Origin of the sequence: Actinosynnema sp. NPDC053489, from assembly GCF_044544865.1 — a bacterium.
Classification (GTDB): Bacteria; Actinomycetota; Actinomycetes; order Mycobacteriales; family Pseudonocardiaceae; genus Actinosynnema.
Map to the genome: position 1 here is coordinate 169824 of NZ_JBITXT010000008.1, position 112627 is coordinate 282450.

Genomic DNA, 112627 nt, shown 5'->3' on the forward strand with positions numbered 1-112627 from the left:
CCGTCGCGCCGGCCCGTGCCGCGACCTGCACGAGCAGGCTGCCCACCCCGCCGCCCGCCGCCTCGACCAGCGCCCGCTCGCCCGCCCGCAGCCGGACCGCGTCCGCGGCGGCCACCGCCGTCGCGCCCTGGAGGTACAGCGCCAGCGCCTCGTGGTCGGACACGCTGTCGGGCACCTCCATCGCGTCCTCCGGCAGCACGGCCAGCTCGGCGTAGCCCTCGCCCAGGGCGAACCCGATCAACCGGCGGCCGTCCGGCGCCACCCCGACCACCTCGCCGCCCAGCGCGCCGGGCGCGAGGTCGTACCAGGGCACCACGCGCCCGGCCGCGCCCGACCGGATCAGCGTCTCGCCGTAGTTCACCCCGATCGCCGTGACGCGGACCAGCACCTCCCCCGGCCCGGCGACCGGGTCGGGCACCTCCCGCACCCCCAGCACGTCCGCCGGACCGAACTCCTCGAACCGCACCGCGCGCACAACGCCTCCCCGCGTCAGAAGCGGACCGACGGTCCGCTTGGTTCCGGCTACGATACGGACTCTCGGTCCGCTTCTGTCAAGGCCAGGTCGGGGAGGTCCACGATGCGGAAGGACGCCGCGCGCAACCACGCCGCGGTCCTCACGGCCGCCGCCCGCCTGATCGCCGAACGCGGCCCGGACGGGTTCTCGATGGAGGACGTCGCCACCGCCGCGGGCGTCGGCAAGGGCACGGTGTTCCGCCGGTTCGGCGACCGGGACGGGCTGGTGCGGGCCGTCGTGGACGAGACCTCGCGGGGCTGGCGGGCCGAGTCGCAGGCCCTGCTGGAGGCCGACGACGTCCCGGCGGAGGAGCGGGTGGTCACCTTCGTCGCGACGCTGTTCGACCACGTGGTCGCCGCCCTGCCGCTGGTGGCGGCGCTGGAGCGGGTGACCTCGCGCGGCATCGCCTGCGACGAGAACTCGGTCCTGACGCAGGAGCGCCTGGCGAGCCTGATCGCGCGGGTGCGGCCCGGTTCGGACGCCGACTACCTGGCGCACGCCCTGCTGGCGCAACTGCGCGCCGACGTGCTGCACCACCTGGTCCACCGGTGCGGCCTGGGCGTGCCGCGCGTGCGCGCCGGTGTGATCTCGCTCGCCCGGGGCGTGCTGACCGCCGGGGCGGTGTGATCGTCCTCGCCCGCCGGGGGCTTGGAGCACGACGGGGGAAGTGCGACGATGCCCAGGCTGTAGAGGGGGTGCGCGAGGAAGCCGGTGCGAATCCGGCACGGTCCCGCCACTGTGACCGGACCGAGGAGCCGGGAGTCAGGAACTCGACCCCCGACTCGTCGACCGGACACGGGCGTGGACACCCGAGGAAGGACACCGCCGCATGGGCGCGCGTTTCCCCTTTTCCGCCGTCGTGGGACACGACGACCTCCGCACGGCGCTGCTGCTCAACGCCGTGCACCCCGGTATCGGCGGGGTGCTCGTCCGAGGCGAGAAGGGGACCGCGAAGTCGACCGTGGTCCGCGCGCTCGCCGCGCTGCTGCCCGAGCTGGACGTGGTGCCGGGCTGCCGGTTCGGCTGCGACCCGGCGGCGCCCGCCGACTGCCCCGACGGGCCGCACGGCCCCGGCGTCGAACGGCGGCCCGCGCGCCTGGTCGAGCTGCCGGTCGGCGCGACCGAGGACCGGTTGATCGGCTCGCTCGACTTGGAGCGCGCGTTGACCGAGGGCGTCCGCGCCTACCAGCCGGGCCTGCTGGCCGCCGCCCACCGGGGCGTGCTGTACGTGGACGAGGTCAACCTGCTGCACGACCACCTCGTGGACCTGCTGCTCGACGCCGCCGCCATGGGCCGCGCGCACGTCGAGCGCGAGGGCGTGTCCGTCTCGCACGCCGCGTCGTTCCTCCTGGTGGGCACCATGAACCCGGAGGAGGGCGAGCTGCGCCCGCAGCTGCTGGACCGCTTCGGCCTGACCGTGTCGGTGCGCGCCTCGCGGGACGTGCCGACGCGGACGGAGGTCGTGCGGCGGCGGTTGGCCTACGAGGCGGACCCGGAGGGCTTCGCCGCCCGCTGGGCCGCCGCGGACGAGGAGCTGGCGCGGCGGATCGTGGCCGCGCGCGACCGGCTCGGTGACGTCGTGCTGCCGGACGCCGAGCTGCGCCGCATCGCCGCGATCTGCGCCGCCTTCGAGGTGGACGGCATGCGCGCGGACCTGGTGGTCGCCCGCGCGGCGACCGCGCACGCCGCCTGGCGCGGCGCGACCGAGGTGGCCGAGGAGGACGTGGAGGCGGCCGTGCGGCTGGCGCTGCCGCACCGCAAGCGCCGCGACCCGTTCGACGAGCCGGGTCTGGAGCAGGAGCAGCTGGACGACGCCCTCCGGCAGGGCGCGGAGGCCGCGGCCGAGCCCGAGGACGGTCCCGAGGGCCCCGACGACGACGGTGGCGGCGGGCCGCCGCCCGACCAGCCCCTGCCGGACCCGCCGACGCCGGACCGGGCGTCGGCCGAGGAACCGCCGAAGTCCACTTCGGACGGTGACGGCCCGGCCGCCCGGCCGCACACGCCCGCGCCCGCGTTCCGCGCCCGGTTGTTGCAGGTGCCGGGGGTGGGCGAAGGCGCTCCGGGCAAGCGGTCCCGCGCCCGCGCCCGCACCGGTCGGGTCGTTCGCCCGTCCACTGTGGACGGTTCGGGGCTGCACCTCGTCGGCACGCTCGGCGCGGCCGCACCGCACCAGGCGGCCCGCGGCCGAAGCGGCCCCGGCCTGGAGCTGCGCGCCGGTGACCTGCGGCGGTCGGTGCGCGAGGGCACGGAGGGCAACCTCGTGCTGTTCGTGGTCGACGCCTCCGGTTCGATGGCGGCGCGCAAGCGCATGTCGGCGGTCAGCGGCGCGGTGGTCTCCCTGCTGCGCGACGCCTACCAGCGGCGCGACAAGGTCGGCGTGGTCACGTTCCGCGGCCGGGAGGCCCTGGTGGCGCTGCCGCCGACGCACTCGGTCGACGCGGCGGCGGCCCGGCTGCGCGCCCTGCGCACCGGTGGCCGCACGCCGCTGGCCGACGGCCTGCTGCGCGCCCGCCGCGTGCTGGAGGCCGAACGGGTCCGCGACCCGCGCCGCCGACCGCTGCTGGTGCTGCTCACCGACGGCCGCGCGACCGCGGCCGGCACGGGCGGTGACCCGATGCGCGACGCGTTGCGCGCGGCCGGCCTGCTCGCCGCCGACGGCGTCGCGTCGGTCGTGGTCGACTGCGAGCACGGCCCCGTGCGGCTCGGGTTGGCCGCACGGGTGGCGGGCGCGCTGGAAGGCGCGTGCGTGCGCCTGGAAGAGCTGTCCGCGGACCTCGTCGCCGGCGTCGTGCGCGCCGCACGGGCCGCGTAGCGCAGCGCGCTGCAGGGCAGCGTGCGTTCACCCCAGTCCGACCACAACACCGGCGTGCGCGCCGACCGAGCCGCGTAGGAGCCTCGAAGTGCCCCAAGGTCAACCGTCCGTCGTGCCCGCCGACGGGCTCACCACCCGCCAGCGCCGCAACCGCCCCCTGCTCGTCGTGCACACCGGCGAGATGAAGGGCAAGTCCACCGCCGCGTTCGGGCTCGCGCTGCGCGGCTGGAACCAGGGCTGGTCCATCGGTGTCTTCCAATTCGTGAAGTCGGCCAAGTGGAAGGTCGGCGAGGAGACCGCGTTCCGCGCCCTGGGCCGGCTGCACGAGCAGACCGGCGAGGGCGGGCCGGTCGAGTGGCACAAGATGGGCGAGGGCTGGTCCTGGACCCGCAAGCAGGGCACCGAGGACGACCACGCCGCCGCCGCGCGCGAGGGCTGGCGGGAGATCGCCCGCCGGCTCGCCGCCGAGCGGCACGGCCTCTACGTGCTCGACGAGTTCACCTACCCGCTGCACTGGGGTTGGCTCGACGTGGCCGAGGTGGTCGAGACCCTGGCCAACCGGCCCGGTCACCAGCACGTCGTCATCACCGGCCGCAACGCGCCGGACGAGCTCGTCGCGGCCGCCGACCTGGTGGTCGAGATGACCAAGGTCAAGCACCCGATGGACGCGGGCCAGAAGGGGCAGAAGGGGATCGAGTGGTGAACCGGCTGGTGGTCGCCGCGCCCGCGTCGGGCAGCGGCAAGACCACCGTGGCCACCGGCCTGATGGCGGCGCTGCGGCGCGCGGGGGACCGGGTCGCGCCGTTCAAGGTCGGCCCGGACTACATCGACCCCGGCTACCACGCGGTGGCCACCGGCAGGCCCGGCCGCAACCTCGACCCCGTCATGGTCGGCGAGCACCGGGTGGCGGCCCTGTTCGCGCACGGCGCCCGCGGCTGCGACCTGGCCGTGGTGGAAGGCGTGATGGGGCTGTTCGACGGGCGGGTGGACACCGAGGGCCTCGGTTCCACCGCGCACGTCGCCAAGCTGCTGTCCGCGCCGGTGCTGTTCGTGGTCGACGCGCGGGGGCAGAGCCGCAGCCTCGCCGCCCTGCTGCACGGCTTCCGCGGCTACGACCCGACGGTGCGGCTCGGTGGCGTGGTGCTCAACCAGGTCGGCTCCGCGCGGCACGAGCAGGTGCTGCGCGGCGCGTGCGCCGAGGTGGGGCTGGAGGTGCTGGGCGTGCTGCCGCGCGACGACAGGTTCGCGCTGCCCTCGCGGCACCTGGGGCTGGTCACCGCCGCCGAGCACGGGCCCGCCGCCACCGCCGCCGTGGACGCCGTCGCCGAGGCCGTCGCCCGGCACGTCGACCTCGACGCGGTGCGCCGGCTCGCCGCCGAGGTGCCCGCCCTGGCCGTGCCGACGTGGGACGCCTGCGAGGAGGTCGAGCCCGTCGCGGGCAGGCCGACCATCGCCGTCGCGGGCGGTGCGGCGTTCACGTTCGGCTACGCCGAGCACGTCGAGCTGCTCGCCGCGGCCGGCGCGGACGTCGTCGTGGTCGACCCGCTGCGCGACGAGGCGCTGCCCGAGCGCACGGCGGGCCTGGTGCTGCCCGGCGGGTTCCCCGAGCAGTACGCCGCCGAGCTGTCGGCCAACGCCGGGTTGCGCGCCGCCGTGGCGGCCCTGGCCCGCGCCGGCGCCCCGGTGCACGCCGAGTGCGGCGGCCTGCTGTACCTGGCCAACTCCCTCGACGGCGCGCCGATGTGCGGCGTGATCGACGCCGACGGCGCGATGACGCCCCGGCTCACGCTGGGCTACCGCGACGCCGTCGCGCCGCAGGACTCCGTGCTGGCCCGCGCGGGGTCCCGGGTCACCGGGCACGAGTTCCACCGCACCGCGCTGGACGTCCCGCACGGGGCGAAACCGGCCTGGCGCTGGCGCGGCCACGACCTGCGCCCGGTGGCCGAGGGCTTCGTCGTCGGCCGGGTGCACGCGTCGTACCTGCACACGCACCCGGCGTCCGCGCCGGAGGCCGTGACCCGTTTCGTGCGGGCCTGCGCGGGTGGGTCCGCGAGCCCCGAGGCCACTCGTTAGTGGATCGCGCTCGCGCGGTACGGTCCGTGCCCACCAAGCCGAACACGTCGTGGGGAGCAGTTGTGATGACTGGTCGGGTCTCCTTCGTGGGCGCCGGTCCCGGTGCCGCCGATCTCATCACCGTGCGCGGCGCGAAGCGCATGGCGGAGGCCGACGTCGTGCTGTGGGCCCCCAGCGTGGTCGAGGCGGAGTGCGTGCGCGAGCACGCCCGCCCCGACGCCGAGCTGGTCGACTTCTCCCGCGTGCCCGAGGCCGAGGTGGTCGAGGTGTACCGGCGGGCGTCGGTGGCCGGGCTGAGGGTCGTGCGGCTGCACGCGGGCGACCCGTCGCTGTGGGGCGGGCTGCGCGACCAGCAGGAGACGTGCCGTCGGCTCGGCCTGGAGACCGACGTCGTGCCCGGTGTGTCGCCGGTCTCGGCGGCGGCGGCGTCGGTGGGGCGCGAGCTGACCACTTCGGACCGCGCCCAGTCGTTGCTGCTGGTCGGGCCGGAGACCGCCGAGCACGTCGAGGAGTTCGCCGCGCACGGCACCACGATGGCGATCTCCGCGTCCGGCGCGCGGGCCGGCCTGCTGGTGGAGCGGCTGCGCGCGGGCGGGTACGCCGACGACACGCCGGTGGTGGTGGCCTACAAGGTCTCCCTGCCCGACGAGACGGTCGCGCAGACGACGCTGGGCGGGCTGGAGGCGTGCGTCAAGGAGCACAAGCTCTACCGCACCACGCTGTTCCTCGTCGGCGAGGTGCTGGCGCAGCCCGCGTCCCGCCGCCGCGTCGCGGTGGTCGAGGGCGACGAGCCGGTGCGCCGGGCGCGGCCCTCGAAGTGGGCCAAGCGGGCGAGCCGGCCGGTGGCCGAGTCGCCGTCGGCGGCGGCGTGGTCGGCGGTGCACGACTGGCAGGAGACCGCGCGCACCAAGCGCGCCACGGCCAAGCCGAAGCCGGAGCCGGTGGGGGAGCCGCTGCTGCAGCTCGTCGCCGACGCGGCCGAGGAGACCGCGCCGGACCGGGTCGGGGCGGTGGCGGAGGAGGGCCCGGGGCCCGAGGACCGGCCGCGGGGCAAGCCCGTGGTGGCCGCGGCGGCGAAGCGCAAGCCCGCCGCCGTGCAGGCCAGCACGACGCCGCGCAAGCCGACCGCGGCGCGGGCCAAGAAGAACAAGCGCGTGAACTGACGTGGACGTCGTCGCGCTGCACGGTTTCGTCACGCGAGCCGGTCGGTCCTGGGAGGACGTGACCGTCGTGGACGCGGGGGCGGTGGGCCTGCGGCACGCCGCCAACGTGTGCCGGGCCCGGCCCGCGGTCGTCGTCTCCGGCGCGGACCCGGCGGAACTGGCGAGCGAGCTGGCCGGGTGGCGGCGCTCGCTCGTCGTCGAGTCCGCCGACGGCCTGTCCACAGTGGACCCGGCGGACGCGGTGGCGCGCCGGTGGGTGGAACCGGGCGCGGTCCTGTGCCTGGCCGAGCAGTCCTTCGCGCCCGCCGGCGAGGGCTGGGCGCTGCCGGACGGCGACTTCGCGCACCGCGACGGCATGGTCGCCGTCGCCGAGGTGCGGGCGCTGGTGCTGGCCCGGCTCGCCCCGCGCCCCGGCGTGCTGGTGTGGGACGTGGGCGCGGGACCCGGCGCCATCGGCGTCGAGTGCGCCCGGCTCGGCGCGGCCGTCGTCGCGGTGGAGCGCGACCCGGTGCAGTGCGTGCGGATCATCGCCAACGCCTCCGCGCACGGTGTCGACGTGCGGGTGGTCGAGGTCGAGGTGGCCGGGGTCGAGGGTGCCGGGGCAGAGGGCACCGCGGCCGAGGTGGGCGGGGTCGAGGTGGCCGGGGTCGGCCGCCTGCCCCGGCCGGACGCGGTGTTCGTCGGCGGCGGTGGCGCGGACGTGGTGCGGCGGTGCGCGCGGTCCGGCGCCCGGCGGGTCGTGGTGGCGACCCCGGACCTGGACCGCGTGCTGCCCGCCCGGGACGCGCTGCTGGGCGCCGGGTACGAGGTCGAGGGCAGCCAGGTGACCGCCGCGCGGCTCACCGGCGGCACGTTGCTGGCCACCAACCCGGTGACCGTGCTGTGGGGGGTGAAGAAGGCGTGATCGGGGTGTTCGCCGCCGGGGAGCGCGGACGACGGGCCGCCGGCGAGCTGGCCGGGTTCCTCGGGCCGGACGCGGTGGTGCCGGACGGTCCGATCGGGCCCGCGCTGCGCTCGCTGTGGCCGCGGTTGGGGTCGGCGGTGTTCTTCCTCGGCACGGAGGCGACCGTGCGGCTGGTCGCGCCGCTGCTGCGCGACGAGCGGGCGGACCCGGGCGTGGTGTGCGTGGACGGCGGCTTCGCGGTGGCGCTGCTGGGCGGCGCGGACGCGTTGGCCGGCCGGGTCGCCGACGTGCTCGGCGCGCAGGCGGTGACCACGTCGACGTCGGCGGCCTCGCCGCTGGACGAGCTGGTCGAGCTGCTGGACGCCACCGTGGCGGGCGACCTGGCGGCGTGCGGCGAGGCGGTGCGGCTGGGCGAGCCCGTGCGGCTGGTCAACCCGCTCGGCTTCCCGCTGCCCGCGCTGCCGGAGAACGTCGTCGTGGACGGCGGGCACGAGGCGGCGTGGACGGTCTTGGTGGACGACCGCGTGCCCCGCGGGCCGGTGGACGAGCGCGTGGTGCGGGTCGTGCCGCGCACGCTCGTCGTCGGCGTCGGGTCGAGCACGGGCGTGGCCGCCTCGGCGGTGTCGGCGGCCCTGGCGCAGCTGGAGGAGAGGCGCGGGCTGGACCCGAGGGCCGTCCGGGCGTTCGCCACGCTGGACCGCAAGGTCGCCGAGCAGGGCATCGCCGACGCGCTGGAGGACTGGGGCTTCTGGCACGACTCGACCACCGCGCCGCTGCTGTCCTACCCGGGCGAGGAGCTGGCGGTGATCCCGGTGCCGAACCCGGCGGAGCTGGCGATCGGCATCCCGAGCGTGGCCGAGGCGGCGGCGTTGCGGGGCGCGGTGGAGCTGTCCGGCGGCGGCCGGGTGGAGATCGCGGCCGAGAAGGTGAAGGGCGAGGGCGTGACGGTGGCCGCCGCCCGGGTGCTGCCGCGCGGCCGGCTGGCGCTGGTGGGCCTGGGACCGGGTGGCGCGGACGAGCGCACGCCCCGCGCCGAGGCCGAGCTGCGACGCGCGGCGGTCGTGGTGGGCAGCGCCGAGTGCGTGGCCCAGGTGCGGCACCTGCTGCGGCCGGGCACCAGGGTGGCGGCGGACGGGGCGGTGCGGCTGGCCGAGGAGGGCGCCGCGGTGGCGTTCGTCGCGGCGGGCGCCGGACCGGTTGTTGCCGGGCCGGTACGGGCGGATGTCGTCCGCGTGACCGGGGTCGCTCGTCAACTGTGAAGCCGCCAGGCACCGTCGAAAGGCGGTTGTCGCTTTCGCCGTCCTGGTCCTAGCTGGGAGGTGCGCCCGTACCCGGGGCGTCCCTGCACCGGAAGGATCGACATGGCGAAAACCCTGCGTCGCCTGCTGACCGTCCTGGCCACGGCGGTGGCCGCGGTCGGCCTGCTGACCGTCGCGCCCGCGTCGGCCGGCACGTCCTCGGACACCGGCGTGTCGCCGTTCATCGTCGGCGGCTCGCGCGTGTCCACCAGCACCTACCCCTGGGTCGTGTACCTGACCACCAGCAGCGGCAGCCAGTTCTGCGGCGGCACGCTGGTCACGGCCAACAAGGTCGTCACGGCCGCGCACTGCGCCAGCGGCCGGACGCCGTCGAGCACCCGCGTGGTGCACGGCCGCGACGACAAGCAGAGCACCGCGGGCACCGTGGCCGCGGTGACCTCCATCTGGGTCCACCCGAGCTACCGGACCGCCAGCTCGGGCTACGACGTGGCGGTGCTGACGCTGGGCACCAGCATCAGCTCCACCTACCTGCCGCTGGCCACGCCGTCCGACACGGCGCTGTACGCGGAGGGCACCAGCGCCCGGATCTACGGCTGGGGCACCACGTCCTCCGGCGGCTCGGCCTCGCGGTACCTGCTCGGCGCGACCGTGCCGGTGACGTCGGACTCGACCTGCCGCACGGCGTACTCCAACTACAGCCCCACCTCGATGGTGTGCGCCGGCTACCCGCAGGGCGGCACCGACACCTGCCAGGGTGACTCGGGCGGCCCGCTGGTCGCGGGCGGCAAGCTGATCGGCGCCACCTCGTTCGGCCGCGGTTGCGCGCTCGCCGGCTACCCCGGCGTCTACGCGCGGATCGCCTCGTACTACTCGGCGATCACCGCCCAGCTGTAGCCCGGCGCGACGTGCCCACGACCGGGTGCTTTCCCGGTCGTGGGCACGTGCGGCGTGTTCGATCCGGTGGCATGCGCCAACTACTCGTGATGCTGCTCCTGCTGCTCGCCGCGCCGGGCGTGGCCACCGCGGCGGGGACCCTGCACTCGTGCGCCACGTCGGTCGACGGGAAGGTCGCCTCGGGGCGGTGCGAGGGCGGTGGTTCGTTCCGCCTGGTCGCCTCCTGCGACGACGGCACGACGGTCGACAGCTCGTGGTTGACGATCAGCCACGGCATGGGCCGCACCAAGGTCCGCTGCCGGTCGAACGCCGTGGACGCGTGGATCGAGCAGCGCTAGGGCCGCCCCCGCCGCGCGTCCCGTGATGTGGAGCACCCGGCTTGGACAGGACATGTCCGACGTGGATGCTTCTACCCATGCACGGTGAAGAGCACTACCTCGTGGGCCTGGACCTGACCGGTCGGAGGGTCGTCGTCGTGGGCGGCGGCACGGTCGCGCAGCGCAGGCTGCCCAGGCTCGTGGCGGCGGGCGCCCGGGTGGAGGTCATCTCGCCCGAGGTGACGCCGGCGGTCCAGGGCCTGGTCGACGGTGGCGAGGCCGCCTGGCACGCCCGCGAGTACGCCGACGGCGACCTCGACGGCGCCTGGTACGTGCTGGCGTGCACGTCCTCCGCCGAGGTCAACGCCCGGATCGCCGCGGACGCCGAGGAGCGCCGCGTGTTCTGCGTGCGCGCCGACGTCGCCGTGAAGGGCACCGCCGTGACCCCCGCGGTGGGCGAGCATGACGGCCTGCTGGTCGGCGTCCTCGCCGGTGGTCAGCACCGCCGGTCCGCCGGGGTGCGCGACGGGGTGCTGTCCGCGTTGCGCGACGGCTCGATCGCCGACCACCACGACCAGCCGGCGGGCGTGGCCCTCGTCGGCGGCGGCCCCGGCGACCCCGACCTGATCACCGTGCGCGGGCGCAGGCTGCTGGCCAGGGCCGACGTCGTGGTGGCCGACCGGCTCGCCCCGCGCGAGCTGCTGGACGAGCTGCCGCCGCACGTCGAGGTGGTGGACGCGGCCAAGATCCCCTACGGCCGGGCCGCGACGCAGGACTTCATCAACACCGCGCTGGTCGACCACGCCAAGGCGGGCCGGTTCGTGGTGCGCCTCAAGGGCGGTGACCCGTACGTGTTCGGCCGGGGCTTCGAGGAGCTGATCGCGTGCGCCGAGGCGGGCGTGCCGGTCACCGTGGTGCCCGGGGTGACCAGCGCGTTCGGCGTGCCGGCGCTCGCGGACGTGCCGGTGACGCACCGGGGCGTCGCGCACGAGGTGGTGGTCGTGTCCGGGCACGTCGCGCCGGACGACGAGCGGTCGCTGGTGGACTGGTCGGCGTTGGCGCGGCTGAAGGGCACGGTCGTGATCCTCATGGGGGTGGAGCGGGCGGCGGCGTTCGCGGACGCCCTGATGGCGGGCCGCCCGGGCGACACCCCGGTGTCGGTGATCCAGGAGGGCAGCACCCGCGCGCAGAAGGTCGTGCGGTCCGCGCTGGCCACCCTCGCCGCCGACATCGCCGAGCACGGCGTCCGCCCGCCGGCGATCATCGTTGTGGGACCGGTCGCCGCACTGGCGGGCGAACTGCCGTTCCGCTCCTGAGCGCCGGCGGCCCGCCGCGCACCGCCCGCCGCGCCGACCAGGCGAACGACAACGGCACCCCGCCCGCAGGACGAGGTGCCGTTGTCGGGTACTCGCTAGTGCTGCGCCACCCGGCGCGGCCGGCCGGAGCCGTTGCGGTCGCGGTCGGAACGGCCACCGCGGAAGCCGCCGAAGCCGCCGCCGTTGCCACCGCCGCCGGTGCGGCGCGGCGCACCGCCACCGCGACGGGCGCGGACCGGCACCTCCGGCTCGACGACCGGGATGCCGCTGGGCACCCGGGCGCCGGTGATGCGGACCAGCTCCTCGTCACCGGGGCGGACCTTGGTCGACGCCGGGCGGATGCCCGCGCGGGCGGTCAGGCCCTGCACGGCGCGCCGCTGGTCGTGCGTCACCAGGGTGACGACCGTGCCGGACTGGCCGGCGCGCGCGGTGCGGCCCGCGCGGTGCAGGTAGTCCTTCGGGTCGGCCGGCGGGTCGACGTGCACCACGAGGCTCACGTCGTCCACGTGGATGCCGCGGGCGGCCACGTCCGTGGCGATCAGCACCGGCGTGGTGCCCTCGCGGAACTGGCCGAGCACGCGGGTGCGCGCGCTCTGCGCCTTGCCGCCGTGCAGCGCGCCGGCGTGCACGCCCATGGACCGCAGCTTCTTGGCCAGCCGGTCGACGTGGTGCTTGGTGCGCACGAACATGATCGTGCGGCCCTCGCGCGCGGCGACCTCGGTGACCACGTTCTGCTTGTCCTCGGCGGAGACGAACAGCAGGTGGTGCTCCATCGTGGTGACGCTGCCCGTGGGCGGCGAGACCGAGTGGACCACCGGGTCGTGCAGGTACTGGCGGACCAGCTTGTCCACGTCGCCGTCCAGCGTCGCGGAGAACAGCAGCCGCTGCCCGTCCTGCGGGGTCAGGTCGAGGATCGCCCGAACCTGCGGCATGAAGCCCATGTCCGCCATCTGGTCGGCCTCGTCCAGCGCGGTGAACATGACCTCGGAGAGGTCCGCCGTGCCCTGCCGGACGTGGTCGGACAGCCGGCCGGGGGTGGCGATCAGCAGGTCGACGCCGCGGCGCAGCGCGTCCACCTGGCGGGGGAACGACGTGCCGCCGACGACCGTGCGGCACCACAGGCCCAGCGCCCGCGCGAACGGGCTGAGGGCCTCCTCGACCTGCATGGCCAGCTCGCGCGTCGGCACGAGCACCAGCGCGCGCGGCTTGAGCGGCTTGGCCCGGCCGCCGGTCAGGCGGGACAGCAGCGCCAGGCCGAACGCCAGCGTCTTGCCGGAGCCGGTCTGGCCGCGGCCGAGGAGGTCGCGGCCCGCCATGGCGTCGGGCAGCGTGGCGGCCTGGATGGGGAACGGTTCGGTGATGCCCGCCTGCTCCAGCGCGCGGAGCAGCTCGTCGGACAGCCCCAGCTCGGCGAACGAGGGCAGCGGGCCCTCGGGCACGGTGTTCTCGACGTGGTCGGGGATGGTGGTCGCCTGCTCCACGGCGGGAGCGGGACGACGGTTGCCCTGGCCTGGGCGCCTGTTGCTGCGTGGCTTGCGGATCTGGGGGCGCTCGGAACGGCCTTGGGACATTGTCGGCAAAACAAACCTCCGGGACACGGCACGTCTCGGAGATTGCTCTGCTGAGGCAGACGCGATCGCGGGGACGGGCCCGGCGCGCGGATCGCGCCGATAGTGGTTGGGAAGCACCACCGGCCACTCTGGCGGCCTGGGGCGCTCAGCGGCGCCACCGGGCGGTGCACCACTCAGTCTAGCCGATCACGGGCCGGAGTTCGTCATCCCGGCGGTGTTCTGGCGCACACGGGTCGTCGTCCGGGTGACGCCGGGCGTCGTGCCGCTGGGTGGTAACAGTGGCGAAAGCGCAGGTGGGAGGCGGTTTGGTGCCGGGCAGGCCGAGGTGCTCCGGCCGGCCCGGCACCAACTGAACGGAGCAACCGGGGCCGCCGCCGCGCCCCGCCCTCCGGCGGGGCACTTCGACGTCCCGCAGGCGCGGACCCCGGGCCGCTGCCGACCCGGGGTCCGCGCGGGCGGCCGTTCAGCCGAGCCCGGCCACGTCCAGCAGCATCGCGGTCACCTCGTGCGGCTCGGCCAGCTCCGGGGCGAGGCCGCGCGCGGTGAACCAGCCGGCCACGTTGCGCACGTCCCGCTCCAGGAACTCCGGGCCGCGCGGGTTCGCCGCCAGGTCCACCACCTGCGGCAGGTCGATCACGACCAGCCGCCCGTCGTGCACCATCAGGTTGAACGCCGACAGGTCGCCGTGCGCCAGGCCCGCCGAGGCCATCAGGCCCAGCGCGTCCAGCAGCTGCCGCCACAGGTCCAGCAGCTCCTCCGGGTCCGGCCGCAGCTGGGCCAGCCTCGGTGCCGCCGCGCCGTCCGCGCCGACGAACTCCAGCAGCAGTTCGGTGCCGTCGCGCTGCACCGGGTAGGGCACCGGGGCGCCCAGCCGCCACAGCGTCGTCAACGCGGCGAACTCGGCCACCGCCCACCGCTCGGCGATGAGGTTGCGGCCGAACGCGCTGCGGTTGGTCATCGCCCGCATCTCGCGCGAGCGCCTCATCCGCCGCCCTTCGAGGTAGCCGGCGTCCCGGTGGAACAGCCGGTGGTCGTTGCTGCGGTACCGCTTGGCGGCCAGCAGGCACGACCGGTCGGTGCCGGGCATCGCGCGTTCCAGCAGGAAGACGTCCGCCTCCTTGCCGGTCTTGACGATCCCCAGCTCGCGGTCGACGGCGGACAGGTCCGTCACCAACCACCCGGGGTGCGGTTTCGGGCCCTGGTCGGCCTCGCCCCAGGTGGACCAGCGGTCGCCGTCCTCCGGGACGTCCGCCGCGGCGGCGTCCTCCCGCATCTGGGTGAGCCGGTCCTTGGCCTCCTCGGTGAGGCGGCCGCGCCGGACCGGCGCCACGTCGTCGTCGCCCCGGGCCCGGGACTTCTTCGCCTTCTTGGCGTGCCAGCCGAGGTCGTCGGCGTGGTCGAACCCGGCTTCGTACTCGGTGTACTGATCGTGCTCGCGCACTGGAGGGTCTCCAGGTGAAGTGGGAGTGATCGCCCCCACCCGGCGCGGTGTGGTCCTTCGCGCGGGGTCGCGTCAGGCGAGCGGGGCGAGCGGACGGGTCGGCGCCACGTCCCGGACAGCTGTCGCCATCGGGCACCTCCTCGACTCCGCCGTGGTCTGCCACCACCGGCACTTCACGCGTACGGGCACAGGGTGCCCGTACGCCCCGCGCGGGCGCAACCGGTTTACCGGGGCTGCAACCGGTAGCTGCCGCGCTCGCCCAGCCACGCCGCCCCGAGCTGCCGGATCACCAGCGAGTCGTGCCGCAGCACGCGCTCGTCGTGCCACTGCGAGGCGCGCGGCGCGACGGCCAGCATCCGCTCCCGGGCCGTGCCGCTGAACTCGACCAGCGCGGCGACCGCGTCGTCCACCTCGTCCGCCGGGAGGGGGTGCGGCGCCGCGGTGCCGGGCAGGACCAGCGCGGTGTCGGCGAACGTGGCCGACGTGCCGAGGTCGTGCGCGAGCTGGTGCTCCACCGACTCCGCGTTGAGCTGACGCTGCCGCCACGTGCGGTCGGCCAGCGCCAGGCGCAGGCCGAGCAACCGGGCCAGGCACAGCCCCGACCACACCCGCTTGAGGGCCTCCGGCGCGTCCAGCGCGTCGGTGCGCAGGTCCTCGGTGATCCCCCGCAGTTGGCCGGGCGTGACCGGTTCCGGGGACGGGCTGTCGGGGGAATCGGCTGTGTCGGTGGTCACGCGGTCATTCTGGCATCACCCTTACGTGTTGTGACAAATTCCCGACTGTGAGTCACGCGAACGGCCGTCAGCGGTGTGCGAACGACCGTCGGTAGTCCTTGGGCGGCACGCCCACCACGGCGGTGAAGTGGTGGCGCAGCAGCGCGGCGGTGCCGAAGCCGGAGCGGTGGGCCACGTCCTCCACGGTCAGCCCGGTCTCCTCGAGCAGTTGGCGGGCGCGCAGCACCCGCTGGGTGGTGAGCCAGCGGTGCGGCGTCGTGCCGGTCTCGGCGGCGAAGCGGCGCGCGAACGTGCGCTCCGACATGTTCGCCCGCTCGGCGAGGCTCGTGACGGTGTGCTCGCGGTCGAGCCGGTCCTGCAGCCAGGCCAGCAGCGGCTGGAGGCTGTCGGCCTGGCGCGGCGGCGCGGGCAGCTCCACGAACTGCCGCTGACCGCCGTCCCGCTGCGGCGCGACGACCATGCGGCGGGCGATGGTGGCGGTGACGGCCGCGCCGAACTCCCGGCGGACCAGGTGCAGGCACGCGTCGATGCCCGCGGCCGTGCCGGCGCTCGTGATGATGTCGCCCTCGTCCACGAACAGCACGTCCGGGTCGAGCTTGACGTCGGGGAAGCGCTCGGCGAACTCGGCGGCGTGGTGCCAGTGGGTGGTGCAGCGGCGGTCGTCCAGCAGGCCGGCGGCGGCGAGCAGGAACGCGCCGCTGCACACCGACAGCAGCGTGCTGCCGCGCCGGTGGGCCGCCTTGACGGCCTCGACGACCCGCGGCGGGTACTCGTCGCGGATGTGGAGGGCGGGCACGGCGACCAGGTCGGCGTCGGCCAGCCCGTCGAGGCCGCGGTCGGGGGTCAGGGACGCGCCGACGCTCGTGCGGACCGGCCGGCCCGCCTCCTCTCCGCAGACGCGGAAGTCGATCGCCGGCACGCCGTCCCCGGTGCGGTCGATGCCGAAGACCTCGCAGATCACGCCGAACTCGAACGGGGCGACGCCGTCGATCACCACGGCGGCAACGGTGCGGAGCATGGCGGCACCCTACTTGGCAGAATTTTGATGCACAACGGCAAGTCTGCCAGTGGTGGCGGTTTCTTGCTTATCGCACAGTTAGTGCCATGGCAGCGATCATCACCGTCCTGACCGTCCTCGCCCTCACCGTCTACGGCCTGGAGCGCAACCACCACCGCCGGATCGCCCTGGGCTCCCGCCTGGCGGGCAGCGCGGACGCCGAAGACCGCGACGTGCCGCGCGTGGTGGCCGACCTGCGCGCCGCGGCGGCCCGCCCGGCCCGGGACCGCGCCGGGTCCCGCCACGCGGCCCCGTCCCTGCGCTCCACCCGCCCGATCCGCTCGGCCTGAGCCGCGAGCGGGCTACACGACCAGGTCGGCGGTCCGGGCGCCGGTCGGCTCCACCCGCAGCCCGGCCCGCACCGCGACCCTGATCAGGCCCCTGAGGTCGGCCGGCTCCGACCGCGACTTCACGATCGCCTGCGCGAGCCGGCCCTTGTGCGCCTTGTTGAAGTGGCTCACGGCGTTGCGCCGCCCCGAGCCGTCCTCGGTGACGACCCGGACCACGGCGGCACCCGGGATGCGCGCGAGCGAGGTGTACGGGCTGGACCGCAGGTCCACGACGAACTCGTCGGCGGCGGCCAGCACCGGCTCCAGCGCGGGCCGCCACAGCGTGCCCAGCGGGCCCACGGACGGCAGCGCGCTGCCTCCCGACAGCCGGTAGGCGGGGATGGGGTCACCACCGCCGACCACGCCGAACAGCGCCGACGCCACCGACAACCGCGCGTACGCGCGCGACTTCTCGGCCTTCGTCAGCGCGTCGAGCCCGAGCGCGTCGTACAGCACCCCGGTGTAGCGGGCCAGCGCCGGCAGCGTGGGGGAGCGGCGCAGCTCGGCGTTGCGCCCCACCTCGCCCGCCTGGCGCTCGGAGAGGCCCAGCGCGGCCAGGCTCGCCGGCACGTCGGCGGCCAGCTCGACCAGCGCGTCGACCAGCTTGCCGCGCACCGGGTTCAGCTCGGGGTGCGACAGCAGGTCGAGGTCGAGCGGCGCGCCGGACCCGCCGGGCGCCTTGGTCTCCGACGGTGGGAGCAGTACCAGCACGGCGGGCAAGCCTATGCGCCCGCGCACCGACCGCGCCCCGGCGGTCGCGCTCCCGGTCGTCCCCGGCTCACCACCCCCGGCTCACCGGGCGACCCGGGCGCGTGCCACCGGGCGTCCGGGTCGCGCGTCGCGCCACCGGCGGCGCCCGGGCGAGCGGAACCCGTTGGAACTGATCAGGGGCGGTTCACTACCCTTTCCCGGACAACCCGCCCCCGAGGAGCGCCCACCGTGATCACGAGGATGTCGTCGCTGTTCCTGCGCACCCTGCGCGAGGACCCGGCCGACGCCGAAGTACCCAGCCACAAGCTGCTGGTCCGCGCCGGCTACGTCCGCCGCGTCGCCCCGGGCGGGTACTCGTGGCTGCCGCTGGGCCTGCGGGTGCTGCGCAACGTCGAGCGGGTCGTCCGCGAGGAGATGGACGCGATCGGCGCGCAGGAGATCCAGTTCCCCGCGCTGCTGCCGAAGGAGCCCTACGAGGCGACGAACCGGTGGACCGAGTACGGCCCCAACCTGTTCCGCCTCAAGGACCGCAAGGGCGCGGACTACCTGCTCGGCCCCACCCACGAGGAGCTGTTCGCGCTCACCGTGAAGGGCGAGTACTCCTCCTACAAGGACTACCCCGTCACGCTGTACCAGATCCAGACCAAGTACCGGGACGAGGCGCGCCCCCGCGCGGGCATCCTGCGCGGCCGCGAGTTCCTGATGAAGGACTCCTACTCCTTCGACCTCGCCGACGAGGGCCTGGGCGAGTCCTACCTGCGGCACCGCGAGGCGTACATCCGCATCTTCGACCGCCTCGGCCTGGAGTACGTGATCGTCTCGGCCACGTCCGGCGCGATGGGCGGCTCGGCGTCGGAGGAGTTCCTGGCGGTGGCGCCGACCGGCGAGGACACGTTCGTCCGCAGCACGGAGTCCGACTACGCGGCCAACGTCGAGGCCGTCGTCACGCCCGCGCCGCCCGAGCAGGACCCCGCCGCGCACCCCGCCGCGCAGGTGCACCACACGCCCGGCACGCCGACCATCAAGACGATGGTCGACTTCCTCAACGCCAACACCGACCGCACCTTCACCGCCGCGGACACCCTGAAGAACGTCCTGGTGAAGACCCGACAGCCCGGCGCGCAGGAGTGGTCGCTGCTGGCCATCGGCGTGCCCGGCGACCGCGAGGTGGACCTCAAGCGCCTGGAGGCGGCGGTCGCGCCCGCCGAGGTGGCGATGCTGGACGACGCGGACTTCGCCCGCAACTCCTTCCTGGTCAAGGGCTACATCGGTCCGGGCGCGATCCAGGCCAACGGCGTCAGGTACCTGGTCGACCCGCGCGTGGTCCGCGGCACGGCGTGGGTGACCGGCGCGGACAAGGCCGACCACCACGTGGTGGACCTGGTCGTGGGCCGCGACTTCACCCCCGACGGCACGATCGACGTGGCCGAGGTCCGCGAGGGCGACGCGTCGCCCGACGGCAGGGGCGTGCTGGTCGCCGCGCGCGGCATCGAGATCGGGCACATCTTCCAGCTGGGCCGCAAGTACGCGGACGCGTTCTCGCTGGACGCCCTGGGCCCGGACGGCAAGCCCGTCCGGATCACCATGGGCTCCTACGGCATCGGCGTGTCCCGCCTGGTCGCCGTGATCGCCGAGCAGAGCCACGACGAGCGCGGCCTGATCTGGCCGCGCAACGTGGCGCCCGCCGACGTGCACGTGGTCGTGGCGGGCAAGGACGAGGCGCTGCTCGCCGGTGGCGAGAAGCTGGCCGGCGAGCTGTCCGAGGCGGGCCTGAAGGTGCTGCTGGACGACCGCAAGGCGAGCCCGGGCGTGAAGTTCGCCGACGCCGAGCTGGTCGGCGTGCCGACGATCGTGGTGGTGGGCCGCGGCCTGGCGAACGGCCTGGTCGAGGTCAAGGACCGCCGCACGGGGGAGCGCGAGGAGGTGCCGGTCGCCGACGCGGTCGGGCGCCTGCTCGCCGCCGTCCGGGGCTGACCCGCACCCGGACCGGGTGGCCGCGGCCCGCGGTATCGCGTACCGCCCGCGGCCGCCCGGTCGGGATCATCCGGGACCGGCGCGCCCTGCTCGTGGTCGTGGTGCTGCTGATCGGCGCGGGCCTGGTCGACCTGGGGCGGTTGCCGGCCGCCGGTGCGGGACAGCGGCTTCGACCGGCTCGCCGAGCTGACGGCCGTCGCGTCGACCCGGGACCGGGCCTTCCTGTTCGGCGCGGTGGGCTTCCCGCCCGCACAGCAGGTCCACGTGTGGAGCGCGCCGCTCAACGGCTGAGGACGGCCCTCACGACGGCCCCGGTGTCGGCCAGGTCGTCCAGCACGACGTGCGCGCCCGCCTCCCGCAGCTCCGCGGCGCTGCTGCGGCCCGTCGCCACGCCGATGGCGACGGCGCCGTGGTGCAGCGCGGCGTCCACGTCGTGGGGCGTGTCGCCGATGACGACCGCCCGGAACTCGCGGGCGTGCTTGGCGGTGGCCAGCCGGACCGCCTCCAGCACCAGCGCGGGCCGGTGCTCGGACACCGAGCCGTAGCCGCCGATCTCGAAGTCCAGGTGCTCGTCCAGCCCGAACGCGGCCAGCTTGTACCGGGCGATCTCCACGAGGTTGCCGGTGACCAGCGACTGCACCACGTCGTCCCGCCCGGCCAGCTCCCGCAGCGCCGCCGCCGCACCGGGCAGGGCGCGGCCCCGCGCCACCAGCAGGTCGCGTTCCCGCGTGGCCACGTCGACCAGCTCGGCGTGCAGCCGGGCCACCACCTCGTCGGTCGGCTCGATGGCGTGCGCGGTCAGCAGCTCCCGCGTGATGGCCTGCTCCGTGCGGCCGGGGAAGGACGGCACGTGCACCAGCTCCCGGCCCGCCGCGGCCAGGAACGCCGTGCGGTACCAGGCGTGGCCGACCCCGCGCGCGTCGATCAGCGTCAGGTCGATGTCCCACAGCACCAGGGTGTTCACGACAGCCGCACGCTCCTCAAGATGCGCTCCACGTCGTCCTCCGACGGCCCTTCGGCCACGTGCGGCCCTCCCCGGGCGACGTTGAGCACGAGCACCGCCACCTCGGCCCCGCGGCGCAGCGCCACCGCGCTGACCGCGGCCCTGGGTGCGAAGCACGCGTTGGCGGCCTGCGGCGTCACCTCGACGCTGAGCCGGACCGCCCCGTCGTCGGAGGGCTCGACCCGGGGCTCGTCGATGCGCGGCGGCGCGTCGTCGACGGTGTACCCGCCGGCGGCGATCCGGTTGACCAGCTCGGTGGCCACCTGCTCGGGGTCGTCGTCCACGACCGACCCGGCCATCGCCTGCGCCTGGACCATGCTGCGGCCCTGGCACTCGAACGGCCGGGACACGTACGACGTCGTCATCCTCACCCGCCCGGACGCGCCGCTGCCGCTGGACTCCCACGACGGCGGCAGCTCGTAGGCGAGGCCCGCCTGCGGGTCGTCCACCGGCTGCCAGTCCGGCTCGGGCGCGGAGGTCGGCGCCGGGGTCGCCCGCGGTGCGCCGGCGTCGCCGGACTTGGCCCGCACGAGGGCCGTCACGCCACCGCCGACGACCAGCACGGCCACCGCGGCCAGCGCGATCCACAGCGGCGCGCGGCCGGGCCGTTTCGGCGGCGGCTGCTGGTAGACGCCCAGCCCGGTGTAGTTCACCGGCTCAGCGGCTTCACGGAGTCCACCATGGCCTGGAGGTCGGCCTCGGTCTGCGGCCGGGGTTCGGCCGGGCCGCCTTCGAGGTCGCCGTTGGCCATGAACACGTGGTAGCCCTTGTCGCCCTTGAGGACCAGGACCTTCACCACGCCCTTGGTGGCCAGGCACTGGTCGCCGGACGTCGTGGCGACGGCGTCGACCTGCACGCCCTCGATGGTGCCCGCCACGGTGACGCGCTTGGGCTCGCCGAGCTTGACCTCGGACCTGGGCGCGGACTTGTAGTACTGGGTGGCGAGCTTCTGCGCGAAGTCCTTCGCCACCGCGGTCAGGTCCGTCTGCGGCACCACGACACCGCCCGCGCCGCCGCGGGTGAAGCCCTTGCCGCCGCAGTCGTACGCGCCGGTGACGGTGAGGCCGACCAGCTTCACGTCCGGCAGGCCCTCGACGGGCGCGGAGCCGGCCGCGGGCGACCAGCCCTTGGGCACGTCGTAGCTGTAGGACAGGGTCGGGACGGCGAGGCAGTTCCAGTCCTTCTTCGCGGCCTCGCAGGTGGGCGGGGCCGCGCTGGACGTCGTGGACTTCGCCGTGGTGGACGGCTTGGTGGTGGTGGTCGTCGTCGCGCTGCTCGTGGCGGAGTCCTGGGCGACCGGGGTGGAGCCGTCCGGCCGGGTCAGCACGAACGCCGTCACCCCACCGCCGACCAGCACCACGACGACCGCGGCGATCGCCAGCCACAGCCCCGTCCGGCTCTTCTTCGGGGGCGGTTCGTCGCCGCCGGAGAACACGCCGAGGCCGCCGTACGAGCCGCCGTAGTTCTGCGGGTACACCTGCTGCGGGTACCCCTGGTAGTCGCCCTGGTTGGGCGGCCCACCCCAACCGGACTGCCCGTCACCTGGGTAAGTCACGGCTGAACCGTACCCGCTGACCCCGACGACGAGGATCTCCTCGGCTAATTCAACGTGCGTTGACTTAATCGCCCGATCGGTCGTAGCCTCTAATTCAACACATGATGAACTACCGAGGAGGACACCATGGCCGCACTGCACGACCGGCCGCCGGCGGTCATCGCGGTGGCCGCCGCCGTCGTGGGCGCGCTGGTCGCCCTCGTGCTGGGCCTGCTGACGTTCGGCGTCCAGGCGACGGCGCACCCCGACGCGGTGCCGCTGGCGGTCGCCGTGGACGCCGGCGCGCCACCCCCGCTGCGCGCCGTCGCCGACGAGCTCGCGGGCGGCGACGCCCGGGAGGTCTCCTGGCGGGTCACCACCCCCGACCGGACCCGCGACCTACTGTCGCGCCAGGAGGTCTACGGGGTGCTCGAACTGGCGCCGGGCAAGGCGACGGTGGTGCTGTCCGGCGCGGTGAACCCGTCCGGGACCCAGGTGGCCCACCAGGTCCTCGCGGGCGTCGCCCAGGCCACCGGGGCGGTGCCGGAGGTGGTCACGCTCGACCCCGCCTCGGCCGCCGGGCGCACCGCGCCCCTCGCCGGCACCGCCCTGCTGTGGATCGCGGGCCTGGTGGCCGGCGCGGCGTTCACCGCCCTGGCACGCCGGCCCACCCGGTCGGCCCGGCTGGCGGGAGTCCTCGCCGCGACCGCGCTCGGCGTCGCCGTCGTCGCGGGCTTCTTCGCGCTGTGGGACCGGGCCCTGCCGCTCACCGCGCCCGTGCTCGGTTACCTCGCCCTGGTGGGCGTGGCGTTCGCCCTGGTCCAGGGCGCGCTGCTGCGGCTGCTCGGCCTGCGCGCGATGGCCGTGCTCGGGCCGCTCTACCTGGTGGCTCCCGCCGTCGCGGGCCAGGTGCCGGAGCTGATCGACCCGGTCTACCGGGCGCTGCTGTGGTCGTGGACGCCGTTCCGGTTCTCCACCGAGGGCCTGCGCGCGCTGCTGCACGGCGGGTCGCCGGACACCGCCCAGGTCCGGGTGTTCGCGGCGCTCGCCGCGGCGGGCCTGCTCGTGCTGCTGCTACCCCGCCAGGAAGGACAGCCGGACCTTGCGGACGGGGTTGTCGACGTTGGTGTCGACCAGGCAGACCGACTGCCAGGTGCCCAGCGCCAGCACACCGCCTAGCACCGGGATCGTCGCGTACGGCGGCACCAGCGCGGGGAGCACGTGGTCGCGGCCGTGGCCGGGCGTGCCGTGCCGGTGCCGCCACCGCCCGTCGGCGGGCAGCAGGTCGCGCAGCGCGGCCAGCAGGTCGTCGTCGCTGCCGGCGCCCGTCTCCAGCACCGCCAGGCCCGCCGTGGCGTGCGGCACCCAGACGTGCAGCAGCCCGTCGCCGTCCACGTCGGCCAGGAAGTCCTCGCAGGCGCGGGTGAGGTCGTGCACGACCTCGGTCGAGCCGGTGCGGATCTCGATCTCTTCGCTGCGCATCCTCCAGAGCTTAAAACGCGGTGCGCGACCCGCGCCGGATCGGCGACGATGCCCGTCGTGACCCACACCGCGATCGTCACCGGCGCCAACCAGGGCATCGGCGCCGCGACCGCCCGCGCTCTCGCGGCCCGGGGCGTCGACGTCCTCGTCACGTTCCTGCGCTTCGCGCCGGCGCCGGACCCGAGCGTGCCGCGCGACTACTTCACCGCCCGCGAGTCGGACGCCGGGGCCGTGGTCGCCGCCATCACCGGGGCGGGCGGCCGGGCGCACGCGCTGGAGGTCGACCTCGCCGACCCGCTCGCGCCCGCCGAGCTGTTCGACACCGCCGAACGGGTCTTCGGCCCGGTCGACGTCCTGGTCAACAACGCCTCCGGCTGGGTGCAGGACACGTTCCTGGCCGCGGCGACCGACCGGTTCGGCCGCGTGCTGCGGGCCGTCACCCCGCAGACGTTCGACGCGCAGTTCGCCGTGGACGCCCGCGCCGGCGCGCTGCTGATCGCCGAGTTCGCCCGCAGGCACGTCGCCCGCGGCGGCGACTGGGGCCGCATCGTCGGCCTGACCTCCGGCGGCCCGCACGGCTTCCCGAGCGAGGTGTCCTACGGCGCGGCGAAGGCGGCGCTGGAGAACTACGCCATGTCGGCCGCGGCGGAGCTGTGGCCGCACGGCATCACCTCGAACGTGGTCAAGCCGGGCGTCACGGACACCGGCTGGGTCAACGACGCGGTCCGCGCCCAGCACGACGTGTCGCAGCCCGAGGACGTGGCCGAGGTCGTGGCCTTCCTGTGCTCGGACGCGGCGGGCAAGGTGACCGGGAACGTCATCACCCTGCACTAACGCTCATTACCCGCTGGTAACATAGCCGTCGTGAAGGCATCCCGACTGCGCCGCGGCATGAACCTGTGGCCACCGTTCCTGTTCGCCGGCATCCGCGTGGTCGAGCTGTCCGACGACTACCGCCACGCCAGGGTGCGCATGCGGCTGCACTGGTGGAACCGCAACTACGTGGGCACCCACTTCGGCGGCTCGCTGTTCGCGATGACCGACCCGTTCTGGATGCTGCTCGTGCTCCACCACCTCGGCCGCGAGCACCTCGTCTGGGACCGCGCCGGCGAGATCGAGTTCGTCAAGCCCGGGCGCGGCACCGTGCACGCCGAGTTCCACCTGACCGACGAGCACCTGGACGACCTGCGCGCGCGGGCCGCCGACGGCAAGGCCCTGGTGTGGTTCGCCACCGACGTCACCGACGCCGACGGCGAGGTCGTCGCCCGCACCCGCAAGCAGGTCTACGCCCGCCGCAAGAACCGCAAACCGGTGGACGACCCGGTGGCCGGGGCCGTCTGATGACCCCATGCGCTCAGCCTTCGGCACGACCTTCGACGCCCCCCTCGGCTACCTGAACTCCGCGAGCGTCGGCATCCCCCCGACGCCGACCGCCACCGCCGTCGCCGACGCGGTGCGCCGGTGGTCGGCCGGCGCGGACGGCGCGGCGGCCGCGGACGGGCCCGCCGCCACCGCGCGCCGCGCGTTCGGCCGCCTGGTGGGCGTGCCCGCCGACCGGGTCGCCCTGGGCGCCTCGGGTTCCCAGCTGGTCTCGCTGGTCGCCGCGGGGCTGCCGGCCGACACCTCCGTCCTGGTCGCCCGCGGCGAGTTCACCAGCGTGACGTTCCCGTTCGCCGCCAGGGGCCTGCGGGTCACCGAAGTCGACCTCGACGACATCGTCGCCGAGGCGGGCCGGCACGACCTGGTCGCCGTGAGCGTCGTGCAGTCCGCCGACGGTCGCCTGGTCGACCTCGAAGGGCTGCGCGCCACCGGCGTCCCGGTGCTGCTGGACGCCTCGCAGGCCGTCGGCTGGCTGCCGCTCGACCTGCACTGGGCCGACTGGGTGGTGGCCGTCGGCTACAAGTTCCTCCTGTCGCCGCGCGGCTGCGCCTGGCTGGCCTGCTCGCCGGCGGCGCTGGAGCGCACGGTGCCCGTGGCCGCCAACTGGTTCGCCGGGGAAGACCCCTGGCAGACCGTCTACGGCCTGCCGCTGCGCCTCGCGCCGGACGCCCGCCGGCTCGACCTCTCCCCGGTCTGGCTCTCCCAGCACGGTGCCGCGGTGTCCCTGTCCTACCTCGCCGACCTGGACCTGGCCGCGGTCCGCGACCACAACGTGGGCCTCGCCGACCGGCTCCTGACCGGCCTGGGCCTGCCGCCGCGCGGCTCCGCCATCGTCTCGCTCGACCTGCCGGGCGCGGCGGATCGGCTCTCCGAAGCGGGCGTGCGGTCGAGCGTCCGCGCAGGTCGCGTGCGCCTGGCCTGCCACCTCTACAACACCGAGGCCGACGTCGACCGGGTGCTCAGGGCGCTCGAGTGACCCGCTTCCGTTACCGTGGGTCTTCGTGTCGGTTCCTCCCGAATCACCCGAAGAGGTGACGCAACGGATCCCGCCGCTCCGTCCGTCGGACACCGCGCCGCTGTGGCGGTCGGAGATCGGCAGGCTGGACCCGCTGCTCGCCCCAGCACCGCCCGAGCCGCCGCGCCCCTCGCGCCGCGGCTTGGCGCTCAAGGGCCTCGGTCTGCTCGGAGTGGCCGTGGTCTCGGGCCTGATCTGGCTGGTCGTGATGCCCAAGGACACCCCGACCGGCACGCCCGCGCCCACGTCGACGCCGTCCGGCGAGTTCCGGTTCACCGCCTCGCCGGACGTCCCCGAGCCGCTGAAGGACAGCGACTGCGCCTCCCACGCGTACGGCCACACCAAGACGTTCCTGACCAACACGCCGTGCCAGCAGCTCACCCGCGGCCTGTACACGACGACGACCCCCGACGGGGTGACCGTCTACACGTCCGTGTCCGTCGTGCGGATGAAGACCACCGAGGACGCCGCCAAGCTCAAGGAGCTGACCACCCGCGACGGCACCGGCAACGTCAACGACCTGGTCAAGGACGGCGCGGTCCGGGTGCCGAACCTGACCACGCTGGCCAACGGCGGGTTCGCCGCCCGCCAGCAGGACCACGACGTCGTCATCATCGAGTCGGACACGGTGAAACCGGGCCCGGACAAGGCGGCCCACGTCGACCTGATGAAGCGGATCAGCAACGACGCCTTCCGGCTGGCCGCCGACCTCACCGCCTGACCGCGGGCCCTACCCGACCCCGGCGCCGGGGAACGCGATCGACGTGGGCGTGATCCCCGCCGCCTTGCGCCACCGCGTCGCCCGGACCGCCGACAACGTCAGCGCGTCCAGCGCCGACGTGCGCAGCGCGCCGTCGTCGGTCCGCTCCAGCACACCGCGCCACGCCACGCAGGCATCGGTCTCGACCGCGATCAGCGCCGCGATGGCCGAGGCCGCGCTGTCCACCGGCTGGGGCGGCAGGTAGGCCGCCGCCGGGGGCCGGGGCGTCGCGCCCGCGTCGCGCAACCACCGCTCGGTCGCGTCGCGCCTGGCCCGGTGGGCCGTGGCGCCCTCCGTCACCGCCGCCGCCTGCGGCGGGGCCGAGATGAACGCGCTGACCAGCCCGTACGTCCACACCGCCGCGTGCTCGGCAGCCAGCGCGTCCTGCACCGCGTCGACACTCATGACAGCGCCTCCAGCAGGCTCGCGCACCCGGCCGCCACCGAGGCGACCAACCCCACCCGGTGCGCCTCCACCGAGGCCACCAGGTCCGCCGCCTGCTTCTGCGCCGCCTGCAGCGCCGGCACCAGCGACTCCCGCGACGCCCCGGCGGGCGGTGCGACCGGGGCCGACGTCGTGGGCGGCGCGGACGACCCGGGCACCCGCGGCGTGGCCCGGTCGACCTCCGCCTGCAACCGGGTGGCGTGCTCGGTCCGCGCGGCCGCCGTCTCCGGCGCGCCCGCGGCCGCGGCGAGCGCGGCGTCCGACAGCGCCGCCCGCACCAGCTCCGCGAGCGGGTCGGGCGGTGGCGCGGGGGGAGGGGTCGGGGTGCAGGCGACCGCCACGGGCGCGGCGGCCGCCGCCAGCAGGACCGCACGCCTGCTGAACGCCGTTCTTCCGATCACGCGTCCCGATCCTGCCAGGCAACGCGTCCGGGGGTGGCAGCGGAGGTGCGTGCGACCGGACGAGGCACGTCACCCGCCCACCCCACCCGCCGGCCGACCACCGGCCCACCCGCGCGCCCCGGCCCGACCCGCCCGTGGGACGTGACGGCCCGCCGAACCAGATAGTCTGGGCGACCACGGCCGGCGAAGTGCAGCGTCGGCCGGGGTTGCCGTGCCCTCTGCACCGAAGAGAACATGGAGTCACCACGTGTCCAGCCCGCCGCGCGGAGAACTCGCCGCGCAGCTAACACCCGTCGTGCGGGAGGCGGTCGAGGCGATCGGCTTCGACCTCGAGCTGCTCGACGTGAACCAGGCTGGGCGTCGCAGGCTGGTCAAGGTCGTCGTGGACGGCGACGAGGGGATCGGGCTGGACGAGGTCGCGCAGGCCAGTCGCGCGGTGTCCGCCGCCCTCGACGCGCACGAGCACCTGATCGCCGGGCCGTACACCCTCGAGGTGACCTCGCCCGGCGCGGACCGCCCGCTCACCAGGCCTCGCCACTGGAAGCGCAACCGGCTGCGCCTGGTGAAGGTCAAGCAGCCGGAGCAGGTCGAGTGGTTCGGCCGGGTCGGCGACGCCGACGACACCGGCGTCGTGCTGCTGGTCAAGGGCGAGCTGCGCCGCGTCGAGTACCGGGCGATCGAGCGCGCCGTCGTCGAAGTCGAGTTCAAGCAGCCGCCGGTCGAAGAGCTCGCGCTCCTCGAAGGCAAGCACCTGGAGGAGGAGTCGGAGTGAACGTCGACATCGCCGCTCTCAGGGCGATCGAGCGGGACAAGGACATCCCCTTCGACACCGTCCTCGAAGCCATCGAGACCGCCCTGCTGACGGCCTACAAGCACACCGACGGCCACCACCCCCACTCGCGCGTCGAGATCGACCGCAAGACCGGCGTGGTCCGCGTGCTCGCGCAGGAGCTGAACCCGGACGGCACCGTCGCCGAGGAGTGGGACGACACCCCCGAGGGGTTCGGCCGCATCGCCGCCACCACCGCCCGCCAGGTCATCCTCCAGCGCCTGCGCGACGCCGAGCACGAGCGCACCTTCGGCGAGTTCTCCGCCAAGGAGGGCGAGATCATCGCCGGCGTGGTGCAGCGCGACGCCCGCGCCAACGCCCGCGGCATGGTCGTGGTGCAGATCGGCGACACCGAGGGCGTGCTGCCGCCCGCCGAGCAGGTGCCCGGCGAGTCCTACGAGCACGGCTCCCGGCTCAAGTGCTACGTCGTGGGCGTGTCCCGGGGCGCGCGCGGCCCGCAGATCACCCTGTCGCGCACCCACCCGAACCTGGTCCGCAGGCTCTTCGCGCTCGAGGTGCCCGAGATCGCCGACGGCACCGTGGAGATCCCCGCGGTGGCACGTGAGGCAGGTCACCGCTCGAAGATCGCGGTCCGCACGACGGTGCCCGGCGTCAACGCCAAGGGCGCGTGCATCGGGCCGATGGGCGCCCGGGTGCGCAACGTGATGAGCGAGCTGGCGGGCGAGAAGATCGACATCATCGACCACTCCGACGACCCCGCCACGTTCGTCGGGAATGCCCTGTCACCGGCGAAGGTTGTCTCTGTGAGGGTGCTCGACGAGCGCGCCAAGACGGCCCGCGTCGTGGTCCCGGACTTCCAGCTCTCCCTCGCCATCGGCAAGGAGGGCCAGAACGCCCGGCTCGCCGCGCGGCTCACCGGGTGGCGCATCGACATCCGCAGTGACGCGGAGGCCGGCGGGTCCGCTCCGGCGGGTGCGGCGACATCCGGTTCGGCTGAATAGCGAACAGGGGATAGACTTCTCAGTGGTTCAACGTCGGGGATCGGATCTCACGCACATCGGCCCGGTTCGTACGTGCATCGGGTGCCGCGCTCGGACGTTGCCCTCCGAGCTGCTGCGCGTGGTGGTCGTGGACGGGACGGTGGTCCCGGACACACGCCGACGGTTGCCCGGTAGGGGGGCATGGCTGCACCCCGATCCGGACTGCCTCCGCAACGCCGAGAAGCGGCGGGCGTTCCCCAGGGCCTTCCGGCTCCACGGGCCGCTCGACGTGGACCGCGTGCGCGGGCACCTGGCGCAGCTGGGGAAGGAGGTCGCGGGATCGCCCCGCGACCAGCAGGAAGCAAGGAAGCAGGTCGACCCGTCATGAGTCAGCCGTGAAGCTGAAGACATGAACGCGCGACGTTAAGACGAGGTCGACGGGACTTGCCCGCCGGCCTCCCTCACAGAGGAGTGCAGTGGCAGGTAAGGCCCGCGTGCACGAGCTCGCCAAAGAGCTCGGTGTCACGAGTAAAGAACTGCTGACCAAGCTCGCCGACCAGGGCGAGTACGTGAAGTCCGCGTCCAGCACCGTCGAGGCCCCCGTGGCCCGACGGCTCCGCGACGCCTACGCCAAGGGCGAGTCCAAGCCCAAGCCGTCCGGCGCCCGCCCGGCGCCGCCCAAGCCCGCGCCGTCGAACGCGACGCCGGGCGAGTCCAGGGGCGAGGCGCCCCGCCCGCAGGTCCCGGCCGGCAAGCCCGGCCCGCGCCCCGTGCCCGGCCCGAAGCCGATGGCGCCCAAGCCGGTGGCCAGGCCCGCCGCGCCGGCACCCGCGGCCCCGGCCGCGCCCGCCGCGCAGCCCCAGGCACCCGCCGCGGCCGCGACCCCGACGCCCACCCCGGCGCCGAAGCCCGCTGCCGCGCCGCAGCCGCAGTCCCCGCCGCAGACGTCCCAGCCGAGGCCCGCGGGCCCCGGCCCCCGTCCCGGCCCGCGCCCGTCGCAGCAGCAGCCCGCGGCGGCGCAGAACAGCCCGTCCGTGGTCCCGCCGCGCCCGCAGGCACCCAAGCCCGCCGGTCCGCGGCCGCCGCGCCCGGGCAACAACCCGTTCGGCGTGGGCGGTGGCGCTCCGGCGCCGCGCCCGCAGGCGCCCCGTCCGGCCGCGCCTGGTGGCGGCGAGCGGCCGTCCGGCCCGAAGCCCGGTGACACGCGTCCGGCGGGCCCCCGTCCGGGTGGCTCCGGCGGCGCGCCCGGCGGTCCTCGGCCCAACCCCGGCAACATGCCGCCGCGGCCGAACCCGGGCATGATGCCCGGTCGTCCCGCGCCCCGCCCCGGTGGCGGTGGCGGCGGCCGACCCGGTGGTCCCGGTGGCGGCGGCGGTGGCCGCGGTCCCGGTGGCGGCGGTCGTCCCGGTGGTGGCGGCGGCGCCGGTGGCGGCTTCCGCCCCGGTGGCGGCGGTGGCGGCGGCGGTGGCTTCCGTCCCGGTGGCGGCGGTGGCGGCGGCGGTGGCTTCCGCCCCGGCGGCGGTGGCGGCGGTGGCGGTGGCGCGCCGGCCGGTGGTGGCGGCGGTTTCCGCGGTCGTCCCGGTGGTGGCGGTCCCGGTGGTCGCGGCGGTGCTGCGGGTGCCTTCGGCCGTCCCGGTGGTCCGGCGCGTCGCGGCCGCAAGTCGAAGCGGCAGAAGCGCCAGGAGTACATGGACAACATGCAGGCGCCTTCGGTCGGTGGCGTCCGCCTGCCCAAGGGCAACGGCGAGACGATCCGCCTGCCGCGCGGCGCCTCGCTGACCGACTTCGCCGACAAGATCAACGCCAACCCGGCCTCGCTGGTGCAGGTGTTGTTCCACCTCGGCGAGATGGTCACCGCGACGCAGTCGGTGTCCGACGAGATCCTGGAGCTGCTCGGCTCCGAGATGAACTACAACGTGCAGGTCGTGTCCCCCGAGGAGGAGGACCGCGAGCTGCTCGAGACGTTCGACATCACCTACGGCGACGACGCCGGTGGCGAGGAGGACCTCCAGATCCGCCCGCCGGTCGTCACCGTCATGGGTCACGTCGACCACGGCAAGACGCGCCTGTTGGACACCATCCGCAAGGCGAAGGTCGCCGAGGGCGAGGCCGGTGGCATCACCCAGCACATCGGCGCCTACCAGGTCCGCACGGAGCTGGAGGGCAACGAGCGCCTCATCACGTTCATCGACACCCCGGGTCACGAGGCGTTCACCGCCATGCGTGCCCGCGGCGCGAACTCGACCGACATCGCGGTCATCGTGGTGGCGGCCGACGACGGCGTGATGCCGCAGACGGTGGAGGCGATCAACCACGCCCAGGCGGCCGGCGCGCCGATCGTGGTCGCGGTCAACAAGATCGACAAGGAGGGGGCCAACCCCGCCAAGATCCGCCAGCAGCTCACCGAGTACGGGCTGGTCGCCGAGGAGTACGGCGGCGACACGATGTTCGTCGACATCTCGGCGAAGCAGGGCATCAACATCGACGGCCTGCTGGAGGCGATCCTGCTGACCGCCGACGCCTCGCTCGACCTCCGGGCCAACCCGGAGATGGAGGCGCAGGGCGTCGCGATCGAGGCGCACCTCGACCGCGGTCGCGGTCCGGTGGCCACGGTGCTGGTGCAGCGCGGCACGCTGCGGGTGGGCGACTCGATCGTCGCCGGCGCCGCCTACGGCCGCGTCCGCCGCATGGTGGACGAGCACGGCGTGGACGTCACCGAGGCGTACCCGTCCCGTCCGGTGCAGGTCATCGGCCTCACCTCGGTGCCGGGCGCGGGTGACACCTTCCTCGTGGTCGAGGAGGACCGGGTGGCCCGGCAGATCGCCGAGCGCCGCCAGGCGCGCAACCGCAACGCCATGAACGCGGCGAAGCGCAAGCGCGTGAGCCTGGAGGACCTGGACGCCGCGCTGAAGGAGACCAGCCAGCTCACCCTGATCATCAAGGGCGACAACTCCGGTACCGTCGAGGCACTGGAAGACGCGCTCATGAAGATCGAGGTCGGCGACGACGTCGAGCTGCGGGTCATCCACCGCGGTGTCGGTGGCATCACCGAAGGCGACATCAACCTCGCCGTCGCGGGTAGCGCCATCGTCCTGGGCTTCAACGTCCGGGCCGAGGGCAAGGCCACCGAGCTGGCCAACCGCGAGGGCGTGGACGTCCGCTACTACACGGTGATCTACCAGGCGATCGACGAGATCGAGCAGGCCCTGAAGGGCATGCTCAAGCCGGAGTACGAAGAGGTCCAGCTGGGCCGCGCGGAGGTCCGCGAGGTCTTCAAGTCCTCCAAGGTCGGCACGATCGCCGGTTGCCTCGTGATGTCGGGAGAGATCCGGCGCAACGCCCGGGCCCGCCTGCTGCGCGACAACAACGTCGTGCAGGAGAACCTGCCCATCAGCTCGCTGCGCCGGTTCAAGGACGACGCGACCGAGGTCCGCGAGGGCTTCGAGTGCGGTCTGACCCTCGGCAACTACAGCGACCTGAAGGTCGGCGACATCATCGAGACGTTCGAGATGCGCGAGAAGCCGCGCGCCTGATCGTTCTCCAGTGAGGTGCGGGGCCGTCGTGACCGGCGGCCCCGCACCCCCGACCCACCGTGGTGGTCATCTGTGTTCGTCGGTGCCCTTGAGCTGGACGTGCTGCTCGGCGACGTCCACTCGTTGAAGCAGAAGCGGTCCGTGGTCAAGCCGGTCGTGGCCGAGCTGCGCCGCAGGTTCGAGGTGTCGGTCGCCGAGGCGGGCCACCTGGACCTGCACCGCCGGGCCCTGATCGGAGTGGCGGCCGTCGCCGCCGACGCCGAGCATGTGAGGGACGTGCTGACCGCCTGCGAGCGGCTGGTGGCCGGACGGCCCGAGTTGGAACTTCTCTCCGCCCGCCACAGGCTGGTCGGGCCGGAGGACGACTGAGCAGGGCCGCCCGTCGGCGGCACATCGCAACGACAGGAGGGGAGCGCCGTGGCCGACCAGGCACGGGCTCGCAAGCTCGCCAAGCGGATCTCGCAGATCGTGGCCTCCGCGCTGGAGCACGAGGTCAAGGACCCGCGGTTGGCCCGCGTCACCATCACCGACACGAGGGTGACCGGCGACCTGCACGACGCGACGGTCTACTACACCGTGCTCGGCGAGAAGCTGGACGCCGAGCCGGACTTCGCGGGTGCCGCGGCGGCGCTGGAGAAGGCCAAGGGCGTGCTGCGGACCATGGTCGGGCAGCAGACCGGCGTCCGGTTCACGCCGACCCTGTCGTTCGTCACCGACACCGTGCCCGACGAGGCCCGCCGGATGGACGAGCTGCTGGCCCGGGCGCGGGAGCTGGACGCCGAGGTGGCGCGCATCGCGTCCGGCGCGGAGCCCGCGGGCGAGCCGGACCCGTACAAGCCGCCGCGCGACGCCGAGGACGCCAAGGACGCCGACTAGCGTTCTGCCCGTGCACACCGACCCGAGCTTGAACGACCCCGGCGCGCCCGAGGGCCGCCCTTCCCCCGACGACCTGCGCGCGGACCTCGCCGAGGCCGCCCGCGTCCTGTCCGCCGCCACAGACGTGACGCTGCTCGCGCACGTCAACCCCGACGCGGACGCGTTGGGCAGCGCGTTGGCGCTGGGGCTGGTCCTGCACCGCCGGGGCGTGGCCGTGCGGGTGTCGTTCGGCGCGCCGGACGAGGTGCCGGAGACCCTGCGGGGCCTGGACGTGGCGGGGCTGCTGGTGCCCGCGTCGGAGGTGCCCGCCGCGCCGCCCGTGCTGGTCGCGCTGGACGCCGGCAGCGTCGGGCGGCTCGGTCCGCTGGCCGACCGGGTCTCCACCGCCGGTGTGGTCGTGGTGCTGGACCACCACGTGTCCAACCCGCGGTTCGGGCACGTGAACGTGGTGGACGACCGCGCCGAGGCGACCGCGGTCGTGGTGCTGCGGCTGCTGGACGAGCTGGGCGTGGAGCTGGACGAGCCGGTGGCCCGCTGCGTGTACGCGGGGCTGGTGACGGACACGCGGTCGTTCCGGCACGCGTCGGTGTCCACGCACGAGGTGGCCGCGCGGCTGCTGGCGGCCGGGGTGGACGCCGAGGCGGTGGCGCGGCCGTTGATGGACTCGCACCCGTTCGGCTACCTGGGGATGCTGGCGAAGGTGCTGGGCCGGGCGGCCCTGGAGCGCGACGCGGCGGGCGGCCTCGGGTTCGTGCACGCGGTGGTGACCTTGCAGGACGCCTCCGGGCTGCGGCCCGAGGAGGTGGAGAGCGTGGTCGACCTGGTGCGGACCACGGCCGAGGCCGAGGTGGCGGCGGTGCTGAAGGAGCTGCGGCCGTCGTCGTGGTCGGTGTCGTTGCGGGCGGTGAGCCGGGTGGACGTGCGCGAGGTGGCGCAGCTGCTCGGCGGCGGCGGGCACCGGCTGGCCGCGGGCTTCACCGCCACCGGTTCGGCCGACGAGGTGCTGGCGAACCTGCGCGCGGCCCTGGAGACCGTGGCCGCGTCGTCCTGAGCGTTGAATTCACGGGTCCTGGACGTAGGACTCTCGCGGCCTGGACGTAGGACTCTCGCGGGGGTCCCGCGTCCGGTGAGGGGTGTCGGTGGAGGAGCGGGTTCCCGCGCGGCGGGTGGTCGGGTTGGCCGCGCCCGCGCTGGTGGTGCTGGCGGCCGAGCCGCTGTACGTGCTGGTGGACACGGCGGTCGTCGGGCACCTGGGCGCGCTGCCGCTGGCCGGGCTCGCGCTGGGCGGTGTGCTGTTCACCCAGGTCGCCACCCAGCTCACGTTCCTCTCCTACGGCACGACGGCGCGCACGGCGCGGCTGTTCGGCGCGGGCAGGCGGGCCGAGGCGGTCGAGGAGGGCGTGCAGGCCACGTGGCTCGCGCTGGCCGTCGGCGCGCTGGTGATCGTGCTGGGGCAGCTGCTCGCCGCCCCCGCCGCGCGGCTGCTGGCCGGTGAGGGGGCCGTCGCGGACAACGCGGTCGCGTGGCTGCGGATCGCGTTGTTCGGCGCGCCGTTCGTGCTGGTCACGATGGCGGGCAACGGCTGGATGCGCGGTGTGCAGGACACGCGCCGCCCGCTGCGGTACGTGCTGGTCGGCAACGGCATCTCGGCCGTGCTGTGCCCGCTCCTGGTGCACGGCGCGCACTGGGGGCTGGTCGGCTCGGCGGTGGCGAACGTGGTGGCGCAGGTGCTGTCGGCCGGGCTGTTCGGCCGGGCGCTGCGCGCGGAGCGGGTGGGACTGCGGCCCGACCCGCGCCGGATGAGGGCCCAGCTCGGCCTCGGCCGGGACCTGGTGCTGCGCAGCCTCGCGTTCCAGGCGTGCTTCCTGTCGGCCGCCTCGGTGGCCGCGCGGACGTCGGTCGGCGCGGTCGGCGCGCACCAGGTCGTGCTGCAGCTGTGGACTTTCCTCGCGCTGGTGCTCGACTCGCTGGCGATCGCGGCGCAGTCGATCGTCGGCGCGGCGCTGGGCGCGGAGCGGCAGGAGCAGGCACGGCGGTTCGCCTGGCAGGTCACCCGGTACGGGCTGTGGTTCGGCGTGCTGCTCGGGGTGGTGTTCGCGGCGCTGTCCGGTGCGCTGCCGGAGGTCTTCACGAGCGACCGGGCCGTGCTGGACGAGGTGCCGCACGCCTGGTGGTTCTTCGTGGGGCTGCAACCGGTCGCCGGCGTGGTGTTCGCGCTGGACGGCGTGCTGCTCGGCGCGGGTGACGCGAAGTTCCTGCGCACGGCCACGCTGGCGTCGGCGGCGCTGGGGTTCCTGCCGCTGGTGTGGGCCTCGTACGCGTTCGGCTGGGGGCTGGTCGGGATTTGGAGCGGGTTGTCGGCGTTCATGGTGCTGCGGCTGGCGCTGGTGCTCGCGCGGACGCGGTCGGGGCGGTGGGCGCGCGTCGGCGCGGTGTGATCGGGCCCGTGTGATCAGGCTCGGTGTGGTGCTCGGCACTCCCGGAAATCGTTAACAGACGACAACTGTTTGTCGATACTGGAAGTGCTGCCGCAGAGAAGTCTGGGAGACCCCGCCTTGCCGGTCGATCGCGCCACCACCCGAGCGTGGCTGATCTGGTCAACCGCCGTCCTCGTCTACGTCGCCGCCCTGTTCCACCGGACCTCGCTCGGCGTGGCCGGCCTGGAGGCGAGCGAGCGCTTCTCCGTCGGACCCGCCGCGCTGGGCACGTTCACGGTGCTGCAGATCGGCCTGTACGCGCTGATGCAGATCCCCACGGGCCTGCTGGTCGACCGCTTCGGCCCGCGCCGGGTGCTGACCGCCGCCGCGCTGTTCATGGGCCTCGGCCAGACCCTGTTCGCGCTGGCGGACTCCTACCCGCTCGGCCTGGCCGCCCGCGCGGTCCTCGGCGTCGGCGACGCGATGACGTGGGTCAGCGTGCTGCGCCTGGCCGCCGCCCACTTCCCGCCCCGCCGGTTCACGGTCGTGATGACGTTGTCCGCGGCGCTGGGCGGCGCGGGGAACCTGGTCGCGACCGTGCCGCTGACGCTGCTGCTCGACCACGCGGGCTGGACGGTGACGTTCCTGGTCGCGGGCCTGCTCACGGCGGCGTACGCGGGGGTGGTCGCCGCACGCGTGCGCGAGGTGCCGGACGGCGTGCCGCAGCCGGTGGTCGAGCCGACGCCGTTGCGGGCGGTCGGCGCGAGGGTGCGGGAAGCCTGGCGCGAGCCGAGCACGCGCCTGGGGTTCTGGGTGCACTTCACGTCGATGTCCGCGCCGGCGGTGCTGGGCCTGCTGTGGGGCTTCCCGTACCTGGTCGAGGCGCAGGGGTTGTCGCGGCCGGCGGCGTCGGCGGTGCTGAGCACCCTGGTGCTGGTGGCGGTCGTGACGGGGCCGGTGATGGGCACGGTGATCGGCGGCAGGCCGCAGTGGCGGATGCCGATCGTCGCCACGTACCTGGCCGCGGCCGTGGTGTGCTGGGCGGTGCTGCTGGGCTGGCCGGGCGGCGTGCTGCCGACGCCCGTGCTGTACGCCGTGTTCGCCGTGCTGGCGGTGGGCAACCCGGTGTCCGGCGTGGCGTTCGCCCTGGTGCGCGACTACAACCCGCTGCACCGCGTGAGCACCGCGACGGGCGTGGCCAACGTCGGCGGGTTCGGCGCGGTCACGTTCACCGCGCTGGTGGTGGGCGTGCTGCTGGACGTGTTCGAGCCCGTGCTGCCGGTGGCGCAGGCGTACCGGGTCGCGCTGCTGTCCGTGGTCGCGGTGCTGCTGGTGGGCGTGTGGCGCACGGTGGTGTGGTGGCGTCGCGCGCGGGCCGCGGTGTTCGCCGCGCAGGACCGGGGCGAGGCCGTTCCGGTGCAGTTGCGCCGCCGTCGGTGGGACGTGCTCGTGGAGGCTTAGGATCCTCCCCCGTGTCCGCAACTTCTCGCCCTCCCGTCCCACCCGGCCTCGTCGTGATCGACAAGCCCGACGGCATGACGTCGCACGACGTCGTGGCCAAGGTCCGCCGCATCCTCGGCACCCGCAAGGTCGGGCACGCGGGCACGCTCGACCCGATGGCGACCGGTGTGCTCGTGCTCGGCATCGAGCGCGCCACCAAGCTGCTGGGCCACCTGGCGCTGGACAGCAAAGCGTACCTGTCGACCATCCGCCTCGGCTCGGCCACGACGACCGACGACGCCGAGGGCGAGGTGCTGTCCACGACCGACGCGTCCGATGTGGACGAAGGCGCGATCCGGGCCGGGGTGGCGAAGCTGACCGGCGCCATCGAGCAGGTGCCCAGCGCGGTGAGCGCGGTGAAGGTGGACGGCAAGCGCGCCTACGCGCGGGTCCGCGCGGGGGAGGCCGTGGAGATCCCGGCGCGCCCGGTGACCGTGCACCGGTTCGACGTGCTGTCGATCCGGCGCGAGGAGGGCGCCACCGAGCTGGACGTGATGGTGGAGTGCTCGTCCGGCACGTACGTGCGCGCGCTGGCCCGCGACCTCGGCGCCGACCTGGGCGTCGGCGGCCACCTGGCGGCCCTGCGACGCACCCGCGTCGGCCCGTTCGACCTGCGCGTGGCCAAGACGCTGCAGCAGCTGGAGAGCGCGCCGGGGCTGTCGCTGGACCTCGACTCGGCCGTGTCGACCGCCTTCCCGCGCCGCGAGATCGCGCCGCGCGAGGCGGTGGCCCTCTCGCACGGGCAGCGCCTGCCCGCCGGCGGTCTGGACGGCACGTACGGCGTGTTCGGCCCGGACGGTCACGTGGTCGCGCTGGCGAAGGACGAGGGCCCGATCGCCAAGCCGCTGGTGGTGCTCGCGCCGGTCGGCTAGGCCGCGGTCGGTGGCACCGCGTTCGGTGGCACTGCGGCGGGCTGCGGTGTCCCGCAGTGCGGTGAAGGGCCGCAGTACTGCGGAAACCGCCTGCCGTCGGCGGTGCCGCGCCGGTGCGATGACGGCCGTTGGTGGTACTCGCGCCCGTCTCGCAGGGCCTACCGTGGAGCCATGGCGAGATGGGTGTGGCCGGCCGTGGCCGGTGTGGTGACCTCGGCCACCGGGGTGGCGATCAACCTGGCCACCGACGGGCGGGCGAACCCGTGGGCCTGGGCGGCGGTCGCGCTGCTCACCGCGTTGGGCGTGGTCGTCGCGTTGCGCCTGACCCCGCCGGCGGCGCCGGACGTCGGGCCCCGGCCCGAGCGGCGGGCGCCCACCGTGCACAACAGCGTCACCGGCACGGTCACCGGCTCGGTGGTCCAGGCGGGCGAGCTGGGCGCGGTCACGATCAACTCGCCCACGATCCACTCGCCCACGGTCAACCAGACGGCGATCGCCCGCGACGGCGGCACGGTCCACCAGGCCGGGCGCGACATCCGCCGCGACTAGCCGCACCTGGCCAGGACCCGCGCCGCCGACCGCCTAGGCTGGCCGCGTGCAACGCTGGAGAGGGCTGGACGACCTGCCGGGCGGGTGGGGCCGCTGCGTGGTGACCATCGGCGTGTTCGACGGTGTGCACCGCGGCCACCAGGCGCTGATCAACCGGGCGGTCGGGCTGGCGGCCGAGAAGGGCGTGCCGAGCGTCCTGATCACCTTCGACCCGCACCCGTCCGAAGTGGTCCGGCCGGGCAGCCACCCGGCCCAGCTCACCAGCCTGCGCCGCCGCGCCGAACTGGTCGAGGGCCTGGGCGCGGACGTGTTCTGCGTGATCCCGTTCACCGCCGAGGTCGCGCGCACCCCGGCCGACGAGTTCGCGCACGAGGTGCTGGTCGACCGGCTGCACGCGGCGGCCGTCGTGGTGGGGGAGAACTTCACGTTCGGCCACCGGGCGGCGGGCAACGTGGAGCTGCTGCGCGCGCTGGGCAAGCGGTTCGGTTTCGTGACCGAGGGGGCGGATCTGGTGACCGACGACGGCGTGACCTACTCGTCGACCTACATCCGGGCGTGCATCGACGCGGGCGACGTGGCCGCCGCGGCGCAGGCGCTCGGCCGGCCGCACCGGCTGGAGGGCATCGTGGTGCGCGGCGACGGCCGCGGCAAGGAGCTCGGCTTCCCCACGGCCAACCTGTCCACCACGCGGTTCGCCGCCGTGCCCGCGGACGGCGTGTACGCGTGCTGGTTCGTGCACGCCTCGGGCCGTCGCCTCAAGGCCGCGGTGAGCGTGGGCACGAACCCCACGTTCTCCGGCCGGGAGCGGCGCGTCGAGGCGTACGTGCTCGACGTGGACGAGGACTTCTACGGCCAGCGCGTGGCACTGGACTTCGTGGACCGCCTGCGGGACATGGCCAAGTTCGACAGCGTCGAGTCGCTGCTGGAGCAGATGCACCGCGACGTGGCCACCACCCGTGACCTCCTGACGGATCCGGGGGACGCCTGACGGGTTGAACCAGGTGGGTGGAACCGACCGTGTGACACCTGGCGACCTGGCAAGATGCCTGACACATCCGTCGGTCAGGGGAGAGGCGAAGGTGGAGGACCACAAGATCGTCCAGCGCAACCTCGCGTTGCAGCGGGAGTGGTACGGCGAGCCCCTCGGTGACCGGGTGCGCCGACTGGTGGTCGCGTTCAACGTCTCGCAGGCCCAGCTCGCGGACGTGCTGGGCATCAGCGCCCCCATGCTCAGCCAGGTGATGAGCGGCCGCCGCGCCAAGATCGGCAACCCCTCCGTGCTGGCCCGGATGATCATGCTGGAGCGCAAGGTCCTCACCCCCGACGTGGCCTCGGGCTCGCCCGAGGCGCTCCAGCGCGCGCTGGAGGACGTCCGGCAGTCGAAACCGACGGTGAGCCGCGACTCACTGCCCGTCAACGGCGCGGACGACGAGGCCGTCGTGTTCCCCTTCCTGCGCCGCGTCGCCGACCGCCGCGAGCTGTCGCAGGCCGCCGACGTGCTCGGCGAGGACTTCCCGGCCCTGGCCGAGCTGCTGCGCCGCGCGGGCAAGGGCCGCGACGCCTGAGCCCGTGAGCCTCTTCACCGCGATCTTCCCGCCCGACGACGTGGTCGCCGAGCTGCGGGAGGCGCTGGCGCCCTACCGCGAGGCGCACCCGCGGCTGCGGTGGCAGCGCCCCGACCGCTGGCACGTCACGGTCCGGTTCTTCGGCGACGCCGAACCCGCCGACCAGCTCGCCGGGCTGGACCGCGTCGCCGCGCCCGTCCTGCGGCTGCGCGGCAGCGGCACGTTCCGCCAGGTGCTGTGGATCGGCGTGGCGGGCGACCTGACCGGGCTGGGCGAGGCGGCGCGGGTGCCCGCGGACTGGCGACCGCACCTCACCGTGGCGCGCGGCGCCGTGCTGCCGGAGGTGCGGTTCACCGGTCGCGAGTGGACCGCGGGCGAGGTGCTCCTGGTCCGCAGCACGCCGGCGGAGGGCTACACCGTGCTGGACCGGGTGCCGTTGAGCACGTCAAACGGGTAACCACCCGCCACTGCTGGTAGCCTCGACATTTGGGTCCGGCTGCGGTCCGTGGCGGCCGGCACCGACTACCCCGCCGAGCGGGGCCACACGGCACTCAACCAGTACGACAGGAGTAGCGAGCACGTGGCACTGACCACCCAGGAAAAGAAGACCATCCTCGCCGAGTACGGCGTCCACGACACGGACACCGGTTCGGCCGAGGCCCAGGTCGCGCTGCTGAGCAAGCGCATCGCGGACCTGACGGAGCACCTCAAGAAGCACAAGCACGACCACCACTCGCGTCGTGGCCTGCTCCTGCTGGTCGGCCGGCGCCGCCGGCTGCTGAACTACCTCCAGAAGGTTGACATCCAGCGCTACCGCGACCTCATCGGTCGGCTCGGTCTGCGCAGGTGATGCGTGCCGAGGGGGAGTGACCACCGCGGTCACTCCCCTTCGGCGTTATCGAAAAAAGACGAGGGAAGCACGCGCGGCGCCCGGGACGACAGTTCGCCGGTCCTCGGTAGTGGCCCCCTGGTGGACGACACCCAGGGGACTTCGATCGAAGACCGGCCTCGTCCGAACCGCGATCCCGCGCCTGAGCGCGCTGTGACCCGCATGACGAGGAGCAACAACATATGACGGACACCGAGGTCCACGAGACTTCCGCCACGATCGACAACGGTCGGTTCGGCACCCGCACGATCCGCTTCGAGACCGGTCGCCTGGCCCGCCAGGCGGCGGGCTCGGTCGTCGCCTACCTGGACGACGAGACGATGCTGCTGTCGGCGACGACGGCGTCGAAGCACCCCAAGGAGCACTTCGACTTCTTCCCCCTCACGGTGGACGTCGAGGAGCGCATGTACGCGGCCGGCCGCATCCCCGGCTCGTTCTTCCGCCGCGAGGGTCGCCCGTCGACCGACGCGATCCTGACCTGCCGGCTCATCGACCGGCCGCTGCGCCCGTCCTTCGTGGACGGTCTGCGCAACGAGATCCAGGTCGTCATCACGGTGATGAGCCTGAACCCGGCCGACCTGTACGACGTCGTGGCGATCAACGCCGCGTCCGCGTCCACGCAGCTGGCCGGCCTGCCGTTCTCCGGCCCCATCGGCGGCGTCCGGGTGGCGCTGATCGAGGGCCAGTGGGTCGCGTTCCCGACCCACGAGCAGCTGGAGAAGGCCGTGTTCGACATGGTCGTCGCCGGCCGCGTCGTCGGTGACGACGTCGCGATCATGATGGTCGAGGCCGAGGCCACCGAGCAGGTCATCGACCTGGTCGGCGAGGGCGCGCAGGCGCCCACCGAGGAGGTCGTGGCCGCGGGCCTCGAGGCCGCGAAGCCGTTCATCAAGGTGCTGTGCGAGGCGCAGGCCCAGCTGGCGCAGGTGGCGGCCAAGGCCACCGGCGAGTTCCCGACCTACCCGGCCTACCAGCCCGACGCCTACGAGGCCGTCGAGCAGGCCGGCGCGGGCGAGCTGGCCCAGGCGCTGACCATCGCGGGCAAGCAGGAGCGCGAGAACCGCATCGACGAGGTCAAGGCGTCGGTGCTGGAGAAGCTGGCCGAGCAGTTCGAGGGCCGCGAGAAGGAGGTCGGCGCGGCGTTCCGCTCGCTGACCAAGAAGCTCGTGCGCCAGCGCATCCTGCGCGACAAGGTGCGCATCGACGGCCGCGGCCTCACCGAGATCCGGTCGCTGTCGGCCGAGGTCGAGGTCATCCCGCGGGCGCACGGCTCGGCGCTGTTCGAGCGCGGCGAGACCCAGATCCTGGGTGTCACCACGCTGAACATGCTGCGCATGGAGCAGCAGATCGACTCGCTGTCCCCGGAGACGCACAAGCGCTACCTGCACCACTACAACTTCCCGCCGTTCTCCACCGGTGAGACGGGCCGCGTCGGCTCGCCCAAGCGCCGCGAGATCGGCCACGGCGCGCTGGCCGAGCGGGCGCTCACGCCCGTGCTGCCCAAGCGCGACGAGTTCCCCTACGCGATCCGCCAGGTGTCCGAGGCGCTGGGCTCCAACGGCTCGACGTCCATGGGCTCGGTCTGCGCGTCCACGATGTCGCTGCTCAACGCCGGCGTGCCGCTGAAGGCGCCGGTCTCGGGCATCGCCATGGGCCTGGTGTCCGACGAGGTCGACGGCAAGACGGAGTACGTCGCGCTGACCGACATCCTCGGCGCCGAGGACGCGTTCGGCGACATGGACTTCAAGGTCGCCGGCACCAAGGAGTTCGTCACCGCGCTCCAGCTCGACACCAAGCTCGACGGCATCCCGTCCGACGTGCTCGCGGCCGCGCTGGGCCAGGCCCGCGACGCGCGCCTGACGATCCTGGAGGTCATGGCCGAGGCCATCGACCGCCCGGACGAGATGAGCCCGTTCGCGCCGCGCGTGACGTCGGTCAAGATCCCGACCGACAAGATCGGCGAGGTCATCGGCCCGAAGGGCAAGATGATCAACTCGATCACCGAGCAGACCGGCGCCGACATCTCCATCGAGGACGACGGCACGATCTACGTCGGCGCGGCGGACGGCCCGTCGGCCGAGGCCGCGATCGGCCTGATCAACGCGATCGCGAACCCGCAGCTGCCGAAGGTCGGCGAGCGCTTCCTGGGCACCGTGGTGAAGACCGCGGCGTTCGGCGCGTTCGTGTCCCTGCTCCCGGGCAAGGACGGCCTGATCCACATCTCCAAGCTGGGCAACGGCAAGCGCATCGGCAAGGTGGAGGACGTCGTCAAGGTCGGCGACAAGCTCCAGGTCGAGATCGCCGACATCGACCAGCGCGGCAAGATCAGCCTGGTCCTGGTCAACGACGAGGCGGAGTCCGCCCCCGCCGCCGACAACCCCGCGCAGGACGCCGCGCCCGCCGAGGCACCCGCGCAGTGAGGACGAGCGTCAACGGGACGGCCGCGAGTGCTCCTGGCACTCGCGGCCGTCCGCTTACGCGCAGGTCCGGGCACCTGCAGAAGCCCGGCAGCACGGTGACGCTGGAACGCGGCGACGCGGGTGTCGCCGTGCGCCGCAGCCTGCTGCCCTCGGGGTTGCGGGTGATCACCGAGCGCATCCCGGGCGTCCGCTCGGCGTCGGTCGGGCTGTGGGTGCAGGTCGGCTCCCGCGACGAGCGGGTCGAGGTCGCGGGCGCCGCGCACTACCTGGAGCACCTGCTGTTCAAGGGCACGGCGAACCGCACGGCGGCGGCCATCGCCGAGGAGATCGACGCCGTCGGCGGCGAGCTGAACGCGTTCACCGCCAAGGAGCACACCTGCTACTACGCGCACGTCCTGGACGAGGACCTGCCGCTGGCGGTGGACCTGGTGTGCGACGTGGTGTTCGACGCGCTGTGCGAGCCGCGCGACTTCGAGACCGAGCGCGGCGTGGTGCTCGAAGAGATCGCCATGCGCGACGACGACCCGGAGGACCTGCTGCACGACGCGTTCCTGGACGCCCTGCTGGGCGACCACGCGCTGGGCCGACCGGTGCTGGGCACCGAGCAGTCCATCGGGGACATGGACCGCGACGCGCTGTTCGGCTTCTACAAGAAGCGCTACACGCTGCCCCGGATGGTGCTCGCGGTGGCGGGCAACATCGACCACGCCCAGGTGATGCGCCTGGTGCGCAAGCGGATCGGCGACCGGCTCGACCGCGCGGGCACGCCGGTCGCGCCGCGGGTCGGCCGGGCCCGCATCCCGGGTTCCCGCGGGCTGGTGCTGCACTCCGACGACACCGAGCAGGCCCACCTGATGCTGGGCGTGCGCGGGCTGGACCGCCACGACGAGCGCCGGTTCGCGTTGAACGTGCTCAACGCGGCGCTGGGCGGCGGCATGAGCTCGCGGCTGTTCCAGGAGGTCCGGGAGCGGCGCGGCCTGGCCTACCAGGTGTACTCGTCGGTGGGCCTGTACGCGGACGCCGGCACGCTGTCGGTGTACGCGGGCTGCCAACCCGACCGGCTCGGCGACGTGGCGGGCGTGGTGCGCGAGGTGCTGGCCACCGTGGCGCGGGACGGGCTGGAGGACGCCGAGGTGGCGCGCGGCAAGGGCCAGTTGCGCGGCGGGCTCGTGCTGGGGCTGGAGGACACCAGCTCGCGGATGTCGCGCATCGGCAAGGGCGAGCTGAACTACGGCGACTACCTGTCGGTGGAGCAGACGTTGGCGCGCATCGAGGAGGTCACCGCGGACGACGTCGCGGCGCTGGCGCGGGACTTGCTGCGACGCCCCGTCGCCGCCGCCGTGGTCGGCCCTTACGCTCACGCCGACGATCTGCCCTCCCAGGTGCACGAGGTGATCTCTTGAGTGCTCAATCCCCGCTCGACCCGGCGACCAGGTCCTCGGCGGAGCCGCTGCGCGTCGGCGTGATCGGCGCCCGGGGCCGCATGGGCGCGGAGGTGTGCCGCGCGGTCGAGGCCGCGGGTGACCTGGAGGTCGTCGCCATGGTCGACGCAGGCGACTGGCTGTTCAACCTGGCCGACGCCGGCGCGCAGGTGGCGGTCGACTTCACCGGCCCCGAGGTGGTGATGGACAACATCCGCTTCTGCGTCGACAACGACATCCACGCCGTCGTCGGCACGTCCGGGTTCGACGCCCAGCGCCTCGGCACGGTGTCGGAGTGGCTGGAGGCCAAGCCGGAGCTGGGCGTGCTGGTCGCGCCGAACTTCGCCATCGGCGCGGTGCTGTCCATGCGGTTCGCCGAGCTGGCCGCCCCGTACTACGAGTCGGTCGAGGTCATCGAGCTGCACCACCCGCGCAAGGTGGACGCGCCGTCGGGCACGGCCGCGCACACCGCGCGGCTGATCTCGCAGGCGCGCGAGGCGGCGGGCCTGGGCCCGATGCCGGACGCGACGACGCAGGAGGCGCCCGGCGCGCGCGGCACGCTCGTGGGTGACGTGCGGGTGCACTCGCTGCGGGTGTCCGGCCTGGTGGCGCACCAGGAGGTCGTGTTCGGCACGGAGGGCGAGACGCTGACGCTGCGGCACGACTCGCTGGACCGCAAGTCGTTCATGCCCGGCGTGCTGCTGGCCGTGCGGGAGATCGCGAAGCACCCCGGGCTGTCGGTGGGGCTCGACAAGTACCTGGACATCTGACGCGCCCGACGGAGCAGGCACCCTCGTGAAGACCCGCACGGTCGCCTTCCTGATCACCGCCGCCCTGGTGGTGTACTTCGTGCTGCTCGGCGGCCGGGCCGTCGTGCTGCTGGGCACCGGCGACCCGGTCGGCATCGGCCTCGGCGTCGGCGTGCTGGTGCTGCCGCTGATCGGCGCGTGGATCGCGTGGACGAACCTGCGGTTCGGCTTCGTCACCGAGCGGATGGCGCGCCAGCTCGACGCCGAGGGCGGTCTCCCCGACACCTCCGGCCTGCCGCGCCGCCCGTCCGGGCGGGTGGACCGGGAGGCGGCCGACGCGTGGTTCGAGCAGCGCCGGGCCGACGTCGAGGCGCGCCCGGAGGACTGGCGGACGTGGTTCCTGCTGGCGCAGGCGTACGACCTGGCCGGGGACCGCGGCCGGGGGCGCGAGACCATGCGGAAAGCGATCGACCTGTTCCAGTCGCCGACGAATCGGGTGTAGACCGACCGGGTGAGATGCGATTCATTCGGTCTTCACGCTCTCTTACCTTGGGTTGTTCGGCGGCGCTGGTTACCGTAGGTGACATGGTCAAAACCTGCGAACACCTGCGGCTGACCGTTGCCTGCGCGGTCGTGGCCCTCGCGCTGAGCGTCGCCCTCACGTTGGGTTAACCGGGCCGATCTCCTGGGGAACAATCAGGCGGTCCGCCGCACGTCCCCGGGAGTACCCATGCACCTCGCTCGGATCGTCCGGGCGGCGCTCGCCGTCGTCGCGGCCCTGGTCGCGGTCGGTTCCGCGACCCCGGTCGCCGCGGGCGCCGCGGCCGGCTGCGGCGTCGACTACGCGATCACCGACCAGTGGCGCGGCGGCTTCGGCGCCCGGGTCACCGTGACCAACCTCGGCGACCCGCTGTCGGGCTGGGCGCTCGAATGGTCGTTCACCGCCGGGCAGCGGATCACCTCGGAGACGTGGAACGGCGTGTTCACCCAGTCGGGCAGCACCGTGCGGGTGACCAGCACCGACTACAACGGCCGGCTGGGCACGGGCCGGTCCGCGTCGTTCGGCTTCAACGCCACCTGGACCGGCAGCAACCCCGCGCCCGCGTCGTTCGCCCTCAACGGCGTGGTGTGCACCGGCACGCCCGTCACGGCGGGCACGACCAGCGAGCCGGCGGGGCAACCCGCGCCGACGTCGCCCACGTCCGAGCCGACGACCGCCACCACGACCTCGACCACCGCCATCACGACGACGTCCACGCCCTCGCCCGCCCCGTCGTCGTCGGCGGAGACCCGGCCGCCCGCGTCCTCCTCGGCGGTGGAGTCGGCCGCGTTCGACTGGCCGACGGCCTCGCCGAAGCCCGCCGTGGTGCTGTCCGCGGACGTGAGCCCGGACAGCGGGGTGGACGCGCTGCGCCTGGGCCTGGTCATCAGCCTGCTGGTGGCGGCCGTGGGCCTCGCCGTCCTGCTGGTGGTGCGCCGCCACCTCGGGCGGGTGGGCGGGGATGCCGACGAGCAACCGTAGTGGTCACACGACCGGGTGGTTCACCGTGCCGCGGCCCATCGATCGGGTAGACCAGGGGGCATGGATCGCTCAGCGGTAGACCGCCTCTACGACTGTGACGTGCTGGATCGGCACGGCCGGCCCATCGGACCGGTCGCGGAGCTGTGGCTGGCCGGGGGCCGCCCCCTGTGGGCCTCGGTGCGGCGGGACGGGGGCACCACCCTCGTGCCGATCCGCGGGGCCCAGGTGCGCGACCGCAGGCTGGTGGTGCCGGTGGAGGAGCACGAGGTGCAGGACGCGCCGAAGGTCGGCGACCGGGATCTCTCCGAAGCCGAGCAGGCGGAGCTGCACGACCACTACCGGCTCGCGCTGCCCGAGCAGCGGTTGGTGCGCCACCGGCGCGCTAGTGCAACCACCAACCAGCCACCGCCGCAGGTGAGGCGGCGAGCACGCTGAACCGGGCGAACCGCCCGACCACGCTGGTGGACACGAACAGCCAGGACGACATGCCCGCCAGCCCCGCCAGCACGGTGGTGAACATGAACGGCGGCAGGCCGACCACCGAGCTGACCGCGTGCGTGCCGAACATCCAGTGCGGGTGCCGGTGGCACCGCAGGCGCACCCACTCCAGCCGGGCCCGCCACCTCAGCCGCCACGGTGACAGGGGCCTGGCCCGCTTCTCCTCGCGCTTGAGGACCTTGGGCAGCCGCAGCGAGCCGCGCGCGGCCAGGAAGTAGAACATCTTGCCCAGCACCTGACCCACGGCGACCGCGAGCCCGATCCACCACCACGAGATCCCCGGTTGCTGCGTCACCAGCCCGAGCACGAACAGCTCGATGCTGATCAGGGGTACCAGCGCGGAGCCGAAAGCGACGCCGAACGTGAGGCACAGCCACCCGACCACCCGGCGAGGTTACCGACGCGGTCAAGGTTCGAGCAGTAGGGACAACCCCCCGGTCACCCTGATTTCCCGCAACGGCCGCCCGCCCGCGTCCAGCGTGCGCACGGTGCCGTCGGCCTCCCAGTCGGCCCGGCCGTAGAAGCCGATCGACGCCTTGTCCGCCTCCGGCACCCACGCGACGCCCCTGGTGGCGCCCGCCTCCCGCAGGCGCAGGGCGGCCGTGGCGAGCAGCCTGCCGCCGTGCCCGCGCCGACCCCACCGCGGCTCCACGAGCACGGTGACCAGCGCCGTGGTGGCCGCGTCCTCGGGCAGGGAGCCGTCGGCGCGGGCCACCTCGTCCTCGGGTGCCATCCCGGCCACGCAGTAGCCGACCGTCCACGTCCCCTCGACGGCCACGAACACCTGCCCGCGCGCCACCGCCTCGGCCCACGCGCCGGCTGTCTCCTCCACGTCGATGGCGCCCAGCACCTCGGCGGGCACCAGGTCGCGGTAGGCGGCGCGCCAGGTGTCGCGGTGGATGCGGGCGATCTCCGCCACGTCGTCGGGCTGCGCGGGGCGCACGGTGGCGTCGGCCATGCGGGGCACCCTATCGGCCGCCGCCCGCCGGAAGCGCCGGGCCGCCCTCGGTCCGGGGGTGCCCGGAGCGCGGAACGGGTGCCGGCCGGCGTGGCGGTGTCGCGCGCCGGTGACCGAAATCCGCGTGATCGCGGCGCTCGGACGTGACAGCGTCGGCGGCGTGCGTTGGGCAGCGTTGGGCGTCGTGTACGTGGTCTGGGGATCGACCTACCTGGGCATCAGGTTCACCATCGAGTCGATGCCGCCGATGCTGTCGGCGGGTGCCCGGTTCCTGCTCGCCGGCGCGGTGCTGGCCGCGCTGGTGGCGTGGCGGGGCGGGTTGCGGATGACGCGGCGGCAGCTCGGCTCGGCGGCGGTGCTGGGGGTGCTGCTGCCCGCGTGGGGCAACGGGCTCGTGGTGCTGGCCGAGCGGTCGGTGGCGTCGGGGTTGGCGGCGCTGCTGGTGGCGTCCGTGCCGCTGTACGTGGTGCTGATGCGGCGGTTCACCGGGCAGCGGCCGCACCGCGTGACGTACGCGGGCGTGGCCGTCGGGTTGGTAGGGCTGGCCGCGCTGCTGCTGGACGACGTCGGCGAGTCGTCGTGGTGGGGGCCGTGGGTGGTGCTGCTGGCGTCGTTCGGGTGGGCGCTGGGCACGTTCCTGAGCGGCCGGCTGGACACGCCCGCGAACCCGTTCGCGCTCTCGGCGGTGGAGATGCTCGTCGGCGGGGCGGTGCTGGCGGCGGTGGGGCTGGTCGCGGGGGAGCGGGTGTCCTTCGGCGCGATCACGGCGGTGTCGTGGGTGGCCTGGGGCTACCTCGTCGTGGTCGGGTCGTTGCTGGCGTTCAGCTCCTACGTGTACGTGCTGGGGCAGTTGCCGGTGTCGACCGTGGCGACCTACGCGTACGTGAACCCGGTGATCGCGGTGGTGCTCGGGGTGTGGCTGGCCGACGAGCGCTTCGGGCCGGTCCAGTTGCTCGGCGGCCTGCTCGTGGTGGTCGCGGTGGTCCTCGTCGTGCGGGCCGAGCGGAATCGTCGTACCCCGGTGGGAGTATCCGTCCGTGCAGAAGATGAGCGCTGACGTCGCCCGCCGCATCGCGCTGGGCGCACAGGGTTTCGCCGATCCCCGACCCGCCTCCGCGCCCACCCGGCGGCACCTGCTCAAGGCGTTGTCGCGGATCCGCCTGCTCCAGCTCGACTCGGTGAACGTGGCCGTCCGCGCGCACTACGCGCCGCTGTTCAGCCGGCTCGGGGCGTACGCGCCGTCCCTGCTGGACGAGGCGGCGTGGTCGCACAGCGCCCGCAGGCCGCGGCTGCTGGTGGAGTACTGGGCTCACGAGGCGAGCCTGGTGCCGGTGCGGGACTGGCCGCTGCTGCACTCCGGGGCGAAGCGCCCGGGCTGGTGGAGGAACTACACCGCGGTCGCCGAGGGCTCGCCGCAGCTCGTGGACGACATCCTGGCGGTGGTGAAGGAGCTGGGGCCGGTCGGCGCGGGTGCGATCGAGCGGGCGCTGGCGGGCGGCGGGCCGCGGGCGAAGGACCACTGGGGCTGGAACTGGTCCGAGGTCAAGAAGGTGTGCGAGTACCTGTTCGGCGAGGGCGTGCTGACGACGGGCGCGCGGCGCGGCTTCGAGCGGCTGTACGACCTGAGCGAGCGCGTGCTGCCGCCGGAGGTCTTGGCGCGGCGCGGTGCGGTCTCGGCGGAGGAGGGCGCGCGCGAGCTGGTCGCGCGTGCGGCGACGGCGCTGGGCGTGGCGACGGAGCCCGACCTGCGCGACTACTACCGCCTGCAACCCGCCCGCAGCCGGCAGGCCGTGGTGGAGCTGGTGGACGCGGGCGTGCTGGAGCCGGTGGAGGTGCGCGGTTGGGAGGCACCCGCGTACCGGCACGTCGAGGCGCGCGTGCCGCGGCGGATCACCGGTCGGGCGCTGCTGTGCCCGTTCGACCCGCTGATCTGGGAGCGGGCGCGGACCGAGCGGATCTTCGGCTTCCACTACCGCATCGAGATCTACGTGCCCGCGCCCAAGCGCGTGCACGGCTACTACGTCTTCCCGTTCCTGCTGGACGGCGAGCTGGTAGGCCGGGTGGACCTGAAGGCGGACCGGGCGGCGGGCGTGCTGCGGGTGCAGGCGGCGTACGCGGAGCCGGGCGCGGACGTGGGCCGGGTGGCGGTGGAGCTGGCCGGCGAGCTGCGGCACATGGCCGACTGGCTGGAGCTGGACGCCGTGGAGGTGGTGCCGAAGGGGGACCTCGCGCCGGCGCTGCGGCTGGTGAGCCGGTGACGCCGGCTACTCGATGGGCTGACAGAAGTTGAAATCTGTCAGCCCAAGTCCCATAGTGGAGTCATGACGAACTCCACCGATCGCGCGTTCCCCCGGCGTGCCCTGGGCTCCTCCGGCCTCGAGGTCTCGGCGCTCGGCCTGGGCTGCATGGGCATGTCCGACCTGTACGGCCCGGCTGACGAGGCCGAGAGCGTGGCCACCATCCACGCCGCCGTCGACGCGGGCGTCACGCTGCTCGACACGGGCGACTTCTACGGCATGGGCCACAACGAGCTGCTGATCGGCCGCGCGCTGCGCGAGCGCGACCGCGACGACGTGGCGATCAGCGTCAAGTTCGGCGCGCTGCGCGACGCGGACGGCGGCTGGCACGGCAACGACACCCGGCCCGAGGCCGTGCGCAACTTCCTCGCCTACACGCTGCGCCGGCTCGGCACGGACCACGTGGACGTCTACCGGCCGGCGCGGCTCGACCCCGCCGTGCCGATCGAGGAGACCGTCGGCGCGATCAAGGAGGAGGTCGAGAAGGGCCGGGTCCGCCACATCGGGCTGTCCGAGGTGGGCGCGGAGACGTTGCGGCGCGCGCACGCGGTGCACCCGATCGCCGACCTGCAGATCGAGTACTCGCTGATCTCCCGGGGCATCGAGGCCGCGATCCTGCCGACGGCGCGGGAGCTGGGCGTCGGCATCACCGCCTACGGCGTGCTGTCGCGCGGCCTGATCTCGGGCCACTGGACGGCGTCGCGGCAGGTCGGCGACTTCCGCGCGATCTCGCCGCGCTTCCAGGGCGGCAACCTCGACCACAACCTGGCGCTGGTCGAGGCCCTGCGCGCGATCGCGGACGAGAAAGGCGTCACGGTCGCCCAGCTCGCCATCGCGTGGGTGCTGGCGCAGGGCGCGGACATCGTCCCCCTCGTGGGTGCCCGCCGCCGCGACCGCCTCACCGAGGCCCTCGGCGCGCTGGACGTCACGCTCACCGGGGCCGACCTGGCCCGGATCGAGTCGGCGGTGCCCGCGGACGCCGCGGCGGGGGAGCGCTACGCGCCCGCGCAGATGGCCCACCTGGACAGCGAGCGCTGAGCCGCCGACCGGTTCGCGCACAATTGACCGGACGGACGAGCGACCGGCAGGGGGCGACCACGTGGCGGAAGGCGCACTGACCGCTGAGGACGTCCTCGGCGCCACGGAGGACGTCCTGCGCCGGTACGGCCCGGCGAAGGCGACCGTCGTGGACGTGGCCCGCGCGCTGGGCGTGAGCCACGGCAGCGTCTACCGCCACTTCCCGACGAAGGCGGCGCTGCGCGAGGCGGTCACCGAGCGCTGGCTCGACCGCGCGCACGCGGGCCTGGCCGAGCTGGCCGCCTCCGACGTCCCCGCGCCCCGGCGGCTGCGGGAGTGGCTCGCGGCCCTGTTCGAGGCCAAGCGGAAGAAGGCGCTGGACGACCCGGAGCTGTTCGCCACGTTCTCGGTGCTGGTGCGGGAGAGCAGCTCGGTGGTGGACGCGCACGTCGCGACGCTGGTCGCGGACCTGACCCGGATCGTCGGGGACGGCGTGGCGGCCGGCGACTTCACCACCGACGACCCGCGCCGCACCGCCGAGGCGGTCCTGGCCGCCACCGCCCGGTTCCACGACCCGGTGCACGCGCCCCTGTGGTCGGCGCCGGACGTGGAGGCGAGCTTCGACGCCGTGGTGTCGCTGCTGGTCGCCGGCCTGCGGTCCCGCGACTGACCGGGCCGCGGCGCGCGTCGGGGGTGCGCGCCGCGGCCCGGTCGAGCGGTCGGTCGGGTCAGGCCGTGGTCGCGGTGGTGACCAGGACGTCACCGCCGGCGGTCCGGCCGGTGATCGTCAGGGCCGGCTCGTCCTGCGGCGGGGTGTCGGAGACGTCCAGGTCGCTGCGCGCCGAACCCGAGGTCGACACCAGGTCGACTTGGGCCGCCACGCCCGGCCGCACGCCCACCCGCACGTCGCCCGAGCCGGTGCCGAGCTGCAACCGGCCGGAGGCGGCGTCGGCGATCGTGACGTCACCGCCGCCCGTGCGCACCTGCACGTCGTTCTGCACCGCGCCGAGCCACACGTCGCCCGTGCCCGTGGTGATCACGGTGTTCCCGCCCACCGACGACACCTCGACGTCGCCGCTGCCGGTCTTCGCCCGCAGCCCCCCGAGCATCGGCCCGAGCCGCACCTTGCCCGAACCCGAGTTGACCTGCGACGCCGCGTCGGCCCGGTCCGCGGTCACGTCACCGGTGCCGGTCTGGACCTCCAGCCGCCCCGCCGCACCGGTCACCACCACGTCCGCCGAGCCGCCCTTGACGACCACGTGGGAGCCGGCCGGCGCCCGCACCGTCACGTTCAGCGGCACGGCCCGCAGCGGCAGCGCCTTGGACGAGTGCACCTTCAGCCGACCACCCGACAGCTCCACGTCCGCGTCGCGCACCGCGTCCGCCGGGCCGGACGGCTGCTGCCCGGACCCGCTGCCGAACTGGTTGTTGACCCAGTTCAGCAGCCCGTTCAGGCCGGCCGACCACGCCTCGCCGGGCGACGGGTCGTGCTTCAGCTCGACGTGCGCGCCCGGCTCGTCGACCAGGTGCACCCGCACCCGGCCCGCGAGCAGCGCCACGTCGACCTCCACCACGCCGTCGACCTCGAAGCTCTGCTGCCGCACGACATCCGATTCCATGATCCCCCTCATCCCTGCACCCAGCCGCGGACGCGGGAGGACGACGAGTCGCCGCCCGACTGGTCCTTCGGCGGCCCCCAGTGCTTGTGACCGCCGCCGAACCGCCCGCCGACCGCGCCCTGCACGGCCTGCGCGACGAACGTGTTCAGCGACATCCCCTGGGCCGCGGCGGCCTGCTCGGCCTTGGCCTTCAGCTCGTCCAGCAGCCGCAGGGTGACGCGCGTGGCGTCACCGGCGGCGGGCCGGGGAACTTCCCGGCGCGGCGGTTCGTGTTCTTCCCGGGAGGCCGTGCCGGTGACGACCACCTGCACGTCCCTGCCGTCCAACCGCACGTCGACCACAGGGCCGTCGAGGGCCGCGGTGACCTCCGCGGCCAGGTCGGACAGCGCGTTCATGAGCGCGAGCCGCGCGGCGGGCTCCAGGGCGGCGGACAGCAGGGCCGCGGTGCGGCGGGTGCTGTCGTCCCCGGCGGACGCGGCCGTGGCGAGGTCCTCGCGCAGCGCGGCGATGTACGGCGACAGATCCATGACACCACCATGACGTCAAATCTGACGTCAGTCAAGGAACCCGTGGTGTCTTTCGTGACAGCACCGCGCCGCGCGGCGAACGGGCGAGGGGCCGTCGACCGAACAGCGGCGGGGCCGCCGGCTTCGGTTAGGGTTCGGGCCATGGCTGAGACGGTGTCGCCGAAGGTGCAGTTGATCGCGAAGACGGAGTTCTTCCCCCCGGACGGCGTCCCGTGGTCCACCGACGCCGACGGCGGCGAGGCGCTGGCGGAGTTCGCCGGCCGCGCGTGCTACCAGTCGTGGACCAAGCCGAACCCGGCCACCGCCACGAACGCCGGCTACATCAAGCACATCATCGAGGTCGGCCACCTGTCCGTGCTGGAGCACGGTTCGGTCAGCTTCTACCTGACCGGCATCTCGCGGTCGCTGACGCACGAGCTGATCCGCCACCGCCACTTCTCGTACTCGCAGCTGTCCCAGCGGTACGTGCCCGAGCGCAACGCCGCCATGGTCGAGCCGGACGTCATCGCGAACGACCCGGAGCTGCACGAGAAGTTCCTCGCCGCCGCGCAGGCTGGCGTCGACGCCTACAACGAGCTGCTCAAGGGCCTGGAGGACAAGTTCTCCGACGTGCCGAGCGCCACGCTGCGCCGCAAGCAGGCCCGCCAGGCGGCCCGGGCGATCCTGCCCAACGCCACCGAGACCCGCATCGTGGTGACCGGCAACTACCGGGCGTGGCGGCACTTCATCGCCATGCGCGCCACCGAGCACGCCGACGTGGAGATCCGCGCCCTGGCCGTGGAGTGCCTGCGGCAGTTGCAGAAGGCGGCGGCCAACGTGTTCGCCGACTTCACCATCTCCGCCCTGGCCGACGGCACCGAGGTCGCGTCCAGCCCGCTGGTCACCGAGGGCTGACGGCCGTGAAGCGGCTGATCGTCGACGTCCGGCCCGGCGAGTACGTGGTGGCGCGGCTGGCCGCCGACGCGCCCGTGCCGTCCGGGCTGCTCGACGCGCCGGGCCTGGTGTCGGTCACCAGGACGCCGGAGGAGCTGTCCGTCGTGTGCCCGGCCGAGCACGCGCCGCCGGTCGACACCGCCCAGCCCGGTTGGCGGTTGCTGACCGTGCGCGGTCCGCTGGAGTTCACCCTCACGGGCATCATGGCGGCCTTGTCGGGTGAACTGGCCGCGGCCGGTGTGAGCCTGTTCGCACTGTCCACCTACGACACCGACCACCTGCTGGTGAAGGCGGACGACCTGGCCCGCGCCGTGCAGGCGTTGCGCGCCTCGGGTCACGAAGTCACGAAACCGTGAAACCGGATCGGGTGATGGACGGTCTGAAGTAGCGTCCGCCCGGTCCGCGGTGGGTTTCGAGGAGTGACGGTGACTGGTCCGACACAAGGTGTGAGCGCTGGGCCCCGGGTGATCGCGGGCAGGTACACCCTGCTCGCCGAGCTGGGGCGCGGCGGCATGGGCGTCGTCTGGCGCGCCCAGGACAACGTGATCGGCCGTCAGGTGGCGATCAAGGAGCTGCACCTGCCCGACGGCATCGCGCCGGAGGAGCGCCGCGTGCTGGAGGAGCGGGTGCTGCGCGAGGCGCGCACCGCCGGCCGGCTGAACGACCCGGCCGTGGTCACCGTCTTCGACGTGGTCGCCGAGCACGGCATGACCTACATCGTCATGGAGCTGGTCGAGGCCGCCACGCTGTCCAGCCTGATCAGCGCGCACGGTCCGATGCCGCAGGACCGGGTCGTCTCCATGGCCATCCAGGCGCTGTCCGCGTTGGACTCGGCGCACCAGGCCGGGATCGTGCACCGCGACGTCAAGCCCGGCAACCTCATGGTCACGCCGAACGGCCGGGTGAAGCTCACCGACTTCGGCATCGCCCAGGCCGTGGACGACCCGCGGCTGACCACCAGCGGCAGCCTCATCGGCTCGCCCGCCTACATGTCCCCGGAGCGCATCCACGGCAACGAGGCGACGCCCGCGTCCGACCTGTGGGCCCTGGGCGCGACGCTGTGCTACGCCGTGGAGGGCGCGAACCCCTACGAGCGCTCGACCACCGCGTCCACCCTGCACGCGATCATGACCGAGATGCCCCGGCTGACCAGGGCGCACGGCGCGCTCGGCGCGGTGATCACCGGCCTGATGATGCCCGACCCGAACGCCCGGCTGACCGGCCCGCAGGCCCGCGCCATGCTGGAGCGCGCCGCCGCCCAGCCGACGCCGCCGACCGGGTTCGGCGCGCCGCCACCCCACCCGACCATGCACTACACCCCGCCGCCGCCGGCGGGGAAGCCGTGGCTGAAGGGCCTGCTGATCACCGGCACGGCGGTGGCGGCGGTCGCGCTGCTGGTCGGCGGCGCGTTCATCGGCCGCTGGCTGTTCACCGACCAGCCGCCCGCCGCCATGGTGCCGACCATCACCATCGGTCCCGGCGGGACGATGACCCCGAGCCAGTTCGACCTCAGCCCGGGCACCTGCGGCGACAACTACCCGGAGCCCAACACCACGGTCAACAGCGTCAGCTGCGACAGGGCGCACCGGGTCGAGTTCTACGCCAAGGGCACCCCGTTCGGCTCCTCCTCGGGCAAGGTCGCCTACCCCGGCGCGGAGTACCTGCGCGACTACGCCGAGCGCTTCTGCACGCTGCACTTCATGTCCGACGTCATCCCGGCCAAGGACAAGCTGGACAAGCTGCGCTACGTCGCCATCGTGCCCACCGAGGACAACTGGCTGACCGACCCGACCGACACGTCCTCCAAGCGCTCGCGGGAGGTCGCGTGCGTGCTGTGGAGCAAGGACAAGGCGGAGCTGCCGGACCAGGTGTTCAAGGAGAACTAGGTAGCGTGGGCCCATGGGTGTCGCACAGGACGAACGCAGGCTGCTGACCGAGCTGTTCGCCGAGGTGGGCCCGGACGCGCCCACCCTGTGCGACCCGTGGCGGACGCGCGACCTCGCCGCGCACCTCGTGCTGCGGGAACGCCGGCCGGACGCGGCGGCGGGCATCCTGCTCAAACCGCTGGCCGGGCACACGCGCAAGGTCCAGGACGACTACGCCGCCAGGCCGTGGGACGAGCTGGTCGGCCTGGTCCGCGTGGGCCCGCCGCGCCTGTCGCCGTACGCGCTGGTGGACGAGCTGGTCAACGCCGTCGAGTTCTTCGTGCACCACGAGGACGTGCGGCGGGCGCGCGACGGCTGGGAACCGCGTTCACCCGATCCGGTACGAGACGCGGTGCTGTGGCGGCGGCTCGCGTCCACGGCCCGGCTGATGTACCGCAAGAGCCCGGTCGGGGTCGTCCTGCGCCGCCCGGACGGCGAGGCGCTCGTGGCCAGGCGCGGCGCGAACCCCGTCGTGCTGACCGGTCAGGTCTCGGAACTGGTCGTGCACGTGTTCGGCCGGGCCGCCGCGCGCGTCGAGTACGACGGCGCGGAGGAGGCCGTGCGCCTGGTGCGCGGCCTCGACCGGAGCATGTAGTCGCAGCTTGCGGAGGGTGACGCGGTAGATTTCCGCACATGACCGCAAGCCCCACCGCCTCACCCGGCCGGCCGTTCGGCCGCGTGCTCACCGCCATGGTCACGCCCTTCGACGCCGAGGGGGCGGTGGACCTCGACAAGGCGCAGCGGCTCGCCGAGCACCTGGTCGAGCTGGGCAACGACGGTCTCGTGGTCAACGGCACCACGGGCGAGAGCCCCACCACCACCGACGCGGAGAAGGCGGACCTGATCCGCGCCGTGGTCGAGGCGGTGGGCGACCGCGCCACCGTGGTCAGCGGCGCGGGCACGTACGACACCGCGCACAGCGTCCACCTGGCCCGGCAGGCGGAGGCGGCGGGCGCGCACGGCCTGCTGCTGGTCACGCCGTACTACTCGCGGCCCACCCAGGAGGGCGTGCACGCGCACTTCACCACCGTGGCCGACCAGGTCGGCCTGCCGGTGATGCTGTACGACATCCCGCCGCGCGCGGTCATCCCGATCGACGTGGAGACCCTGCTGCGGCTCGCCGAGCACCCGCGCATCGTGGCCGTCAAGGACGCCAAGGGCGACCTGCTCGCGGGCAGCAAGGTCATCGCGGCCACCGACCTGGCCTACTACTCCGGTGACGACCCGCTGAACCTGCCGTGGCTGTCGGTCGGCGCGGTCGGGTTCGTCAGCGTCATCTCGCACATCGCCGCGGACCGGCTGCGCGACCTGCTCGACGCGTTCGAGTGCGGCGACGTCGCCCGCGCGACCGCGCTGCACCAGTCGCTGCTGCCGCTGCTGCGGCCCTTCAGCCGGATGCCCGGTGTCACCTACGCCAAGACGGCCCTGCGTTTGCGGGGCCTCGACGTGGGCGACCCCAGGCTGCCGCTCGTACCCGCTTCAACCGAGGACATCGAGGCCGTCGAGGCCGAATTGGGAGTCAACGCGTGATCAACCCGAGCTCACCCCCGCCCGCACTGCCCGACGGAGGTCTGCGCGTCGTCGCACTGGGCGGAATCGGCGAGGTCGGCCGCAACATGACGGTGTTCGAGCACGCCGGCCGGCTGCTCGTCGTGGACTGCGGCGTGCTCTTCCCCGAGGACGACCAGCCGGGCGTCGATCTGATCCTCCCGGACTTCCGGGCCATCGAGGACCGGTTGGACGACATCGAGGCCCTGGTGCTCACCCACGGGCACGAGGACCACATCGGTGCGGTGCCGTTCCTGCTCAAGCTGCGCCCGGACCTGCCGGTGGTCGGTTCGCGCTTCACCCTGGCGCTGCTCGCGGCCAAGTGCAAGGAGCACCGCCAGACGCCGAGGCTGATGGAGATCACCGACGGCGAGCGGCGCGCGTTCGGGCCGTACGAGCTGGAGTTCTTCGCGGTCAACCACTCCATCCCGGACGCCGTCGCGGTCGCCATCCGCACGTCGGCGGGCCTCGTGCTGCACACCGGCGACATCAAGCTCGACCAGCTCCCGCTGGACGGCAGGCTCACCGACCTGGCCGGGTTCTCCCGGCTGGGCGACGAGGGGGTCGACCTGTTCCTGGTCGACTCGACCAACGCCGAGGTGCCCGGGTTCGTCGCGCCGGAGCGCGAGATCGGGCCGGTGCTGGAGAACGTCGTCCGCAAGGCCAACCAGCGGGTGATCGTGGCCTGCTTCGCCTCCCACGTGCACCGCGTGCAGCAGGTGCTCGACGTCGCCGTGCAGTACAACCGGCGGGTGGCGCTGGTCGGCCGGTCGATGGTGCGCAACATGGGCATCGCCGCCGAGCTGGGCTACCTCAACGTGCCGGACGGGCTGTTCGTGGACCTCAACGAGGCCATGGAGATGCCCGAGGCCGAGGTGCTGTTCGTGTCGACCGGGTCGCAGGGCGAGCCGCTGTCGGCGCTGTCGCGCATGGCCCGCGGCGAGCACCGGCAGATCTCGATCAAGGCCGGTGACACGATCGTGCTGGCCTCCTCGCTGATCCCCGGCAACGAGAACGCGGTGTTCGGCGTGGTCAACGGCCTGGCCCGGCTGGGTGCGACGGTCGTGCACCAGGGCAACGCCAAGGTGCACGTGTCCGGGCACTCCCCGGCGGGCGAGCTGCTGTTCCTCTACAACGCCGTGCGGCCGTCGAACGTGATGCCGGTGCACGGCGAGTGGCGGCACCTGCGGGCGAACGCGGCGCTGGCCGTGGCGACGGGCGTGAACCCGGACCGGGTCGTCATCGCCGAGGACGGCGTGGTGGTCGACCTGGTCGACGGCACCGCGGCGATCAGCGGCAAGGTCGAGGTCGGCCACGTCTACGTGGACGGCCTGTCGGTGGGCGACGTCGGCGAGTCGACGCTGTCGGACCGGCTCGTGCTCGGCGAGGGCGGCTTCATCGCCATCACCGTGGCGGTGGACTCCAGCAGCGGTCGCGCGGTCGCGCCGCCGACGGTGTCCGGCCGCGGGTTCTCCGACGACCCGAAGGCGCTGGACCAGGCCGTCTCGCTGGTGGAGATGGAGCTGTCGCGCACGGAGGCGGAGGGGATCACCGACTCCCACCGCATCGCGCAGGCCGTGCGCCGCGTGGTGGGCCGCTGGGTCGCCGAGACCTACCGCCGGCGCCCCATGATCGTGCCGACCATCATCCCGGTGGACTGACCGCCCCAGGGGCGGGGAGGACGTGTGACGTGGCCGAGGTACTGCTGTTCCACCACGCGCACGGGTTGACGCCCGGTGTCGCGGCCTTCGCCGAGGAGCTGGCGGCGGCCGGGCACACCGTGCACGTGCCGGACCTGTTCGAGGGGCGGGTGTTCGTCGACCTGGCCGACGGCCTCGACTACGCCGAGCAGGTCGGGTACGGCGCGATCGCCGAACGCGGCCTGGTCGCCGCCGAGGGGCTGCCCGACGACGTCGTCTACGCGGGCTTCTCGCTGGGCGTGCTGCCGGCGCAGATGCTGGCGCAGACCAAGCCGGGCGCGGCGGGCGCGTTGCTGTTCAGCGCGTGCGTGCCGGTGTCGGAGTTCGGCGGGGCGTGGCCCGCGACCGTGCCCGTCCAGGTGCACGGCATGACCGGTGACGAGCTGTTCGTGGACGACGGCGACCTCGAAGCGGCCCGCGCGCTGGTGGCGGGTGCCGCGGACGGCGAGCTGTTCCTGTACCCCGGCGACCGGCACCTGTTCGCCGACTCCAGCCTGTCGTCGTACGACGAGGTGGCGGCCGTGCTGCTGATGGAGCGCGTGCTCGCGTTCCTCGGCTGAGCGGCCCGCCCGCGGTTCCCGGTACCACCGGTACACACCTGATCCCTTGGGGTGGAATCCGCTCGACCGGCTGGGAACCGCAGGTCAGGCGGCCCTAGCGTGCCCGCATGGAGTCACGCATGTCGGACGCGCTCAGCCGGGAGCTGGGCGACGCCCTCCGCCAGGCCCGCCACCGGTCCCGGGTGAAGACCGGGACGTTGATCGAGGAGCTGGGCTGGTCCGCGGGCAAGCTGTCCAAGCTGGAGGTCGGCACCTGCGGCACCAGCCCGGCGGACATCGCCAGGCTGGTCGGCCACCTCCGCGCCGAGCCCGGCACCTTCGAGCACGTGATGGCCTTGGCGCACGAACCGCACACCGGTCACTACGTCCGGCCGCACGGCGTCGCGATGCCGGACAGCCTCCGCATCCTGATCATCCACGAGCAGGCCGCCAAGTCGATCCTCTGCTACCAGAACCTGTTCATGCCCGGCCTGCTGCAGACCGCCGACTACGCCCGCGCCCTGATGACCACCGCGAACGCCGACGAGGCCGTGGCGAACCGGATGGCGCGGCAGTCGATCTTCGACCGGCCGTGGGCGCCGACGGGCCGCTTCTTCATCCACGAGACCGTGCTGCACAACATGGTCGGCGGCCCGCAGGTGATGTACGAGCAGATGTTGCAACTCCTCTTCCGCGGTGGTGTGCGGCTGATCCCGCTCGCCACGTCCATGCCGGTGTCCTTGCGCACTGCGTACACCTTCATGACCTTCACCGACTACCTGCCGGTGACCTACGTGGAACACGGCTCGGAGTCGTTGTTCCTCGACGCCGCCGACGCGACCAAGTCCTACCTCCTGGCCTGCAACGACCTCACGCGAGTGGCGTTGGGTGAGGAACAATCGCGGGCGGTGTTCGCCAGGTGGGCGGACCGGTACGACCGGCTCCGGGAGGCCAAGGGTGCGGCTGGAGGCAGCGAAGTGGCGTAAGAGCAGCCACAGCGCGGACGAGGGCACCGATTGCGTCGAGGTGGCGTTCACGTCCGAGGTCGTGGGCGTGCGGGACTCGAAGGACACCACCGCGCGGTTGGCCTTCAGCCCCGCCGCCTGGCGCGCCTTCCTCGCCCGCCTCACCCCTCGTCCGGCCGCCACGGGCTCCTGCCCGTCGTCGGTCGCGTGGGGTCGTGGAACTTCGGCAGGTCCGGCTCGTCGGCGCGCAACGGCGCCAGGCCCGCGGTGATCGCCCGCATGATCCGCTCGTGCGCCCGCCTGGCGTCGCCCGGCTTGCCGTCCTCCAGCCCGGACAGGTCGACCGGCTTGCCGAAGTGCACCTTGAACGTCGGCCGCCGGCGCAGCCCGCGCACGTAGGACGTGAGGTAGGGCTTGATGTCCTCCCAACCGGCGACGCGCGTGTTGCCCCAGTAGACGGCCTCGTGCGCGCCCCACTGGCTGACCGGTACGACCGGGATGCCGCCGCTGAGCGCCAGCCTGGCCGCGCCCGTCTTGCCGCGTTCCGGCCACAGCCCCGGGTCGAGGCTGATCCGGCCCTCCGGGTACATCGCGATCGGGTCGCCGCCGCGGCGCAGCGCCTCGACCGTGCGGTGGTAGGCCTCGCCGACGTCCGCCGCCCCGCGGTCCACGCGCAGGTGGCCGGACGCGCGCAGCGCGGGCCCCAGGACCGGCGCGTCGAGCAGGCCGCCGGCGAGCAGGAAGCGCGGTGCGAGGCCGATCCGGCGGCAGGCCGCGATCAGCACGAACGGGTCCAGGTTGCCGATGTGGTTGGACGCGAGCAGCAGGGGACGGCCCCTGAGGTCCGCCGGGACGTCGCCGGTGACTTCGAGTCGTCCGCTGAGACCGACGACCCCTTGGTCGACGGCGGTCAGCACGCGCCACAGCAGTGGTGTGGGCACGACGGGCAGGCTACGGCGTGTCGAGGTGTCGGCGCACCGGGTTCGGGGCAACCATGGGCGTCGGGCGGCGCACGTCGAGTCGTGCGTGAAGCATGGGGCTGCTGAGGCGCGAGGGACTACCGTATACACCATGGCCGGCCGAACTGGAACCTCGCGCAAGGGCACGACCCGCAGCTCCGCAGCCCGGTCGAAGCCCCGTTCCGGTCCGTCCAGACCGGCCGCGAAGCGCCCGCCCGCCAGGCGTACCCCGGCGCGCAGGTCCCCCGGTTCCGTCGGCCGGGTCTGGGGACTGCTCGGTCGCGGCGTCGGCTCGGTGGTCCGCGCGGTCGGCCGCGGCAAGGAGTTGGACCCGGCGCACCGCCGGGACGGCCTGGCGCTGGTGCTCATCTCGCTGGCCGTGATCGCGGCCGCGGGCGTGTGGTGGCAGGCCGGCGGGCCGGTCGGCCAGTGGGTCGACGTGGCCGTGCGCAGTTCCGTCGGCGGCCCGGCGGTGATCGTCCCCGTGCTGCTGCTGGCGGTCGGCGTGGCGCTGATGCGCACGGACCCGAACCCCGAGGCGCGGCCCCGCCTGGTGATCGGCTCGATCCTGGTCATGGTCGGGTTCCTGGGCATGTTCCACCTGGCCGGTGGCCTGCCGATGGACCCGGTGGCCCGCCGCGACGCCGGTGGCGCGCTGGGCTACCTCGCTGGCGGGTTCCTCGCCCAGGGCCTCACGCCGTGGGTCGCCGGACCGCTGCTGGTGCTGATCTTCGGCTACGGCGTGCTGCTGCTCGTGCACCTGCCCGTCCGCGAGGTGCCCGCCAAGCTCGGTGGCCTGCTGCACCGCAGGACCGACCAGCTCGACGGGTTCGGCGTCGAGGACGAGTACGACGAGCCGGTCGCCGAGGTCGAGGAGAAGCCCGCCAAGCTCCGCCGCCCGTCCCGCAGCCGTCGCCAGACCGCCGCCGCGGCCGTCGACGTCCCCGACGAGCTGCCCGAGCCGCCGCTGGACGAGGAGCCGCCGCCCCCGCCGCCCCCGGTCCGGCCCGCTGCCAAGCCGAAGGCCACCCCGGAGACCCCGAAGCCGGCCACGATCGCCGTGCGCGCGGTCGAGGGCGACTACCGGCTGCCACCGCCGACCATCCTCAAGGACGGCGACGCGCCGAAGGCCCGCAGCAAGGCCAACGACCTGATGATCGAGGCCATCTCGGGCGTGCTGGAGCAGTTCTCGATCGACGCGCAGGTCACCGGCTTCACCCGCGGCCCCACGGTCACCCGGTACGAGGTGGAGCTGGGCCCGGGCGTGAAGGTCGAGAAGATCACCGCGCTGACCAAGAACATCGCCTACGCCGTCGCCACGGACAACGTGCGGCTGCTCGCGCCGATCCCCGGCAAGTCCGCCGTCGGCATCGAGGTGCCCAACAGCGACCGCGAGATGGTCCGGCTGGGCGACGTGCTGCGCTCGCCGTCCACGGTCAAGGACAACCACCCGATGGTCATCGGGCTGGGCAAGGACATCGAGGGCCACTTCGTCACCGCGAACCTGACCAAGATGCCGCACCTGCTGGTCGCGGGCTCCACGGGTTCCGGCAAGTCGAGCTTCGTGAACTCCATGCTGGTGTCGCTGCTGGCGCGGGCCACGCCGGACGAGGTCCGGATGATCCTGATCGACCCGAAGATGGTCGAGCTGACGCCCTACGAGGGCATCCCGCACCTGATCACGCCCATCATCACCCAGCCGAAGAAGGCCGCCGCCGCGCTGGCCTGGTTGGTCGAGGAGATGGAGCAGCGCTACCAGGACATGCAGGTCAACCGGGTGCGGCACATCGACGACTTCAACCGCAAGGTGCGGTCGGGTGAGATCGCCGCGCCGCCGGGCAGCGAGCGCGAGTACCGCCCGTACCCCTACATCATGGCGATCGTCGACGAGCTGGCCGACCTGATGATGACCGCGCCGCGCGACGTGGAGGACGCCATCGTCCGGATCACGCAGAAGGCGCGCGCGGCGGGCATCCACCTGGTGCTGGCGACGCAGCGCCCGTCGGTCGACGTGGTCACCGGTCTGATCAAGACGAACGTGCCGTCGCGGCTGGCGTTCGCCACGTCGTCGCTGACCGACTCGCGGGTCATCCTGGACCAGCCGGGCGCGGAGAAGCTGATCGGCATGGGCGACGGCCTGTACCTGCCGATGGGCGCGGGGAAGCCGGTGCGCATCCAGGGCGCGTACGTGGGCGACGACGAGATCGCCGAGATCGTCAACTACACCAAGGACCAGGCGCAGCCCGAGTACACCGACGGCGTCACCGCGGCCAAGGCGGGCGAGAAGAAGGAGATCGACGCCGACATCGGCGACGACCTCGAACTGCTGCTCCAGGCGGCCGAGCTGATCGTCACCTCGCAGTTCGGCTCGACGTCGATGCTGCAGCGCAAGCTGCGGGTCGGCTTCGCCAAGGCCGGTCGGCTGATGGACCTGCTGGAGACGCGCGGGGTCGTCGGGCCGTCGGAGGGGTCGAAGGCGCGCGAAGTGCTGATCAAGCCGGACGAGTTGGACTCGGTGGTGCACCTGATCCGCGGCGGCTCCGCGCCGGAGGACGACGAGGGCTGAGCGCGGGCGCCCCGGCCGTTCGATCGAATTGACGTCGATCGGATTGACGTCGGTCGAATGGCCGGTCGAATGGCGCGGTCGAATGCGTCGAATGCGCGCGGGTGTTTGACCCGCGGTTCGCGGCGCTGCGATAGTCGTGAGGTCCGCCGTTTCCGCGAGCTTTCCTCTCCGCGCTTTCGTTGAAGCGATTCGACGGAAGTCGTGACGACGTGGGCAGTGCTGCCCGGGAAGAAGCGCCATGAACAGGATGCGTTCGGCCGCGGTCGCGGTCGCCTTGGTGGGGTCGCTGCTCGGCTCGGCCGGTGTCGCGAGCGCCGCGGTCTGGTCGTCGAGCGACCAGTGGGCCACGTGGTCCAACGGCGGCTACACCGTCCGCAACAACATCTGGGGGTCCGGCGCCGGCCCGCAGACGATCTGGGCGAACTCCTACGGCAACTGGGGCGTGTGGGCCAACCACCCGAACACCGGCGGGGTCAAGTCCTACCCGCACTCGGCGAAGGCGGTGAACCAGCGGCTCGGCGCCCTGGGCAGGCTGTCCAGCTCGTTCAACGTGACGCGGCCCGGTTCCGGCGCTTACACGACGACCTACGACATCTGGGCGAACAACTACGCGTACGAGGTCATGATCTGGGTCAACAAGCAGGGCGCGGTCGGCCCGATCGGCTCGAAGCAGGCGACGGCCACCGTCGGCGGGCACACCTGGGACGTGTACCGGGGCTCGAACGGCTCCAACGCCGTGTTCTCGTTCGTGCGGACGGGCAACACCGACGCCGGGACGGTCGACGTGCTGGCGGTGCTGAGGTGGATCGGCTCGCGCGGCTGGTGGGGTGACGTGACGGTGGGGGAGGTGCAGTTCGGTTTCGAGATCACGTCGTCGTCGGGCGGCCTGAACTTCGCGTCGAACAGCTTCTCGATCACCACCTGACCGGGTGAGCCGCGCTTCCCCCGTCGCCCCGGCGCGGCCCCGGAATTGTCGTACCCGGCCGGCAGAATAAAAGCAGGGGTCCCCTTGGGCGGGGACCCCTGCGGGTGCATTGGGCGCGACCGTCGGCGGTCGGATCTCGGCGGTCGACAGTCGGCGTCGGATTCCGACGGTCGACCGTCAGCGGTCGGCGTCGGCGGTCGGCTCTCGGCGGTCGGCTCTCGGCGGTCGGCGTCAGCGGTCGGCGTCAGCGGTCGGCGGCGGCGGTCGGCGTCAGCGGTCGGGTGTCAGCTCGCGCCGAACTCCCGCACCGCCTGGTAGTACAGGTCCGCCGTCCGGTTGCACGACCAGTTTCCCGCGCACTGGAAGTACAGGTCGGACTTGAAGTTGTTGTCGATCCGGAGCCGGGTCGCCTCGGTGAACCGCCCCTGCTTCTTGTAGTTGCGGTAGCCGAAGTCGTGCCGGTGGCAGGCCGGCAGGAACTTGTACCCGAAGGGGTTGTCGGGCGACCACGAACAACCGTCCGACGACCAGTCGAGCTGGTCGCTGTACGGCCGCTGCGTCCGCAGCGTGCTGAACTGCGCCAGCGACTTGCTGAACAGGTAGTCGTCGGTCACGGCGGGCGCGTTGATGGCCGCCTGGCCGACACCGGCGCCGGCCAGCAGGGCGAGCGAGGCCACGACGACGGCGAGAGCGTTGCGCAGGGATTTCGCGAGCACTGGTGTTCCCCTCGGTCCACGGGTTTGAGGGGTTCTTACCGGCCGGAGATCAACGCACGACAGCCCCGATCGGCTCATACCGCGTCAACGACGGGTGAACGTCGTGCCGCACGCGATCACCGCGGCCAACCGCACCGGCTGATCGCCCAATCCCGGCAACGCCAACACCTCGGCGTCCGCCGCGCCGCCCGGCAGGTGGCCGCCGAGCCGCTGCTGGGCCATCCGCAGGCAGACCGACTGCGCCGCCGCGCCCGCTTCGAGCAGGCCGAACCGCCCACCGCGCCGGCCGTACTCGCCCAGCGGCGGCTGGTCCGCCGGCACGAGCGCCGGCACCAGCGCGGGTTCGGCGTCGGCGGCGAGCACTTCGCGCAGCCGCACCCAGCCGGTGCCGGCCCGACGTCCTGCACGGCGTGCCGCGCCGCGTCGTACCGGACGACCCGCCCGTTCAGCCCGTGCCGCACGGCTCGGGCACCGCGTCGAAGCCGGGGACGTCCACATCGGACAACGTGCGCGGCACGGGGTGCAGCCGCGCCACCACGCCCTGCCGCCAGCCCACCGCCCGTTCCAGCAGCGCGGCCGCAGCCGTGATCACGCCGCCCGCCACGCGTAGTACCGGTGCACCGACAGGCCGGCGGCGGCGACGACCACCCCGTGCAGCGCGATCGCGCCGCCGACCGCGGACACCGCGCAGCAGCGGCAACAGCAGGAGCACGTCGGCGTCGCGGCGCTCGCGGTCGTCGTGTCGGGCGTGAACGGGTCGGGCAGGCGCAGAGCGGTCGTCATCGGGCTTCCCCCACGGCAGGTCGACCCGGCCCACTGCGAACTTGGGGCACGCTCGGCAGTCCGCCGCCGGGAGCACGTCCTCGGCGGTGGTGGTGAGCTCGTCCAGGTGCAGCGTCACGACGCGGTCGAGCAGTGCGAGCGAACCGGCGGCGAGCCGGTCGACCGCGTGCCGCGCCCATCGCAACGGGAAGTCGGTCGTCGTCGCCCCGGACGCGTCGGTGGTCCCGGATCACCCGGCGGTGCCGGACGCGCACCGCCAGGCACCCGAGGCAAGCGCTTGCGCCGGGCACGACGAACGGGCCGAGCGACGCCGTGTGGTGGTTAGGCGAGGTCGAGCAGGAGGTGCGGCTCCCGGCTCCCGCAGCCAGGCCAGCTACTCCAGCGTGCCGGTCGTGCGGACGACCAGCACCAGGTCGGGCCCACCGGCCGGCGGCGGGAAGTGGGCGCCGAGCCCGGCGGGCTCCGCGCCGACGACGCGCACGCCGACGCGCGGCGGCTCGCCGTCGGGCACGGGCAGGCCCGCCGGGCGCAGCGCGCCCAACGACCGCAGGTGCGCCCGGACCGGCGCGCTGAGCCGGTCCGGGTCGAGCGGGCGAGCCGGACCCCTCGACACCGGCTCGACCAGCTCGACCAGCACCCGCGCTTCCGCGTCGGGCACGTCGGGCAGGAAGTGGGCGAGGTCCGCCCCGGCGTGCACGACCACGCCGCCGTCCTGGGCGAGGGCGCGCCAGGCCGGGTCGGGCACGAGCGCGGTCACCGGACCGGCTCGTCGTGGTCGTCCTCCCGGTCGAGGAACCGCTGGATCGCCGGTTCGTCGGGGAACTCGTCGTCCTCGTCGGTCTCGACGAGGCGTTCCGCGATGGGCACGGGTTCCTCGACCCACGCGGGCCGGAAGTCGTCGCCGGGCAGGAGCTGGTGGCGGCGGGCGAACTCCTCGGCGGCGTCGCGGATCGACTCGCGCAGCGTGCCGATGACGACCGTCTCGGCGGTGTAGGTCAGCTCCACGAGCAGCGCCCGCATCCGGTCGAGCTGGTCCTCCTGGTCGGCGTTCTCCGCGAGCTGCGGCCACAGCCTGCGCTCGAACACCTCCACGAAGTCGGCCGCGATGCCGTCCGTGGCCTGGCGCAGGTTCGCGAACTTGTCGAGCACGTCGCCGCTGGGCACGCTCAGCGCCGCCAACCGGTTGCCCGCCTCCAGCGCCCACCGGCGCACGTGCGGCCAGCCGCGCCGCCAGCGGACCAGGCCGAGCTGCACGGCGCGGCGCAGCACGCGCGGCCGGGCGTCGCCCAGCGGGATGAGCCTGCTGATGTCGCGGGCCCTGATCCGGACCCAGTCGTCCGGGCCCTCCGCCTCGCCGACGCCCAGCACGGCCGCGACGCTCGCGCCCTTCTCGCGGGCCTTCACCAGCTCGGCGATGGCGGGCAGCGAGAAGCCGCGGGACTGGAGCCGCTGGACGAGCGTGAGGCGTTCCAGGTGCGAGGCGTCGTAGTAGGCGACGCGGCCCTGCCGGCGGGGCGGGTGCAGCACGCCCTTGGTCTGGTACATGCGGATGGTGCTGCCGGGCAGGCCCACCCGGACCGCCAGTTCGTCGACCGTCAACTGCTCCACGGCACCGATCCTGCCGATCGGAGTTCGTGGAGTCAAGACTCTTCGAGTTTTTACTCGAAGAGTTACAGGTGCAGCAGCATCCGGGAGTTGCCGAGGGTGTTGGGCTTGACGTAGGAGAGGTCGAGGAACTCCGCGACGCCCTCGTCCGCCGACCGCATGATCTCCTCGTACACCTCGGGCGACACGGGCGTGCCGTCGATCTCCACGAACCCGTGCCTGCCGAAGAACTCGGTCTCGAACGTGAGCACGAACAGCCGCTCCAACTGCAGCTCGCGCGCGGTCTCGATCAACCGCCGCACGATCCGGTGCCCGATCCCGCGCCCCAGCGCCTCCGGCGCCACCGCGACCGTGCGGATCTCGGCGAGGTCCTCCCACAGCACGTGCAGCGCGCCGCACCCGAGCACCACGCCGTCCTCTTCGGCGACCCAGAACTCCTGGATGTCCTCGAACAGCGTGACGAGCGGCTTGGCCAGCAGCACCTTGCCGGCGTAGGCGTCGATGAGGGCCTTCATCGCCCGGACGTCGCCGGTGCGGGCGCGACGCACGTTGATCGAGTCGTTCACGGTGCCAACGTAACCCTCGGTCGCGACCGCCTCTTACCCGGCGGTCCAGATGGTGAAATGCCACGATGAGGTCCATCAAATGGCGATTCATGCGGTTTACTGGCACAGAACGAGCCCAAGCGTCGTCAGTGGAGGTGCCAGGTGCTTCGGAGCTTCCGGCTCGGCAACCACCGGTCGTTCCGGGACGAGCAGGAGCTGCTGCTCATCCCGGTCTACGCGGCCGGCCGGGAGGTGCTGCCCGTGGCGGCGGTCTACGGGGCCAACGCGTCGGGCAAGTCGAACCTGCTGGACGGCCTGGAGTTCATGGCCGACGCGGTGCGCGACTCGTTCATGCGGTGGCAGCCGTTCAGCGGCGTGCCCCGAAGTCCCTTCAAGCTCGACCTCGCCGCCGCGGACCGCGTTTCGGTGTTCGTCGCGGAGTTCGTGGAGCACGGGGTTCGCTACACCTACGGCTTCGAGGTCAACGACGACCGGGTCCTCGCGGAATGGCTCTACAGCTACCCGGAGAAGCGCAAGCGCGTGCTCTTCGACCGAACCGATGACCACGTAAGGTTCGGGCGGAGCATCGCCGTAGGCACTGAGAAGCTCGACGTCCTCGAACGCTTCCTGCGACCGAACGCGCTGTTCCTCAGCCTCGCGGCGCAGTTCAACACGCCGGACGTCATGCCGGTGTACCGGTGGTTCACCCGGAAACTGCGCTTTCGGCTGAACGACGACCACCGGGACGTGGCCGCCCGCGTGGTCGCCTTCCTGGCCGACCACGGCCCTCACGCCGAACGCCTGGTCGAGTTGTTGCACGCCGCCGACGTGGGGATCTCGGAACTCCGGCTCGACGGGCCCGACGATCTGCGGCTCGTTCACGGCGATCGGGGGGTGCTCCGGTTGGAAGAGGAGTCCGCGGGCACCCGATCGTGGTTGGGGCTGCTTCCCGAGGTGCTGCGAGTGCTGGTCGAGGGCGGTGTCCTGGTGATCGACGAAATCGACGCCAGCCTCCACTCGCTGCTCTCCGCGCGCCTCGTCGCGCTCTTCAACGACCCGGAGAGCAACAGAGGCTACGGCCAATTGGTCTTCACGACGCACGACGCGACCCTGCTGCACCCGCCCCTCGCCGACGAGGTGCTGGACCGCGACGAAGTGTGGTTCGTGGAGAAGGACCGGGAGGGCGCGAGCCGGCTCTACCCCCTCTCGGACTTCAAGCCCCGACGGGAGGACAACCTGGAGCGGCGATACCTGGCCGGCCAGTACGGCGCCGTTCCGCACGTTTACGAAGAGCACTTCAAGACCGCGGTACGGGATGGCGTCTTCAGTGGCCAGGCGTGAGAACTCGCAACGGCGATCGAGCCGGGCGGTACCGCTGCGGCGGAACAACGTCCTCGTGGTCAGCGGGGGTCAGAGGACCGAGAGCCAGTACTTCTCCGGCTTGCGGCTCGCCCGCCGGGTGCCGATCACCGTCAAGTGCAAGGTCGACGCCCCGCACAACCTCGTCAGGTACGCCGCCAGGCTGCGCGACCAGTACCGCGAGGAGTTCCACGCGGTGTGGTGCGTGGTCGACGTGGACGACTTCGACATCGCCGCCGCCGTGCGCGAGGCAGACCGCGTGAAGATCGACCTCACCGTGTCGGACCCCTGCTTCGAGCTGTGGCTCCTCCTGCACTTCGCGGACCACCGGGCGCACGTCGCCGACTACCGGGCGGCGCGGGACCTGCTCGCCCGACACGTCCCCGGCTACGACAAGAAACTCGACTACGCCGCGTTCGACCCCGGCCTGGAGGAAGCGGTGATCCGGGCGGCGCGGCTCGGGCCGGACAACCCCGTTTCCGGCGTCGGTCGCCTGGTCCACTCGGTGCTCCACGCCTGACCTGGACCGCGCACGGCGTATGGGCGGGTGGGGAGGGGACCGGCTGCGGTTACGCTGAGCACCGTGTCTTCCCCCACCACGTCCAAGCGCGTCGCCATGCTGACCCTCGGGTGCGCCCGCAACGAAGTCGACTCCGAAGAACTCGCCGGCCGCCTCACCGCCGGCGGCTGGGAGCTGGTCGACGACGAGGCCGACGTGGTCGTGGTCAACACCTGCGGGTTCGTCGAGTCCGCCAAGAAGGACTCCGTGGACACGCTGCTCGCCGCCGCCGACAGCGGCGCGAAGGTGGTCGCGGTCGGCTGCATGGCCGAGCGGTACGGCGCGGAGCTGGCCGACAGCCTGCCCGAGGCCGACGCCGTGCTCGGCTTCGACCACTACGCCGACCTCGCCGACCGCCTGGACGACGTCCTGGCCGGTCAGGCCATCGAGTCCCACAAGCCGGTCGACCGGCGCACGCTGCTGCCGCTCACGCCCGTGCAGCGGCCGGCGGCGGCCGAGGACGTGCAGGTGCCCGGCCACGGGTGGGGCCCGCGCGTGCTGCGCACCCGCCTCGCCGACACGCCCGTCGCGCCCCTGAAGATCGCCTCCGGCTGCGACCGCCGCTGCTCGTTCTGCGCCATCCCGTCCTTCCGCGGCGCGTTCGTCTCCCGCCACCCGGACGAGGTGGTGGCCGAGGCGATGTGGCTGGCCGAGCAGGGCGTCCGCGAGGTGTTCCTGGTCTCGGAGAACTCCACCTCCTACGCCAAGGACCTGCCCCGCGAGCTGGGCGGCCTGGAGCGGCTGCTCCAGCGGCTGGCCGCGGTGCCCGGCATCGACCGCGTCCGCGTCTCCTACCTCCAGCCCGCCGAGACGAAGCCGACGCTGGTCAAGGCCATCGCCACCACCGACGGCGTCGCCGACTACTTCGACATGTCGTTCCAGCACTCCAGCGAGCCGGTGCTGCGCCGGATGCGCCGGTTCGGCTCCACCGAGTCCTTCCTCGGCCTGATCGAGCAGATCCGCGCCCTCGCGCCGCGCGCCGGCATCCGCAGCAACGTCATCGTCGGCTTCCCCGGCGAGACCGAGGAGGACGTGGCCGAGCTGGAGCGCTTCCTGGTCGCCGCCCGCATGGACGCCGTCGGCGTGTTCGGCTACTCCGACGAGGACGGCACCGAGGCCGAGGGCCTGCCCGGCAAGCTCGACGCCGACACGATCGCCGAGCGCGTCGCCCGCGTCTCGAACCTGGTCGAGGAGCTGACGTCCCAGCGCGCCGAGGAGCGCGTCGGCGAGGAGGTCGTCGTCCTGGTCGAGACCGAGGAGGACGACGACAACGACTGCGTCGGCCGCGCCGCCCACCAGGCGCCCGAGGTCGACGGCGAGTGCGTCGTCACCAACGCCGAGGGGCTCAGGGTCGGCGACCTGGTGCGCTGCCGGGTCGACTCCTCCGAGGGCGTCGACCTGGTCGTCTCCGCGATCGAGGTGCTCCCGAGGTGACCGAACCCGCGCGCGTGCCGGTGCTGAACATCGCCAACGTGCTGACGATGTCCCGGCTGGTGCTCGTGCCGGTGTTCCTCTACCTCCTCTTCGCCGAGGGCGGCCACCAGACGTGGTGGCGGCTGGCCGCGTTCGGGGTGTTCGCCGTGGCGTCGGTCACCGACCACGTGGACGGCAACCTGGCCCGCAAGCACGGCCTGATCACCGACTTCGGCAAGATCGCCGACCCGATCGCGGACAAGGCGCTGACCGGGGCGGCCCTGGTGGGCCTGAGCCTGCTCGGCGAGCTGCCGTGGTGGGTGACGGTCGTCATCGCGGTCCGCGAGCTGGGCGTGACCCTGCTGCGCTTCTGGGTCATCCGGCACGGCGTCATCCCGGCCAGCCGCGGCGGCAAGGCCAAGACGCTGGTCCAGATCATCGCGATCGGCCTGTACGTGCTGCCGCTGCCCGCCTGGCTGGACGTGCTGTCGGTGGCCCTGATGGGCGCGGCCGTGGTGCTGACCGCCGTCACCGGCGTCGACTACGTCATCCGCGCCTTCCGGCTGCGGGCCCGGGGCAAGCGGGCGGTGGCCGGGGCATGAGCGCCGCCGACGTCGTCCGGGCGCTCAGGGCCCGCGGTGAGACGGTCGCCGCGGCCGAGTCCCTGACCGCCGGCCTGGTGACCGCCGAGCTGACCTCCGTGCCCGGCTCCAGCGCCGTGGTGCGCGGCGGGCTCGTGGTTTACGCGACCGACCTCAAGCACACCCTGGCGGGCGTGGACGCCGCACTGCTGGCCCGGCACGGCGCCGTGCACCCCGAGGTGGCCCGGCAGCTCGCCGAGGGCGCCCGCGAGCGGTGCGGCGCGACGTGGGGCCTCGGGCTGACCGGCGTGGCCGGCCCGGACCCCCAGGACGGGGTCGGGCCCGGCACCGTCCACATCGGTTTGTCCGGTCCGTCCGGATCGACCGTGCAGACGCTCACTCTCGGTGGTGAGCGTGACGAAGTCCGCAAGAGTTCGACAACGGCCGTGCTCGCCCTGTTGCTCGACCACCTGGAAATCCCCGTCGAGTGACGTGAGCAGCGCATTCCTCGTCACACCCGGACACGCACGCGGGAACTTACCCGCGAGTTCACTCGTTCGCCCTTGGCGGACGTGTCGGGAAGTCACTGCCCGTCGACGGGACGGGTCGGTAACGTGGTGGCACGGCCGGCCGGAAGGAGGCGCGCGATGACCGTGCTGCTACGCGAGGCGATCGGTGATCGGCTCCGCCATGCCCGCACCACCCAACGCCGCACGCTGCGCGAGGTCTCCAGGACCGCCCGCGTCAGCCTGGGGTACCTGTCCGAGGTGGAGCGTGGCCGCAAAGAGGCGTCCAGCGAGCTGCTGGCCGCGATCTGCGAGGCGCTGGACCTGCCCCTGTCGGAGCTGCTGCACCTGGTCGCCTCGGACATCGGCGCCGTCCAGCAGCCCGTGCCGACCCCTGCCGAGCTCGCCGAGCGGGCTCCCGCGACGGCCTCGGCGGGCCTGGAGGGCGGCACCATGGTGCCCGCGGTGATCGGCAACGACCTGTCCGACCTGCGGTTGCAGCCCGTGCTCACGCACCGGCTGTCGACCTCGATCAGCAAGCCGCGCAACGCGGTGGTGGCGGCGTAGTCCGAGCCCGCACGTGCCAGAGCCGAGCCGGTCCGACCGGCTCGGCTTTCGCGCTTGCAACGACTTGGCAACCCCACCCGGGGTCGCCGCGTCCCCCTGGTGGCGGGCGGGCAGGATGACCATGCCGACGAAAGTCGGGGGGTGACTCAGGGTGAACCCGGATATCTCCCCAGGTCGGTGGAAGCAGCGCGGGACAACTGACACGATGGAACCAACACCGGCACCGGGTCGTTGCCAATCACGAGCGCGAGCCAGGAAAGTGCGGAGAAGGCAGGCGTAGGAGATGGCCAACCCTTTCGTGAAGGCGTGGAAGTACTTCATGGCGGCGTTCTCGTCCAAGATCGACGAGCACGCCGACCCGAAGGTGCAGATCCAGCAGGCCATCGAGGAGGCGCAGCGGCAGCACCAGGCGTTGTCGCAGCAGGCCGCCGCCGTGATCGGCAACCAGCGCCAGCTCGAGATGAAGCTCAACCGGCAGCTCGGCGAGGTCGAGAAGCTCCAGGCGTCCGCACGCCAGGCGCTGGTGCTCGCCGACGAGGCCCGCGCCAAGGGTGACGAGCAGCGGGCGACGCAGTTCGAGACCGCCGCGCAGGGCTTCGCCACCCAGCTCGTCACCGCCGAGCAGAGCATCGAGGACCTGAAGACGCTGCACGACCAGGCGCTGCAGGCCGCGACGCAGGCCAAGCAGGCCGTCGAGCGCAACGCGATGGTCCTGCAGACCAAGCTCGCCGAGCGCACCAAGCTGCTCAGCCAGCTGGAGCAGGCGAAGATGCAGGAGCAGGTCTCCCACTCGCTGCGCCAGATGACCGAGCTGGCCGCGCCGGGCAACACGCCGTCGCTGGAGGAGATCCGCGACAAGATCGAGAAGCGGTACACCACCGCGCTCGGGTCCGCGGAGCTGGCGCAGAACTCGGTGCAGGGCCGGATGCTGGAGGTCCAGCAGTCGACCACCGAGCTGGCGGGCCAGTCGCGGCTGGAGCAGATCCGCGCGTCCATGGGCGGCGGCAAGGTCGCCGGCGAGGTCACCAGCGGCCAGTCGGCGGGCGCGAGCATCCAGCAGGAGATCCAGCAGCGGGTCCAGCAGGCGCAGGCCCAGCCGACCCAGCAGCTGCGGCAGAACCCGCCCGCGAGCCAGGGCTGAGGGGGTGGTGTCCGCGATGGATCCCCGGCGGAGGGTGGCCGGCGAGATCGCCCAGGTCATCGGCGGCCAGCTCCAGGGGCAACTCGCGGACCAGGTCAAGCGGCGCTACGCCGCCTGGAACGACCCGCGCGCGAAGCTCGACCGGCGCTACCGCCGGTCGAGCCGCGTGCTGACCTTCTGGCTGATCGTGCTGGCCCTGCTCACGACCGTCGGCACGCTGGCGATCGTGGGCGTGATCGGCCCCGGCGTGGGGGTCGGCGCGGCCCTCGGGTTCGCCGGGACCGCCGTGCTGGCCGTGCGCACGAACCTGAAGATGCGGGACATCAACGCCCGGAGGAGGCAGCTGGAGTCCGCGCCGGTGCGCGAGCCGCTGCCCGCCCGGTCCTCCGCCGCCCGCCTGCCGGTGGAACGGCTGGAGGACGCCGAGGACACGCTGCGGGAGCTGCTGCGCCAGCTCGACTCGGCGGCGTTGACGTCCGTCCCCGCCGACTCGGTCGAGCAGGCCCGGGCGACCGGCGCGGAGGCGTCCTCGGCGATCCGGGCCGTGTCCCGCCAGCTCCAGGCGGTGGAACGGGCCCGCGACACCGCTCCGCCGCTGGACCGCGCCCCGCTGGTCGAGGGCGTGCGCAGGCTGCGGGCCCAGTTGGACGAGGGCGTGGACGGCTACTGCGGCCTGGTCGCCGCGGCCGGTCGGGTGCTCGCCGAGAGCACCGCCTCCCACCCCCGGCAGGTGCTGGTCGAGGCGACGGACCACCTCGCCGGCCTGGCCTCGGCGTTGCGGGAACTGTCCCGCTGAGGAGCTGCGGAGTTCCGCATCGACGGGTACACCGCCATCTGCACGAACCCGATTACGTCACGTTGCGTAGCGAAGTTGAGCCAACCTCGCGCTCGTAGTGGCGTACGCTGCTGCGATCGTGTGATTATCAGACCGTTACATAGCCGCAGCCACTACTTGGCGTGGCAGGATCCCTGGGTCGGACAGCGTGGTCCGTCCTGGTCGCCGGGGAGGTCGTTGAGTGGCGTTGTGGACCGTGCGCGGCGATGGCCGCCACACCGGGGGTGACGCCGTCGCGCCCCAGGAGCGGCTGAGCTGGCCGCGCACCGTCGGTTTCGGCGCCCAGCACCTGGTCGCCATGGCAGGTGCCACGATCCTCGTCCCCGCCACTACCGGCCTCCCGGTCAGCACCACCCTGCTGTTCTCCGGCGTCGGCACCCTGCTGTTCCTGCTGATCACCCGCAACCGCGTGCCCAGCTACCTCGGCGCGTCGTTCGCGTTCATCGCGCCGCTGTCCGCCGCCCGCGACGAGGGCATCGCCGCGCAGCTCGGCGGCGTGCTCGCCGCGGGCCTGCTGGTGATCATCATCGGGGTGGCGGTGAAGGCGCTGGGCGTGCGGCTGCTGGAGACCGTGATGCCGCCGGTGGTGACCGGCGCGGTGGTCGTGCTCATCGGGCTCAACCTGTCGCACCGGGCCACGGAGTCGTTCGCCCGGCAGCCCCTGCTCGCGGCGGTGACGCTCGGCGTCATCCTGCTGTGCGGCGTGCTCGGCCGGGGCCTGGCGTTCCGCTTCTCCGTGTTCCTCGGCGTGGTCGTCGGCTGGGCGCTCGGCTTCTGGCTCGGCCTGGTCGACACGGCCGCGGTGGGCCGGGCCGCCTGGTTCGGCCTGCCCGAGTTCCACTCGCCGGAGCTGCGCCCGTCGGTCACCCTGCTCGTGCTGCCGGTGGTGATCGTGCTGGTCGCGGAGAGCGTCGGGCACGTGAAGGCGATCGGCGCGCTGACCGGCCGCAACCTTGACGGCAACGTCGGCGACTCGGTCATCGCCAACGGCGTGTCCACCGCGCTGGCGGGGCTCGGCGGCGGCTCCGGCACCACCACCTACTCCGAGAACATCGGCGTGATGGGCGTGACCAGGGTCTTCTCCACCGCCGCGTACGCGGTGACGGGCGTGGCCGCGGTGCTGATCTCGTTCTCGCCGAAGGCCACCGCGCTGCTCTCGACCATCCCGGCGGGCGTGGTCGGCGGCGCGACCCTGGTGCTGCTCGGCCTCATCAGCCTGGTCGGCGTGCGGGTGTGGACGGACAACCGGGTCGACCTCACCCACCCGGGCAACGCGCTGGTCGGCGGCGCCGCCCTGGTGGCAGGCGTGGGCGACCTCACCCTCCGGCTCGGGGACATGGAGCTGGGCGGCCTGGTCTGGGGCTCGCTGCTGGTCGTGATTCTGCACCCGGTGCTGCGCCGGCTGGGCACCGCGCGCGGTGCCTGAACCGGGCCGCGGCCGTCACCGCAGCGCGCGGTTGATGCGACCGACCAGCCCCGGCCCCTCGTAGATGAACCCGGTGTAGACCTGCAGCAGGCTCGCACCCGCGTCCAGCATCCGCTTGGCGTCGTCCGGGCCCGCGATGCCGCCGACGCCGATGACGGGCAGCGCGCCGCCGGTCTCCCGGCTGATGAACCGCACCACCTCGCGGGCGCGCGCGGCCAGCGGCCGGCCGCTCAGCCCGCCCGCCTCGTGCGCCAGGTGGCGGTCGGCCGGCGCCAGCCCCTCGCGCGACAACGTGGTGTTGGTCGCGATCAGGCCGCTGACCCCGTGCGCCGAGCACACCTCCAGCAGCTCGCCGATCGCCTCGTCGGTCAGGTCGGGCGCGATCTTGACCAGGAGCGGCTTGCGCGGCGCCGACCCGGCCAGGTCGCGCGCCGCGGCGTCGAGCGCGGACAGCAGCTCGGTCAGCGCGCCGCGGTCCTGCAGGCTGCGCAGGCCGGGCGTGTTGGGCGAGCTGATGTTGATCGCGAAGTAGTCGCCGTGCCGGTACAGGGCGCGCAGGGACGTCCGGTAGTCCTCGACCGCGTCCTCCACCGGTGTGACCTTGGACTTGCCGAGGCTGATGCCCAGCGGCACGGCGAGCGGCCCGAGGCGGTCCAGCCGGTTGGCCAGCTCCAGCGCGCCGTCGTTGTTGAAGCCCATCCGGTTGATGATCGCCTCGCTGTCGCGCAGCCGGAACAGGCGCGGCTTCGGGTTGCCCGGCTGCGGGTGCCGGGTGACCGTGCCCACCTCGACGAACCCGAACCCGAGCGCGCCCCACGCGGGCAGCGCCCGACCGTTCTTGTCCAGCCCGGCCGCCAGGCCCACCGGGTTGGGGAACCGCACGCCGAAGACCGTGCGCTCCAGGGCGGGCCGGCGCTTGACCAGCTTCGCCGCCGGGCTGAGCGCGGCCAGCGCGCCGAGGGTGGTCTCGTGGACCCGCTCCGCGTCGCCGCCGTGCATCCGGAACAACGCCTTGCGCACCACGTTCTTGTAGACCACGGCGGCAACCCTAGGCGATCGGCCCTGGTTGGCAGCGCGGGCACCAGTACGCGGGCCGCTCCAGCACCCCCGCGCCCTGCCCGCCGACGCGCACCCTGGTCCCGCAGCGCCGGCACGGCCTGCCACCCCGCTCGAACACCCAGTGCTCACGCCCGCGCCCCGGCAGGCCGGTGGTGATCTGCTCCGGCCGCCACGCGTTGGCCAGCAGCAGCTTGCGCGCCAGCCGCACCGCCTCCGCCGGGTCCACGGACGACACCGGGCTCCACGGCGAGACGCCGAGCAGGAAGCACACCTCGGCCTTGTAGAGGTTCCCCACGCCCGCCATCACCCGCTGGTCCAGCAGGGCCAGGCCGAGTTCCCGGTCCGGGTCGGCGGCCAGCCGGGCGGCGGCCTCGGCGGCGCGCGAGTCGTCCCAGTCACCCAGCAGGTCCGGCCCCAGGTGCCCGACCAGGCGCGACTCCTGCCCGGTCGGCAGCAGCTCCAGGTCGTGCAGCGCGAACCCCACCGCCACCCGGTCCGGCACCTCCAGCAGCGCCCGCACCTGGTGCGCGGGGCGCCGCCAGCGCTCGCCCGGCCGGTAGAGGTGCCAGGCGCCGTCCATCCGGAAGTGGCTGTGCAGGCTCAGGTCGCCGGAGAACCGGGTGAACAGGTGTTTGCCGACCGAACGCACCTCCAGCACGTCCCGCCCGCCCAGGTCGGCCGTGGCCCACCGCGGGTGCCGCAGCTCCCCGCGCACGACCCGCCGGCCGGCCAGCGCCTCGTTGAGGCGGTGCCCGGCCAGGAAGACCGTGTCACCCTCGGGCACCGCTGTCGAAAGCCACCTTCAGGCCGAACCCGACCAGCACGGACGCGGTCAGCCGCTCGGTCCACCGCCGGACCGCGGGCCTGGTCAGCACGACCACCGCCCGCCCGGCCAGCCACACCACCACGAGCTGCCACACCTGGCCGACGGCCACGTGCACGCCCACCAGCAGCGCGCCCCACCCGGCCGACGCCTGGTCGGACGGCAGGAACTGGGGCAGCAGGCTCAGGTAGAACACACCGATCTTGGGGTTGAGCAGGTTCGTGGTGAACCCGGTCCGCAACGCCTGCCGGGGCGTGATCGCCGGCGCGTCGGTCGGCCGCTCGCTCGTGCCGCGCCACGACTTCCACAGCGCCGACCCGCCCAACCACAGCAGGTAGGCCGCGCCCGCGTACCGGACGAGGTCGTAGGCCAACCGCGAGGCCACCAGCAGCGCCGTCAGCCCCGCGATGCTCGCCGCGCCCCACACCAGGCAGCCCAGCGTGGTGCCGAACCCGCCGACGACCCCGGCCCGCCGCCCGCCGCCGAGCACCATGCGCAGCAGCATCATCGTGTCCAGGCCCGGCGTGATCGTCAGCAGGACCGCCGCGGCGGTGAACGCCAGGAGCGCGGTCGTGCTCACGCCTCCACCGCCTCCTCGATCTCCTCGTCGTCGAAGTCGCGGTGCACGGCCCGACGCCTGCTGCGGCTGATCCGCAGGATCCGCGCCAGCAGCAGGTTGAACGCCAGCGCCACCTCGCGCGCACCGGGGGTGCCCCACTCGTGGATGGGCATGCACGCGCCCTGGGCCTGCTGCACCGCCAACCGGTCCGGCAGCGCCACCGGCATCACCAGCGGCCCGAAGATCTCCCGCAGCTCGTCGATGCGGAACTGGTGCTCGTGCGACCTCGGCCGCACCCGGTTCACCACCACGCCCAGCGGCTGCAGGTCGGCGTTGTGCTCGCGCTCGGCCTGCACCGCCTCGAACGCCCGCTGCACGCCCGCCACCGCGAACATCGTGGGCTCGGTCACCAGCAGCGCGCGGTCCGCCGCGACCAGCGCCGACCTGGTCAGCTGGCCCAGCGACGGCGGGCAGTCCAGCAGGACGAGCTGGTAGGGCTCCTCGTCGTCCTGCAGCAGCCGCAGCGCCTCCCGCAGCTTGCCCAGCCGCGTCTCGCCCGGGTCCGGGTGGTTCAGCGACTCGGCGTCCTCCGAACCGGCCAGGACGTCGACGCCCTCACCCCAGGCGCTCGGCGCGATCGCCTTGTCGAGCGTTTCGCGGCTCGGGTCCTGCAGGACGTCGTAGATGCTGGCCTCGGTGTCGTCGGGTTCGAGCGTCGAGGTGGCGTTGCACTGCGGGTCGAGGTCGATGACCAGCGTGCGCACACCGCGCCGCAGCGCCGCCGACGCGAGACCGAGCGCGACCGTCGTCTTCCCAACGCCACCCTTGAGGCTGAGCACCGCCACCGTATGCACGTAGTGCAGCCTACGGCCCTTACGCTCTACGTCCATGCGACCGGACGCCGTACAAAGGGTGCTCGACGCCGAGCTGACCGCCGCGCGGGACCGCCGGGGCGGTGAACCGCCGCGCGTGCTCGACGTGGGCGGCGGCAGCGGCGTGTGGGCCGTGCCGCTGGCGGTGGCCGGGTGCTCGGTGACGGTGGTCGACCCGAGCCCGGACGCGCTGGCCACGCTGCACCGCCGGGCGACCGACGAGGGCGTGGTGGACCGGATCACGGCCGTCCAGGGCGACACGGACGCGCTGGACCTCGACGGCTCGGCCGACCTGGTGCTGGGGCACGGCCTGCTGGAGGTCGTGGACGACGTCGCGGCCGCCCTGACCGCGCTGGCCGCCGCCGCCACCCCGGGCGGCGCGGTGTCGCTGCTGGTGGCGAACCGGTACGCGGCCGTGCTGCACCGGGCGATCGCCGGCCGCCTGGTGGACGCGCGGCGGCTGCTGGACGACGAGGCCGGTCAGCTCGCCGGCACCCGCGACCCGCTGCTGCGCCGGTTCGACGTGGCCGGGTTGGAGGCGTCGGTGCTGGCCGCGGGCCTGAAGGTGGAGCTGGTGCAGGGGCACGGCGTGGTGTCGGACCTGGTCCCGGGCTCCGTGCTGGAGGCGAGCCCGGGCGCGGCGGAGGCGCTGGCGGAGCTGGAGCTGGCGGCGTCGACCCGCCCGCCGCTGCGCGACGTGGCCGCCCGCCTGCACGTCCTGGGCCGCAAGCCCGCCTGAGTGCAGTAGAACGAACCCTTCCGCCGCCTACCGCAGAGGAACACCCGTGGGAGACCCGCACTTAGCCGGGACCGGTTGATGGCCGCGACCGCGTCCGAGGACTTCGAGGACGACGTGCGCGCCGCCGTCGCGGGCGATCGCCGGGCGATCGCGTCGCTGCTGGCCGCGGTGCGCCCGCTCGTCGTGCGCTACTGCCGTGCCCGCGTGGGCGGCCAGGAGCGCTCCGCCGCGTCGGCCGACGACGTGGCCCAGGAGGTGTGCCTGGCGCTGCTGACGGCGCTGCCGACGTACAAGGACCACGGCAGGCCGTTCCTGGCGTTCGTGTACGGGATCGCGGCGCACAAGGTGGCGGACGCGCACCGGGCGTCGTTGCGCAACCGCGCCGAGCCGGTGCCGGAGCTGCCCGACCTGCCGGACGACGACCAGGTCGGTCCCGAGCAGTCGGCGTTGCGGGTGGAGCTGTCGCACCGGATGGGCCGGTTGCTGCGCCTGCTGCCGGAGAAGCAGCGCGAGGTGCTGGTGCTGCGGGTCGTGGTCGGGCTGACGGCCGAGCAGACCGCCGCCGCGGTGGACGCGACGCCCGGCGCCGTGCGGGTGGCGCAGCACCGGGCGCTGACGAGGCTGCGCCGGGAGGTCGAACGGTCTATGGTTACGCAGCGCAGCCGTTCGCGGATGCCTGTTAATCCGTTAGCGACCTAAACGCGGCCATTTGGAGCAACTTTCCGAGACTCGCGTCATCCGTGCGTGGGATGGGCGTCGCGTTCGCATGTGCCCCCGAGGGTCGTCCAGCGCGCGGACGCCGAGGAGCTCGCGATGGCAGCAGCAGTGGTTGGTCGTTCGGTCGTGCCGCGTCTTGGCGGCGACGTGGGGAAGTCGGTGATGGCCGTGCGGCGGCGCGATGACGTCATGTCCTCCCCGGCACGGGTGGAAGGGGGACCGGAGTCGCACGTCGAAGGGGCGGTCCGGGGTGACCGCCGGGCGGTCGAGGCGTTGCTGGCCGAGATCAGGCCCGTGGTCGTGAAGTACTGCCGGGCCCGGATCGGCCAGGGCCAGCGGTCGTCGGCGTCGGCGGAGGACGTGGCCCAGGAGGTCTGCCTCGCCGTGCTGAAGGCGCTGCCCAACTACCGGGAGCAGGGCAGGCCGTTCCTGGCGTTCGTGTACGGGATCGCGGCCCACAAGGTCGCCGACGCCCACCGCGCGTCGGCGCGCAACCGCGCCGAGTCCGTGCCGGAGCTGCCCGACAGCCCGGGTGTCGAACCCGGTCCCGAGCAGCGGGCGCTGCAGGGCGAGCTGTCCGAGCGGATGGGGCGGCTGCTGGACGTGCTGCCCGACCGCCAGCGCGAGATCCTGGTGCTGCGCGTCGTGCTGGGCATGTCCGCCGAGGAGACCGCCGAGGCGGTCGGCTCCACCCCCGGCGCGGTCCGGGTGGCCCAGCACCGGGCCCTGGCGAGGTTGCGCAAGGCGATGGAAGAGTCCCGGCACGGCGTGTGACGGCCCCTCAGTGCCGCCAGCGGGTCAGCGCGGCGACCTCCTCCGGTGAGCAGTCGGCGAACCGGGCGATCTCGCCGCGCCGCACGTCCGCGATCGTCTCGGCCAACTCCGCGCCGAACGCCTCGGTCAGCACCTCGTCCGCCTCGAACGCCGCCACGGCCTCCTCCAGGGACGCCGGCAGGCGCGGCGCGCCGGGCAGCGACGCCGGGTCCACCCCGACCGGTTCGGGCAGCCGCGCCCGGTCCACGACCCCGGCCAGCCCGGCCGCCATCGTGGCCGCCACCACCAGGTAGGGGTTCGCCGACAGGTCGAAGCACTTGACCTCCAGGTCGCGGCCCGCCACCAGGCGCAACGCCGCCTCCCGGTTCTCCAGCCCCCACACCGCGAACGCGCCCGCCCAGTGGTGGGGCACCAGCCGCAGGTAGCCGGCCACCGACGGGACGCCGATCGCGCACAGCGCCGGCAGCCGCCGCAGCACGCCCGCCGCGAACGCCTCGGCGTCCTCGGTCAGCCCGAACCAGCCGTCGCCGCCGTCGAACAGGTTGCGGCCGCCGCGCCACAGGCTCAGGTGCAGGTGACCGCCGTTGCCGACGCCGTCGGCGGTGACCTTCGGCGAGAACGACGCGCGCAGGCCGTGCCGCAGCGTGATGGCCCGGATCGTCTCCCGGACCAGCACCGACGTGTCGGCCGCGTGCACCGGGTCCTCGGGCGTGGTGGACAGCTCGAACTGCCCCGGCGCGTACTCGGGGTGGAACTGCAGCACCTCCACGTCCTGCTCGGCCAGCGCCGACAGCAGGTCCGCCGCGTAGTCGGACAGCTCGACCTGGCGGGCGTGGCCGTACGCGGGCCCGGTGGCGGCCGGTCGGAACTCGTCGGTGTCGCCCTCGCCGACGACCCACTCCACCTCGAAGCCCGCCTGCACCTCGTAGCCGTGCACCATGAGCCGGTCGGCCACCGCCCGCGCCAGGCCGCGCTCGTCCTGCGGGTGCGGCTCGCCGTGCTGGTCGAAGCGGTCGGCGGGCGCCCACGCCCAGCCGGGCTGGCCCGCGAGCACGGTGAGCCGGTCCAGGTCGGGGCGCAGCCGCAGGTCGCCGACCGGGCCGCCCGCGTGCCGACCGGCGACCACCGTGTCGTCCAGCAGGAAGGCGTCGAACACCGGTGACGCGCCGACGCCGTCCGCGGCGGCCCGGGGCAGCCCGGCCAGCGGCACGGACTTCACCCGGGTGATGCCGCTGTGGTCGACCCAGGTCAGCGCGACCGCCACGACGTCCTGCTCCAGCAGGTCGTCCACCAGTTCGGCCGCCAGCGCGCGTCGGTGCTCCCGCTCCGCGTTGTCCACCTGGCGTGGTTACACCAGGTCGTTACTGTTCAACAAGTGGACCACTTGCTGCCCTGGGTGGCGTCGCTGCACCTCGTGGACCACCACTGCCACGGGGTGCTCGGCGCGGACCTGGACCGGACCGGCTTCGAGTCGCACCTGACCGAGGCCGACTCGCCGTCGCCGCTGGGCACGTCGCTGTTCGACTCGTCGCTGGGCCTGGCGGTGCGGCGCTGGTGCGCCCCGCTGCTGGACCTGCCCACGCTCGCGCCCGCCGACGCCTACCTGGCCCGGCGGCGGTCGCTGGGCGCGGCGGAGGTGAACCGGGCGCTGGTGTCGGCGGCGGGCATCTCGACGTTCCTGGTGGACGACGGCGCGTGGCCGGAGGGGTTGGTGGGGCCGGCGACGTTCACCGGTTCGCGTGAACTGCCCGTGCTGCGGCTGGAGCGGTTGGCGGAGGACGTCGTGCCCGAGGGCGCGTCGGGGTTCCCGGAGCGGGTGCGGGCCGGGCTGGACGCGTCGCGGGCGGTCGCGGCGAAGTCGATCGCGGCCTACCGGGTGGGGTTGGAGCTGGACCCCGCGCGGCCCTCGGACGCCGAGGTCGTCGCGGCGGCCGACCGGTGGCTGCGCTCCGGCTCGCCGCGGTGCGCGGACGAGGTGATCAGCCGGTTCCTGGTCTGGGAGGCGCTGGACCGGCGGCTGCCCGTGCAGTTCCACGTCGGCTTCGGCGACGCGGACCTCTCGCTGCACCGGTGCGACCCGCTGCTGCTCACCGACCTGCTGCGGGCCACCGCGCCGCTGGGCGTGCCGGTCATGCTCCTGCACAACTACCCGTTCCACCGCAACGCCGGGTACCTCGCGCAGGTGTTCCCGCACGTGTTCGTGGACCTGGGGCTGACCACGCACGCGGTGGCGCACCAGGCGAGCCGGGTGCTGGCGGAGGCGCTGGAGATCGTGCCGTTCGGGAAGTTCCTGTTCTCCACCGACGCGTTCGCGCTGGCCGAGCTGTACTACCTGGGCGCGCTGTTCTTCCGCCGCGCGCTGTCCGATTTCCTGTCCGCGGGGTTGCGGGGGCATGCTTTCGCGGTGGCGGACGCCGAGCGGATCGCCCACCTGATCGGGTGGGAGAACGCGCACCGGGCCTACCGCTTGGAGTAGAGTCTCGAACGGGTGTTCGGCTCTGGATTGGGGTGGGTCTGTGGGCCGCAGCGCCAACCTCCCGCGCGGCCTGGTCGAGCGCTTCCGCGCCCGCGGCGACGTCTGGCCGGACGACACGGGCTGCCCGATGCTGCACGTGGACATGGACGCCTTCTACGCGTCGGTCGAGATCCGCGACCGGCCCGAGCTGGCGGGCAAGCCGGTGGTCGTGGGCGGCACGGCGAACCGGGGCGTGGTCGCGTCGGCCAACTACCTCGCCCGCGAGTTCGGCGTGCGCTCGGCGATGCCGACCTCGCACGCCCGCAGGCTCGCACCGCACGCGGTGTTCGTGCCGCCGAACTTCGCCCGCTACCAGGAGGTCTCGCGCGGGGCGATGTCGATCTTCCGCGACATCACGCCGCTGGTGGAGCCGCTGAGCCTGGACGAGGCGTTCCTCGACGTCAGCGGGGCGCTGAAGCGGCTGCGGTCGAGCCCGGCGCAGATCGCCGAGCTGATCCGGGAGCAGGTGGAGCAGGCGCACGGGATCACCTGCTCGGTGGGCGTGGCCCCGACGAAGTTCCTGGCCAAGCTCGCCTCGGGGATGTGCAAGCCGGACGGGATGATGGTCGTGCCGCGCGCGGAGGTGCTGTCGTTCCTGCACCCGCTGCCGGTGTCGGCGCTGTGGGGCGTGGGGCAGCGGACGGCCGAGCACCTCGAGCGGGTGGGCCTGGAGACGGTGGCGGACGTGGCCGCGACGCCGCTGCCGCGCCTGCGCCGGCTCATCGGGGTGGCGCTGGCCGAGCACCTGCACGCGTTGTCGCAGGGGCACGACGACCGGCCGGTCGTGCCGTCGGTGCGGGAGAAGTCGATCGGCGCGGAGGAGACCTTCGAGGTCGACCACTTCGACCGGGAGCTGCTGCGCCGGGAGCTGCTGCGGCTGTCGGAGCGCTCGGCGGCGACGCTGCGGGCGCGGGGGCTGCGCGGGCGCACGGTGTCGATCAAGGTGAGGTTCGCCGACTTCACCACGATCACCCGGTCCAGGACGCTGCGGGTCGCCACGGACGTGACGCAGGAGGTCTACAAGACGGCGTCCGCCCTGCTGGAGGAGCAGGTGCCGCCGGGTGCGGTGCGCCTGATCGGGGTGCGGATCGAGCAGCTCGTCGAGGGTGACGACGGGGAGCAGCTGATGTTCGACGCGCCGGAGCGGGGGTGGCGCGAGGCGGAGCAGGCGGCCGACCAGGCGCGGTCGCGGTTCGGCACGGCGGCGGTCCGCCCGGCCTCCCTGCTGAGCCAGGGCCCGAGCCGGTCGGGCCTGCGCGAGCCGAAGCCGGACCGCGAGGGCTGAACGGGCGGTCCGGTCGCGGTGCCGGGGTTCGAGTCGGCCGGGCGTGCGCGAGCCGAGGCCGGGGCGCGGGAGCCGACGGGTGGCGGTCTCCCCGGCTCGCCCGGCGTTCGGCATCCCGTCCCCCGTGGTCGAGCCGTTCGGGTGGTCGCGGGCGTGATCGCCGTCGTGGACGACGATCACCCGGCACAGTGGGGGCGTGGATCGGTTCTGGGGTCTGCTCACACCCTCCGAGCACCAGGTGCTGACGGCGACGGGTGTCGAGCGCGACTACCCCTCCGGCACGGTGGTCGTCCACGAGGGCGAGGTGACCAGGCACGTGCTGATCGTGCGCCGCGGCCTGCTGCGGGTGACCGCGACCACCGCGAACGGCAGCGAGAAGGTCCTCGCCGTCCGGGGCGCGGGCGACATCGTGGGCGAGCGGTCGGCGGTGGACGGACGGCCGCGCTCGGCGACGGTGCGGGCCTTGGGCGCGGTGCGGGCGCTGGTGCTGTCGGCGGGTGCGTTCGCCGGCCTGTGCCAGCGGTACCCGCGGATCGCGTGGTCGGTGCTGACCGTCGTGGTGGCGCGGCAGCGCGACACGGACCGCCAGCGGGTGCAGATCAGCGGCACGGCCACGCAGCGCGTCGCCGCCGTGCTGATCGACGTGGCGCTGGAGCGGGGGATCGCCGACCAGGGCGCGGTCGCGTTGAGCCAGGAGGAGTTGGCGGGCATCGCGGGAACGTCCCGGGAATCGCTCGTGCGGGTGCTGCGCGTGCTGCGGGAGGAGGGGATCATCAGCACGGGGCGGCGGAAGATCGACATCCACCGGGTGAGCCGCCTCTACGACTTCACCAACTGATTCGCCGTTGTGCGTCATCTGACGCAGAACCCGCGCTCCGAACCCCCTACAAATAAGGCATCAGCCGAGTTCAGAGGGGGAGTCATGAACCAGATCGAGGAGCGTGCCAAGTCCCGCGGGCGGTTCACCGAGCGCCTCGTCGCCACCCTCGCCTTCACCGCCGTGATGCTCTGGGCGGCCGTGGTGGTCGTCGTCAAGGCCGACGTGGACGGCGTGGTCGCGCTGGCCGTCTCGTTCGTCCTGTCGGGGGGTCTGGTCGCGGTGTACGACGCCTGGCGCGAGCTGCGCTCGGCCCGCCGCGAGGAGACCGACGTCGAGCTGCCGGACGAGGACCTGGTCCGCCTGTAGACCACGCGGCGGCCAACGAGGGGTGGCCGCCGTGCTCCGGGGCCTCCCGCAGACGGTCGGGTCTGCGGGAGGCCCGTTCTCGTGGAGTTGTCCACAGCCCGACGAGTTGTCCACAGTTCGCGATCTCCTCCTCGCCCACCCGACCCATCCGGTCGACAGTGGACCCATGCGAACCACGAACCGCACCACGATCGACCTCGACGCCCTGGCCGACCTGTTCCCCCAGCGCGTGGCCACGGCCTCCGAGCTGCTGGCGCTGGGCCTGCCGACCGCCGAACTGGTCGCCCGCTGCCGGACCGGAGGTCCCTGGCAGCACGTCCTGCCCGGCATCCTGCTGCTGGCCCGAACACCGCCCACGAGGGCGCAGCTCGTGCGCGCGGCCCTGCGCCACGGCGGCCCGCAGGCCCTGCTGACGGGTGTGGACGCCCTCCAGTTGCACGGCCTGCGCGCCCTGCCCGCCACGGGCCCGGTCCACGTGCTCGTCAACCGGTCCCTCGAACCGACCGCGAAGGTCCGTGCGACCCGGGTGCGCCGTTTACCCGACCCGGTGCTGCGCCGGGGTTTCCTGACGGTGCCGTTGGCGAGGGCGGCCGTGGACACCGCCAAGGCGCTGCGCGCGCGTGACGACGTGCGCGCGGTGCTGACGGAGGCGGTCCGCCACGGCGGTGTGCCGGTGGGGGAGCTGAGGGTCGGCCTGGCGAGAGGCCCGGAACACGCCAGGCAGGTGCTGGCGGAACTGTCCGACGGCGTGCGCTCGGTGCCCCAGGCGTGGGCGAGGGCGGTGCTGGACGAGCTGCCCCTGCCACCACCGGCCTGGAGCGCCTCACTGACGACCCCCGACGGCCGCCGCCTGGGCGTGGCCGACGCCTGGTGGGAGGACCGGGGCCTGGCCTGGCAGTTCTCCGCGGCGACCCCGCGAACGGCCGCCCTGTCCGCCGCCGGGGCGGTGGTCGTGCACACCACCCCGGCCCTCCTGCGCCACTCCCCGGCGGCCGTCGCCCAAGACCTGCTGGAAGCCGCCGCGCGGGCCACCAACCGCCGGAAACCGACCACCACCCCCACGCACCACCGCCGTCGAAGGCCCAGCGACGCCGACCACCTCCGACCACCGACCCCTCACCGACAACCCGCAGTTCCCGCTTCGGCCCACACCCCCGGGCCAACACCCCTCGGGCCACACCCCGGCCATGCCCGCCCCCCGACCGCTCGGCCGACTTCCTAGAGGAGAACCACCAGTCCTCGAACCGAGCGGTCCACCGGGCCCACCCGAAGCCCCGACACCGGTCCGCGCAGCACCAAGGTCCGCCGGAGCGGACGCGCAGCCGGTCCGACTCCGATCGCTCGACCGGACCGGTCGAGTCCGGCCGCGTCGGATCGGGTTGACCGCTCGAGCACTGCCGGTCGAGCACTGCCGGTCGAGCACTGCCGGTCGAGCACTGCCGGTCGAGCACTGCCGGTCGAGCACCGCCGGGTTCGTCGGGCGGTGGGGCGGCGCTCGCCAACCACCACCCCACCCCTGCCGAGAAAGGAGCGAACCCGGCATGGCCACCCATGGTTGATGTCAAGGCCGATAATGGACACAAGCGGCAGTCGGTTCGATACGGACAGTGAAATGACCTTCGAAGGTCTGCTTCGTGGTCCCGTACCGGTCCGCCGAAGAGTCTTCGTGCGGCCTTCGCGAGGGCCTCGAATTCCGGTCCTGCGGCTGTGATTTCGATCTCGGTCGTACCGCGGCCCGCCGAGCGACCGCAGTCACGCACCGTGAACGGACGGGTCCGAAAGCGGGACGGCTCATGACCTACGCGCGGCACGGGCGCGTCAGAAGGGCGCAACCTGGCAGTCACGAGCCGGTCATCACCCGCGCGGGTGGGTGAACGAGGGGGCTGTCCGGGGCCTTGACAGTCGCCCCCGCCGAGGCCCGCCCGACCTCACGGCGGCCTGACCGTTGACCCGTGAGGATGATGGTGACAGAACGAACCGCTTAGGGGCACGGACTGGGTAGTCGCCAAGCCTCCCGAATCGTATCCTGGTCGTGACGCCCCCAGGGCGGGGCGTCCGCCGGGACCGGCGGCAACCGTGATTACCCGGCGCCCGCGACCGCTGTGCCGGAGGAGGAGCCATGCCACTCTCCGAGCACGAGCAGCGACTGCTCGACCAGATCGAGCGCGCGCTCTACGCCGAGGACCCGAAGTTCGCATCCACTGTGCGCGGTGCCAAGCTGCGCAAGCCGTCACGACGGCGTCGCATCCAGGGCATCGCGTTGTTCGCCGTGGGTGTGGCACTGCTGGTGACGGGCGTGATGTTGCCGAAGCTCGCTGGTATCCCGGTGGTGAGCGTGGTCGGCTTCCTGTTGATGTTCTTCGGCGTACTGCTCACCGTGACGACGCTGCGTCGTGGCGAGCAGGGTGCCGAAGAGCCCAGCGAGCAGGGAAGCCGGCCCAGCCGCAGCTCGTTCTCACAGAAGATGGAAGAACGCTTCCGTCGCCGTTTCGAGGACGAGTAGTCCGCGACAGTCAGACCCGCAAGGCAGAACAACGCACACGGCCCGCCCCGGACTCCCGGGGCGGGCCGTGTGCTTGCCGCCCGTGTGCTTGCCGCCCGATCACTCGTCCGGGTCCTGCTCCACCGGCTTCGGCTGGAGCACGGACCGCGGCAGGACCTTCGCCTTCAAGGCCAGCGGCGCGTTGCGGTTCAGGCTCTGGCGGACGTCGTCCACCGCGCCCGGCAGGGACGGGTCCGCCGCGGTCCGCGTGCTGTACCACGACCGCTCCACCGCGCCGACCACGGCGCGCAGCCCGTCGCGCCCCTGCTCGTCCAGGTTGTGCGCCCGCACCAACCGCCGCGCCGCCACCCGCACGGTCTCCGTGCGCGGCACCCGCGTGCCCCGGTCCACCGACTCCGCGACCAACTCCTGCCACGCCGCGCCGGCCGCGTCCGGCCCCAGCGCCGCCACCGTCCGCAACCGCTGCTGCCGCCGCCAGACCCGCACCGCCGCGGGCGTCGCCGCCACCAGCACGACCAGCAGCAGCACCGCCACGAACCACGACAGCAGCGCCACCGCCAGCGCCAGCGCGACCGCCCAGGCGACCAACGCCCCCGCCAGCACCGCCGGCCGCAACCACCGCGGCCGCGTCAGCCGCACCCCGCCGAACACCACCACCGCCGTCGCCAGCAACGCCAGCAGCGCCACCACGCCGAGCGCCACCAGGTGCCACGTCGGCGTGCGCTCCTCGGTCGCCGTCGTGCCGCTCTGCCCCAGCTGCTCGGGCGTGGCCGACGCCGACGCCGACGGACCGGCGGACACCGTCGTGGTCGTGGTCGTCGTCGCGCTCGCGCTGGAGCCGTCCTCCTCGTCGTCCGCTTCCAGGCCGGAGATGTACGGCGGGGTCACGCCGCGCCCGTCCGACAGCGGCGTGGGGTCGAACGTCATCCACCCGTAGCCGGGGAAGTAGATCTCCACCCACGCGTGCGCGTCCTGCGACGTGATCGTCTGCACGTCACCGGTGGCGTAGCCGGCCGTGAAGCCCAACGCCACCCGCGCGGGCATGCCGACCGACCTGGCCATGATCGCCATCGCCGACGCGTACTGCTCGCAGTAGCCCTTCTTGCCGTTGAAGACGAAGTCCTCCAAGGCGCCCACCGACGTGTCCGAGTTCTCCGTCTGCGTCGTGTACTGGAAGCCCTGCGTGCCGTCGGTGAAGTACCGGTACAGCGCGGTGGCCTGGTCGAACCGGTTGTCGTGCTCGGCGACGATCCGGCGCGCCAGCGCGGCGACCCGGCCCTCGATGCCCGGAGCGTCCAGGTACGACTGGTCGACGTCCGCCTGACCCCTGGCCCGGCGCAGCGTGTCCGCCGACGGCGTGTCGAACACCGTCTTCAGCGTGTACGAGCCGGACTTGCGCGCCCGCACGCTGTAGATCATCCCGCGCTCCGGGTCGTACCTCCAGTTGTCCTCCGCGCCCTGGACGCCCCGCGGCCTGCCGTAGACGGGCAGCCAGTTGTCCACCCAGTTCACCGGCTCGATCTCGACGTCGGCGACCGCGCCGTCGCCCGGGTCGCCGGGCTGCATGGGCAGCTGACCGTTCGCGGGCACGCCCTCGGGCATGTTCCCGCCCAGCTCCCAGCCCTTGTTCGGCACGTACTGGCGCAACGTCATCGCCCGCAGGTAGGCCGACGTGCCGGGCATGTTCCGCACCCGGAACAGCTCGCGCGGCGCGCCCTGGTTCAGCATGCCCCGCAACTGCGTCATCGGGTCGATGCCGAGCCCGCCGGTGCCGCCGCCGACCTCGTCGCCGGTGCCCGGCAGCCTGCCGACCGTGCCGACCAGCGTCAGGCTCGCGCCCGCGAGCAGCGCCACCACCACGGCCAACCCGGCCACGGCCGTCGCCGCCGGACCCGACCCGCTGTGCCCGCCGCCAGGCAACCTGCCGCGCCACGCGTCGTGCCGGTGCTGCCCGTCCACGGCCAGGAGCAGCGCGAACGCGCCCGCGCCGAACACGAACGTCCACAGCGGCAGCATCTCGTCGGCCAGCGACGCCGGCACCGCGAACACGCACAGCAGCACCAGCCCGGACGCGGCGGGCGCGGCCAGGCCGACCGCCAGGGTGTCCACGAGGATCGCGACCAGCCCGATCGCCACCATCACCAGGCACCGCATGGCCGGGCTGTCGGGCACCGGCGGCACCCCGGTCTGCACCTCGGTCATCGCGTCGCCCAGGACCACGACCAGGTCCTGCAACGACTGCGGGCCGGGCAGCACGATCAGCACGCCGCTGCGGGTGAAGATCGTCACCAGCAGGCACGCCAGGGCGAGCACCTGCCCGAGCCCGACCAGCGGCGCGGGCAGCCTGGTCGCCCGCAGCAGCACGCCCGTGCCGCCCACCACCGCGATCGCCACGGCGAGGTACACCAGCCACAGCACGCCGTCGATCACGCTGGACAGCGCCGTCGCCGCGCAGAGGGTGGCCAGGCCGGCGACGGCGGGCGTCGCGCTCACCACCCAGTTGCCGTTGCCCGCCGCGGCCGTCCTGCCGGTCACCTAACCCACCTCCGTGCGCACCACGGGACCGCGGTTGCCCGCGCTGTGGCACAGCTCCTGCCAGACCTGACCCATCGACGTCGACGGCCGCGCCACCACCACGCCCCACCCGGCGCCGCCGAGCAACCGCTGCGCCTCCACCGGGTCGGGCGCGGGGTCGTCCGACGCGGACGCCCACGCCCCGACGTCCATCACCACCGCGAGGCTGCGCATCCCGCGCGGCCGGTTGCGGACCAGCGAGTCCACGACGGCGGGCGTGCTGCCGCCCAGGATCGCGATGACCTCCTGACCCGCGCCGGGGTCCACGCCCGCGGCGAGTTCCCGGCGGTGCGACGGCGGCAGCGCGGCCAGCGCGTCCAGCACCACCGCGTCGCTGTACCCGCTGTCACCCGGCCCGCCCGCGAGCACCCGGCCGTCGTCGCCGACCAGGCGGACCTGGTGGCCGTACCGGTGCAGGTGCAGGCAGATCGACGCGGCCAGCGACACCGCCCACTCCAGGCTCGCACCGGGACCGGTGCCCCGGTGCGCGGTCAGCCGGTGGTCCAGCAGCACGGTCGTGCCGCCGCGCCACGGCCGCTCCTCGACGCGCACCATCAGCTCGTCGCGGCGCGCGGTCGAGCGCCAGTGCACCTTGCGCAGGTCGTCACCGTGCCGGTAGGGCCGGACGACCGCGTCGTCCTCGCCCTGGCCCGCGCGCAACCGGATCGACCCGTCGTCACCCGAGCCCATGCCGGAACCGGTCGGCAGGCCGGTCAGCCCGACGACCCGCGGCACGACGACCAGCCGGCTGCGGCCAGCCATCTCCCGGTCGTACTCGGCCAGGCCGAACGGGTCGGTGATCCGGGCCATCAGCGGACCGACCTGCTGCACACCGCGCATCACCGGCTTGAGCTGGTACCGCAGCACGGTCACGACGTTGCGCGGCAGCCGTTCCACGACGAACCGCGGGCGCGCGCCCAGCGCGTACGGCACCGCGTCCTCCAGCAGCAGCCCGCCGGTCGGCAGCCGGCCGGCGCTGCGCAGCTCCACGCGCACGTCCGTCGCCGAGCCGACCTGGACCCGGCTGGGGTGCAGCACCCGGTTGGCGTGCAGGCCGACCCTGGCCCGCTGCGCCAGCCAGGCCGCCAGCAGGGGCAGCGCCACCACGAACGCCGCCACGCGCAGCAGGTCGCGCTCGTTGAGCACGACCGCGCACACGCCGGCCGCGAAGCCCGCGGCCAGCAGGCACCGGCCCCGGGTGGTCAGGCCCGACAGGGCGCCGCGCATGTCAGCGGTGGTTGTTCGGGTTGGCGTTGTGCGGGAAGTGCCCGGCCCCGTCCAGCGCCGGCTGCGGCACCGGGACCCGCTGCACCAGGTTGCGCACCAGGTCCGCCGGTGACCGCCGGGCCGCCTGCGCCTCCGCGGTCGGCACGAGGCGGTGCGCCAGCACCGGGACGGCCACCGCGTGGATGTCGTCGGGCACCACGAAGTCGCGGCCCGCCAGCGCGGCCTGCGCCCGGGCCGCCCGCACGAGCTGCAACGTCGAGCGCGGCGACGCGCCCAGCCGCAGCTCGGGCAGCCGCCGGGTCGCGCCCACCAGCTCCACCGCGTACCGGCGGACCTCCGGTGACAGGTGCACCCGCCGCACGACCTGCACCAGCCGGAGCACCTGCTCGGCGTCGGACACCGGGCGCAGGTCGGCCAGCGGGTCGTGGCCCGCGTGCTCGTCCACCATCGCCAGCTCCGCCTGGGGGTCCGGGTACCCGATGGAGACCCGCGCGGTGAACCGGTCGCGCTGGGCCTCGGGCAGGGCGTAGGTGCCCTCCATCTCGATCGGGTTCTGGGTCGCGATCACCATGAACGGCGAGCCGAGCGGGTAGGTCTGCCCGTCCACCGTGACCTGGTGCTCCTCCATGCACTCCAGCAGCGCGGACTGGGTCTTGGGCGAGGCGCGGTTGATCTCGTCGCCCACCACGATGTTGGCGAACACCGGGCCGGGGCGGAACTCGAAGTCGTTGTCCTGCCGGTTGTAGATCGAGACGCCGGTGATGTCGCTGGGCAGCAGGTCGGGCGTGAACTGGATGCGGCTCACGGTGCAGTCGATCGACCGGGCCAGCGCCTTGGCCAGCGACGTCTTGCCGACACCGGGCACGTCCTCGACCAGCAGGTGCCCCTCGGCCAGCAGGGTGACCAGGGCGACCCGGACGACGTCCGGCTTGCCCACGATGACCTTCTCCACGTTGGCGGCGATCCGCCCGACCGCGGCGTGCAGTTCCCCGAGCGCTTCCTCCGGGCGGGCCGGTGCGTGGCCGACCCCCGGCGCGCCGCCGCCACCGTAGGAGTGTTCTGGCAGCGCGGCTGGCTGTGTACTCGGAGTCACTCGACCTCCTGGAGCAGGGCGCGGCCCTACCGCGACCGGTTCGCGGTGGCGGCGAGCGTTTCACGCAGTGTGTCAAACCGGGGCTAAGCGCCCCACGTCGATTGAACAGTTTCAGGCCCGCGGTTTCCACGGGCCCGCGCGCCGGCGTCCCCACCCCTCCCCGCCACGATCCCCCACCACGGCGGCGGGCGGACCGGTTTTGCCCGATTTCGTTGCGCCATCCGGGTGGAGATCGGGCCGGTTCAGCTCACTCGCGGAGGTGGTCGCGCGTCGCTTCCCCCACCGCGCTCCACGCCGGTCATCTTCGTTCTACCTGCGTAAACGCTTCGGCGCAGGGCGGGCGAGCACCCGTTTCAGCGTTGACTGTGGTGAAAAGTGGGGTACTGTGGCGCCCGGTGGGGCAGACGGGGGCTCCACTGCCGGTCGGAAGTGACGCTTCCGGCGTCGGGAGGTGGGCGCCGTGTTCCTGGGCACGCACTACCCGAGGCTGGACGACAAGGGCCGACTGACGCTGCCTGCGAAGTTCCGGGACGCGCTAGCGGGGGGTCTCATGGTCACCAAGGGCCAGGACCACTGCCTCTACGTGTTCCCCCGGGCCGAGTTCGAGCAGATGGCGCGCAAGGTGGCGGAGGCCCCATTCACCAACGAGGCCGTCCGCGCCTACCAGCGCTACTTGTTCGCCGGGACGGACGAGCAGCGTCCGGACGGCCAGGGCCGGGTGTCGATCGCACCGGAGCTGCGGCGGTACGCGGGGTTGACCAAGGAGTGCGTGGTCATCGGCGCGATCAACCGCCTGGAGATCTGGGACGCGCAGGCGTGGCAGCGCTACCTCGAGGAGCACGAGGACAGCTACGCCACGGCGCGCGAGGAGGTGCTGCCCGGCGTCTTCTAGATCGGCTGGATCGGCCGTTTGCTTCGAGGTTTCGGGTGCCGTGAGGCCTCGGTCCGCTCGGCTTTCGGCCCTGGCGCACCTTCCCCGGCGCCAGGTCCGACGGGCGGGCGGGGACCTGACGACACCCGAATTTCATGTCTGTGTGAGGGGGGACCATCGGAGGGGTGAACGTGGTGGAGCAGGCGCGTCACGTGCCGGTGCTGCTCGACCGCGTCCTGGACCTGCTGGCCCCCGCCCTGGCCGACCGCGACGCCGTCTTCGTCGACTGCACGCTGGGCCTGGGCGGCCACTCCGAAGCGGTCCTGCTGGCCCACCCGCGGGTGCGGTTGGTCGGGCTGGACCGCGACCCGCAGGCCATCGAGCTGTCCCGGCGGCGGCTGGCGCCGTTCGGCGACCGCGTGGAGTTCGTCCAGACCACCTACGACGGGATCGCCGAGGCCGTGGGCGGCGCGAAGGTCGACGGCATCCTGATGGACCTCGGGGTGTCCTCGTTGCAGCTCGACGCCGAGGAGCGCGGGTTCGCCTACGCCAAGGACGCGCCGCTGGACATGCGGATGAGCGCGGGCACCGGGATGACGGCGGCGGACGTGCTCAACACCTACCCGGTGGACGACCTGACGCGCATCCTGCGCGACTACGGCGAGGAGCGGTTCGCCCGCAAGATCGCCGGCGCCGTGGCGCGGGAGCGCGAGCGCGAACCGTTCACCACCAGCGGCCGGCTCGTCGAGCTGCTCTACGACGTGGTGCCCGCGGCGACCCGCCGCACGGGCGGCCACCCGGCGAAGCGGACGTTCCAGGCGCTGCGCATCGAGGTGAACCAGGAGCTGGAGTCGCTGCGCCTGGCGCTGCCCGCCGCGCTGTCCGTGCTCGCCGTCGGCGGCCGGATCGTCGTGGAGTCCTACCAGTCGTTGGAGGACCGGATGGTCAAGCGCGCGTTCGGCGCGCTGGCCACGTCCACCACGCCGCAGGACCTGCCGGTCGAGCTGCCCGGCCACGGTCCCCAGCTCCGGCTGGTGACCAGGGGCGCGGAGCAGGCGAACGAGCAGGAGGTCGAGCAGAACCCCAGGGCCGCCTCGGTGCGGCTCAGGGCGGCGGAACGCATCCGGGAGGCGACATGACCGCGCCGGCACGGACCGGTGGCGGGGTGCCGTCCCCCGCTCGTCCGTCCAAGCCCCGCGAGCGCGCGCTGAAGGCCGTGCCGGGGGACCGCAGGCGTTCGGCGGCGGCGGAGCGGGCCTACGCCCGGCGGGCGCAGCGCACGTCGCCCAAGCGCGGCCGGGCGGTGACGCGCCAGCCGACGGTGGCGCCCAAGGCCCCGTTCGTGGTGATGGTGATGCTCGTGCTCGGCGTGGGCATCGCGGCGATCATGTGGCTGTCCACCCAGGCGACCGCGGACTCGTACCGGTTGCAGGACGCGCGGGCCGAGGAGACCCGGCTCGCCCGGCAGGTCGAGCAGCTGCGGCGCGAGGTCGCGCTGGCCGAGTCGCCGCCCAGCCTCGCCGAGGCCGCGGCGAAGCTCGGCCTGGTGCCCGCGGGCGACCCGGCCCGGTTGCGGCAGCTCCCGGACGGGTCGGTCGAGGTGTACGGCAAGCCGTCCGCGGTCCAGCCGCCACCGCCGCCCACCACGACGACCACCGCGCCCTCGACCGCGCCCTCGGCGTCACCCGCCCAGGGCCAGGACCAGAACGCGCAGCAGCCCCCGCCCTCCCAGGGCCAGACGACGGGCCCGCAGCCGCCCGCCCAGGGGCAGCAGGCCGCCGGGCAGCAGCAGCCGCCCGCGGGGTGACCGCGCGGGTCGGCAGCCGCACCAGATCAGCCACAACCGTGGAACAGCCGGTACCAGGAGGTCAGTGATGCCGGGGCCCAGCCGGGGCAGGCCCGTGCGCCGTCCGTTGTCCGTCCGGGGGCCCGCACCCCGCAAGCGGCGCGGTGGCAACAGCCGGGTCCGCCTGGCCGTGGGCCGGCTGCTGCTGGTGGGCGCGCTGCTCCTGGCCGGGATCAAGCTGGTGCAGGTCCAGGGCTTCCAGGCCGAGGCGCTGTCGGCGCAGGCCGAGCAGCAGCGGGCCACCCAGATCGACATCCCCGCGCCGCGCGGTTCGATCCTCGACCGCAACGGCGGCCAGCTCGCGTTCAGCGTGGAGGCGCGCGCGCTCTACGTCGTGCCGCAGCGGATGCGCGCGGAGTGGGCGAAGGCGTTGAAGGCCGACCCGGACATCGGCAGCTTCGAGGACCGCATCGCCGACATGGCCGCGTTCATCGAGCAGACGCTCGGCAAGGAGGTCGCGGGCCAGAAGACCGACCGGGACACCATCCTCGCCAAGCTGTCGCGCGACACGACCTACGTGGAGCTGGTCGACAACGTCGACCCGGGCAAGGCCGCCGTCATCACCGAGAAGTACTACGACATCGGCTCCGAGTACCGGGCCGTGCGGGTGTACCCGAACGGCGAGCTGGCGTCGAACATCATCGGCGCGGCGAACTGGCGCAAGGACGCCGAGCCGCCCGCCACGCACGGCCTGCTGGGCCTGGAGATCTCCCAGGACAACCTGCTCGCCGGCCGCAAAGGGCTGCGGGTCGTCGACACCATGCAGGGCAACGACAACGTCGTCATCCCCGGGCCGGGCCGCTCGCGTGAGCTGGCCGCCGCCACCCCCGGCAAGAGCCTGGAGCTGACGCTGGACGTGGACACGCAGTACGCGTTGCAGCGCATGGTCACCGACTACACGAAGCTGACGGCGGCCCGCAGCGGGTCCGCGGTGGTGATGGACAGCCGCACGGGCGAGATCCTGGCGATGGCCAACGACAAGACGTTCGACCCGAACGACTTCGGCCGGGCCACCGAGGACCAGTTGCGCAACGTGGCGGTCACGTCGGTGTTCGAGCCGGGCTCGGTGAACAAGCTCGTCACCGCGGCGACGGCCATCGAGGACGGCATCTACCAGCCCGACAGCGTGCTGCGGGTCGACGGCAGCATCAAGGTCGCCGACCGGGTGATCGGCGACTGGTGGCAGCACGGCCCGCTGGACATGACGTTCACCGGCGTGTTCGCCAAGTCGTCCAACGTCGGCACGCTGCTCACCGCGCAGAAGATCGGCCAGGACCGCTACTCGGACATGCTGCGCAGGTTCGGGCTGGGCAAGCGCACGCAGTCCGGGCTGCCCGGCGAGGAGCCCGGGTACGTGCCGCCGTTGAACCAGTGGTCCGGGTCGACGTTCGGCAACCTGCCGATCGGGCAGGGCCTGAACATGACCCTGCTGCAGATGACGGGCATGTACCAGGCCATCGCGAACGACGGCGTGCGCATCGCGCCGCGGATCGTGCGCGCCGAGGTGTCGGCCGACGGCAGCCGCAAGGAGATCGCGCCGGCGGAGACGGAGCGGGTCGTGTCGCCGCAGACCGCCAAGACGGTCCGCGACATGTTCCGCGCCGTGGTGCAGAAGGCGCCGGGCGCGGACTCGACCCTCCAGAGCGGCACGGGCACGCCCGCGGCGCTGCCGGGGTACCAGATCACCGGCAAGACGGGCACGGCCCAGCAGATCGACCCCAAGTGCGACTGCTACAGCAGCTCGCAGTACTGGATCACGTTCGCCGGCATCCTGCCCGCCGACAACCCGCGGTACGTGGTCGGGATCATGCTCGACAACCCGACCGGCAACCCGCAGTCGGCCGCGCCGCTGTTCCACGACGTGGCGTCGTACCTGGCGCAGCGCTACCAGATCCCGATGTCGGCCGAGCAGAGCCCGATCGTGCCGCTGGTGCACTAGCCGCACCCCGCTTCACGTTGCCTTATGTCGAAATCCCTTCAGGTTCGAGCGCGGAAGGCCGGTCCGGAGTGGACGTGCCGGATGAACACTCTCTGTGCGCCGGTAGCCTTCCGCGCGTGCCTGCCAAGCTAGAGGGCAAGGTCGCGACCGCCCCGCCTCGCCCTTCCCGCACCCAGCCCGTTGCCGTGTCCGAGCTAGCCACGACCGTCGACGCGCACCTGACCGCTCCCGACCGGGCACACGTCCAGGTCAGCGGGGTGACGCTGCGCGCCCAGCACGTGCGCCCCGGCGACCTGTTCGCCGCGCTGCCGGGCACGCGGGTGCACGGCGCCGACTTCGCCGCCCAGGCCGTCGAGCACGGCGCGGTGGCCGTGCTGACCGACGCCGAGGGCGCGGCGAAGGTCGGGGACGTGCCCGTGCTGGTGCACCCGGACCCCCGGGCGGTCCTGGGCCGGCTGGCCGCGCGCGTCTACGGCGACCCGTCGACCAAGCTCGCCGTGTGGGGCGTGACCGGCACGTCCGGCAAGACCACCACCAGCTACATGATCGAGTCGGCGCTGCGGGCGGCCGGTCGCTCGACCGGGCTCATCGGCACGGTCGAGACGCGGATCGCGGGCGACCGGCTCGACAGCGCCCTCACCACCCCCGAGGCGCCCGACCTGCAGGCGCTGCTGGCCGTGATGGTCGAGCACGGCACCACGGACGTGGCCATGGAGGTCTCCAGCCACGCGCTGCGGCTGGGCCGGGTCGGCGGCGTGGGGTTCGCGGTCGGCGCGTTCACCAACCTCTCCCAGGACCACCTGGACTTCCACCCGGACATGGAGGACTACTTCCGGACCAAGGCCGAGCTGTTCGACGGCCGGGCCCGCGCCGAGGTGGTCTGCGTGGACGGTGACTGGGGCCCGCGCCTGGTCAAGGACCACACCGTCACGGTCGCGACCACCAAGCCCGCCGACTGGACGGCGTCCGACGTGGTGGTCACCGCCACCGGCGAGCAGTCGTTCACCGCGCACGGCCCGGGTGGCGTCGCGCTGGACGTCGAGCTGAGCCTGCCCGGCGACTTCAACGTGGCCAACGCCCTGCTGGCGATCGCCTGCCTGCGCACCGCCGGGGACGTCCCGCTCGACGCGATCCGCGAGGGCCTCGCCACCGTGCGGGTCCCGGGTCGCATGCAGCGCGTGGACGAGGGCCAGGACTTCACCGCGGTGGTCGACTACTCGCACAAGCCGGCCGCGGTCGCGCTGGCGCTGGCGGCGGTCCGCGCCCGCGCCACCGGCCGGGTCATCACCGTGCTGGGCTGCGGTGGCGACCGGGACACCGCCAAGCGCCCGCTCATGGGCGAGGAGGCGGCACGCCGCAGCGACGTCCTCGTGGTCACCGACGACAACCCGCGCAGCGAGGACCCGGCCGCGATCCGGGCCGCGATGCTGGCCGGCGCGCTGGCCGTGCCCGACGGCGAGCGCGGCGAGGTCGTGGAGGTCGGGGACCGCCGCCGCGCCATCGAGCACGCGGTGTCCCTGGCGCGGACCGGCGACGTGGTCGTGGTCGCCGGCAAGGGCCACGAGACCGGCCAGGAGGTAGCGGGCGTCGTTCACCCGTTCTCCGACGTGGACGCACTGACCGAGGCGATCAGAGGAGCCCTGCGGTGATCAAGCTGAGCCTCGCCGAGATCGCCGAGGTCGTCGGCGGCACGCTGCACCGGGCGACCGGCGACGAGCTGGTCACCGGCAGCGTCGAGTTCGACACCCGGGAGGTCACGCCCGGCGGCCTGTTCCTGGCGCTGCCCGGCGAGCGGGTCGACGGGCACGACTTCGCCGCCGAGGCCGTCACCCGCGGCGCGGTCGGCGTGCTGGCCGGGCGCGAGGTCGACGCGCCCGCCGTGATCGCGCCCCCGGTCGACAGGGCGCAGGGCAACGCCTACGTGCTGTCGGGCGACACCGACGGCGCGGGCGCGGCGGTGCTGGCCGCGCTGGCCAAGCTCGCCCGGCACGTCACGGACCGCCTGACGGACCTGACGATCGTGGGCGTGACCGGCTCCTCCGGCAAGACGTCCACCAAGGACCTCATCGCCCAGGTGCTCGCGCCGCTCGGGCCCACCATCGCGCCGCCCGGGTCGTTCAACAACGAGCTGGGCCACCCGTGGACGGCGCTGCGGGCCGACGAGAACACCCGCTTCCTGGTCCTGGAGCTGAGCGCGCGAGGCGTCGGGCACATCGCCGAGCTGTGCCGCGTCGCCGTGCCGCGCGTCGGTGCCGTGCTCAACGTCGGCAGCGCCCACCTGGGCGAGTTCGGGTCGCGGGAGGGCATCGCCCGGGCGAAGGGCGAGCTGGTCGAGGCGCTGCCCGAGGACGGCATCGCGGTCCTCAACGCCGACGACCCCCTGGTCGCGGGCATGGCGAGCCGCACGAAGGCCAAGGTCGTCCTCGTGGGCGAGAACCCGGCCGCGCAGGTCCGCGCCGAGGGCGTCGAGCTGGACCAGCAGGCCCGCGCCGGCTTCACGCTCGTCGCGCCGCAGGGCGAGGCCCGCGTGCGGCTGGCCGTGCACGGACCGCACCAGGTCGGCAACGCCCTCACCGCCGCCGCGATCGCGCTGGAGCTGGGCGCGACGCCGGAGCAGATCGCGGAGAGCCTCGGCAACGCCGAGCGGGTCTCCGCGCATCGCATGGCGGTCTCCGAACGTCCTGACGGTGTGACGATCGTCAACGACGCGTACAACGCCAACCCGGAATCGGTGCGAGCGGCGCTCAAGTCGCTGGCCACCATCTCCCGGGCGGCCACGCCGGCCCGCCGCAGCTGGGCGGTGCTGGGCCCGATGGCCGAGCTGGGCGCGGACTCGGTCCGCGCGCACGACGAGATCGGCCGGCTCGCGGTCCGCCTGGACATCAACAAGCTGGTCGTCGTCGGAGAGGACGCCCGCGCGATGCACCAGGGCGCGCACCTGGAAGGATCCTGGGGCGAAGAAGCGATCTTGGTGCCCGACGTGGCGGCGGCCGTCGAGCTGCTGCGCGACCAGGTGCGGCCGGGTGACGTCGTCCTGGTGAAGGCATCCAACTCATACGGCCTGTGGCGGGTTGCCGAGGCTCTCCTGGAGGCGGTCAGCAAGTGAAGAGCATCCTCATCGCGGCGGCCATCGCGCTGATCGCGTCGATCATGCTGACGCCCTACCTGATCAAGATCTTCTCCCGGCAGGGTTTCGGCCAGGAGATCCGCGAGGAGGGCCCGCAGAGCCACAAGACCAAGCGCGGCACGCCCACCATGGGTGGCGTCGCGATCCTGGTCGCGATGTGGGCGGGCTACCTCGGCGCGCACCTGGTCAACTCGATGTCGGCCGCCGCGCAGGACCAGACGCCCAGCGCGTCCGGCCTGCTCGTGCTGATGCTGACCACGTCCCTGGGCGTCGTCGGTTTCCTGGACGACTTCATCAAGATCCGCAAGCAGCGCAACCTGGGCCTGAACAAGACCGCGAAGCTCGTCGGCCAGTTCGTCGCCACGATCATCTTCGCGATCCTGGTCATGCAGTTCCCGAACAAGGAAGGGCTCACGCCCGCCTCGGTGCACCTGTCGTTCGTCCGCGACATCGCCGTGGTGTCGTTCGGCGTCGTCGGGTTCGTGGTGTTCTGCTACGCCGCGATCAGCGCGTGGTCCAACGCCGTGAACCTGACCGACGGCCTCGACGGTCTCGCCGGCGGCACGTCCGCGATGGTGCTCGGCACGTACGTGGTGATCAGCTTCTGGCAGTTCCGCTACAACTGCTCGAACCTGCTGGTGGCCGGCTGCTACGAGGTGCGCGACCCGCTGGACCTGGCGCTGGTGGCCGCCGCCGCGATGGCGGGCTGCATCGGCTTCCTGTGGTGGAACGCCGCGCCGGCGAAGATCTTCATGGGTGACACGGGCTCGCTCGCCCTGGGCGGCCTGGTCGCCGGCCTGTCGATCGCCACGCGCACCGAGCTGCTCATGGTCGTCATCGGCGGCATGTTCGTGGTCGAGGCGCTGTCGGTGGTGCTCCAGGTCGCGGTGTTCCGCACGTCGAGACGGCGGCTGTTCCGGATGGCGCCGTTCCACCACCACTTCGAGCTGGCCGGGTGGGCGGAAACCACGGTGATCATCCGGTTCTGGCTGCTCGCGGGCATGTGCTGCATGCTCGGGCTCGGCCTGTTCTACAGCGAGTGGCTGACCGCGGTCGAGAGCTGACGATGGGATTCCTCGCAGGTCGTCACGTCCTCGTCGCCGGTGCCGGGGTGACCGGCCGGTCCGCGGCGGAGGCGTTGCTGGCGGCGGACGCCGCCGTCACCGTGACCGACGGCTCGGCCGACCGGCTCGCCGCGCTGGAGCAGCTGCTGCCCGGCGTGACGCTGACCCCGGGGTTGGCGGAGCCGCCGCCCGGCACGGACCTCGTCGTGACCAGCCCGGGGTGGCGCCCGTCCAGCCCGTTGCTGGTGGCGGCGGCGCGGGCCGGGATCGAGGTGATCGGCGAGGTCGAGCTGGCCTGGCGGATGGGGCTGGAGCTGGCCGACCCGCCGACCTGGCTCGCCGTGACCGGGACCAACGGCAAGACCACGACGGTCGGGATGCTGGAGTCGGTCCTGCGCGCGGCCGGGATCGACGCGGTGGCGTGCGGCAACGTCGGGCTGCCCGTCGTGGACGCGCTGCTGGCCGGGCGCCGGGTGCTGGCGGTGGAGCTGTCGAGCTTCCAGCTGCACTGGTCACCGTCCGTGCGGCCGTTCGCCGGGGTGCTGCTGAACCTGGCCGAGGACCACCTGGACTGGCACGGCACGTTCGAGGCGTACGCGGCGGCGAAGGCCGGCGTGCTGACCGGCGAGGTCGCCGTCGGCGGGGTGGACGACCCGGTGGTGGCGGAGCTGCTGGCCTCGGCCCCGGCCGCCGCGCACGTCGGGTTCACGCTCGGGTCGCCCGAGGAGGGGCAGCTGGGCGTGCGGGACGGCCACCTGGTCGACCGCGCGTTCGGGCCGTCCGACGAGGTGCTGCTGCCGGTCGCCGACGTGCGGCCGGGCGGGCCGCCCGGGATCGCCGACGCGTTGGCGGCGGCGGCGCTGGCCCGCGCCCACGGCGTGTCTGCGGCGGCCGTGGCCCGCGGGTTGCGCGAGTTCCGGCCGGGCGCGCACCGGGCCGTGGTGGTGGCCACGGCCGACGGCGTCACGTACGTCAACGACTCGAAGGCCACGAACCCGCACGCGGCGGCGGCGTCGCTGCGGTCGCACGGGAGCGTCGTGTGGGTGGCCGGCGGGCTGCTCAAGGGCGCGTCGGTGGACGAGCTGGTCCGCGACGAGGGGCACCGGTTGCGGGGGGTGGTGCTGATCGGCGCGGACCGCGAGGTGATCGCCTCGGCGTTGGCCCGGCACGTGCCGTCGGTGCCCGTCACGGTGCTGGACGAGGCCACGATGGCCGACGCGGTGGCGGCGGCGCGGTCGATGGCGCGGGACGGGGACGCGGTCGTGCTGGCGCCGGCGGCGGCGTCGATGGACATGTTCACCGACTACGCGCACCGGGGCCAGGCGTTCGCGGACGCCGTGCTGGAACTGGTCGGTCAGCGCGCGGAGTGAGCCTCGAAGATCCGGTCGGGGTCCTTGAGGTAGGTGTGGGCGGAGTCGACGACCGCGCACGGCCAGGTCGTGCGGCAGGCCGGGCAGAGGCCCGAGGTGTCGGCCCGGTGGGTCGAGATCGTCCCCCGCAGAGCCGCGATCAGGCGGGGGACTTCGGCGCGGGCAACGGCGAGGACGGTGTCCTCGTCGGTGTCCTGGTCGTTGGTGAGCAGCTCGACGGTGTCCAGGTAGCCGAGCATGTCCTGGGTCAGCAGGTGGTGGGCGCGAGCGAGCGCAGCGGAGATCATGCGGAGAACCGTGGCCCAAGACATGCCAACCTGCAATATCCCACTCCGGCATATTCTGAAGTTCACCCATTCGGTATGGCATATTGCGGATAGCCTGAATGCATGACGCAAGCCAACACCGGGCCTGGTGTCCGGAGGCGACTGCTGGCCAAGGCGCTGATCCAACTCCGTGAACAGGCCGGCAAGAACTTCGACGACGTGGTGGAGGCGCTGGCCTTCTCCAAGTCGAAGATCAGTCGGATCGAGGCGGGTGCCAGCGGGGTGTCCATTGTGGATGCCCGTGCGCTCGGCAGGCTCTACGGCGCGGACGAGGACAAGCTGGCGTGGCTGGAGCGCTTGGCCCGCATCGCCAAGCAGCGTGGTCGCTGGCACGTGTTCGGTGACGGGTTGGTCGACTGGTTCTCGGACTTCGTGGTGCTGGAATCGGAAGCCACGATGATCAACACCTTCGAGATCGACCTCATCCCCGGTCTGTTCCAAACCGAGGAATACGCGGCGATGGTGCTCCGGGCCTATTCGCCGGACGTCCCCGACGAAGTGGTCCAGCGGAAGGTCGCACTGCGGCAGACGCGCCAGAACCGGGTCACCGACGGTTCGCTCTCGGTGTGGGCGATCGTGGACGAGGCAGCCCTCCGGCGCACCACCGGAGACCGAGAGGTGGACCGCCGGCAATTGGAGCGCCTGCTCGGCATGTCACTGCTGACCAATGTGGTGATCCAGGTGCTGCCCTTCGACAAAGGGCTCCACATGGCGATGGGCACCGCGTTCTCGCTGCTGCGCTTCCACGGTTACCCGAGCATCGTCTACGTGGACAACCTGACCGGAGGCGTCTATCTGGACGAAGCCGCTGACCTGGAGCGGTATAGCCTGGTCCTGGATCACCTCAGGGCCACCGCGCTCACCGTGCGGGAGTCGGCCGAGTTCGTCAAGGGCGTGATCGCTGATCTCTAGCTCGTCCTGGGAGCCGTGATGTGGTCGGAGTGGCGCAAGAGCAGTCGCAGCAACGGCGCGGGCGGCAACTGCGTCGAGGTGGCCACGTGGCGCAAGAGCAGCCGGAGCAACGGAGCCGGGAACTGCGTCGAGGTGGCCTCGTCGGCTGACGCGTTCCGGGTCCGGGACAGCAAGAACGCCACCGGTCCGGTCCTGCGGTTCGGCGGTCGGGCGATGGGGAGCTTCCTCGAAGCCGTCAAGCGGGGATAAATATCGCTGACACGCGCCCGATTGTCGGCGGTCGCCGCCGTGCTCGGGAGACGATGTGCCCATGACTGCGGTGGACCGGACCCCGGTGGAGCGACCGCCACGTGCACCACGGCGTGGTGGGCGGGCGGTCGCGGTGCGGACTTCGTTGACCGCGTGGCTCGGCCGGCCGCTGGCGGACTTCCACCTGCTGCTCGCCGTCTTCGGCATGCTGACCGTGCTCGGCCTGATCATGGTGCTCTCGGCGTCCGCGCCGGGCGAGGTGGCGGAGGGCGCGTCGGCCTACAGCGTCTTCAAGAAGCAACTGCTGTACGTCGGCGTCGGCGCGGTGGTGTTCCTAGTCGTCCTGCGCGTGCCGCTGCGCGCGATCCGGCACGGCAGCACGATGGCGATGCTCGTCTGCGTCATCCTGCTCGTCCTGGTGCTGACCCCGCTCGGCTCCGTCCTGGGCGGCGCGCAGTCGTGGTTCTCCGTCGGCCCCATCTCGTTCCAGCCGATCGAACCGGCGAAGCTCGCCCTGGCGCTGTGGGGCGCGCACGTCCTGGTCACCAAGCGGGCGCTGCTCGACCAGTACCGGCACCTGCTGGTCCCGGTCGTGCCGGTGGCGATGCTGGTCTTCGCGCTGGTGATGCTCCAACCCGACCTCGGCGGCACGATCACGCTCGGTGTCGTGCTGATCAGCCTGCTGTGGTTCGTCGGCGCGCCGATGCGGATCTTCGGCGTCATCGCGATCGGCGCGGCGACCGGCGCGCTGGTGCTGGCGCTCGGCGCGGCCTACCGGCTGCAACGCGTGCAGACCTTCCTGAACCCCGAGGCCGACCCGCAGGGTGCCGGCCTCCAGGCGCTCCAGGCGCTGTACGCGCTGGCGGAGGGCGGGTTCTTCGGCAAGGGCCTCACCAACGGCAGCTCGAAGTGGCGTTACCTGCCCAACGTGCACAGCGACTTCATCTTCGCCGTGATCGGCGAGGAGCTGGGCTTCATCGGCTGCCTGCTGGTGCTCGGCCTGTTCGCCCTGCTCGCGGTGGTCGGGCTGCGGATCGCGGCGCGCAACACCGACCCGTGGATCCGCATGGTGGCCGCGACGCTGACGGTGTGGCTGGTCGCGCAGGCCGCGATCAACATCGGCTACGTCGTGCAGTTGCTGCCGGTCACCGGCATCACGCTGCCGATGATCTCCTCGGGCGGCACGTCGGTCGTCACCACGATGTTCGTGTTCGGCATCCTCGCCAACTGCGCCCGCCACGAGCCCGAAGCGGTCTCGGCGCTGCGGTCCCTCGGCCCCGGTCGGGTCGGCGGCGTGCTGAAGCTGCCCGCGCCCGAGGTCTACAAGCCGCCGCCGAAGCGCCGTCCGGTGCGGCCCTCGCCGCCGCCGCGCAGCCGCAAGGCCGCGCCGCCGCCCGTGGACGAGCGGAGGATGGCCGGCCGTCACGCTCCGCCGTCGGAGTACCGTCGTCGCGAATCCCGGAAGGCCGGCCAGGACCGGGACGTGCGGTCCAGGCGGCGTGACGGGCGTTAGCGGTACCGGTGCGAGCGGTACATCGACGCGAGGAGGAAGTGCGTGACCGGGGTTCCCCAGCAGGCCGGACCGTGCGTGGTGGTCGCCGGAGGCGGCACCGCCGGGCACATCGAGCCCGCCCTGGCCCTGGCCGACGCCGTCATGCGGCTCCGGCCCGACGCGCGGGTGGTGGCGCTCGGCACGGAGCGCGGCCTGGAGAACAGGCTCGTGCCCGCACGCGGCTACCCGCTGGAGCTGATCCCGCCGGTGCCGATGCCGCGCAAGCCGACGGCGGACCTGCTCAAGCTCCCGCTGCGGGTGCGCGGCGCGGTCAAGCACACCCGTGAGGTGCTGGAACGGGTGCGCGCGGACGTCGTGGTCGGCTTCGGCGGCTACGTCGCCCTGCCCGCGTACCTCGCCGCCCGCGGCCGGGTGCCGATCGTGGTGCACGAGGCCAACGCCAAGGCGGGCCTGGCCAACAAGGTCGGCGCGAAGTTCGCCGAGCGCGTCGCCGCCGCCGTGCCCGACTCGGGCCTGACCGACGCCGAGATCATCGGCATCCCGCTGCGCTACTCGATCACCTCGCTCAAGCGCGCCGAACTGCGGCAGCAGGCCCGCGCCCACTTCGGCCTGCACCCGACCGCGCCGACGCTGCTGGTGTTCGGCGGTTCGCAGGGCGCGCGGTCGATCAACAACGCGGTGTCCGGCGCCGCGCCCGCGTTCGCCCAGGCCGGCATCGCGGTGCTGCACGCGCACGGGCCCAAGAACACCGTCGCGGTGCAGTCGGTGCCGGGCGCGCCGCCGTACGTGCCGGTGCCGTACCTGGACCGGATGGACCTGGCCTACGCGGCGGCGGACGCGGTGCTGTGCCGGTCCGGCGCGATGACGGTGGCGGAGGTGTCGGCCGTGGGCCTGCCCGCGGTGTTCGTGCCGCTGCCGCACGGCAACGGCGAGCAGGCGCTCAACGCCGGTCCCGTCGTCTCGGCGGGCGGCGGCCTGCTCGTGCCCGACGAGCAGCTCACGCCCGAGTGGATCTCGGCGAACGTCGTGCCGCTGGTGTCCGACCGCAACCGCCTGGCCGCGATGACCACCGCCACGCTGAGCACCGGCCACCGCGAGGCCGACGAGGTGCTGGCCCGCATGGTGCTCGAGGTGATCAAGAAGTGAGCGACGTCCTGGAGCGGGTCCACCTCGTCGGCATCGGCGGCGCCGGCATGAGCGGCATCGCCCGCATCCTCCTCGCCCGCGGCGCGCGGGTCTCCGGTTCCGACGCCAAGGACTCGCGCACCGTGCTCGCGCTGCGGGCGCAGGGCGCGGCCATCGCGATCGGCCACGACGGCGCGAACCTCGACCAGCTGCCCGGCGGCCCGACGGCGGTCGTGGTGTCCACCGCGATCCGCGAGGACAACCCCGAGCTGGTCGCGGCCCGCGCGCGGGGCGCGGTCGTGCTGCGGCGCGCCGAGGCGCTGGCCGCGCTGATGCTCGACCACCGGGTGGCCTGCGTCGCCGGCACGCACGGCAAGACGTCGACCACCTCCATGCTCACCGTCGCCCTCCAGCACTGCCGGATGGACCCGTCGTTCGCGATCGGCGGCGACCTCAACGAGTCCGGTGCCAACGCCCACCAGGGCACCGGCGGCGTCTTCGTCGCCGAGGCCGACGAGAGCGACGGCTCGTTCCTGTACTTCGCGCCCTCGGTGGCGGTGGTCACCAACGTCGAGGCCGACCACCTCGACCACCACGGCACGGTCGACGCGTACGTGGCGGTGTTCGACTCGTTCCTGGAGCGGATCCGGCCCGAGGGCGTGCTGATCGCGTGCGCGGACGACGCGGGCTCGGCGGCGCTGGCCGAGCGGGCCGCGAAGCTCGGCATCCGGGTCCGGACCTACGGCCGCACGGCCACCGGCGCGGGTTCCGCGCGGCTGCTGGACTACCGGCCCGTCGACTCCGGTGGCGTGGCCCGGGTCGAGCTGGCCGGCGAGGACGGCAACGAGGTGCTGGACGTGCGCGTGGCCGTGCCCGGCGAGCACATGGCGGGCAACGCCGTCGCCGCGCTGCTCGCCGCGCTGGAACTCGGCGCGGACCGCGAGGGCGTGCTGGTCGGCCTGGCCGCGTTCGGCGGCGTCCGGCGGCGGTTCGAGTTCAAGGGCGAGGCCGGAGGAGTGCGGGTCTACGACGACTACGCGCACCACCCGACCGAGGTCGCCGCCCAGATCGCCGCCGCGCGCCCCGTCGCGGGCGAGGGCAAGCTGCTCGTCGTGTTCCAACCGCACCTGTACTCGCGGACCCGGCTGTTCGCCGAGGAGTTCGCGGCGGCGCTCAGCACGGCGGACGCCGTCGTGGTGCTCGACGTCTACGGCGCGCGCGAGGAGCCGGAGCCGGGTGTCAGCGGCGCGCTGATCTCCGGCCTGGTGTCGCTGGACGTCGGCGAGGTCGTCTACGAGCCGTCGTTCGACAAGGTGCCCGCGCTGGTCGCGAGCATGGTCGGGGAGGGCGACCTGGTGGTGACCATGGGCGCGGGCGACGTGACCATGCTCGGGCCGGAGATCGTCGGGGAGCTGGACCGGGCATGAGCGCATCGGTCGACCGCGCCGCGCCGGGCGAGGCGTGACGTGAGCACGCAGGCGCCGCGTCGTCGTGCGGGCGCGGGTTCCGGTCCCGCCGCCCGCCCGGCGGCGCGTCGCCGTCCGCCGCGCCGCCCCACGCGCGCCGCCCTGTACCGGCGCAAGGTGATCCGCCGCCGGGTGGGCGCGGTGCTCGGCATGCTCGTGGTGACGATCGTCGTGTGCACGGTCTGGTTCACCCCCGCGCTGGGCGTGCGCGAGGTCGAGGTGCTCGGGACCGCCGACCTGACCGCGGACGAGGTCCGCGTGGCCGCCGCGATCGAGCCCGGCACGCCGTTGGTGCAGCTGGACGTCGACGCGATCGCCGCGCGGGTCCGCGAGCTGCCGCGCGTCGCGGGGGTCGAGGTGGAGCGGGCGGTGCCCGGCACCGTGCGGCTGACCGTGGACGAGCGGGAGCCGGTGGCCGTGATCACGACTTCCGGCGGGGTGCACCTGGTCGACGTGACGGGCAAGGACTACGCCACCGTCGTGCAGCCGCCGGAGGGGATGCCGGAGCTGAAGGTGCCGGCGGACGTGGTGGCCCCGGCGGTGAGCGTGCTCACGCAGTTGCCCGGGGCGCTGCGCGAGGACGTGCTGGTCGTGACGGCCGACTCGCCGTCGGACATCCGGCTGGGCCTGACCGGCGGTCGCGAGGCCCGCTGGGGTTCGTCGGCGAACACCCCGCGCAAGGCCGCGGTGCTCGCCGTGCTGATGACCCG

119 protein-coding genes and 1 riboswitch (2 of these 120 only partly in view) are annotated in these 112627 nt (G+C 73.5%); of the genes, 86 read left to right on the top strand and 33 right to left on the bottom strand.

Annotated features, from left to right (window positions below; all coding sequences use genetic code 11):
* Window positions 1-475: the 5' portion of a zinc-binding alcohol dehydrogenase family protein gene (locus ACIGNX_RS20380; RefSeq protein WP_396542221.1), read on the bottom strand. 425 nt of this gene lie to the left of the window's left edge; 475 of the gene's 900 nt are visible here — the first part of the coding sequence; it begins with the start codon at window positions 473-475; the stop codon falls past the left edge of the window.
* 102 nt (window positions 476-577) lie between these two features.
* Here ACIGNX_RS20380 and ACIGNX_RS20385 point away from each other — a divergent pair, with 102 nt between their 5' ends.
* The 10 genes from ACIGNX_RS20385 to cobA all read left to right on the top strand — a co-directional run bounded on the left by ACIGNX_RS20385 (window position 578) and on the right by cobA (window position 11252).
* Window positions 578-1141 (top strand): TetR/AcrR family transcriptional regulator, encoded by a 564-nt coding sequence (locus ACIGNX_RS20385; protein WP_396542222.1) that lies wholly within the window; start codon window positions 578-580, stop codon window positions 1139-1141.
* Between the two features lie 49 nt (window positions 1142-1190).
* Window positions 1191-1287, top strand: a riboswitch (cobalamin riboswitch).
* 56 nt (window positions 1288-1343) lie between these two features.
* On the top strand, window positions 1344-3326 hold the full coding sequence (locus ACIGNX_RS20390; RefSeq protein WP_396542223.1) for a putative cobaltochelatase: 1983 nt from the start codon (window positions 1344-1346) through the stop codon (window positions 3324-3326).
* Window positions 3327-3414: 88 nt separating this feature from the next.
* Window positions 3415-4029: a cob(I)yrinic acid a,c-diamide adenosyltransferase gene (cobO, locus tag ACIGNX_RS20395; protein ID WP_396542224.1), complete on the top strand. Its 615-nt coding sequence runs from the start codon at window positions 3415-3417 to the stop codon at window positions 4027-4029.
* The gene (locus ACIGNX_RS20400; RefSeq protein WP_396542225.1) at window positions 4026-5399 is read left to right on the top strand and encodes a cobyrinate a,c-diamide synthase; all 1374 of its coding nucleotides are present in this window, start codon (window positions 4026-4028) and stop codon (window positions 5397-5399) included. Before cobO ends, ACIGNX_RS20400 begins: the two co-directional genes overlap by 4 nt.
* A gap of 65 nt (window positions 5400-5464) precedes the next feature.
* The gene (locus ACIGNX_RS20405; RefSeq protein ID WP_396542226.1) at window positions 5465-6562 is read left to right on the top strand and encodes a cobalt-precorrin-4/precorrin-4 C(11)-methyltransferase; all 1098 of its coding nucleotides are present in this window, start codon (window positions 5465-5467) and stop codon (window positions 6560-6562) included.
* Window position 6563: 1 nt separating this feature from the next.
* Complete coding sequence (locus tag ACIGNX_RS20410) at window positions 6564-7466, top strand: hypothetical protein (RefSeq protein WP_396542227.1); 903 nt, start codon at window positions 6564-6566, stop codon at window positions 7464-7466.
* Window positions 7463-8725, top strand: a complete 1263-nt coding sequence (locus tag ACIGNX_RS20415; RefSeq protein ID WP_396542228.1) for a cobalamin biosynthesis protein — start codon at window positions 7463-7465, stop codon at window positions 8723-8725. The genes ACIGNX_RS20410 and ACIGNX_RS20415 overlap by 4 nt, the downstream gene beginning before the upstream one ends.
* A 102-nt stretch (window positions 8726-8827) precedes the next feature.
* Window positions 8828-9619 carry a S1 family peptidase gene (locus tag ACIGNX_RS20420; RefSeq protein ID WP_396542229.1) on the top strand — a complete coding sequence of 264 codons (792 nt, stop codon included), beginning with the start codon at window positions 8828-8830 and terminating at the stop codon, window positions 9617-9619.
* Window positions 9620-9690: 71 nt separating this feature from the next.
* Window positions 9691-9957, top strand: a complete 267-nt coding sequence (locus ACIGNX_RS20425; protein WP_396542230.1) for a hypothetical protein — start codon at window positions 9691-9693, stop codon at window positions 9955-9957.
* 77 nt (window positions 9958-10034) lie between these two features.
* On the top strand, window positions 10035-11252 hold the full coding sequence (gene cobA / locus ACIGNX_RS20430; RefSeq protein WP_396542231.1) for a uroporphyrinogen-III C-methyltransferase: 1218 nt from the start codon (window positions 10035-10037) through the stop codon (window positions 11250-11252).
* Between the two features lie 95 nt (window positions 11253-11347).
* Here cobA and ACIGNX_RS20435 read toward each other — a convergent pair whose 3' ends face one another.
* The 4 genes from ACIGNX_RS20435 to ACIGNX_RS20450 all read right to left on the bottom strand — a co-directional run bounded on the left by ACIGNX_RS20435 (window position 11348) and on the right by ACIGNX_RS20450 (window position 16016).
* Entirely contained in the window at window positions 11348-12823 is a 1476-nt protein-coding gene (locus ACIGNX_RS20435) for a DEAD/DEAH box helicase (RefSeq protein ID WP_396542232.1), read from the bottom strand.
* Between the two features lie 463 nt (window positions 12824-13286).
* Window positions 13287-14264: a serine protein kinase RIO gene (locus ACIGNX_RS20440; protein WP_396542233.1), complete on the bottom strand. Its 978-nt coding sequence runs from the start codon at window positions 14262-14264 to the stop codon at window positions 13287-13289.
* A gap of 224 nt (window positions 14265-14488) precedes the next feature.
* Window positions 14489-14998, bottom strand: coding sequence for a hypothetical protein (locus ACIGNX_RS20445; protein ID WP_396542234.1), 510 nt, complete (start codon window positions 14996-14998; stop codon window positions 14489-14491).
* A gap of 67 nt (window positions 14999-15065) precedes the next feature.
* On the bottom strand, window positions 15066-16016 hold the full coding sequence (locus tag ACIGNX_RS20450) for a helix-turn-helix domain-containing protein (protein ID WP_396542235.1): 951 nt from the start codon (window positions 16014-16016) through the stop codon (window positions 15066-15068).
* A gap of 86 nt (window positions 16017-16102) precedes the next feature.
* On the opposite strand from ACIGNX_RS20450, the gene ACIGNX_RS20455 reads away from it, so the two are divergent.
* On the top strand, window positions 16103-16345 hold the full coding sequence (locus tag ACIGNX_RS20455; protein ID WP_396542236.1) for a hypothetical protein: 243 nt from the start codon (window positions 16103-16105) through the stop codon (window positions 16343-16345).
* A 12-nt stretch (window positions 16346-16357) separates the two neighbouring features.
* On the opposite strand, the gene yaaA is transcribed toward ACIGNX_RS20455, so the two are convergent.
* Window positions 16358-17095: a peroxide stress protein YaaA gene (gene yaaA / locus ACIGNX_RS20460; protein WP_396542237.1), complete on the bottom strand. Its 738-nt coding sequence runs from the start codon at window positions 17093-17095 to the stop codon at window positions 16358-16360.
* 228 nt (window positions 17096-17323) lie between these two features.
* Between yaaA and ACIGNX_RS20465 the strand changes: the two genes are divergently transcribed.
* Together ACIGNX_RS20465 and ACIGNX_RS20470 are read left to right on the top strand one after the other, a co-directional pair.
* On the top strand, window positions 17324-19069 hold the full coding sequence (locus ACIGNX_RS20465) for a proline--tRNA ligase (protein WP_396542238.1): 1746 nt from the start codon (window positions 17324-17326) through the stop codon (window positions 19067-19069).
* A 153-nt stretch (window positions 19070-19222) separates the two neighbouring features.
* Entirely contained in the window at window positions 19223-19360 is a 138-nt protein-coding gene (locus tag ACIGNX_RS20470) for a hypothetical protein (protein WP_396542239.1), read from the top strand.
* On the opposite strand, the gene ACIGNX_RS20475 is transcribed toward ACIGNX_RS20470, so the two are convergent.
* Genes ACIGNX_RS20475 through ACIGNX_RS20485 form a run of 3 tightly spaced genes read right to left on the bottom strand, consistent with a single transcriptional unit; the run spans window position 19350 to window position 21627 of the window.
* Window positions 19350-20033 carry an HAD family hydrolase gene (locus tag ACIGNX_RS20475; protein ID WP_396542240.1) on the bottom strand — a complete coding sequence of 228 codons (684 nt, stop codon included), beginning with the start codon at window positions 20031-20033 and terminating at the stop codon, window positions 19350-19352. The two genes, ACIGNX_RS20470 and ACIGNX_RS20475, sit on opposite strands and share 11 nt — an antisense overlap.
* Window positions 20030-20725, bottom strand: a complete 696-nt coding sequence (locus ACIGNX_RS20480; RefSeq protein WP_396542241.1) for a hypothetical protein — start codon at window positions 20723-20725, stop codon at window positions 20030-20032. Before ACIGNX_RS20480 ends, ACIGNX_RS20475 begins: the two co-directional genes overlap by 4 nt.
* A complete protein-coding gene (locus ACIGNX_RS20485) occupies window positions 20722-21627 on the bottom strand; it encodes a hypothetical protein (protein WP_396542242.1) in 906 nt (301 codons plus the stop codon). The genes ACIGNX_RS20480 and ACIGNX_RS20485 overlap by 4 nt, the downstream gene beginning before the upstream one ends.
* Before the next feature lie 126 nt (window positions 21628-21753).
* Between ACIGNX_RS20485 and ACIGNX_RS20490 the strand changes: the two genes are divergently transcribed.
* Entirely contained in the window at window positions 21754-22785 is a 1032-nt protein-coding gene (locus tag ACIGNX_RS20490; RefSeq protein ID WP_396542243.1) for an ABC transporter permease, read from the top strand.
* Here ACIGNX_RS20490 and ACIGNX_RS20495 read toward each other — a convergent pair.
* Window positions 22681-23088, bottom strand: a complete 408-nt coding sequence (locus tag ACIGNX_RS20495; protein ID WP_396542244.1) for a YjbQ family protein — start codon at window positions 23086-23088, stop codon at window positions 22681-22683. The genes ACIGNX_RS20490 and ACIGNX_RS20495 overlap by 105 nt on opposite strands.
* A gap of 48 nt (window positions 23089-23136) precedes the next feature.
* Between ACIGNX_RS20495 and ACIGNX_RS20500 the strand changes: the two genes are divergently transcribed.
* From ACIGNX_RS20500 to ACIGNX_RS20515, 4 genes are read left to right on the top strand one after another with little or no spacing between them, the layout of a single operon-like run.
* On the top strand, window positions 23137-23922 hold the full coding sequence (locus ACIGNX_RS20500) for an SDR family oxidoreductase (protein WP_396542245.1): 786 nt from the start codon (window positions 23137-23139) through the stop codon (window positions 23920-23922).
* A 30-nt stretch (window positions 23923-23952) separates the two neighbouring features.
* Window positions 23953-24429, top strand: a complete 477-nt coding sequence (locus ACIGNX_RS20505; protein WP_396542246.1) for a DUF4442 domain-containing protein — start codon at window positions 23953-23955, stop codon at window positions 24427-24429.
* A gap of 7 nt (window positions 24430-24436) precedes the next feature.
* A complete protein-coding gene (locus tag ACIGNX_RS20510) occupies window positions 24437-25444 on the top strand; it encodes an aminotransferase class V-fold PLP-dependent enzyme (RefSeq protein ID WP_396542247.1) in 1008 nt (335 codons plus the stop codon).
* A 55-nt stretch (window positions 25445-25499) separates the two neighbouring features.
* Window positions 25500-26204, top strand: a complete 705-nt coding sequence (locus ACIGNX_RS20515; protein WP_396542248.1) for a hypothetical protein — start codon at window positions 25500-25502, stop codon at window positions 26202-26204.
* A 9-nt stretch (window positions 26205-26213) separates the two neighbouring features.
* Here ACIGNX_RS20515 and ACIGNX_RS20520 read toward each other — a convergent pair whose 3' ends face one another.
* Window positions 26214-26648, bottom strand: a complete 435-nt coding sequence (locus ACIGNX_RS20520; protein WP_396542249.1) for a ferritin-like domain-containing protein — start codon at window positions 26646-26648, stop codon at window positions 26214-26216.
* Window positions 26645-27088 (bottom strand): hypothetical protein, encoded by a 444-nt coding sequence (locus tag ACIGNX_RS20525; RefSeq protein ID WP_396542250.1) that lies wholly within the window; start codon window positions 27086-27088, stop codon window positions 26645-26647. The genes ACIGNX_RS20520 and ACIGNX_RS20525 overlap by 4 nt, the downstream gene beginning before the upstream one ends.
* 247 nt (window positions 27089-27335) lie before the next feature.
* Between ACIGNX_RS20525 and rimP the strand changes: the two genes are divergently transcribed.
* The 21 genes from rimP to ACIGNX_RS20630 all read left to right on the top strand — a co-directional run bounded on the left by rimP (window position 27336) and on the right by ACIGNX_RS20630 (window position 47606).
* Window positions 27336-27860: a ribosome maturation factor RimP gene (rimP, locus tag ACIGNX_RS20530; protein ID WP_396542251.1), complete on the top strand. Its 525-nt coding sequence runs from the start codon at window positions 27336-27338 to the stop codon at window positions 27858-27860.
* A complete protein-coding gene (gene nusA, locus ACIGNX_RS20535; protein WP_396542252.1) occupies window positions 27857-28879 on the top strand; it encodes a transcription termination factor NusA in 1023 nt (340 codons plus the stop codon). The genes rimP and nusA overlap by 4 nt, the downstream gene beginning before the upstream one ends.
* A 127-nt stretch (window positions 28880-29006) precedes the next feature.
* Window positions 29007-29246 (top strand): YlxR family protein, encoded by a 240-nt coding sequence (locus tag ACIGNX_RS20540; protein WP_396542461.1) that lies wholly within the window; start codon window positions 29007-29009, stop codon window positions 29244-29246.
* 88 nt (window positions 29247-29334) lie between these two features.
* Window positions 29335-32391 carry a translation initiation factor IF-2 gene (gene infB, locus ACIGNX_RS20545; RefSeq protein WP_396542253.1) on the top strand — a complete coding sequence of 1019 codons (3057 nt, stop codon included), beginning with the start codon at window positions 29335-29337 and terminating at the stop codon, window positions 32389-32391.
* 72 nt (window positions 32392-32463) lie between these two features.
* Window positions 32464-32760, top strand: coding sequence for a DUF503 domain-containing protein (locus tag ACIGNX_RS20550; RefSeq protein ID WP_378096294.1), 297 nt, complete (start codon window positions 32464-32466; stop codon window positions 32758-32760).
* Between the two features lie 48 nt (window positions 32761-32808).
* Complete coding sequence (gene rbfA / locus ACIGNX_RS20555) at window positions 32809-33267, top strand: 30S ribosome-binding factor RbfA (RefSeq protein ID WP_396542254.1); 459 nt, start codon at window positions 32809-32811, stop codon at window positions 33265-33267.
* Window positions 33268-33340: 73 nt separating this feature from the next.
* Complete coding sequence (locus tag ACIGNX_RS20560) at window positions 33341-34318, top strand: bifunctional oligoribonuclease/PAP phosphatase NrnA (RefSeq protein WP_396542462.1); 978 nt, start codon at window positions 33341-33343, stop codon at window positions 34316-34318.
* Window positions 34319-34406: 88 nt separating this feature from the next.
* The gene (locus tag ACIGNX_RS20565; protein WP_396542255.1) at window positions 34407-35705 is read left to right on the top strand and encodes an MATE family efflux transporter; all 1299 of its coding nucleotides are present in this window, start codon (window positions 34407-34409) and stop codon (window positions 35703-35705) included.
* 117 nt (window positions 35706-35822) lie between these two features.
* Entirely contained in the window at window positions 35823-37145 is a 1323-nt protein-coding gene (locus ACIGNX_RS20570; protein ID WP_396542256.1) for a nitrate/nitrite transporter, read from the top strand.
* Window positions 37146-37156: 11 nt separating this feature from the next.
* Window positions 37157-38056: a tRNA pseudouridine(55) synthase TruB gene (truB, locus tag ACIGNX_RS20575; protein ID WP_396542257.1), complete on the top strand. Its 900-nt coding sequence runs from the start codon at window positions 37157-37159 to the stop codon at window positions 38054-38056.
* A gap of 171 nt (window positions 38057-38227) precedes the next feature.
* Entirely contained in the window at window positions 38228-38605 is a 378-nt protein-coding gene (locus tag ACIGNX_RS20580) for a hypothetical protein (protein WP_396542258.1), read from the top strand.
* Between the two features lie 46 nt (window positions 38606-38651).
* The gene (locus ACIGNX_RS20585) at window positions 38652-39593 is read left to right on the top strand and encodes a bifunctional riboflavin kinase/FAD synthetase (RefSeq protein ID WP_396542259.1); all 942 of its coding nucleotides are present in this window, start codon (window positions 38652-38654) and stop codon (window positions 39591-39593) included.
* Window positions 39594-39684: 91 nt separating this feature from the next.
* Window positions 39685-40170 carry a helix-turn-helix domain-containing protein gene (locus ACIGNX_RS20590; RefSeq protein ID WP_396542260.1) on the top strand — a complete coding sequence of 162 codons (486 nt, stop codon included), beginning with the start codon at window positions 39685-39687 and terminating at the stop codon, window positions 40168-40170.
* Window positions 40171-40174: 4 nt separating this feature from the next.
* A complete protein-coding gene (locus tag ACIGNX_RS20595; protein WP_396542261.1) occupies window positions 40175-40627 on the top strand; it encodes a 2'-5' RNA ligase family protein in 453 nt (150 codons plus the stop codon).
* A 123-nt stretch (window positions 40628-40750) separates the two neighbouring features.
* Entirely contained in the window at window positions 40751-41020 is a 270-nt protein-coding gene (rpsO, locus tag ACIGNX_RS20600) for a 30S ribosomal protein S15 (protein WP_073899540.1), read from the top strand.
* Between the two features lie 221 nt (window positions 41021-41241).
* On the top strand, window positions 41242-43479 hold the full coding sequence (locus ACIGNX_RS20605) for a polyribonucleotide nucleotidyltransferase (protein WP_396542262.1): 2238 nt from the start codon (window positions 41242-41244) through the stop codon (window positions 43477-43479).
* Window positions 43480-43574: 95 nt separating this feature from the next.
* Window positions 43575-44882 carry a M16 family metallopeptidase gene (locus ACIGNX_RS20610; protein WP_396542263.1) on the top strand — a complete coding sequence of 436 codons (1308 nt, stop codon included), beginning with the start codon at window positions 43575-43577 and terminating at the stop codon, window positions 44880-44882.
* Window positions 44879-45670: a 4-hydroxy-tetrahydrodipicolinate reductase gene (gene dapB / locus ACIGNX_RS20615; protein WP_396542264.1), complete on the top strand. Its 792-nt coding sequence runs from the start codon at window positions 44879-44881 to the stop codon at window positions 45668-45670. Before ACIGNX_RS20610 ends, dapB begins: the two co-directional genes overlap by 4 nt.
* Window positions 45671-45695: 25 nt before the next feature.
* Window positions 45696-46151, top strand: coding sequence for a hypothetical protein (locus ACIGNX_RS20620; protein WP_396542265.1), 456 nt, complete (start codon window positions 45696-45698; stop codon window positions 46149-46151).
* 228 nt (window positions 46152-46379) lie between these two features.
* On the top strand, window positions 46380-47171 hold the full coding sequence (locus ACIGNX_RS20625) for a cellulose-binding domain-containing protein (RefSeq protein ID WP_396542266.1): 792 nt from the start codon (window positions 46380-46382) through the stop codon (window positions 47169-47171).
* Between the two features lie 60 nt (window positions 47172-47231).
* Entirely contained in the window at window positions 47232-47606 is a 375-nt protein-coding gene (locus ACIGNX_RS20630) for a PRC-barrel domain-containing protein (protein WP_396542267.1), read from the top strand.
* Here the strand turns inward: ACIGNX_RS20630 and ACIGNX_RS20635 are convergent.
* Together ACIGNX_RS20635 and ACIGNX_RS20640 are read right to left on the bottom strand one after the other, a co-directional pair.
* Window positions 47554-48054 (bottom strand): hypothetical protein, encoded by a 501-nt coding sequence (locus ACIGNX_RS20635; RefSeq protein ID WP_396542268.1) that lies wholly within the window; start codon window positions 48052-48054, stop codon window positions 47554-47556. The two genes, ACIGNX_RS20630 and ACIGNX_RS20635, sit on opposite strands and share 53 nt — an antisense overlap.
* Before the next feature lie 21 nt (window positions 48055-48075).
* Window positions 48076-48627, bottom strand: a complete 552-nt coding sequence (locus ACIGNX_RS20640) for a GNAT family N-acetyltransferase (RefSeq protein ID WP_396542269.1) — start codon at window positions 48625-48627, stop codon at window positions 48076-48078.
* Between the two features lie 160 nt (window positions 48628-48787).
* Here ACIGNX_RS20640 and ACIGNX_RS20645 point away from each other — a divergent pair, with 160 nt between their 5' ends.
* The 4 genes from ACIGNX_RS20645 to ACIGNX_RS20660 all read left to right on the top strand — a co-directional run bounded on the left by ACIGNX_RS20645 (window position 48788) and on the right by ACIGNX_RS20660 (window position 52611).
* Window positions 48788-49684, top strand: a complete 897-nt coding sequence (locus ACIGNX_RS20645) for an EamA family transporter (protein WP_396542270.1) — start codon at window positions 48788-48790, stop codon at window positions 49682-49684.
* Window positions 49674-50885 carry a winged helix-turn-helix domain-containing protein gene (locus ACIGNX_RS20650; RefSeq protein ID WP_396542271.1) on the top strand — a complete coding sequence of 404 codons (1212 nt, stop codon included), beginning with the start codon at window positions 49674-49676 and terminating at the stop codon, window positions 50883-50885. The genes ACIGNX_RS20645 and ACIGNX_RS20650 overlap by 11 nt, the downstream gene beginning before the upstream one ends.
* A gap of 63 nt (window positions 50886-50948) precedes the next feature.
* On the top strand, window positions 50949-51962 hold the full coding sequence (locus ACIGNX_RS20655) for an aldo/keto reductase (RefSeq protein ID WP_396542272.1): 1014 nt from the start codon (window positions 50949-50951) through the stop codon (window positions 51960-51962).
* A gap of 61 nt (window positions 51963-52023) precedes the next feature.
* Window positions 52024-52611, top strand: a complete 588-nt coding sequence (locus tag ACIGNX_RS20660) for a TetR family transcriptional regulator (protein ID WP_396542273.1) — start codon at window positions 52024-52026, stop codon at window positions 52609-52611.
* 58 nt (window positions 52612-52669) lie between these two features.
* On the opposite strand, the gene ACIGNX_RS20665 is transcribed toward ACIGNX_RS20660, so the two are convergent.
* On the bottom strand, window positions 52670-53560 hold the full coding sequence (locus ACIGNX_RS20665) for a DUF4097 family beta strand repeat-containing protein (protein WP_396542274.1): 891 nt from the start codon (window positions 53558-53560) through the stop codon (window positions 52670-52672).
* An 8-nt stretch (window positions 53561-53568) separates the two neighbouring features.
* Window positions 53569-54087, bottom strand: coding sequence for a toxin-antitoxin system HicB family antitoxin (locus ACIGNX_RS20670; protein WP_396542275.1), 519 nt, complete (start codon window positions 54085-54087; stop codon window positions 53569-53571).
* Window positions 54088-54228: 141 nt separating this feature from the next.
* On the opposite strand from ACIGNX_RS20670, the gene thyX reads away from it, so the two are divergent.
* The 9 genes from thyX to ACIGNX_RS20715 all read left to right on the top strand — a co-directional run bounded on the left by thyX (window position 54229) and on the right by ACIGNX_RS20715 (window position 61968).
* Window positions 54229-54981: an FAD-dependent thymidylate synthase gene (gene thyX, locus ACIGNX_RS20675; protein ID WP_396542276.1), complete on the top strand. Its 753-nt coding sequence runs from the start codon at window positions 54229-54231 to the stop codon at window positions 54979-54981.
* Window positions 54982-54986: 5 nt separating this feature from the next.
* Window positions 54987-55376, top strand: a complete 390-nt coding sequence (locus tag ACIGNX_RS20680; protein ID WP_396542277.1) for an ACT domain-containing protein — start codon at window positions 54987-54989, stop codon at window positions 55374-55376.
* Window positions 55377-55466: 90 nt separating this feature from the next.
* Complete coding sequence (locus ACIGNX_RS20685) at window positions 55467-56906, top strand: serine/threonine-protein kinase (protein ID WP_396542278.1); 1440 nt, start codon at window positions 55467-55469, stop codon at window positions 56904-56906.
* Between the two features lie 13 nt (window positions 56907-56919).
* Window positions 56920-57540, top strand: coding sequence for a TIGR03085 family metal-binding protein (locus ACIGNX_RS20690; RefSeq protein ID WP_396542279.1), 621 nt, complete (start codon window positions 56920-56922; stop codon window positions 57538-57540).
* A gap of 38 nt (window positions 57541-57578) precedes the next feature.
* Window positions 57579-58475: a 4-hydroxy-tetrahydrodipicolinate synthase gene (dapA, locus tag ACIGNX_RS20695; protein ID WP_396542280.1), complete on the top strand. Its 897-nt coding sequence runs from the start codon at window positions 57579-57581 to the stop codon at window positions 58473-58475.
* The gene (locus ACIGNX_RS20700) at window positions 58472-60154 is read left to right on the top strand and encodes a ribonuclease J (protein ID WP_396542281.1); all 1683 of its coding nucleotides are present in this window, start codon (window positions 58472-58474) and stop codon (window positions 60152-60154) included. The genes dapA and ACIGNX_RS20700 overlap by 4 nt, the downstream gene beginning before the upstream one ends.
* 29 nt (window positions 60155-60183) lie before the next feature.
* A complete protein-coding gene (locus ACIGNX_RS20705; RefSeq protein WP_396542282.1) occupies window positions 60184-60753 on the top strand; it encodes a dienelactone hydrolase family protein in 570 nt (189 codons plus the stop codon).
* 107 nt (window positions 60754-60860) lie between these two features.
* A complete protein-coding gene (locus tag ACIGNX_RS20710; RefSeq protein WP_396542283.1) occupies window positions 60861-61718 on the top strand; it encodes a helix-turn-helix domain-containing protein in 858 nt (285 codons plus the stop codon).
* Window positions 61690-61968, top strand: a complete 279-nt coding sequence (locus ACIGNX_RS20715; protein WP_396542284.1) for a DUF397 domain-containing protein — start codon at window positions 61690-61692, stop codon at window positions 61966-61968. The genes ACIGNX_RS20710 and ACIGNX_RS20715 overlap by 29 nt, the downstream gene beginning before the upstream one ends.
* Here the strand turns inward: ACIGNX_RS20715 and ACIGNX_RS20720 are convergent.
* Window positions 61859-62638, bottom strand: a complete 780-nt coding sequence (locus tag ACIGNX_RS20720) for a lysophospholipid acyltransferase family protein (protein WP_396542285.1) — start codon at window positions 62636-62638, stop codon at window positions 61859-61861. The two genes, ACIGNX_RS20715 and ACIGNX_RS20720, sit on opposite strands and share 110 nt — an antisense overlap.
* A 130-nt stretch (window positions 62639-62768) precedes the next feature.
* Here ACIGNX_RS20720 and ACIGNX_RS20725 point away from each other — a divergent pair, with 130 nt between their 5' ends.
* On the top strand, window positions 62769-65222 hold the full coding sequence (locus tag ACIGNX_RS20725; protein WP_396542286.1) for a DNA translocase FtsK: 2454 nt from the start codon (window positions 62769-62771) through the stop codon (window positions 65220-65222).
* A 238-nt stretch (window positions 65223-65460) separates the two neighbouring features.
* The gene (locus ACIGNX_RS20730) at window positions 65461-66147 is read left to right on the top strand and encodes a hypothetical protein (protein ID WP_396542287.1); all 687 of its coding nucleotides are present in this window, start codon (window positions 65461-65463) and stop codon (window positions 66145-66147) included.
* Window positions 66148-66431: 284 nt separating this feature from the next.
* Here the strand turns inward: ACIGNX_RS20730 and ACIGNX_RS20735 are convergent, their stop codons facing one another.
* The 7 genes from ACIGNX_RS20735 to ACIGNX_RS20765 all read right to left on the bottom strand — a co-directional run bounded on the left by ACIGNX_RS20735 (window position 66432) and on the right by ACIGNX_RS20765 (window position 69817).
* Entirely contained in the window at window positions 66432-66863 is a 432-nt protein-coding gene (locus ACIGNX_RS20735; RefSeq protein ID WP_396542288.1) for a phospholipase, read from the bottom strand.
* A gap of 84 nt (window positions 66864-66947) precedes the next feature.
* A complete protein-coding gene (locus ACIGNX_RS20740; protein WP_396542289.1) occupies window positions 66948-67241 on the bottom strand; it encodes a hypothetical protein in 294 nt (97 codons plus the stop codon).
* Window positions 67242-67308: 67 nt separating this feature from the next.
* Complete coding sequence (locus tag ACIGNX_RS20745; protein ID WP_396542290.1) at window positions 67309-67455, bottom strand: hypothetical protein; 147 nt, start codon at window positions 67453-67455, stop codon at window positions 67309-67311.
* Window positions 67452-67646: a hypothetical protein gene (locus tag ACIGNX_RS20750; protein WP_396542291.1), complete on the bottom strand. Its 195-nt coding sequence runs from the start codon at window positions 67644-67646 to the stop codon at window positions 67452-67454. Before ACIGNX_RS20750 ends, ACIGNX_RS20745 begins: the two co-directional genes overlap by 4 nt.
* Window positions 67647-68019: 373 nt before the next feature.
* Window positions 68020-68403, bottom strand: a complete 384-nt coding sequence (locus tag ACIGNX_RS20755; RefSeq protein ID WP_396542292.1) for a hypothetical protein — start codon at window positions 68401-68403, stop codon at window positions 68020-68022.
* The gene (locus ACIGNX_RS20760; protein ID WP_396542293.1) at window positions 68400-69254 is read right to left on the bottom strand and encodes a MerR family transcriptional regulator; all 855 of its coding nucleotides are present in this window, start codon (window positions 69252-69254) and stop codon (window positions 68400-68402) included. Before ACIGNX_RS20760 ends, ACIGNX_RS20755 begins: the two co-directional genes overlap by 4 nt.
* Window positions 69255-69316: 62 nt before the next feature.
* Window positions 69317-69817, bottom strand: a complete 501-nt coding sequence (locus ACIGNX_RS20765; RefSeq protein WP_396542294.1) for an amino-acid N-acetyltransferase — start codon at window positions 69815-69817, stop codon at window positions 69317-69319.
* 240 nt (window positions 69818-70057) lie between these two features.
* Between ACIGNX_RS20765 and ACIGNX_RS20770 the strand changes: the two genes are divergently transcribed.
* The 9 genes from ACIGNX_RS20770 (at window position 70058) to ACIGNX_RS20810 (ending at window position 78183) form a co-directional block, all read left to right on the top strand.
* On the top strand, window positions 70058-71137 hold the full coding sequence (locus ACIGNX_RS20770; RefSeq protein WP_396542295.1) for an ATP/GTP-binding protein: 1080 nt from the start codon (window positions 70058-70060) through the stop codon (window positions 71135-71137).
* 55 nt (window positions 71138-71192) lie between these two features.
* Window positions 71193-71675 (top strand): RloB family protein, encoded by a 483-nt coding sequence (locus ACIGNX_RS20775; protein ID WP_396542296.1) that lies wholly within the window; start codon window positions 71193-71195, stop codon window positions 71673-71675.
* A 96-nt stretch (window positions 71676-71771) separates the two neighbouring features.
* Window positions 71772-73148, top strand: a complete 1377-nt coding sequence (rimO, locus tag ACIGNX_RS20780) for a 30S ribosomal protein S12 methylthiotransferase RimO (RefSeq protein ID WP_396542463.1) — start codon at window positions 71772-71774, stop codon at window positions 73146-73148.
* A 47-nt stretch (window positions 73149-73195) separates the two neighbouring features.
* Window positions 73196-73729 carry a CDP-diacylglycerol--glycerol-3-phosphate 3-phosphatidyltransferase gene (pgsA, locus tag ACIGNX_RS20785; RefSeq protein ID WP_396542464.1) on the top strand — a complete coding sequence of 178 codons (534 nt, stop codon included), beginning with the start codon at window positions 73196-73198 and terminating at the stop codon, window positions 73727-73729.
* Complete coding sequence (locus ACIGNX_RS20790) at window positions 73726-74199, top strand: CinA family protein (protein WP_396542297.1); 474 nt, start codon at window positions 73726-73728, stop codon at window positions 74197-74199. The genes pgsA and ACIGNX_RS20790 overlap by 4 nt, the downstream gene beginning before the upstream one ends.
* Before the next feature lie 156 nt (window positions 74200-74355).
* Window positions 74356-74781: a helix-turn-helix domain-containing protein gene (locus ACIGNX_RS20795; protein ID WP_396542298.1), complete on the top strand. Its 426-nt coding sequence runs from the start codon at window positions 74356-74358 to the stop codon at window positions 74779-74781.
* Between the two features lie 283 nt (window positions 74782-75064).
* The gene (locus ACIGNX_RS20800; protein WP_396542299.1) at window positions 75065-75922 is read left to right on the top strand and encodes a PspA/IM30 family protein; all 858 of its coding nucleotides are present in this window, start codon (window positions 75065-75067) and stop codon (window positions 75920-75922) included.
* A gap of 16 nt (window positions 75923-75938) precedes the next feature.
* Complete coding sequence (locus ACIGNX_RS20805) at window positions 75939-76718, top strand: hypothetical protein (RefSeq protein ID WP_396542300.1); 780 nt, start codon at window positions 75939-75941, stop codon at window positions 76716-76718.
* 220 nt (window positions 76719-76938) lie between these two features.
* On the top strand, window positions 76939-78183 hold the full coding sequence (locus tag ACIGNX_RS20810; RefSeq protein WP_396542301.1) for a uracil-xanthine permease family protein: 1245 nt from the start codon (window positions 76939-76941) through the stop codon (window positions 78181-78183).
* Between the two features lie 15 nt (window positions 78184-78198).
* On the opposite strand, the gene ACIGNX_RS20815 is transcribed toward ACIGNX_RS20810, so the two are convergent.
* From ACIGNX_RS20815 to ACIGNX_RS20830, 4 genes are read right to left on the bottom strand one after another with little or no spacing between them, the layout of a single operon-like run.
* Window positions 78199-79221: a quinone-dependent dihydroorotate dehydrogenase gene (locus ACIGNX_RS20815; RefSeq protein WP_396542302.1), complete on the bottom strand. Its 1023-nt coding sequence runs from the start codon at window positions 79219-79221 to the stop codon at window positions 78199-78201.
* Between the two features lie 10 nt (window positions 79222-79231).
* Entirely contained in the window at window positions 79232-80026 is a 795-nt protein-coding gene (locus ACIGNX_RS20820) for a DNA-formamidopyrimidine glycosylase family protein (RefSeq protein WP_396542303.1), read from the bottom strand.
* Window positions 80013-80645, bottom strand: coding sequence for a LysE family translocator (locus ACIGNX_RS20825; protein WP_396542304.1), 633 nt, complete (start codon window positions 80643-80645; stop codon window positions 80013-80015). Before ACIGNX_RS20825 ends, ACIGNX_RS20820 begins: the two co-directional genes overlap by 14 nt.
* On the bottom strand, window positions 80642-81478 hold the full coding sequence (locus ACIGNX_RS20830; RefSeq protein WP_396542305.1) for a ParA family protein: 837 nt from the start codon (window positions 81476-81478) through the stop codon (window positions 80642-80644). The genes ACIGNX_RS20825 and ACIGNX_RS20830 overlap by 4 nt, the downstream gene beginning before the upstream one ends.
* A gap of 34 nt (window positions 81479-81512) precedes the next feature.
* Here ACIGNX_RS20830 and ACIGNX_RS20835 point away from each other — a divergent pair, with 34 nt between their 5' ends.
* The 3 genes from ACIGNX_RS20835 to ACIGNX_RS20845 all read left to right on the top strand — a co-directional run bounded on the left by ACIGNX_RS20835 (window position 81513) and on the right by ACIGNX_RS20845 (window position 83726).
* The gene (locus ACIGNX_RS20835) at window positions 81513-82235 is read left to right on the top strand and encodes a class I SAM-dependent methyltransferase (RefSeq protein ID WP_396542306.1); all 723 of its coding nucleotides are present in this window, start codon (window positions 81513-81515) and stop codon (window positions 82233-82235) included.
* Between the two features lie 78 nt (window positions 82236-82313).
* Window positions 82314-82934: an RNA polymerase sigma factor ShbA gene (gene shbA, locus ACIGNX_RS20840; RefSeq protein ID WP_396542307.1), complete on the top strand. Its 621-nt coding sequence runs from the start codon at window positions 82314-82316 to the stop codon at window positions 82932-82934.
* Window positions 82935-83141: 207 nt separating this feature from the next.
* The gene (locus ACIGNX_RS20845; RefSeq protein ID WP_396542465.1) at window positions 83142-83726 is read left to right on the top strand and encodes a sigma-70 family RNA polymerase sigma factor; all 585 of its coding nucleotides are present in this window, start codon (window positions 83142-83144) and stop codon (window positions 83724-83726) included.
* Window positions 83727-83733: 7 nt separating this feature from the next.
* Here the strand turns inward: ACIGNX_RS20845 and ACIGNX_RS20850 are convergent, their stop codons facing one another.
* Entirely contained in the window at window positions 83734-85065 is a 1332-nt protein-coding gene (locus tag ACIGNX_RS20850; RefSeq protein ID WP_396542308.1) for a glutamine synthetase family protein, read from the bottom strand.
* Between the two features lie 36 nt (window positions 85066-85101).
* Between ACIGNX_RS20850 and ACIGNX_RS20855 the strand changes: the two genes are divergently transcribed.
* The 6 genes from ACIGNX_RS20855 to ACIGNX_RS20880 all read left to right on the top strand — a co-directional run bounded on the left by ACIGNX_RS20855 (window position 85102) and on the right by ACIGNX_RS20880 (window position 91215).
* On the top strand, window positions 85102-86202 hold the full coding sequence (locus tag ACIGNX_RS20855) for an amidohydrolase family protein (RefSeq protein WP_396542309.1): 1101 nt from the start codon (window positions 85102-85104) through the stop codon (window positions 86200-86202).
* Between the two features lie 40 nt (window positions 86203-86242).
* Window positions 86243-87526, top strand: a complete 1284-nt coding sequence (locus tag ACIGNX_RS20860; protein ID WP_396542310.1) for a DNA polymerase IV — start codon at window positions 86243-86245, stop codon at window positions 87524-87526.
* Between the two features lie 196 nt (window positions 87527-87722).
* The gene (locus ACIGNX_RS20865) at window positions 87723-88364 is read left to right on the top strand and encodes a Crp/Fnr family transcriptional regulator (RefSeq protein WP_396542311.1); all 642 of its coding nucleotides are present in this window, start codon (window positions 87723-87725) and stop codon (window positions 88362-88364) included.
* Between the two features lie 84 nt (window positions 88365-88448).
* Window positions 88449-88712 (top strand): hypothetical protein, encoded by a 264-nt coding sequence (locus ACIGNX_RS20870; RefSeq protein WP_396542312.1) that lies wholly within the window; start codon window positions 88449-88451, stop codon window positions 88710-88712.
* 166 nt (window positions 88713-88878) lie between these two features.
* Window positions 88879-89934, top strand: coding sequence for a hypothetical protein (locus ACIGNX_RS20875; RefSeq protein ID WP_396542313.1), 1056 nt, complete (start codon window positions 88879-88881; stop codon window positions 89932-89934).
* 897 nt (window positions 89935-90831) lie between these two features.
* Complete coding sequence (locus ACIGNX_RS20880; RefSeq protein ID WP_396542314.1) at window positions 90832-91215, top strand: DUF3040 domain-containing protein; 384 nt, start codon at window positions 90832-90834, stop codon at window positions 91213-91215.
* A gap of 99 nt (window positions 91216-91314) precedes the next feature.
* On the opposite strand, the gene ACIGNX_RS20885 is transcribed toward ACIGNX_RS20880, so the two are convergent.
* From ACIGNX_RS20885 to ACIGNX_RS20895, 3 genes are read right to left on the bottom strand one after another with little or no spacing between them, the layout of a single operon-like run.
* Window positions 91315-93750, bottom strand: coding sequence for a DUF3488 and DUF4129 domain-containing transglutaminase family protein (locus ACIGNX_RS20885; protein ID WP_396542315.1), 2436 nt, complete (start codon window positions 93748-93750; stop codon window positions 91315-91317).
* A complete protein-coding gene (locus ACIGNX_RS20890; protein ID WP_396542316.1) occupies window positions 93751-95016 on the bottom strand; it encodes a DUF58 domain-containing protein in 1266 nt (421 codons plus the stop codon). It abuts the gene before it with no gap.
* A 1-nt stretch (window position 95017) separates the two neighbouring features.
* On the bottom strand, window positions 95018-96109 hold the full coding sequence (locus ACIGNX_RS20895; RefSeq protein ID WP_396542317.1) for an AAA family ATPase: 1092 nt from the start codon (window positions 96107-96109) through the stop codon (window positions 95018-95020).
* Between the two features lie 460 nt (window positions 96110-96569).
* Here ACIGNX_RS20895 and mraZ point away from each other — a divergent pair, with 460 nt between their 5' ends.
* From mraZ to murD, 8 genes are all read left to right on the top strand, one after another.
* The gene (mraZ, locus tag ACIGNX_RS20900) at window positions 96570-97001 is read left to right on the top strand and encodes a division/cell wall cluster transcriptional repressor MraZ (protein ID WP_073899631.1); all 432 of its coding nucleotides are present in this window, start codon (window positions 96570-96572) and stop codon (window positions 96999-97001) included.
* Between the two features lie 170 nt (window positions 97002-97171).
* On the top strand, window positions 97172-98119 hold the full coding sequence (gene rsmH / locus ACIGNX_RS20905; protein ID WP_396542466.1) for a 16S rRNA (cytosine(1402)-N(4))-methyltransferase RsmH: 948 nt from the start codon (window positions 97172-97174) through the stop codon (window positions 98117-98119).
* Complete coding sequence (locus ACIGNX_RS20910) at window positions 98116-98787, top strand: hypothetical protein (RefSeq protein ID WP_396542318.1); 672 nt, start codon at window positions 98116-98118, stop codon at window positions 98785-98787. The genes rsmH and ACIGNX_RS20910 overlap by 4 nt, the downstream gene beginning before the upstream one ends.
* 67 nt (window positions 98788-98854) lie before the next feature.
* Window positions 98855-100765 (top strand): peptidoglycan D,D-transpeptidase FtsI family protein, encoded by a 1911-nt coding sequence (locus ACIGNX_RS20915; protein WP_396542319.1) that lies wholly within the window; start codon window positions 98855-98857, stop codon window positions 100763-100765.
* Window positions 100766-100857: 92 nt separating this feature from the next.
* Window positions 100858-102414: a UDP-N-acetylmuramoyl-L-alanyl-D-glutamate--2,6-diaminopimelate ligase gene (locus tag ACIGNX_RS20920; protein ID WP_396542467.1), complete on the top strand. Its 1557-nt coding sequence runs from the start codon at window positions 100858-100860 to the stop codon at window positions 102412-102414.
* Window positions 102411-103871, top strand: a complete 1461-nt coding sequence (murF, locus tag ACIGNX_RS20925; protein ID WP_396542320.1) for a UDP-N-acetylmuramoyl-tripeptide--D-alanyl-D-alanine ligase — start codon at window positions 102411-102413, stop codon at window positions 103869-103871. Before ACIGNX_RS20920 ends, murF begins: the two co-directional genes overlap by 4 nt.
* Complete coding sequence (gene mraY, locus ACIGNX_RS20930) at window positions 103868-104956, top strand: phospho-N-acetylmuramoyl-pentapeptide-transferase (protein ID WP_396542321.1); 1089 nt, start codon at window positions 103868-103870, stop codon at window positions 104954-104956. The genes murF and mraY overlap by 4 nt, the downstream gene beginning before the upstream one ends.
* Window positions 104957-104958: 2 nt before the next feature.
* The gene (gene murD / locus ACIGNX_RS20935; RefSeq protein WP_396542322.1) at window positions 104959-106326 is read left to right on the top strand and encodes a UDP-N-acetylmuramoyl-L-alanine--D-glutamate ligase; all 1368 of its coding nucleotides are present in this window, start codon (window positions 104959-104961) and stop codon (window positions 106324-106326) included.
* Here the strand turns inward: murD and ACIGNX_RS20940 are convergent.
* Window positions 106311-106613, bottom strand: a complete 303-nt coding sequence (locus tag ACIGNX_RS20940) for a hypothetical protein (protein ID WP_396542323.1) — start codon at window positions 106611-106613, stop codon at window positions 106311-106313. The two genes, murD and ACIGNX_RS20940, sit on opposite strands and share 16 nt — an antisense overlap.
* A gap of 102 nt (window positions 106614-106715) precedes the next feature.
* Here ACIGNX_RS20940 and ACIGNX_RS20945 point away from each other — a divergent pair, with 102 nt between their 5' ends.
* The 6 genes from ACIGNX_RS20945 to ACIGNX_RS20970 form a co-directional block, all read left to right on the top strand.
* Window positions 106716-107564, top strand: coding sequence for a helix-turn-helix domain-containing protein (locus ACIGNX_RS20945; protein WP_396542324.1), 849 nt, complete (start codon window positions 106716-106718; stop codon window positions 107562-107564).
* Window positions 107565-107582: 18 nt separating this feature from the next.
* Complete coding sequence (locus ACIGNX_RS20950; RefSeq protein ID WP_396542325.1) at window positions 107583-107813, top strand: DUF397 domain-containing protein; 231 nt, start codon at window positions 107583-107585, stop codon at window positions 107811-107813.
* Between the two features lie 61 nt (window positions 107814-107874).
* Window positions 107875-109326: a putative lipid II flippase FtsW gene (gene ftsW, locus ACIGNX_RS20955; protein ID WP_396542326.1), complete on the top strand. Its 1452-nt coding sequence runs from the start codon at window positions 107875-107877 to the stop codon at window positions 109324-109326.
* A gap of 42 nt (window positions 109327-109368) precedes the next feature.
* Window positions 109369-110472 carry an undecaprenyldiphospho-muramoylpentapeptide beta-N-acetylglucosaminyltransferase gene (gene murG / locus ACIGNX_RS20960; protein WP_396542327.1) on the top strand — a complete coding sequence of 368 codons (1104 nt, stop codon included), beginning with the start codon at window positions 109369-109371 and terminating at the stop codon, window positions 110470-110472.
* A complete protein-coding gene (murC, locus tag ACIGNX_RS20965; protein WP_396542328.1) occupies window positions 110469-111878 on the top strand; it encodes a UDP-N-acetylmuramate--L-alanine ligase in 1410 nt (469 codons plus the stop codon). The genes murG and murC overlap by 4 nt, the downstream gene beginning before the upstream one ends.
* 39 nt (window positions 111879-111917) lie before the next feature.
* Window positions 111918-112627 carry the 5' portion of a cell division protein FtsQ/DivIB gene (locus tag ACIGNX_RS20970; RefSeq protein WP_396542329.1) on the top strand. 52 nt of this gene lie beyond the right edge of the window, so 710 of the gene's 762 nt are visible here — the first part of the coding sequence; its start codon is at window positions 111918-111920; the stop codon falls past the right edge of the window.

What these genes read in the sequence shown, in the direction of transcription:
- ACIGNX_RS20950 (WP_396542325.1), top strand. Translation starts at nt 107,583, where the DNA reads ATGTGGTCGGAGTGGCGCAAGAGCAGTCGCAGCAACGGCGCGGGCGGC.
- ACIGNX_RS20890 (WP_396542316.1), bottom strand. Translation starts at nt 95,016, where the DNA reads ATGCGCGGCGCCCTGTCGGGCCTGACCACCCGGGGCCGGTGCCTGCTG.
- ACIGNX_RS20580 (WP_396542258.1), top strand. Translation starts at nt 38,228, where the DNA reads ATGGCGAGATGGGTGTGGCCGGCCGTGGCCGGTGTGGTGACCTCGGCC.
- ACIGNX_RS20500 (WP_396542245.1), top strand. Translation starts at nt 23,137, where the DNA reads ATGCCCGTCGTGACCCACACCGCGATCGTCACCGGCGCCAACCAGGGC.
- ACIGNX_RS20640 (WP_396542269.1), bottom strand. Translation starts at nt 48,627, where the DNA reads ATGGCCGACGCCACCGTGCGCCCCGCGCAGCCCGACGACGTGGCGGAG.
- ACIGNX_RS20805 (WP_396542300.1), top strand. Translation starts at nt 75,939, where the DNA reads ATGGATCCCCGGCGGAGGGTGGCCGGCGAGATCGCCCAGGTCATCGGC.
- ACIGNX_RS20650 (WP_396542271.1), top strand. Translation starts at nt 49,674, where the DNA reads ATGAGCGCTGACGTCGCCCGCCGCATCGCGCTGGGCGCACAGGGTTTC.
- ACIGNX_RS20835 (WP_396542306.1), top strand. Translation starts at nt 81,513, where the DNA reads ATGCGACCGGACGCCGTACAAAGGGTGCTCGACGCCGAGCTGACCGCC.
- ACIGNX_RS20450 (WP_396542235.1), bottom strand. Translation starts at nt 16,016, where the DNA reads ATGCTCCGCACCGTTGCCGCCGTGGTGATCGACGGCGTCGCCCCGTTC.
- ACIGNX_RS20455 (WP_396542236.1), top strand. Translation starts at nt 16,103, where the DNA reads ATGGCAGCGATCATCACCGTCCTGACCGTCCTCGCCCTCACCGTCTAC.
- ACIGNX_RS20425 (WP_396542230.1), top strand. Translation starts at nt 9,691, where the DNA reads ATGCGCCAACTACTCGTGATGCTGCTCCTGCTGCTCGCCGCGCCGGGC.
- cobA (WP_396542231.1), top strand. Translation starts at nt 10,035, where the DNA reads ATGCACGGTGAAGAGCACTACCTCGTGGGCCTGGACCTGACCGGTCGG.
- ACIGNX_RS20945 (WP_396542324.1), top strand. Translation starts at nt 106,716, where the DNA reads ATGACGCAAGCCAACACCGGGCCTGGTGTCCGGAGGCGACTGCTGGCC.
- dapA (WP_396542280.1), top strand. Translation starts at nt 57,579, where the DNA reads ATGACCGCAAGCCCCACCGCCTCACCCGGCCGGCCGTTCGGCCGCGTG.
- ACIGNX_RS20490 (WP_396542243.1), top strand. Translation starts at nt 21,754, where the DNA reads ATGGCCGCACTGCACGACCGGCCGCCGGCGGTCATCGCGGTGGCCGCC.
- ACIGNX_RS20730 (WP_396542287.1), top strand. Translation starts at nt 65,461, where the DNA reads ATGAACAGGATGCGTTCGGCCGCGGTCGCGGTCGCCTTGGTGGGGTCG.
- ACIGNX_RS20725 (WP_396542286.1), top strand. Translation starts at nt 62,769, where the DNA reads ATGGCCGGCCGAACTGGAACCTCGCGCAAGGGCACGACCCGCAGCTCC.
- pgsA (WP_396542464.1), top strand. Translation starts at nt 73,196, where the DNA reads ATGTCCCGGCTGGTGCTCGTGCCGGTGTTCCTCTACCTCCTCTTCGCC.
- ACIGNX_RS20405 (WP_396542226.1), top strand. Translation starts at nt 5,465, where the DNA reads ATGACTGGTCGGGTCTCCTTCGTGGGCGCCGGTCCCGGTGCCGCCGAT.
- ACIGNX_RS20665 (WP_396542274.1), bottom strand. Translation starts at nt 53,560, where the DNA reads ATGGAATCGGATGTCGTGCGGCAGCAGAGCTTCGAGGTCGACGGCGTG.
- ACIGNX_RS20875 (WP_396542313.1), top strand. Translation starts at nt 88,879, where the DNA reads ATGCGAACCACGAACCGCACCACGATCGACCTCGACGCCCTGGCCGAC.
- ACIGNX_RS20690 (WP_396542279.1), top strand. Translation starts at nt 56,920, where the DNA reads ATGGGTGTCGCACAGGACGAACGCAGGCTGCTGACCGAGCTGTTCGCC.
- shbA (WP_396542307.1), top strand. Translation starts at nt 82,314, where the DNA reads ATGGCCGCGACCGCGTCCGAGGACTTCGAGGACGACGTGCGCGCCGCC.
- ACIGNX_RS20670 (WP_396542275.1), bottom strand. Translation starts at nt 54,087, where the DNA reads ATGGATCTGTCGCCGTACATCGCCGCGCTGCGCGAGGACCTCGCCACG.
- rimO (WP_396542463.1), top strand. Translation starts at nt 71,772, where the DNA reads ATGCTGACCCTCGGGTGCGCCCGCAACGAAGTCGACTCCGAAGAACTC.
- ACIGNX_RS20795 (WP_396542298.1), top strand. Translation starts at nt 74,356, where the DNA reads ATGACCGTGCTGCTACGCGAGGCGATCGGTGATCGGCTCCGCCATGCC.
- ACIGNX_RS20910 (WP_396542318.1), top strand. Translation starts at nt 98,116, where the DNA reads ATGACCGCGCCGGCACGGACCGGTGGCGGGGTGCCGTCCCCCGCTCGT.
- ACIGNX_RS20750 (WP_396542291.1), bottom strand. Translation starts at nt 67,646, where the DNA reads ATGACGACCGCTCTGCGCCTGCCCGACCCGTTCACGCCCGACACGACG.
- ACIGNX_RS20510 (WP_396542247.1), top strand. Translation starts at nt 24,437, where the DNA reads ATGCGCTCAGCCTTCGGCACGACCTTCGACGCCCCCCTCGGCTACCTG.
- ACIGNX_RS20420 (WP_396542229.1), top strand. Translation starts at nt 8,828, where the DNA reads ATGGCGAAAACCCTGCGTCGCCTGCTGACCGTCCTGGCCACGGCGGTG.
- ACIGNX_RS20435 (WP_396542232.1), bottom strand. Translation starts at nt 12,823, where the DNA reads ATGTCCCAAGGCCGTTCCGAGCGCCCCCAGATCCGCAAGCCACGCAGC.
- murD (WP_396542322.1), top strand. Translation starts at nt 104,959, where the DNA reads ATGGGATTCCTCGCAGGTCGTCACGTCCTCGTCGCCGGTGCCGGGGTG.
- ACIGNX_RS20385 (WP_396542222.1), top strand. Translation starts at nt 578, where the DNA reads ATGCGGAAGGACGCCGCGCGCAACCACGCCGCGGTCCTCACGGCCGCC.
- ACIGNX_RS20605 (WP_396542262.1), top strand. Translation starts at nt 41,242, where the DNA reads ATGACGGACACCGAGGTCCACGAGACTTCCGCCACGATCGACAACGGT.
- ACIGNX_RS20520 (WP_396542249.1), bottom strand. Translation starts at nt 26,648, where the DNA reads ATGAGTGTCGACGCGGTGCAGGACGCGCTGGCTGCCGAGCACGCGGCG.
- ACIGNX_RS20940 (WP_396542323.1), bottom strand. Translation starts at nt 106,613, where the DNA reads ATGATCTCCGCTGCGCTCGCTCGCGCCCACCACCTGCTGACCCAGGAC.
- ACIGNX_RS20710 (WP_396542283.1), top strand. Translation starts at nt 60,861, where the DNA reads ATGGAGTCACGCATGTCGGACGCGCTCAGCCGGGAGCTGGGCGACGCC.
- ACIGNX_RS20390 (WP_396542223.1), top strand. Translation starts at nt 1,344, where the DNA reads ATGGGCGCGCGTTTCCCCTTTTCCGCCGTCGTGGGACACGACGACCTC.
- ACIGNX_RS20915 (WP_396542319.1), top strand. Translation starts at nt 98,855, where the DNA reads ATGCCGGGGCCCAGCCGGGGCAGGCCCGTGCGCCGTCCGTTGTCCGTC.
- ACIGNX_RS20800 (WP_396542299.1), top strand. Translation starts at nt 75,065, where the DNA reads ATGGCCAACCCTTTCGTGAAGGCGTGGAAGTACTTCATGGCGGCGTTC.
- ACIGNX_RS20880 (WP_396542314.1), top strand. Translation starts at nt 90,832, where the DNA reads ATGCCACTCTCCGAGCACGAGCAGCGACTGCTCGACCAGATCGAGCGC.
- ACIGNX_RS20790 (WP_396542297.1), top strand. Translation starts at nt 73,726, where the DNA reads ATGAGCGCCGCCGACGTCGTCCGGGCGCTCAGGGCCCGCGGTGAGACG.
- ACIGNX_RS20630 (WP_396542267.1), top strand. Translation starts at nt 47,232, where the DNA reads ATGGATCGCTCAGCGGTAGACCGCCTCTACGACTGTGACGTGCTGGAT.
- ACIGNX_RS20655 (WP_396542272.1), top strand. Translation starts at nt 50,949, where the DNA reads ATGACGAACTCCACCGATCGCGCGTTCCCCCGGCGTGCCCTGGGCTCC.
- ACIGNX_RS20625 (WP_396542266.1), top strand. Translation starts at nt 46,380, where the DNA reads ATGCACCTCGCTCGGATCGTCCGGGCGGCGCTCGCCGTCGTCGCGGCC.
- ftsW (WP_396542326.1), top strand. Translation starts at nt 107,875, where the DNA reads ATGACTGCGGTGGACCGGACCCCGGTGGAGCGACCGCCACGTGCACCA.
- ACIGNX_RS20495 (WP_396542244.1), bottom strand. Translation starts at nt 23,088, where the DNA reads ATGCGCAGCGAAGAGATCGAGATCCGCACCGGCTCGACCGAGGTCGTG.
- thyX (WP_396542276.1), top strand. Translation starts at nt 54,229, where the DNA reads ATGGCTGAGACGGTGTCGCCGAAGGTGCAGTTGATCGCGAAGACGGAG.
- ACIGNX_RS20845 (WP_396542465.1), top strand. Translation starts at nt 83,142, where the DNA reads ATGTCCTCCCCGGCACGGGTGGAAGGGGGACCGGAGTCGCACGTCGAA.
- ACIGNX_RS20870 (WP_396542312.1), top strand. Translation starts at nt 88,449, where the DNA reads ATGAACCAGATCGAGGAGCGTGCCAAGTCCCGCGGGCGGTTCACCGAG.